Annotated in this window: 99 protein-coding genes and 6 pseudogenes (2 of these 105 cut by a window edge); 66 read left to right on the top strand and 39 right to left on the bottom strand. The window is 70.0% G+C overall.

The annotated features are described in order from the left end of the window. Positions 1-1092, bottom strand: the 5' portion of a protein-coding gene (locus ACTMVF_RS08960) for a RecB family exonuclease (RefSeq protein ID WP_441270397.1). The gene continues 12 nt to the left of window position 1, outside the view; 1092 of the gene's 1104 nt are visible here — the first part of the coding sequence; the start codon lies at positions 1090-1092; the stop codon falls past the left edge of the window. A gap of 174 nt (positions 1093-1266) precedes the next feature. Here ACTMVF_RS08960 and ACTMVF_RS08955 point away from each other — a divergent pair, with 174 nt between their 5' ends. The 3 genes from ACTMVF_RS08955 (at position 1267) to ACTMVF_RS08945 (ending at position 4763) form a co-directional block, all read left to right on the top strand. Beyond that, positions 1267-2943, top strand: a complete 1677-nt coding sequence (locus tag ACTMVF_RS08955; RefSeq protein WP_441270396.1) for a site-2 protease family protein — start codon at positions 1267-1269, stop codon at positions 2941-2943. Between the two features lie 74 nt (positions 2944-3017). Then, positions 3018-3920, top strand: coding sequence for a tRNA (adenine-N1)-methyltransferase (locus tag ACTMVF_RS08950; RefSeq protein WP_302001929.1), 903 nt, complete (start codon positions 3018-3020; stop codon positions 3918-3920). Positions 3921-4184: 264 nt separating this feature from the next. Beyond that, positions 4185-4763, top strand: coding sequence for a hypothetical protein (locus ACTMVF_RS08945; protein WP_441270395.1), 579 nt, complete (start codon positions 4185-4187; stop codon positions 4761-4763). Between the two features lie 58 nt (positions 4764-4821). On the opposite strand, the gene ACTMVF_RS08940 is transcribed toward ACTMVF_RS08945, so the two are convergent. Further along, positions 4822-5127, bottom strand: a complete 306-nt coding sequence (locus ACTMVF_RS08940) for a ferredoxin (RefSeq protein WP_441270394.1) — start codon at positions 5125-5127, stop codon at positions 4822-4824. Between the two features lie 245 nt (positions 5128-5372). On the opposite strand from ACTMVF_RS08940, the gene arc reads away from it, so the two are divergent. The 6 genes from arc to prcA all read left to right on the top strand — a co-directional run bounded on the left by arc (position 5373) and on the right by prcA (position 11595). Further along, positions 5373-7139, top strand: a complete 1767-nt coding sequence (gene arc, locus ACTMVF_RS08935; protein ID WP_302001932.1) for a proteasome ATPase — start codon at positions 5373-5375, stop codon at positions 7137-7139. Positions 7140-7384: 245 nt separating this feature from the next. Then, entirely contained in the window at positions 7385-8896 is a 1512-nt protein-coding gene (gene dop, locus ACTMVF_RS08930) for a depupylase/deamidase Dop (protein WP_441270393.1), read from the top strand. A 198-nt stretch (positions 8897-9094) separates the two neighbouring features. Further along, the gene (locus ACTMVF_RS08925) at positions 9095-9313 is read left to right on the top strand and encodes a ubiquitin-like protein Pup (RefSeq protein ID WP_030955201.1); all 219 of its coding nucleotides are present in this window, start codon (positions 9095-9097) and stop codon (positions 9311-9313) included. A gap of 49 nt (positions 9314-9362) precedes the next feature. Beyond that, positions 9363-9968, top strand: coding sequence for an endonuclease VII domain-containing protein (locus ACTMVF_RS08920; protein WP_441270392.1), 606 nt, complete (start codon positions 9363-9365; stop codon positions 9966-9968). After that, complete coding sequence (gene prcB, locus ACTMVF_RS08915; protein ID WP_441270391.1) at positions 9920-10765, top strand: proteasome subunit beta; 846 nt, start codon at positions 9920-9922, stop codon at positions 10763-10765. The genes ACTMVF_RS08920 and prcB overlap by 49 nt, the downstream gene beginning before the upstream one ends. A gap of 59 nt (positions 10766-10824) precedes the next feature. Then, positions 10825-11595 (top strand): proteasome subunit alpha, encoded by a 771-nt coding sequence (gene prcA, locus ACTMVF_RS08910; protein WP_441270390.1) that lies wholly within the window; start codon positions 10825-10827, stop codon positions 11593-11595. A 99-nt stretch (positions 11596-11694) separates the two neighbouring features. Here prcA and ACTMVF_RS08905 read toward each other — a convergent pair. After that, a pseudogene (locus tag ACTMVF_RS08905) lies at positions 11695-12674 on the bottom strand (LacI family DNA-binding transcriptional regulator). Positions 12675-12828: 154 nt separating this feature from the next. Between ACTMVF_RS08905 and ACTMVF_RS08900 the strand changes: the two are divergent. From ACTMVF_RS08900 to ACTMVF_RS08850, 11 genes are all read left to right on the top strand, one after another. Then, positions 12829-14088, top strand: coding sequence for an MFS transporter (locus tag ACTMVF_RS08900; RefSeq protein ID WP_441270389.1), 1260 nt, complete (start codon positions 12829-12831; stop codon positions 14086-14088). A 9-nt stretch (positions 14089-14097) separates the two neighbouring features. Beyond that, on the top strand, positions 14098-15459 hold the full coding sequence (pafA, locus tag ACTMVF_RS08895) for a Pup--protein ligase (RefSeq protein WP_067429457.1): 1362 nt from the start codon (positions 14098-14100) through the stop codon (positions 15457-15459). A 138-nt stretch (positions 15460-15597) separates the two neighbouring features. Beyond that, complete coding sequence (locus tag ACTMVF_RS08890; protein WP_441270388.1) at positions 15598-16602, top strand: FKBP-type peptidyl-prolyl cis-trans isomerase; 1005 nt, start codon at positions 15598-15600, stop codon at positions 16600-16602. Between the two features lie 64 nt (positions 16603-16666). Beyond that, the gene (locus ACTMVF_RS08885) at positions 16667-17038 is read left to right on the top strand and encodes an FKBP-type peptidyl-prolyl cis-trans isomerase (protein WP_030053355.1); all 372 of its coding nucleotides are present in this window, start codon (positions 16667-16669) and stop codon (positions 17036-17038) included. A 157-nt stretch (positions 17039-17195) separates the two neighbouring features. Continuing rightward, positions 17196-18149: a helix-turn-helix transcriptional regulator gene (locus tag ACTMVF_RS08880; protein WP_302001938.1), complete on the top strand. Its 954-nt coding sequence runs from the start codon at positions 17196-17198 to the stop codon at positions 18147-18149. A 19-nt stretch (positions 18150-18168) separates the two neighbouring features. After that, positions 18169-19185 (top strand): helix-turn-helix transcriptional regulator, encoded by a 1017-nt coding sequence (locus ACTMVF_RS08875; RefSeq protein WP_441270387.1) that lies wholly within the window; start codon positions 18169-18171, stop codon positions 19183-19185. Positions 19186-19217: 32 nt separating this feature from the next. Further along, complete coding sequence (locus ACTMVF_RS08870; protein ID WP_441270386.1) at positions 19218-19511, top strand: hypothetical protein; 294 nt, start codon at positions 19218-19220, stop codon at positions 19509-19511. A gap of 20 nt (positions 19512-19531) precedes the next feature. Beyond that, complete coding sequence (locus ACTMVF_RS08865; RefSeq protein WP_441270385.1) at positions 19532-19726, top strand: hypothetical protein; 195 nt, start codon at positions 19532-19534, stop codon at positions 19724-19726. A gap of 260 nt (positions 19727-19986) precedes the next feature. Continuing rightward, positions 19987-20277, top strand: coding sequence for a Sec-independent protein translocase subunit TatA (tatA, locus tag ACTMVF_RS08860; protein ID WP_441270384.1), 291 nt, complete (start codon positions 19987-19989; stop codon positions 20275-20277). Between the two features lie 46 nt (positions 20278-20323). After that, positions 20324-21271, top strand: a complete 948-nt coding sequence (tatC, locus tag ACTMVF_RS08855) for a twin-arginine translocase subunit TatC (protein ID WP_441270383.1) — start codon at positions 20324-20326, stop codon at positions 21269-21271. A gap of 145 nt (positions 21272-21416) precedes the next feature. Further along, positions 21417-24269, top strand: coding sequence for a DEAD/DEAH box helicase (locus ACTMVF_RS08850; RefSeq protein ID WP_441270382.1), 2853 nt, complete (start codon positions 21417-21419; stop codon positions 24267-24269). A gap of 105 nt (positions 24270-24374) precedes the next feature. On the opposite strand, the gene helR is transcribed toward ACTMVF_RS08850, so the two are convergent. The 6 genes from helR to ACTMVF_RS08820 all read right to left on the bottom strand — a co-directional run bounded on the left by helR (position 24375) and on the right by ACTMVF_RS08820 (position 34674). Continuing rightward, the gene (gene helR, locus ACTMVF_RS08845) at positions 24375-26528 is read right to left on the bottom strand and encodes an RNA polymerase recycling motor ATPase HelR (protein ID WP_441270381.1); all 2154 of its coding nucleotides are present in this window, start codon (positions 26526-26528) and stop codon (positions 24375-24377) included. 106 nt (positions 26529-26634) lie between these two features. Continuing rightward, positions 26635-27861 carry a glycosyltransferase gene (locus ACTMVF_RS08840; protein WP_441270380.1) on the bottom strand — a complete coding sequence of 409 codons (1227 nt, stop codon included), beginning with the start codon at positions 27859-27861 and terminating at the stop codon, positions 26635-26637. A gap of 141 nt (positions 27862-28002) precedes the next feature. Then, positions 28003-29664 carry an allophanate hydrolase gene (atzF, locus tag ACTMVF_RS08835; protein ID WP_441270379.1) on the bottom strand — a complete coding sequence of 554 codons (1662 nt, stop codon included), beginning with the start codon at positions 29662-29664 and terminating at the stop codon, positions 28003-28005. A gap of 20 nt (positions 29665-29684) precedes the next feature. Continuing rightward, positions 29685-33197 (bottom strand): 5-oxoprolinase/urea amidolyase family protein, encoded by a 3513-nt coding sequence (locus tag ACTMVF_RS08830; protein ID WP_441270378.1) that lies wholly within the window; start codon positions 33195-33197, stop codon positions 29685-29687. Beyond that, positions 33194-33853, bottom strand: coding sequence for an urea amidolyase associated protein UAAP2 (locus ACTMVF_RS08825; protein WP_441270377.1), 660 nt, complete (start codon positions 33851-33853; stop codon positions 33194-33196). The genes ACTMVF_RS08830 and ACTMVF_RS08825 overlap by 4 nt, the downstream gene beginning before the upstream one ends. Then, positions 33850-34674 carry an urea amidolyase associated protein UAAP1 gene (locus ACTMVF_RS08820; protein WP_441270376.1) on the bottom strand — a complete coding sequence of 275 codons (825 nt, stop codon included), beginning with the start codon at positions 34672-34674 and terminating at the stop codon, positions 33850-33852. The genes ACTMVF_RS08825 and ACTMVF_RS08820 overlap by 4 nt, the downstream gene beginning before the upstream one ends. 173 nt (positions 34675-34847) lie before the next feature. Between ACTMVF_RS08820 and ACTMVF_RS08815 the strand changes: the two genes are divergently transcribed. From ACTMVF_RS08815 to ACTMVF_RS08790, 6 genes are all read left to right on the top strand, one after another. Then, a complete protein-coding gene (locus ACTMVF_RS08815) occupies positions 34848-35483 on the top strand; it encodes a TetR/AcrR family transcriptional regulator (RefSeq protein WP_441270375.1) in 636 nt (211 codons plus the stop codon). Positions 35484-35829: 346 nt separating this feature from the next. Next, a complete protein-coding gene (locus tag ACTMVF_RS08810) occupies positions 35830-37422 on the top strand; it encodes an ATP-binding protein (protein WP_441270374.1) in 1593 nt (530 codons plus the stop codon). After that, positions 37419-37826, top strand: coding sequence for a roadblock/LC7 domain-containing protein (locus ACTMVF_RS08805; protein WP_062710000.1), 408 nt, complete (start codon positions 37419-37421; stop codon positions 37824-37826). Before ACTMVF_RS08810 ends, ACTMVF_RS08805 begins: the two co-directional genes overlap by 4 nt. Next, a complete protein-coding gene (locus ACTMVF_RS08800; protein WP_441270373.1) occupies positions 37823-38230 on the top strand; it encodes a DUF742 domain-containing protein in 408 nt (135 codons plus the stop codon). Before ACTMVF_RS08805 ends, ACTMVF_RS08800 begins: the two co-directional genes overlap by 4 nt. Further along, positions 38211-38831, top strand: a complete 621-nt coding sequence (locus ACTMVF_RS08795) for a GTP-binding protein (protein ID WP_441270372.1) — start codon at positions 38211-38213, stop codon at positions 38829-38831. The genes ACTMVF_RS08800 and ACTMVF_RS08795 overlap by 20 nt, the downstream gene beginning before the upstream one ends. A 296-nt stretch (positions 38832-39127) precedes the next feature. After that, positions 39128-40588 carry a cytochrome P450 gene (locus ACTMVF_RS08790; RefSeq protein WP_441270371.1) on the top strand — a complete coding sequence of 487 codons (1461 nt, stop codon included), beginning with the start codon at positions 39128-39130 and terminating at the stop codon, positions 40586-40588. Positions 40589-40603: 15 nt separating this feature from the next. Here the strand turns inward: ACTMVF_RS08790 and ACTMVF_RS08785 are convergent, their stop codons facing one another. Further along, positions 40604-41548 carry an RluA family pseudouridine synthase gene (locus ACTMVF_RS08785; RefSeq protein WP_441270370.1) on the bottom strand — a complete coding sequence of 315 codons (945 nt, stop codon included), beginning with the start codon at positions 41546-41548 and terminating at the stop codon, positions 40604-40606. A gap of 1201 nt (positions 41549-42749) precedes the next feature. Here ACTMVF_RS08785 and ACTMVF_RS08780 point away from each other — a divergent pair. Together ACTMVF_RS08780 and ACTMVF_RS08775 are read left to right on the top strand one after the other, a co-directional pair. Further along, entirely contained in the window at positions 42750-43793 is a 1044-nt protein-coding gene (locus tag ACTMVF_RS08780) for a terpene synthase family protein (RefSeq protein WP_441270369.1), read from the top strand. A 24-nt stretch (positions 43794-43817) separates the two neighbouring features. Further along, entirely contained in the window at positions 43818-45146 is a 1329-nt protein-coding gene (locus ACTMVF_RS08775; RefSeq protein ID WP_441270368.1) for a cytochrome P450, read from the top strand. 207 nt (positions 45147-45353) lie between these two features. On the opposite strand, the gene ACTMVF_RS08770 is transcribed toward ACTMVF_RS08775, so the two are convergent. The 3 genes from ACTMVF_RS08770 to ACTMVF_RS08760 form a co-directional block, all read right to left on the bottom strand. After that, positions 45354-46916, bottom strand: coding sequence for an amino acid permease (locus tag ACTMVF_RS08770; RefSeq protein ID WP_441270367.1), 1563 nt, complete (start codon positions 46914-46916; stop codon positions 45354-45356). A 253-nt stretch (positions 46917-47169) separates the two neighbouring features. Then, positions 47170-48015, bottom strand: coding sequence for a siderophore-interacting protein (locus ACTMVF_RS08765; RefSeq protein ID WP_441270366.1), 846 nt, complete (start codon positions 48013-48015; stop codon positions 47170-47172). Between the two features lie 200 nt (positions 48016-48215). Then, positions 48216-49145, bottom strand: a complete 930-nt coding sequence (locus ACTMVF_RS08760; RefSeq protein WP_441270565.1) for a 5'-3' exonuclease — start codon at positions 49143-49145, stop codon at positions 48216-48218. Positions 49146-49358: 213 nt separating this feature from the next. Here ACTMVF_RS08760 and ACTMVF_RS08755 point away from each other — a divergent pair, with 213 nt between their 5' ends. From ACTMVF_RS08755 to ACTMVF_RS08740, 4 genes are all read left to right on the top strand, one after another. Then, positions 49359-50447: a quaternary amine ABC transporter ATP-binding protein gene (locus ACTMVF_RS08755; RefSeq protein ID WP_441270365.1), complete on the top strand. Its 1089-nt coding sequence runs from the start codon at positions 49359-49361 to the stop codon at positions 50445-50447. Further along, positions 50440-53064 carry an ABC transporter permease/substrate binding protein gene (locus ACTMVF_RS08750; RefSeq protein ID WP_441270364.1) on the top strand — a complete coding sequence of 875 codons (2625 nt, stop codon included), beginning with the start codon at positions 50440-50442 and terminating at the stop codon, positions 53062-53064. The genes ACTMVF_RS08755 and ACTMVF_RS08750 overlap by 8 nt, the downstream gene beginning before the upstream one ends. Positions 53065-53544: 480 nt before the next feature. After that, positions 53545-54114 (top strand): helix-turn-helix domain-containing protein, encoded by a 570-nt coding sequence (locus tag ACTMVF_RS08745; RefSeq protein ID WP_441270363.1) that lies wholly within the window; start codon positions 53545-53547, stop codon positions 54112-54114. Further along, positions 54114-54833 (top strand): helical backbone metal receptor, encoded by a 720-nt coding sequence (locus ACTMVF_RS08740; protein WP_441270362.1) that lies wholly within the window; start codon positions 54114-54116, stop codon positions 54831-54833. Before ACTMVF_RS08745 ends, ACTMVF_RS08740 begins: the two co-directional genes overlap by 1 nt. On the opposite strand, the gene ACTMVF_RS08735 is transcribed toward ACTMVF_RS08740, so the two are convergent. Next, positions 54745-55869 (bottom strand): TDT family transporter, encoded by a 1125-nt coding sequence (locus tag ACTMVF_RS08735; RefSeq protein ID WP_441270361.1) that lies wholly within the window; start codon positions 55867-55869, stop codon positions 54745-54747. The two genes, ACTMVF_RS08740 and ACTMVF_RS08735, sit on opposite strands and share 89 nt — an antisense overlap. A gap of 71 nt (positions 55870-55940) precedes the next feature. Between ACTMVF_RS08735 and ACTMVF_RS08730 the strand changes: the two genes are divergently transcribed. Further along, complete coding sequence (locus ACTMVF_RS08730; RefSeq protein WP_441270360.1) at positions 55941-56864, top strand: LysR family transcriptional regulator; 924 nt, start codon at positions 55941-55943, stop codon at positions 56862-56864. 159 nt (positions 56865-57023) lie between these two features. Here ACTMVF_RS08730 and ACTMVF_RS08725 read toward each other — a convergent pair whose 3' ends face one another. From ACTMVF_RS08725 to ACTMVF_RS08715, 3 genes are all read right to left on the bottom strand, one after another. After that, entirely contained in the window at positions 57024-57710 is a 687-nt protein-coding gene (locus tag ACTMVF_RS08725; protein WP_441270359.1) for a gamma-glutamyl-gamma-aminobutyrate hydrolase family protein, read from the bottom strand. Positions 57711-57732: 22 nt separating this feature from the next. Further along, complete coding sequence (gene eat, locus ACTMVF_RS08720) at positions 57733-59175, bottom strand: ethanolamine permease (protein ID WP_441270358.1); 1443 nt, start codon at positions 59173-59175, stop codon at positions 57733-57735. Between the two features lie 168 nt (positions 59176-59343). Continuing rightward, positions 59344-60090: a FadR/GntR family transcriptional regulator gene (locus ACTMVF_RS08715; protein ID WP_441270564.1), complete on the bottom strand. Its 747-nt coding sequence runs from the start codon at positions 60088-60090 to the stop codon at positions 59344-59346. A 104-nt stretch (positions 60091-60194) separates the two neighbouring features. Here ACTMVF_RS08715 and ACTMVF_RS08710 point away from each other — a divergent pair, with 104 nt between their 5' ends. The 4 genes from ACTMVF_RS08710 to ACTMVF_RS08695 are packed head-to-tail and all read left to right on the top strand — an operon-like array spanning position 60195 to position 64712. After that, positions 60195-61559, top strand: coding sequence for a glutamine synthetase family protein (locus tag ACTMVF_RS08710; protein WP_441270357.1), 1365 nt, complete (start codon positions 60195-60197; stop codon positions 61557-61559). A gap of 8 nt (positions 61560-61567) precedes the next feature. Further along, entirely contained in the window at positions 61568-62941 is a 1374-nt protein-coding gene (locus tag ACTMVF_RS08705) for an aldehyde dehydrogenase family protein (protein WP_441270356.1), read from the top strand. Continuing rightward, on the top strand, positions 62938-63720 hold the full coding sequence (locus ACTMVF_RS08700) for a 3-oxoacyl-ACP reductase (protein WP_441270355.1): 783 nt from the start codon (positions 62938-62940) through the stop codon (positions 63718-63720). Before ACTMVF_RS08705 ends, ACTMVF_RS08700 begins: the two co-directional genes overlap by 4 nt. Positions 63721-63746: 26 nt before the next feature. Continuing rightward, positions 63747-64712 (top strand): DUF2510 domain-containing protein, encoded by a 966-nt coding sequence (locus tag ACTMVF_RS08695; protein WP_441270563.1) that lies wholly within the window; start codon positions 63747-63749, stop codon positions 64710-64712. A 16-nt stretch (positions 64713-64728) separates the two neighbouring features. Here the strand turns inward: ACTMVF_RS08695 and ACTMVF_RS08690 are convergent, their stop codons facing one another. Beyond that, positions 64729-65931, bottom strand: a complete 1203-nt coding sequence (locus ACTMVF_RS08690) for an amino acid deaminase/aldolase (protein ID WP_441270354.1) — start codon at positions 65929-65931, stop codon at positions 64729-64731. A 1162-nt stretch (positions 65932-67093) separates the two neighbouring features. Here ACTMVF_RS08690 and ACTMVF_RS08685 point away from each other — a divergent pair. Both ACTMVF_RS08685 and mycP read left to right on the top strand, forming a co-directional pair. Beyond that, complete coding sequence (locus tag ACTMVF_RS08685; RefSeq protein WP_441270353.1) at positions 67094-68161, top strand: hypothetical protein; 1068 nt, start codon at positions 67094-67096, stop codon at positions 68159-68161. Continuing rightward, the gene (mycP, locus tag ACTMVF_RS08680; RefSeq protein ID WP_441270352.1) at positions 68158-69393 is read left to right on the top strand and encodes a type VII secretion-associated serine protease mycosin; all 1236 of its coding nucleotides are present in this window, start codon (positions 68158-68160) and stop codon (positions 69391-69393) included. The genes ACTMVF_RS08685 and mycP overlap by 4 nt, the downstream gene beginning before the upstream one ends. Positions 69394-69405: 12 nt before the next feature. Here the strand turns inward: mycP and ACTMVF_RS08675 are convergent, their stop codons facing one another. Beyond that, the gene (locus ACTMVF_RS08675; protein ID WP_441270351.1) at positions 69406-70395 is read right to left on the bottom strand and encodes a serine hydrolase; all 990 of its coding nucleotides are present in this window, start codon (positions 70393-70395) and stop codon (positions 69406-69408) included. Between the two features lie 150 nt (positions 70396-70545). Here ACTMVF_RS08675 and ACTMVF_RS08670 point away from each other — a divergent pair, with 150 nt between their 5' ends. Further along, entirely contained in the window at positions 70546-71277 is a 732-nt protein-coding gene (locus ACTMVF_RS08670; RefSeq protein ID WP_441270350.1) for an SseB family protein, read from the top strand. Position 71278: 1 nt separating this feature from the next. Here the strand turns inward: ACTMVF_RS08670 and ACTMVF_RS08665 are convergent, their stop codons facing one another. Continuing rightward, entirely contained in the window at positions 71279-71662 is a 384-nt protein-coding gene (locus ACTMVF_RS08665) for a DUF1844 domain-containing protein (protein WP_441270349.1), read from the bottom strand. 336 nt (positions 71663-71998) lie between these two features. Here ACTMVF_RS08665 and infC point away from each other — a divergent pair. From infC to ACTMVF_RS08615, 10 genes and pseudogenes are all read left to right on the top strand, one after another. Continuing rightward, positions 71999-72680, top strand: a pseudogene (gene infC / locus ACTMVF_RS08660) (translation initiation factor IF-3). A 110-nt stretch (positions 72681-72790) separates the two neighbouring features. Further along, positions 72791-72985 (top strand): 50S ribosomal protein L35, encoded by a 195-nt coding sequence (gene rpmI, locus ACTMVF_RS08655; RefSeq protein ID WP_004933563.1) that lies wholly within the window; start codon positions 72791-72793, stop codon positions 72983-72985. A 111-nt stretch (positions 72986-73096) separates the two neighbouring features. Beyond that, the gene (gene rplT, locus ACTMVF_RS08650; protein ID WP_019325184.1) at positions 73097-73480 is read left to right on the top strand and encodes a 50S ribosomal protein L20; all 384 of its coding nucleotides are present in this window, start codon (positions 73097-73099) and stop codon (positions 73478-73480) included. A 98-nt stretch (positions 73481-73578) separates the two neighbouring features. Beyond that, the gene (locus ACTMVF_RS08645; RefSeq protein WP_441270562.1) at positions 73579-74427 is read left to right on the top strand and encodes a TrmH family RNA methyltransferase; all 849 of its coding nucleotides are present in this window, start codon (positions 73579-73581) and stop codon (positions 74425-74427) included. A 52-nt stretch (positions 74428-74479) separates the two neighbouring features. Continuing rightward, positions 74480-75616, top strand: a complete 1137-nt coding sequence (locus tag ACTMVF_RS08640; protein WP_441270348.1) for an ATP-binding protein — start codon at positions 74480-74482, stop codon at positions 75614-75616. 149 nt (positions 75617-75765) lie between these two features. Further along, positions 75766-76887, top strand: a complete 1122-nt coding sequence (gene pheS, locus ACTMVF_RS08635; protein WP_441270347.1) for a phenylalanine--tRNA ligase subunit alpha — start codon at positions 75766-75768, stop codon at positions 76885-76887. Then, entirely contained in the window at positions 76887-79400 is a 2514-nt protein-coding gene (gene pheT, locus ACTMVF_RS08630; RefSeq protein ID WP_441270346.1) for a phenylalanine--tRNA ligase subunit beta, read from the top strand. Before pheS ends, pheT begins: the two co-directional genes overlap by 1 nt. Before the next feature lie 268 nt (positions 79401-79668). Further along, positions 79669-80784 (top strand): PP2C family protein-serine/threonine phosphatase, encoded by a 1116-nt coding sequence (locus ACTMVF_RS08625; protein ID WP_441270345.1) that lies wholly within the window; start codon positions 79669-79671, stop codon positions 80782-80784. A 270-nt stretch (positions 80785-81054) separates the two neighbouring features. Beyond that, positions 81055-82395 carry a transcriptional regulator gene (locus ACTMVF_RS08620; RefSeq protein ID WP_441270344.1) on the top strand — a complete coding sequence of 447 codons (1341 nt, stop codon included), beginning with the start codon at positions 81055-81057 and terminating at the stop codon, positions 82393-82395. A gap of 86 nt (positions 82396-82481) precedes the next feature. Continuing rightward, complete coding sequence (locus ACTMVF_RS08615) at positions 82482-83027, top strand: NUDIX hydrolase (protein ID WP_030054968.1); 546 nt, start codon at positions 82482-82484, stop codon at positions 83025-83027. A 23-nt stretch (positions 83028-83050) separates the two neighbouring features. Here ACTMVF_RS08615 and ACTMVF_RS08610 read toward each other — a convergent pair whose 3' ends face one another. Together ACTMVF_RS08610 and ACTMVF_RS08605 are read right to left on the bottom strand one after the other, a co-directional pair. Continuing rightward, positions 83051-83308, bottom strand: a complete 258-nt coding sequence (locus tag ACTMVF_RS08610) for a hypothetical protein (protein WP_302001999.1) — start codon at positions 83306-83308, stop codon at positions 83051-83053. 193 nt (positions 83309-83501) lie between these two features. Beyond that, positions 83502-84374 carry a 3-hydroxybutyryl-CoA dehydrogenase gene (locus tag ACTMVF_RS08605; RefSeq protein ID WP_441270343.1) on the bottom strand — a complete coding sequence of 291 codons (873 nt, stop codon included), beginning with the start codon at positions 84372-84374 and terminating at the stop codon, positions 83502-83504. A gap of 353 nt (positions 84375-84727) precedes the next feature. On the opposite strand from ACTMVF_RS08605, the gene ACTMVF_RS08600 reads away from it, so the two are divergent. After that, positions 84728-85993, top strand: coding sequence for a glycoside hydrolase family 10 protein (locus ACTMVF_RS08600; RefSeq protein WP_441270342.1), 1266 nt, complete (start codon positions 84728-84730; stop codon positions 85991-85993). 44 nt (positions 85994-86037) lie between these two features. On the opposite strand, the gene ACTMVF_RS08595 is transcribed toward ACTMVF_RS08600, so the two are convergent. Beyond that, entirely contained in the window at positions 86038-86232 is a 195-nt protein-coding gene (locus ACTMVF_RS08595) for a DUF1918 domain-containing protein (protein ID WP_302002002.1), read from the bottom strand. A 94-nt stretch (positions 86233-86326) separates the two neighbouring features. Then, entirely contained in the window at positions 86327-87301 is a 975-nt protein-coding gene (locus ACTMVF_RS08590) for a DMT family transporter (RefSeq protein ID WP_441270341.1), read from the bottom strand. On the opposite strand from ACTMVF_RS08590, the gene ACTMVF_RS08585 reads away from it, so the two are divergent. Next, positions 87300-88742, top strand: a complete 1443-nt coding sequence (locus ACTMVF_RS08585) for a PLP-dependent aminotransferase family protein (RefSeq protein WP_441270340.1) — start codon at positions 87300-87302, stop codon at positions 88740-88742. The genes ACTMVF_RS08590 and ACTMVF_RS08585 overlap by 2 nt on opposite strands. On the opposite strand, the gene ACTMVF_RS08580 is transcribed toward ACTMVF_RS08585, so the two are convergent. Continuing rightward, on the bottom strand, positions 88739-89359 hold the full coding sequence (locus ACTMVF_RS08580) for a DUF6461 domain-containing protein (protein WP_441270339.1): 621 nt from the start codon (positions 89357-89359) through the stop codon (positions 88739-88741). The two genes, ACTMVF_RS08585 and ACTMVF_RS08580, sit on opposite strands and share 4 nt — an antisense overlap. Positions 89360-89449: 90 nt before the next feature. Between ACTMVF_RS08580 and ACTMVF_RS08575 the strand changes: the two genes are divergently transcribed. Further along, positions 89450-89884 carry a GNAT family N-acetyltransferase gene (locus tag ACTMVF_RS08575; protein WP_441270338.1) on the top strand — a complete coding sequence of 145 codons (435 nt, stop codon included), beginning with the start codon at positions 89450-89452 and terminating at the stop codon, positions 89882-89884. A 276-nt stretch (positions 89885-90160) separates the two neighbouring features. Then, entirely contained in the window at positions 90161-90754 is a 594-nt protein-coding gene (locus ACTMVF_RS08570) for a histidine phosphatase family protein (RefSeq protein ID WP_441270337.1), read from the top strand. Here ACTMVF_RS08570 and ACTMVF_RS08565 read toward each other — a convergent pair. Next, positions 90736-91179 carry a DUF6314 family protein gene (locus ACTMVF_RS08565; protein WP_441270336.1) on the bottom strand — a complete coding sequence of 148 codons (444 nt, stop codon included), beginning with the start codon at positions 91177-91179 and terminating at the stop codon, positions 90736-90738. The two genes, ACTMVF_RS08570 and ACTMVF_RS08565, sit on opposite strands and share 19 nt — an antisense overlap. A 159-nt stretch (positions 91180-91338) precedes the next feature. On the opposite strand from ACTMVF_RS08565, the gene ACTMVF_RS08560 reads away from it, so the two are divergent. The 4 genes from ACTMVF_RS08560 to ACTMVF_RS08545 all read left to right on the top strand — a co-directional run bounded on the left by ACTMVF_RS08560 (position 91339) and on the right by ACTMVF_RS08545 (position 96733). After that, positions 91339-93822, top strand: a complete 2484-nt coding sequence (locus tag ACTMVF_RS08560; RefSeq protein WP_441270335.1) for an alpha-L-arabinofuranosidase C-terminal domain-containing protein — start codon at positions 91339-91341, stop codon at positions 93820-93822. 146 nt (positions 93823-93968) lie between these two features. After that, complete coding sequence (locus tag ACTMVF_RS08555) at positions 93969-94589, top strand: TOPRIM nucleotidyl transferase/hydrolase domain-containing protein (protein ID WP_441270334.1); 621 nt, start codon at positions 93969-93971, stop codon at positions 94587-94589. 239 nt (positions 94590-94828) lie between these two features. Next, entirely contained in the window at positions 94829-95866 is a 1038-nt protein-coding gene (locus ACTMVF_RS08550) for a DUF2332 domain-containing protein (protein WP_441270333.1), read from the top strand. Positions 95867-95992: 126 nt separating this feature from the next. Beyond that, positions 95993-96733 carry a VOC family protein gene (locus ACTMVF_RS08545; protein WP_441270332.1) on the top strand — a complete coding sequence of 247 codons (741 nt, stop codon included), beginning with the start codon at positions 95993-95995 and terminating at the stop codon, positions 96731-96733. A 107-nt stretch (positions 96734-96840) separates the two neighbouring features. Here the strand turns inward: ACTMVF_RS08545 and ACTMVF_RS08540 are convergent, their stop codons facing one another. Continuing rightward, a complete protein-coding gene (locus ACTMVF_RS08540; RefSeq protein ID WP_441270331.1) occupies positions 96841-97416 on the bottom strand; it encodes a CGNR zinc finger domain-containing protein in 576 nt (191 codons plus the stop codon). Positions 97417-97519: 103 nt separating this feature from the next. Here ACTMVF_RS08540 and ACTMVF_RS08535 point away from each other — a divergent pair, with 103 nt between their 5' ends. Beyond that, positions 97520-98692 carry an epoxide hydrolase family protein gene (locus ACTMVF_RS08535; RefSeq protein ID WP_441270330.1) on the top strand — a complete coding sequence of 391 codons (1173 nt, stop codon included), beginning with the start codon at positions 97520-97522 and terminating at the stop codon, positions 98690-98692. A gap of 81 nt (positions 98693-98773) precedes the next feature. Here ACTMVF_RS08535 and ACTMVF_RS08530 read toward each other — a convergent pair. Then, positions 98774-99001 (bottom strand): annotated as a pseudogene (locus tag ACTMVF_RS08530) (helix-turn-helix domain-containing protein); the annotation flags it as partial. A gap of 6 nt (positions 99002-99007) precedes the next feature. Continuing rightward, complete coding sequence (locus ACTMVF_RS08525; RefSeq protein ID WP_441270329.1) at positions 99008-99676, bottom strand: HAD family hydrolase; 669 nt, start codon at positions 99674-99676, stop codon at positions 99008-99010. Between the two features lie 121 nt (positions 99677-99797). On the opposite strand from ACTMVF_RS08525, the gene ACTMVF_RS08520 reads away from it, so the two are divergent. Then, positions 99798-101033 carry a serine hydrolase domain-containing protein gene (locus tag ACTMVF_RS08520; RefSeq protein WP_441270328.1) on the top strand — a complete coding sequence of 412 codons (1236 nt, stop codon included), beginning with the start codon at positions 99798-99800 and terminating at the stop codon, positions 101031-101033. 65 nt (positions 101034-101098) lie between these two features. Here ACTMVF_RS08520 and ACTMVF_RS08515 read toward each other — a convergent pair whose 3' ends face one another. After that, complete coding sequence (locus tag ACTMVF_RS08515) at positions 101099-101536, bottom strand: glutaredoxin domain-containing protein (RefSeq protein ID WP_441270327.1); 438 nt, start codon at positions 101534-101536, stop codon at positions 101099-101101. A gap of 363 nt (positions 101537-101899) precedes the next feature. Here ACTMVF_RS08515 and ACTMVF_RS08510 point away from each other — a divergent pair, with 363 nt between their 5' ends. After that, positions 101900-102703 (top strand): hypothetical protein, encoded by an 804-nt coding sequence (locus tag ACTMVF_RS08510; RefSeq protein ID WP_441270326.1) that lies wholly within the window; start codon positions 101900-101902, stop codon positions 102701-102703. Positions 102704-103380: 677 nt separating this feature from the next. Here the strand turns inward: ACTMVF_RS08510 and ACTMVF_RS08505 are convergent. Both ACTMVF_RS08505 and ACTMVF_RS08500 read right to left on the bottom strand, forming a co-directional pair. Further along, positions 103381-103779, bottom strand: a complete 399-nt coding sequence (locus ACTMVF_RS08505; protein WP_441270325.1) for an ACT domain-containing protein — start codon at positions 103777-103779, stop codon at positions 103381-103383. 135 nt (positions 103780-103914) lie between these two features. After that, a pseudogene (locus ACTMVF_RS08500) lies at positions 103915-104079 on the bottom strand (N,N-dimethylformamidase beta subunit family domain-containing protein); the annotation flags it as partial. A gap of 363 nt (positions 104080-104442) precedes the next feature. Between ACTMVF_RS08500 and argC the strand changes: the two are divergent. From argC to ACTMVF_RS08475, 5 genes are read left to right on the top strand one after another with little or no spacing between them, the layout of a single operon-like run. Continuing rightward, a complete protein-coding gene (gene argC, locus ACTMVF_RS08495) occupies positions 104443-105471 on the top strand; it encodes an N-acetyl-gamma-glutamyl-phosphate reductase (protein ID WP_441270324.1) in 1029 nt (342 codons plus the stop codon). Then, positions 105468-106619 (top strand): bifunctional glutamate N-acetyltransferase/amino-acid acetyltransferase ArgJ, encoded by a 1152-nt coding sequence (gene argJ, locus ACTMVF_RS08490; RefSeq protein WP_441270323.1) that lies wholly within the window; start codon positions 105468-105470, stop codon positions 106617-106619. Before argC ends, argJ begins: the two co-directional genes overlap by 4 nt. Continuing rightward, entirely contained in the window at positions 106616-107530 is a 915-nt protein-coding gene (gene argB, locus ACTMVF_RS08485) for an acetylglutamate kinase (RefSeq protein ID WP_441270322.1), read from the top strand. Before argJ ends, argB begins: the two co-directional genes overlap by 4 nt. Further along, complete coding sequence (locus ACTMVF_RS08480) at positions 107527-108714, top strand: acetylornithine transaminase (protein WP_441270321.1); 1188 nt, start codon at positions 107527-107529, stop codon at positions 108712-108714. Before argB ends, ACTMVF_RS08480 begins: the two co-directional genes overlap by 4 nt. Positions 108715-108733: 19 nt before the next feature. After that, positions 108734-109279 (top strand): arginine repressor, encoded by a 546-nt coding sequence (locus tag ACTMVF_RS08475; protein ID WP_062715470.1) that lies wholly within the window; start codon positions 108734-108736, stop codon positions 109277-109279. Positions 109280-109361: 82 nt separating this feature from the next. Here ACTMVF_RS08475 and ACTMVF_RS08470 read toward each other — a convergent pair whose 3' ends face one another. The 7 genes and pseudogenes from ACTMVF_RS08470 to ACTMVF_RS08440 all read right to left on the bottom strand — a co-directional run. Then, entirely contained in the window at positions 109362-110102 is a 741-nt protein-coding gene (locus ACTMVF_RS08470) for an FAD:protein FMN transferase (RefSeq protein ID WP_441270320.1), read from the bottom strand. Between the two features lie 55 nt (positions 110103-110157). Next, positions 110158-110331, bottom strand: a pseudogene (locus tag ACTMVF_RS08465) (FMN-binding protein); the annotation flags it as partial. A 156-nt stretch (positions 110332-110487) separates the two neighbouring features. Then, positions 110488-111206 (bottom strand): annotated as a pseudogene (locus ACTMVF_RS08460) (FMN-binding protein); the annotation flags it as partial. A 64-nt stretch (positions 111207-111270) separates the two neighbouring features. Then, positions 111271-112653 (bottom strand): ferredoxin reductase family protein, encoded by a 1383-nt coding sequence (locus tag ACTMVF_RS08455; protein ID WP_441270319.1) that lies wholly within the window; start codon positions 112651-112653, stop codon positions 111271-111273. 121 nt (positions 112654-112774) lie between these two features. Further along, complete coding sequence (locus ACTMVF_RS08450) at positions 112775-113476, bottom strand: L,D-transpeptidase family protein (protein WP_441270318.1); 702 nt, start codon at positions 113474-113476, stop codon at positions 112775-112777. 3 nt (positions 113477-113479) lie between these two features. Continuing rightward, complete coding sequence (locus ACTMVF_RS08445) at positions 113480-114067, bottom strand: pyridoxamine 5'-phosphate oxidase family protein (RefSeq protein ID WP_441270317.1); 588 nt, start codon at positions 114065-114067, stop codon at positions 113480-113482. A gap of 134 nt (positions 114068-114201) precedes the next feature. Next, positions 114202-114715 carry the 3' portion of a hypothetical protein gene (locus ACTMVF_RS08440; RefSeq protein ID WP_441270316.1) on the bottom strand. The gene runs 401 nt beyond the window's last position, so only the last 514 of its 915 coding nucleotides appear in the window; the start codon falls outside the window, past its right edge; its stop codon occupies positions 114202-114204.

The raw sequence follows: 114715 nt of genomic DNA, 5'->3' as shown, positions 1-114715 counted from the left end.
CATTCTGCCCTGCGGGCCGCCACCGGACTCGCCCGCCCTGACCGGCAACGACTGCGTCTCCCCGGAGACACCCCCCGGACCCCCGGCCGAACCCGGCTCGGCCACTGTCACCGGCAACGGATACGGCGGGGGAGTGCCGCCGAACTCCGGGCAGTGGGCCTGGTGATCGCACCAGCCGCACAGCTTCGTGGGCCGAGGACGCCAGACGCCGGTCTCCGTGGCCTGCCGGATCGCCTCCCACAGCGCCAGCAGCTTGCGCTCGACCCGCTCCAGGTCGGCAAGGACGGGGTCGTACGTCACCACGTCACCACTGCCGAGATAGACGAGCTGAAGCCGGCGGGGGATCACGTTCTTCAGCCGCCACACCACGAGCGCGTAGAACTTCATCTGGAACAGCGCACCCTCGGCGTACTCGGGCCGGGGCGCCTTGCCGGTCTTGTAGTCGACGATCCGCACCTCGCCCGTGGCCGCCACATCGACACGGTCGATGATCCCGCGCAACCGCAGCCCCGAGTCCAGCTCGGCCTCGACGAACAGCTCACGCTCGGCGGGCTCCAGCCGCGTCGGATCCTCCAGGCTGAACCAGCGCTCCACGAGCTGCTCCGCCTCACCGAGCCACGTCGCCAGCCGCTCACCCTCGGGATCGTCCTCGAACAGCTCCACCACCTCCGGCCTGCTCTCGCGCAGCCGGTCCCACTGGCCCGGAACGAGTGACCTGGCACGCGGGGCGGTCCGCTCGGCGGCCGGAGCGTCGAAGAGCCGCTCCAGCACCGCGTGCACGAGGGTGCCCTTGGTCGCCGCCGCGCTCGGCTTCTCGGGCAGCCGGTCGATCACCCGGAACCGGTACAGCAGCGGGCACTGCATGAAGTCACTGGCACGGGACGGCGACAGCGAGGCCGGCGGTATGGCCGGACGCGCGGCCACGCCGACCGCAGGGGCCGCGCCCTCACCCGCATCGCCCGTCGCCACCACACTGTCCGCCCCCGCCGGGCACGCTTCCGCCCCCGCCGGGTACCCGTCCGCCACGGCCCCTGTCACGGGCGCGACGTCACTGCCGCAGTCCGCCGCGGCACCCTCCGTGCTCGTCTCCATGCCCACAGACCTTACGGCCCGCCACTGACAGTGACCCAGCCACCGCCGTCACACCCGCGTCGGCAGGGGAAACTGAGGGGTGCCGGGGCGAAGGGCGTCACCACGGCCGCATACCATCGACCCGAGACCCATCCGCCCGGCAGGCGCGGAAGACGCTTCGAACGAGGGGACACCGTGGACGAGAGCGGCGGGAGCGGGCAGCCGCGGTCCGGCACCGGCGAGTCGACCGAGCGCCGAGCAGACCGTATGACCCCGGCCACCGACCCCACACGCCCCGACCCGGCCCCGAACACCGAGCAGTCCACCGGCGCACAGCCCTTGGACACCGACCGGGACGACACCGAGCACGAAGCCACCCAGCCACCGCCCCGCGCCGAGAACCGCCCGCAGGACGACACCCCGGGCCGCTCACCGGACGCGGACGACCCGAGCGGCGAGGGCGACAGCGAGAACGGCGACAGCGAGCACGCCGGGAACAGCGGGAACGCCCCTGAGGGGCACCCACCGGCGCAAGAGCTCCCGGCCGACTCCGCACCCCGACAGGCCGCGGGCGGCCCCGCCGTGGAGGACGCCTCCAGCGCAGGGGCCACGAACCAAGCCGACCACCCGAGCGCGAACGAAACCGACAGCCACAGCGCCACCCGCCCGCCGGCCCCGGCCCCCGACGCGGGCAAGCCCCGCCCGCCCCAGCGCCCCAAGGAACCCCGAGGCGGCCTGCTCATGGGACGGCCGTTCGGCGTGCCCGTCTACGTCGCGCCCAGCTGGTTCCTCGTCGCCGCCCTCATCACCTGGGTGTTCGGCGGACAGCTCGACCGCGTACTGCCCGAACTCGGCGCCGCCCGCTACCTCGTCTCCCTCTTCTTCGCCGTCGCCTTCTACGCCTCCGTCCTCGTCCACGAACTCGCCCACACCGTCGCCGCCCTCCGCTTCAAACTCCCCGTCCGCCGCATCCGGCTGCAGTTCTTCGGCGGCGTCTCCGAGATCGAGAAGGAAGCCGAGACACCCGGACGGGAATTCTGGCTCGCCTTCGTCGGCCCGCTGCTCTCCCTCGTCCTCGCCGGCGTCTTCTACGCCGCCATGCAGACCGTCGAACCCGGCACCGTACCCGGCGTCCTGCTGGCCGGCCTCATGGTCTCCAACCTCATCGTCGCCGCCTTCAACCTGCTCCCCGGCCTGCCCCTCGACGGCGGCCGCATGCTCCGCGCCATCGTCTGGAAGATCACCGGCAAGCCGATGGCCGGCACCATCGCCGCCGCCTGGATCGGCCGCGCCCTCGCCGTCGCCGTCCTCGTCGGGCTCCCCCTGCTCACCCAGTCCGGCGCCCTCGGCTCCGACGCCGTCGACAACGTCGGCATGGACACCGTCATGGACGCCCTGCTGGCCGCCATCCTCGCCGCGATCATCTGGACCGGCGCCGGCAACAGCCTGCGCATGGCCCGCCTGCGCGAGCACCTCCCCGAACTGCGCGCCCGCACCCTCACCCGCCGCGCCGTCCCCGTCGAGACCGACACCCCCCTCTCCGAGGCCCTGCGCCGCGCCAACGCCGCCGGCGCCCGCGCCCTCGTCGTCGTCGACGCCGACGGCCACCCCCTCTCCCTCGTCCGCGAGGCCGCCATCGCCGGCGTCCCCGAACACCGCCGCCCCTGGGTCGCCGTCAGCGGCCTCGCCCAGGACCTGACCGACGGCATGCGCGTCTCCGCCGAGCTGGCCGGAGAGGAACTCCTCGACGCCCTCCGGGAGACCCCGGCCACCGAATACCTCGTCGTCGAAGAAACCGGCGAGATCTACGGCGTCCTGTCCGCGGCGGACGTGGAACGCGCCTTCGTGAAGGCCATGGCCAGGCCCAGCTGACCCCCGCTCTCCTGGAGCGGTGCTCCGGCTTCCCCGTGGTCGGCGACCCCCACAAACCCCGGTAGGCTGTTCACATGTCCGAACCGACCGGTGCCGCCCGCAGGCGCGGGCCCTTCAAGGTCGGGGACCAGGTTCAGCTGACCGACCCCAAGGGCCGCCACTACACGTTCACGCTCGAAGCCGGGAAGAACTTCCACACCCACAAGGGTTCCTTCCCGCACGACGAACTGATCGGTGCTCCCGAGGGCAGCGTTGTCCGCACCACCGGGAACGTCGCCTACCTCGCGCTGCGCCCCCTGCTCCCCGACTACGTCCTGTCCATGCCCCGCGGGGCAGCCGTCGTCTACCCCAAGGACGCGGGGCAGATCCTCGCCTTCGCCGACATCTTCCCCGGCGCCCGCGTCGTCGAGGCCGGCGTCGGCTCCGGCTCGCTCAGCAGCTTCCTGCTGCGCGCCATCGGCGACCAGGGCATGCTGCACTCCTACGAGCGCCGCGAAGACTTCGCCGACATCGCCCGGCAGAACGTGGAGCGCTACTTCGGCGGCCCCCACCCCGCCTGGCAGCTCACCGTCGGCGACCTCCAGGACAACCTGTCCGACACGGACGTCGACCGCGTCATCCTCGACATGCTCGCCCCCTGGGAGTGCCTGGAGGCCGTCTCCAAGGCACTCGTCCCCGGCGGCATCGTCTGCTGCTACGTCGCCACCACCACCCAGCTCGCCCGGACCGTCGAGTCCATCCGCGAGATCGGCTGCTTCAACGAGCCGACCGCCTGGGAGACGATGATCCGCAACTGGCACATCGAGGGCCTCGCCGTCCGCCCCGACCACCGCATGATCGGCCACACCGGCTTCCTGCTCACCGCCCGCCGCCTCGCCGACGGCGTCGAGCCCCCCATGCGCCGCCGCCGCCCCGCCAAGGGCGCCTACGGCGAGGACTACGAAGGCCCCAACGCCGACGGCGGCGCCGGCCGCTGAGGCGGCCCCGTGCCGCATTCAACGTACAAGCGCTGTGGTCGAGTTCCCGGAACACCCCTGGAACTCGACCACAGCGCCTTTGCGTTGCCGCACCACAAACAACCGACAATCCGAACGTCGCACGACACCCGCACGCCCCCTCCGCACCCCCAACCACCGGCCATCCGGCACCGGAACTCCACACCCCGCCGTTCCCGCCGACTGTGACGTGTGGCACCATTCTGGCCACCCCCACCGGCACAGCCCTCACAGGAGACGCTCCTAGTGCAGCAATCCGCCGTCCCGGAACTGGCACACACCCACACCCGGCCGATCCACTGGCTCGCCACCGCCACAGCCCTCGCCGGTGTCGTAGCCCTCTCCTCGGTCCTGCAACCCAACTCGGCGACGGCGGCCCAGACAGCCGGACCGGACGCGAAGAACGCCCCCGCGGCCACCACACCGCCCGACCCCGCGCGCGTCGACTTCCCGCTCGAATGCGGGCCGGTGAAGGCCGTCGTGGTCAAAAAGGCCACCGGAGACCTGGACGGCGACGGCAGCCCCGAAACCGTGGCCGTCGTCCACTGCGACTCACCCATGGGAACCCCGCCCGACGGTCTCTACGTCCTCACCCAGGCCACCCAAACCGCCACGCCCCGCCTCATCGCGACCCTCGTCGACCCGAAGGACAGCATCACCGTCAGTGACGTCGCCGTCCGCGACGGAGCCGTCGTCACCGACCTGCTCGGCTACTCGTCGACCGACGTACCGCGCTGCTGCCCCGACGTGAAGAAGAGCGCGAAGTGGCAGTGGAAGAACGGCGCGTTCGTCCGCTCGACACCCGCCGGCGCCCACAGCGTCTGACCCACGCCACCAGCGCGTGTGAGAAATCAGACAGTCGTAACACCCCGTATGCGCAAGGTCACTCCGCGTCCGGACCGTATACCTCGACCTTGTCCGAAATGCGACGCACATGGATGCAGTCGCCCGGACACTCCTTCGCCGAGTCCACCACATCCGTGAGAAGCGGCAACGGCACCGGCGTTGTGGCCCCCTTGGCCTGCAACAGCTCGTCCTCACCGCCCTTCACATAAGCCAGACCATCGATGTCCAGCTCGAACACCTCGGGCGCGTACTGGGCGCAGATGCCGTCACCGGTACAGAGATCCTGGTCGATCCAGACCTCCAGCGCCTCACCGTCGACCCCGGCCGCCTGCTCCACGCTCATCTCTCCTGCCGTTTGCTACGCCGAGCCGCACGGGAATCCGGCCAGCTCTGACGGGTGTTGAACGCTTCGACCCTACCTCCGGCGGCTTTCCAATCATGTTCGGTGGGTATTCCCCTGGCGTGAGGGAGAGCGCAAGGGTGAAGATCGGACACACCTCGACAGTCTTTGTGATCTAGGGGTTTCAATCGACACCCACCCAGGTAGGGTCTGGAAGCGTCCAGCTCCCCTTGGAGGAGGTGAGGACCGTGGCAGCCCACGACGACGACATGAACCGCGGCATCCGCCCGGGACGCGGGTCCGACGACCCGGCCGGGCAGATTGCCTACCTTGAGCAGGAGATCGCCGTCCTGCGACGCAAGCTCGCCGACTCTCCGCGACACACGAGGATTCTCGAAGAGCGGATCGTCGAGCTGCAGACCAACCTGGCCGGCGTCTCCGCACAGAACGAGCGACTTGCCAACACGCTCCGTGAGGCCCGCGACCAGATCGTGGCCCTCAAGGAAGAAGTCGACCGGCTCGCACAGCCACCGGCCGGCTTCGGTGTCTTCCTGCAAGCCAACGACGACGGCACCGCCGACATCTTCACCGGAGGCCGCAAACTCCGCGTGAACGTCAGCCCGAGCGTCGAACTCGACGACCTCAGGCGCGGCCAGGAGCTGATGCTCAACGAAGCACTCAACGTGGTCGAAGCCATGGAGTACGAGAGCGTCGGCGACATCGTCACCCTCAAGGAGATCCTCGAGGACGGCGAACGCGCCCTCGTGGTCGGGCACACCGACGAGGAACGGGTGGTACGGCTCGCCGAGCCGCTGCTGGACGTCACCATCCGTCCCGGCGACGCCCTCCTGCTCGAACCCCGCTCCGGCTACGTCTACGAGGTCGTGCCGAAGAGCGAGGTCGAGGAACTCGTCCTCGAAGAAGTACCCGACATCGGCTACGAGCAGATCGGCGGCCTGGGCAACCAGATCGAAATGATCCGCGACGCAGTCGAGCTCCCGTACCTCTACCCCGACCTGTTCAAGGAGCACGAACTACGCCCACCCAAGGGCGTCCTCCTGTACGGACCCCCCGGATGCGGCAAGACACTCATTGCCAAGGCCGTCGCCAACTCGCTGGCCAAGAAGGTCGCCGAAGTCACCGGCCAAGCCCAAGGCAAGAGCTTCTTCCTCAACATCAAGGGACCCGAGCTCCTCAACAAATACGTCGGCGAAACCGAACGACAGATCCGCCTCGTCTTCCAGCGAGCCCGCGAGAAGGCCAGCGAGGGCACTCCCGTCATCGTCTTCTTCGACGAGATGGAATCCCTCTTCCGCACCCGTGGATCCGGCGTCAGCTCAGACGTGGAAAACACCATCGTCCCCCAGCTGCTCGCCGAGATCGACGGTGTGGAAGGCCTGCAGAACGTGGTCGTCATCGGCGCCTCCAACCGCGAGGACATGATCGACCCCGCCATCCTGCGCCCCGGCCGCCTCGACGTGAAAATCAAGATCGAGCGGCCCGACGCCGAAGCCGCCAAGGACATCTTCGGCAAGTACCTCACCGAGCGCCTCCCGCTCCACCCCGAGGACGTCGGCGAGCACAGCGGTGACAAGTCGACCACGGTCCAGAGCATGATCCAGACCGCCGTCGAGCAAATGTACGCAGAATCCGAGGAAAACCGCTTCCTGGAAGTCACCTACGCCAACGGCGACAAGGAAGTCCTCTACTTCAAGGACTTCAACTCCGGCGCCATGATCGAAAACATCGTGGGCCGCGCCAAGAAAATGGCGATCAAGGACTTCCTCGAACACAACCAAAAGGGCCTCCGCGTCGCCCACCTCCTCCAGGCATGCGTGGACGAGTTCAAGGAGAACGAGGACCTGCCCAACACCACCAACCCGGACGACTGGGCCCGCATCTCCGGAAAGAAGGGCGAACGGATCGTCTACATCCGCACCCTCATCACCGGAAAGCAGGGCGCAGACACCGGACGCTCCATCGACACGGTGGCAAACACCGGTCAGTACCTGTAAAAGGCAGGGCGGCTGCGGGTGCCCTCACCGGGTACCCGCAGCCCACTGCTTTCCAGGCCACGACCGGAACACGAGGCGTGCAAGGCAATGACGCAAATGATCTCCCCACCAGCGCAGAGGCGCTCTAGGCTCTTCCATACCGCCGAGTCGCGCAGTGCGGGGACGGGCACCGCACACGCAACCGAGCGCCAGCGGTATCTGCGCGACGCCCACGACCGAGGGCGCCGCCGGGCAAGGAGGGCCGCATGACCGTACGGCGAGTAATGGGCATCGAGACGGAGTACGGGATCTCCGTCCCCGGCCACCCCAACGCCAATGCCATGCTCACCTCATCCCAGATCGTCAACGCCTACGCGGCGGCGATGCACCGGGCCCGCCGGGCCCGCTGGGACTTCGAGGAGGAGAACCCGCTGCGCGACGCGCGAGGCTTCGACCTCGCCCGCGAGGCCGCCGACTCCAGCCAGCTCACCGACGAGGACATCGGCCTCGCCAACGTCATCCTCACCAACGGCGCGCGACTCTACGTCGACCACGCCCACCCCGAATACAGCGCACCCGAGGTCACCAACCCACGCGACGCCGTCCTCTGGGACAAGGCCGGCGAACGCATCATGGCCGAAGCCGCCGAACGCGCCGCCCAGCTCCCCGGCGCCCAGCCCATCCACCTCTACAAGAACAACACCGACAACAAGGGCGCCTCCTACGGCACGCACGAGAACTACCTGATGAAGCGGGAAACCCCCTTCTCCGACATCGTGCGCCACCTCACGCCCTTCTTCGTCTCCCGCCAGGTCGTCACCGGAGCAGGCCGCGTCGGCATCGGCCAGGACGGCCACGAACACGGCTTCCAGCTCAGCCAGCGCGCGGACTACTTCGAGGTCGAGGTGGGCCTTGAGACGACCCTCAAGCGCCCCATCATCAACACCCGGGACGAGCCACACGCCGACGCCGAGAAATACCGCCGCCTGCACGTGATCATCGGCGACGCCAACCTCTCCGAGATCTCGACGTACCTGAAGCTGGGCACCACCGCCCTCGTCCTGTCGATGATCGAGGACAGCTTCATCGCCGTCGACCTGGCCGTCGACCAGCCCGTACGCACCCTCCACCAGGTCTCGCACGACCCGTCCCTCACGCGCCTGATCACACTGCGTAGTGGGCGCACCCTGACGGCGGTCCAGCTCCAGATGGAGTACTACGAGCTCTCGCGAAAGTACGTGGAGGAGCGCTTCGGCGCGGACGCGGACGAACAGACCAAGGACGTCCTGTCCCGCTGGGAAGACACCCTGAACCGCCTGGAACGGGACCCGATGAGTCTGGCCGGCGAACTGGACTGGGTCGCCAAACGAGAGCTCATGGAGGGCTACCGCCGCCGCGACGACCTCGACTGGGACGCCGCGAAGCTCCACCTCCTGGACCTCCAGTACGCCGACGTACGCCCCGAGAAGGGCCTCTACAACCGCCTCGCGGCCCGGGGACGCATGAAGCGCCTCCTGGACGAGACGGACGTCGAGAGGGCCAAGGCCAAGCCGCCGGAGGACACACGCGCGTACTTCCGCGGACGCTGCCTGGAGCAGTACGCCGACGACGTCGCCGCGGCCTCCTGGGACTCGGTGATCTTCGACCTGCCCGGCCGGGACTCCCTCCAGCGCGTTCCAACCCTCGAACCGCTTCGCGGAACGCGAAATCACGTCAAGGAGCTCCTGGACCGCTGCCGCACCGCGGAAGACCTGGTCAGGGTCCTGTCAGGCAACTGAGGGTACTCGGGCGGTGTCGACCGGACGTCGGCTGGGCAGGGTGGAAAACCCGGCGTCCGGGAATCATCGAGATGGCCCCCGTACGTTGGAGAAACTGCGGGGCCGATGTCAGACCCGGCTTGTAGGGTCTGATCATCACCGATCGGCAGGAAAGCCGACCTGTCGACCATGTCGGGCGAACTGAGCGGGGTGAGGGATATGGCAACCAAGGACACCGGCGGCGGACAGCAGAAGGCCACGCGTTCCACTGAGGAGGTCGAGGAGCAGGCGGCGGAGACGCAGGCTTCCGAGGATCTCAAGGAGCGGCAGGAGAAGCTGAGCGATGACGTCGACTCGGTTCTGGACGAGATTGACGACGTACTTGAGGAGAACGCCGAGGATTTCGTGCGAAGCTTCGTGCAAAAAGGTGGCGAGTAAAGGCAAGTTGGCCACTTTGCCTTCGAAGTGAAGGTTGCGGGGGATTCGAGTGGCTGCGGAGCCGAACGCCAAGGAATGCACGGGCTGCAAGCGGTACCTGCCTCTCGCTGCCTTCGCGCGGGACAGGAATCGGCGTGATGGCCTCCAGGTGCGTTGCCGGGAGTGCGTGGCGGAATACAGCGCCGCGCGCTACCGGCAGCGCCAGGAGGGCCTGGGGAAGTCGGTGCGGGAGAAGGTAGACGTCCCGGCGGGGCACAAGCTCTGCCGGGCATGCGGAGAGGTGAAGCCGCACAGCGAGTGGCATCGCAACTCCTCTGCGTCGGACGGCTTGTCGACGCGCTGCAAGGCGTGTCGCGCCATCCAAGGTCGGCAGGACCGCCTGAAGCGGCAGTACGGCATCACCGAAGCCGAGCGCGATGACTTGGTGGCCTCTCAAGGGGGCGTCTGCTGCATATGTTTGGCGGCTCTGCCCGAGCATGTGGATCACTGCCACGAGACGGGTAGGGTCCGTGGCGTACTGTGCTTCAGCTGCAACGCCGCACTGGGGCAGTTCAAGGATCGGCCCGACGTCATAAGGCGGGCTGCTGCTTACGTGGAAGGAATCGCGTGGAAGCCAACACTCGTAGCACCGGGCGTCTACCAGCTGCCTTCCTGACGCCTGGGTCGTCCTCGTTCATGGACTTTCTCTCGGAGCACCAGCCGGAGATGCTGCCCGGCAACCGTCAACTCCCGCCCACGCAGGGCGTGATCGAGGCGCCGCACGGGACGACCATCGTTGGCGTGACGTTCCCCGGCGGTGTCGTGCTGGCCGGTGACCGTCGCGCCACCATGGGCAACGTCATCGCCCAGCGTGACATCGAGAAGGTCTTCCCGGCGGACGAGTACTCGGCCGTCGGTATCGCCGGTACGGCCGGTCTGGCTGTCGAGATGGTCAAGCTCTTCCAGTTGGAGCTGGAGCACTTCGAGAAGGTCGAGGGTGCGCAGCTGTCGCTGGAGGGTAAGGCGAACCGGTTGTCGACGATGATCCGGTCGAACCTGGGGATGGCGATGCAGGGGCTGGCGGTCGTGCCGCTCTTCGCGGGGTACGACGTCGACCGGGGGAAGGGGCGGATCTTCTCGTACGACGTGACCGGTGGTCGTTCCGAGGAGCAGGGTTACGCCGCGACCGGTTCGGGGTCGATCTTCGCCCGTGGTGCCATGAAGAAGCTCTACCGTGCTGATTTGAGCGAGGCCGAGGCCACGACGCTCGTGGTGCAGGCCCTGTATGACGCAGCTGACGACGACTCGGCGACCGGTGGTCCCGATGTCGCCCGCCGGATCTACCCGATCGTCACCGTGATCACCGAGGACGGTTTCCGCCGGCTCGGCGATGAGGAGTCGTCCGAGATCGCCCGTTCCATTCTGGAGCGGCGTCTGGAGCAGCCCGACGGCCCGCGGGCCGCGCTGCTGTAGGCGGCGGTCGGTCTTATCAAGGTGATCCTGTGACTTCGACAGAAAGGGACGGATAACCGGTGTCGACGCCGTTCTATGTCTCACCCCAGCAGGCCATGGCCGATCGGGCGGAGTACGCCCGTAAGGGCATCGCCCGTGGTCGCAGCCTGGTCGTGCTGCAGTATGCCGATGGCATTGTCTTCGTTGGCGAGAACCCGTCCCGCGCGCTGCACAAGTTCAGCGAGATCTATGACCGGATCGGCTTCGCGGCGGCCGGTAAGTACAACGAGTACGAGAATCTGCGGATCGGTGGTGTGCGGTATGCCGATCTTCGTGGTTACACCTATGACCGTGATGACGTGACCGCTCGTGGTCTCGCCAATGTGTACGCCCAGACGCTGGGCACGATCTTCTCTTCCGCGGCGGAGAAGCCGTATGAGGTGGAGTTGGTCGTCGCCGAGGTGGGTGAGACGCCGGAGGGTGACCAGATCTATCGGTTGCCGCATGACGGCTCGATCGTGGACGAGCACGGCTCGGTCGCGGTCGGCGGTAATGCCGAGTTGATCAGTAATTATCTGGATCAGCGTCATCAGGACGGTATGAGCCTTGCCGAGGCTCTGAAGCTGGCGGTCCAGGCGCTGTCGCGTGAGTCGAATGGCACGCAGCGGGAGATTCCGGCGGAGCGTCTGGAAGTCGCGGTGCTGGACCGTACGCGTCCGCAGTCGCGGAAGTTCAAGCGCATTGTCGGTCGTCAGCTGGCGCGGCTGCTGGAGGTGGGTGGAGCGTCCACCGAGGCCGAGAGCGCCGATGGTGCGGAGGACTCCGAGGACTCCGGCGGTTCCGAGGAGTAGCGCCGACCTCGCTCGTCGACCTCCCTCGTCGCCTTCGTTTCGTCCGTACTGTGCCCCGGCCGCCTGCTCGGCCGGGGCGCAGGGCGTTGAGGGCGGCGTTCAGGGCGTGCTGGGTGGCGCTGTGGAGCCCCGTACGACGAGCTGGACCGGGATGTCGCCGGCGTCGGGCTCGCGGCCTTCGAGGACGGCCAGGAGGGCTTGCATGCCGCGTTCTCCGAACAGTTCGGCGTCGAGTCGTACGGTGGTGAGTTCCGGGTCGATGGCGGTGGCGAGGGCGAGGTCGTCGAGGCCGGTGACGGAGATGTCGTCGGGGATGCGCAGGCCGAGGCGGCGTGCGGCCTTGTAGGCGCCGGCGGCGAGTTTGTCGTCGTCGCAGACGATCGCGGTGGGGCGGGGGCCCTTGGCGGAGAGTGCGGTTTCGGCTGCGGTGCGGGCGCCTTCGATGGAGATGGGGGCGCGGATCGTGAGCAGTGAGGTGCCGGGGACTTCGCCGATGCGTGCGGCGAGTTCGCGCGCGCGGACGTCGAAGGTCCAGGAGGGCACGTCGGCGGCGAGGTGCAGACTTGGCGGATGCCGTCGGTGATGTCGAGGTTGACGGTGGCGGCGCCGAGGCTGCCTGTGGGGTCGCTGTCCAGCATGACGAGGGGGAGCTGGTCGCCGCGGATGGCGGTGAGGGCGTCGGCGGCCATGGAGGAGGCGATGACGCCGTCGAGGGCGGCTTGGGCGGAGGCGAAGGGGTCGCGGGCGGGGCCGATGCCTTCGGGGGAGGGGTAGAGGACGACGCCGAAGCCGTTCTGGGCGGCGATGCGGGCGGCGCCGGTGTAGACGCCGGCGAAGAACTCGGTCGTGAGGGCGGGGACGACGAGGAGGACGGTTCGGGTGTGGCCGAGGCGGAGGTTGCGGGCGGCGAGGTTGGGTCGGTAGCCGAGGTCGCGGGCGGCTGTGCGGACGCGTTCGGCTGTGGTCTCGGAGACGCGGCCGCGCCATTTGTCGCCGAGTACGAGGGAGACCGCGGCTTGGGAGACTCCTGCGGCCTGGGCGACGTCTCGGCTGGTGGGGCGGGTGCTGCCGTGTGCCACCGTTCGCCTGCTTCCCTTCTCGTGGGCGTTCGCCTGTGGGCGGTTCGGCCCTGAGGCTCGCTGTTTGCCTTCTGGACTCGTGAACAGCGCTCATGGTACGTATGACGGCAGACGTTATACGTAAAACTTGAGCCAGTGGAGGGCGGCGCGGCTGATGACCGGCGCATATGTGGAGATCCTCAGGGCGAGGCATGCCGCCCGGTTGCTGGTCGGCACGCTCACGGGGCGGCTGCCGAACGCCGTCGCCGCGATCGCGATCGTGTTGTTCGTGCGGGAGGAAGGCGGCTCGTACAGCCTGGCCGGCGGTCTGGCGGCCGTGTACGGGGTCGCGAACGCCGTGGGGCAGCCGGTGCTGGGCCGGCTGGTGGACCTGTACGGCCAGCCGCGGGTGCAGCTGCCCGCGGCGGTCGCCTCGGCCCTGGCGATGGCCGGGTTCGCCTTCGTGGGGATCGGGCCGCTGCCGCTCGCGTACGCCGCGGTGGCGGCCGCCGGGCTGTTCACGCCGCCTCTGGAGGGTGGTCTGCGGGCGCTGTGGTCGTCGGTCCTCCACCGGGAGGATCAGGTGCATGCGGCGTATGCCATGGACGCGGTGGCGCAGGAAGTCATGTTCACCGTCGGACCGTTGCTGCTGACGTTGGGGGCGTCGGTGTGGTCGGCGCAGGCGGCGATGCTGCTGCTGAACATGGTCGGGGTGCTGGGTGCTCTCTCGGTGGTCGTGTCGCCGCCTTCGCGCGCGTGGCGTTCGGAGCCGCGTGAGGCGCACTGGCTGGGGGCGTTGCGTTCCCGGGGGCTGCTCGCGTTGCTTGCCGCGTTCCTGTTCATCGGGATGGCGCTCGGTTCCATCGCGGTCGCGGCCGTCTCGTATGCGGACGACCATGGTGGTGACGCGGTGTACGGCTGGCTGATGGCGGGTGTCGGGCTGGGTGCGCTGATCGGTGGCCTGGTGTACGGGGCGCGGCAGTGGGGCGGTGAGCCGGCGCGGCGACTGCGGCTGCTGGTGGCGCTTCTGGCGGTGTGTTACCTGCCGCTGATGCTGATGCCGGGTGCGGTCGCGATGACTCTGCTGGCCGTGCTGGCGGGGGTGTTTCTCGCGCCGTGCATCGCCTGTGCGTTCGTGCTGGTCGACCGGCATGCGCCGCGGGGTACGGTCACCGAGGCGTTCTCCTGGCTGGTGACGACGTTCACGGTGGGTGCGTCGGTCGGAACGGGTGTGGCGGGGCCGGTCGTCGAGGCGGGCGGGGCGCTGTGGGGGTTTGCCGTGCCGGGTGCCGCTGGGGCCGTGTCGTTGCTGGTCCTGCTGGCCACGGGGCGGGTCCTCGCAGCTCCTGTGAGGGGTGCGGTGGTTGCGGCTTCATCGGAAAATGATCCAAACCGTGCTGTCGAACCCCGTTTCAGCTCGGGGGATCGGGCGTAATGTTCAGTCATGGACCGCCGCATTTTCGGGCTGGAGAACGAGTACGGCGTCACGTGCACGTTCAGGGGACAGCGCCGCCTGTCGCCTGACGAGGTGGCGCGGTACCTCTTCCGCCGTGTCGTGTCATGGGGCCGCAGCAGCAATGTCTTTCTGCGAAACGGTGCCCGCCTGTATCTCGACGTGGGTTCACATCCGGAATACGCGACACCCGAATGTGACAACGTGACCGAACTGGTCACCCACGACAAAGCAGGCGAGCGCATTCTCGAAGGACTCCTGGTGGACGCCGAACGACGCCTGCACGAGGAAGGAATCGCGGGCGACGTCTACCTCTTCAAGAACAACACCGACTCGGCGGGCAACTCCTACGGCTGCCACGAGAACTATCTGGTGGCCCGGCACGGGGAGTTCTCCCGGCTCGCGGACATCCTCATCCCGTTCCTTGTCACGCGCCAGTTGCTGTGCGGTGCGGGCAAGGTGCTGCAGACTCCGCGTGGCGCGGTGTACTGCGTCAGTCAGCGGGCGGAGCACATCTGGGAGGGCGTCTCCTCGGCGACGACCCGTTCCCGGCCGATCATCAACACGCGTGATGAGCCGCACGCGGATGCCGAGCGCTACCGGCGCCTGCATGTCATCGTGGGCGACTCGAACATGTCCGAGACGACCATGCTGCTCAAGGTCGGCGCGACCGACCTGGTGCTGCGCATGATCGAGGCGGGCACGGTGATGCGCGACCTGACCCTGGAGAACCCGATCCGGGCGATTCGCGAGGTCAGCCATGACATCACGGGCCGCCGCAAGGTCCGTCTGGCCAGCGGCCGGGAGGCCTCTGCGCTGGAGGTGCAGCGCGAGTACTACGAGAAGGCCGTGGACTTCTGCGAGCGCCGGGGCATCCGCACCGGCACCGTGGAGCAGGTCCTGGAGCTGTGGGGCCGCACGCTGGACGCGATCGAGGCCGAGGACCTCGACCGGATCGGCACCGAGATCGACTGGGTGATGAAGTACCAGCTCATCGAGCGGTACCGGGCCAAGCACAACATGACCATGTCGCATCCGCGGGTCGCGCAGATAGACCTCGCCTATCACGACATCCATCGCCGTCGTGGCCTGTACTACCTGCTGGAGAAGAAGGGTCAAGCCGCGCGTATCTGCAACGACTTGAAGATCTTCGAGGGCAAGTCGGTTCCGCCGCAGACCACTCGGGCCCGGCTGCGCGGTGACTTCATCCGCAGGGCTCAGGAGCAGCGTCGGGACTTCACCGTGGACTGGGTCCATCTCAAGCTCAACGACCAGGCGCAGCGCACGGTCTTGTGCAAGGACCCGTTCCGTTCGGTGGACGACCGGGTGGAGAAACTGATCGCCGGTATGTGAGCCGGTGTGTGAGCATCGGGTTCCGGGGCAAATTCGGAACGCAACACGGGCGCCGTACGTTTACCGTACGGCGCCCTTCTCACGCCGTAGAGTTGCGCGCACGCCATCCACAAGATCGACGATTACGAGGCCCCCACCGTGCGCCGACGCTCACTTCTCATCGCCGTACCCGCAGGACTGGTCACGCTCGCCGGATGCGGCGACGACGACGGGGCCGACTCGGCCGAGGGGAACGCCAGTGCGTCGCCCTCGACTCCCGAGGCGTCGGCCGCTCCGTCGCCGAAGATCGTGGAGGGTCCGCTGCCCGCGATCACCGCGGGCACGAAGTTCGGTGAGAAGCCGACGGTCGCCAAGGGCAGCGGGGAGCCGTCGAAGGATCTGGCGGTGAAGACGGTCATCGCGGGCGGCGGCAAGGTGGTGGCCGAGAACGACTACCTCCAGGCCCATTACCTCGGTCAGATCTGGAACACCGGGAAGGTCTTCGCCAACTCCTACGACGCCAAGACGGCGGCGCTCGTCCCGCTCGCCAAGGGCCAGATCTACGAAGGCTGGCGGTACGGGCTGACCGGTAAGAAGGTCGGCAGCCGTGTTCAGCTGGCCGTTCCTCCGACGTGGGGCTATGGCAAGGAGGGCAACGAGCAGGCCGGGGTCAAGGGCACCGACACGCTGGTGTTCGTCCTCGACATCCAGGACACGTTCAACACCAAGAGCTCCGCCAAGGGCAGCGAGGTCGCCCAGGACAACGTCGACCTGCCCAAGGCCGGCACCAACACCGACGGCAAGGCGCCGTCCCTGGAGATCCCCAAGACGGACCCGCCGAAGAAGCTCGTCGCCAACTACGTGATCGAGGGCGACGGCGACGAGGTCGGCGCGGACAACACGGTGCTGGTGCAGTACAAGGGCGTGCAGTGGGCCACCGGCAAGGAGTTCGACTCGACGTACGCCAACAAGCAGCTCGTGTCGTTCTCGCTGCAGCAGGTCGTCAAGGGCTGGTCGCAGGGGCTGACCGGCAAGAAGGTGGGCAGCCGGGTGCTGATCGTCATCCCGCCGGACCTGGGCTACGGCGACAACCCGCCGCAGGGCAGCGGTATCGCCAAGGGAGCCACGCTGGTGTTCACGGTGGACATCCTGGCGAAGATGTGAGGCCCCCGAAGGTGATGAAAGACTGGGGCCGTTGCCTTTCCACAACAAGCATGGAGCGTAAGACGTGAGCATCGACAAGCCCGAGATCGACTTCCCGGGCGGCGAGCCCCCGGCGGACCTCGAGATCAAGGACATCTGGGAGGGCGACGGCGCGGTTGCGCAGGCGGGCCAGACCGTCACCGTCCACTACGTGGGTGTCGCTTTCAGCACGGGTGAGGAGTTCGACGCCAGCTGGAACCGTGGCACGCCGTTCCGCTTCCCGCTGGGTGGCGGCCGCGTCATCAAGGGCTGGGACCAGGGCGTGCAGGGCATGAAGGTCGGCGGCCGCCGCCAGCTGACCATTCCGGCCCACCTCGCCTACGGCAACCAGAGCCCCACCCCGGCGATCAAGCCCGGCGAGACCCTGATCTTCGTGGTCGACCTGCTCGGTGTCTGATCGTCGCGTGTGACGGCGTACGACTGATCGGCGTACGACCGGACCCGACTACCTGGGGCCCATGCCTGTCCGGGCATGGGCCCTCGGCTTTTGCCACGCCACTGCGGGGCGGTACGGTCATCGTCCGTAAGCACCATAGGGAAGGCGAAGGGCGTCGATGGCCATTGCCAAGGCCGAGCGGCTCATGAACCTGGCGCTGTGTCTGCTCGGGACGCGGCGGCCGCTGAGCAAGCGCGAGCTGCGCGAGTCCATCGAGGCCTATCTGGAAGCCGGCTCCGACGACTCCTTCAACCGGATGTTCGAGCGCGACAAGGACGATCTGCGCGAACTCGGGCTGGTCATCGAGACCGTGGAGAACCTCGACGGCGAGGTCGGCTATCTGGCCCGCCGCGACAGCAACCGTCTGCCGCCGATCACCCTGGACGCCGAGGAGGCCGCCGCCCTGGGTCTGGCGGCCAAGGTGTGGCAGCAGGCCCGGCTCGCGGGCGCGGCCAGCGGCGCCCTGCAGAAGCTGCGCGCGGCCGGGATGCCGGAGGACGTCGACCCGTACGAGGCGCACGGCGCTCTGGAGCCCCGTATTCCGGTGCATGAGGCGGCCTTCGAGCCGCTGATGCTGGCGTGCCGTGATCGCCGCCCGGTCGTCTTCGAGTACCGCAAGGCCACCGCCGCCCGCCCCGAGCCCCGGCATGTCGAGCCGTGGGCGCTGGAGTGCTGGCGCGGTCACTGGTATCTCGCGGGCTGGGACCGTGACCGCGGTGCCGAGCGCGTCTTCCGGCTGTCCCGGATCACCGGCAAGGTGCGCAGCCGCGCCGGCCGTTTCACGGCCGAGGTCCCGGATGTCGTCACCGTGCGGGAGACCGTGGCGAGCTGGGCGGGGGAGACCGCCGACCGCTCCGCGTTGATCCGGCTGCGTACGGGCGCCGGGTACCCCCTTCGGGCGAAGGCCACCTCGGTGCGGGAACTCGGGGACGGCTGGGACGAGTTGGAGATTCCGTACGGCCACGGGCTGGATGCCTGGCTGGTGGAGTTCGGGCCGGACGTGGTGGTCCTGGAGCCGGCCGAGCTGCGGGCCGACGTGGTGGACCGGCTGCGTGCCGTGGCCAAGGGCTGAGGGGGAGCGGAGCGAGACAGTGGCAGGCAAACCGGTACGGCCCGTCAACGCCATCGACCAGACCCGGCGGATGCTCTCCCTGGTGACGTATCTGAGGGAGCGCCCCGGCGCCCGTGTCGAGGACGTCGCGCGCGCCTTCGGCATCTCCGAGGACGAGCTGGTCTCCGACCTCGATGTGCTGCCCATGTGCGGCACCAGCTTCCGCGGCGGTGACCTGCTCGACATCGACACCGACGGCGAGCGCATCTGGTGGCACAACCCCGATGACGTCGCCGAGCCGCTGCGAATCGCCGCCGACGAGGCGACCGCGCTGCTGGTGGCCGCCCGGGCCGTGTCCACGCTGCCGGGGCTGCGCGAGAGCGACCGGCAGGCGCTGCTGCGGGCGACCGCCAAGGTGGAGGCCGCGTCCGGGGAGGCGGCCGGCGCCAGCTCCCGGCTGTCGGTGACCTTCGAGTCCGAGGGCGGTGTCTTCGCCGACGTCGACCGTGCGATCTCCGAGCGGCGCCGACTGTGGATCCGCTACTACTCGCCGGCCCGTGACGAGGTCACCGAGCGCGAGATCGACCCGATCCGCCTGGTCAGCGTCGGTCACACCTACGTCGAGGCCTGGTGCCGGCGCTCCGAGGCGCGGCGTACCTTCCGGCTCGACCGGGTCGCCGAGATCAAGATCCTCAACGAGTCGTCGGCGCCGCCGGAGATCGAGCTGCGTGACCTGTCGGAGGGGCTGGTGCAGCCCGCCGCGGAGGATCCGGAGGTCGTCGTCGAGGTCGGTCCGGGCGGGCGCTGGGTCGCCGAGTACTACCCGCACGACAGCGCGGATGAGCTTGCGGACGGCGGTCTGCGTATCACCCTGCGTACCCCCGACCCGGCGTCGCTGCGGCGCCTGGCGCTACGGCTGGGGCGTGACGGCCGTATCGTCTCGCCGCCCGAGCTGGCCGACAGCGCCCGGCAGGCGGCCCGCGAGGCGCTGGCGGCGTACGACGGGGTCGAGGTGCAGAGCGCTCACGAGGCGCACCGGGTTCACGACGGGCAGTAGGACATGCGGTTCGACAGGCGGGAGCAGGGGCTTTGAGCGAGTCGGCGACGTCCGGGGTGCGGGAAATGACGGTGGCGTCCGCGTTCGCCGGGATGAGAAGCGTGACTCCGGTGGTCTTCAGAGCGGGCTGCCCGGACTGCCGGGGCAGCTTCGAGCTCGCCGCGAGCGCCCTGCGCCTCGCCATCGGCGCGACCAGCCGTACGACGTTCTACTCCTTCACCTGCCCCGACTGCGGCGCCTCCGTCCGCAAGCCGGCCGGTGAGCGGATCATCGAGCTGCTGACGGGCGGCGGGGTCAGCACCCTGCGGCTGCACTCCGCGCTGTAGGACGGTCTAGGCTCGGCGTCATGTTCTGGCCGATGTTCGCGGTAGCTGTGGGTTTTCTGGGTCTCGTCGTACTCGGCGTGCTCGCCGTGCGGGTCTTCCTCGAGGCGCAGCGCCTCGGCAGGCAGGTCACGGACTCCGCGCGGCGTATCAGCAGGGCGGCCGAGGATCTGGAGCGGGCGACCGTGAGCGCGGCGCGGGCTGTGGACTCGCTGTAGTCCGTCAAAGTATTGGGTGTGAGTCCTGCGTCGCATGCGTTTTGGGCCACTTCGCCCTGTCAACTTGACGGTTCGGACAGGTACGCTGCTGGTCGCGGCTCGGAGAACGAGGCCCGGTCCGCGGACAGGGAGTACGCACGGGGATTGCCTGACGTTTACCCCTGAGCGTTACGATCGCTGACAACACGATCGTTCGGACGTATGTCCGACCGGTCGGACAGCATCCCACCCCAGCCGCCTCGGTGAGAAGGTAAAGACTTATGTTCGGAAGGCTCGGAGCCCCCGAGATCATTCTCATCCTCGTCGTCATCATCCTGCTGTTCGGCGCGAAGAAGCTTCCGGACATGGCGCGCTCGCTGGGCAAGTCCGCCCGGATCCTGAAGAGCGAGGCCAAGGCGATGAAGGACGAGGGCAAGTCCCCCGCCCCGGCCGACCCGCCGAACAACAACAACGACGAGCAGCCCCCGGCTCAGCGCGTCATCCAGGCCGCCCCCGGCGACGTGACGAGCTCGCGCCCGGTCAACGAGCCGACGGACACCACGAAGCGTTGACGCAGGGCCGGACCTCTCCGGCCTGAGCATGAGATGAGGACGTGGGTTGCTCAAGTCTGCCCGCAAGAAGGAGATGGATCCCGAGGGGCGGATGCCCCTCGCGGAGCACCTGCGCGAGCTCCGTAACAGGCTGGTCAAGAGCCTGTTGGCGATCCTCGTCACGACGATCGTGGCGGCCCTCTTCTACAAGAACATCATTCAGTTCTTCACGGATCCCATCCTCCAGGCGGTGGGGTGCGACTACAGCTTCGCCGAGCTGGCCAAGGACACGAGTGAGAACAAGTGCGCGCGCATCGTGCAGAACGGTCTGCTGAGTCCGTTCACGCTCGCCCTCACGGTCTCCCTGTCATCGGGAGTGGTGCTGGCCGCGCCGGTGTGGCTCTACCAGCTCTGGGGATTCGTCGCGCCGGGCCTCCACCGGCACGAGAAGAAGTACAGCCTCGCCTTCGTGGGCGCGGGTTTCCCGCTGTTCATCATGGGCGCCTACTTCGCGTACTGGTCGCTGCCCAAGATGGCGTCGGTGATGCTCGAGTTCTCGATCATCGGCAGTGACAACCAGCTGCCCCTCGACGATCTCCTGCAGCTGATCATGCGGATGATCGTCGTCTTCGGACTCTCCTTCGAGCTTCCGCTGCTGCTGGTGATGCTGAACTTCGGCGGCGTGCTGTCCGGCAAGAAGATGGCCGGCTGGTGGCGCGGCATGATCATGGGCATCACGGTCTTCGCGGCGATCGCCACGCCCAGCACCGACCCGATCTCGATGCTGGCGCTCGCGGGTCCCATCTGGATCCTGTACTTCGGCGCGACGGCCATCGCTCTGGTCAATGACAAGCGCCGTGCGCGTCGTGACGCGGAGGGACCGGCCGACGACGAGGCCTCCGACCTGGACCTGACCCCCGAGGAGATCGGCGAGGTCGAGGCCGTTTCCGCGAGCCGGGCGCTGCCCGAGCAGGCCACCACCGACCGGGTCAACGGCTACGACGACGTCACCTGAGGGGCGACGCAAAGATCCCTGAGAGTCGGTTCCCGGGGATGTGAGGGACAGTGCGGCCGGGGCGCCTACGGGGCGCACCCGGCCGCTTCCGCTTCGCGTCCGTGAGCTGCGCGGACCCCGGGTCCGCCGGGTGCGGATCCGGATAATGATCGTCCTGTTGTCAGTGGCGCCCGGTACGCTCGAAAGCACGATGACAGAGGACCTCTCACCGGCCGAGCGGTATGCGGCAGCACGCAGGCGCGCTGCCGAGCAGGCCACCGCGCTCGCCTCCTTCCGCGAGATGTACGACTTCGGCCTCGACCCCTTCCAGATCGAGGCCTGCCAGGCGCTCGAGGCGGGGAAGGGCGTTCTGGTGGCCGCGCCCACCGGCTCCGGCAAGACGATCGTGGGCGAGTTCGCCGTCCACCTCGCCCTGATGCAGGGCAAGAAATGCTTCTACACGACGCCCATCAAGGCGCTGTCGAACCAGAAGTACGCCGACCTGTGCCGCCGTTACGGCAACGGCATGGTCGGTCTGCTCACCGGCGACAACAGCGTCAACCCCGACGCCGCCGTGGTCGTGATGACCACCGAGGTGCTGCGGAACATGCTGTACGCCGGGTCGCAGACCCTCCTCGGCCTCGGCTATGTGGTCATGGACGAGGTGCACTACCTCTCCGACCGCTTCCGCGGAGCCGTATGGGAAGAGGTGATCATTCACCTGCCCGAGTCGGTCACGCTCGTCTCGCTGTCGGCGACCGTGTCCAACGCCGAGGAGTTCGGGGACTGGCTCGACACCGTCCGCGGCGACACCGAGGTGATCGTCTCCGAACACCGGCCCGTACCGCTGTTCCAGCATGTGCTCGCCGGGCGGCGGATGTACGACCTGTTCGAGGAGGGCGAGGGCCACAAGAAGGCCGTCAACCCCGACCTGACGCGGCTGGCCCGGATGGAGGCCCAGCGCCCGTCCTACCAGGACCGCAGACGCGGGCGTGCGATGCGCGAGGCCGACCGGGAGCGGGAGCGCAGACAGCGGTCCCGGGTGTGGACGCCGGGGCGTCCCGAGGTCATCGAGCGGCTCGACGCCGAGGGCCTGCTGCCCGCCATCACCTTCATCTTCAGCCGGGCCGCCTGCGAGGCCGCCGTACAGCAGTGCCTGTACGCGGGGCTGAGGCTGAACGACGAGGAGGCGCGGGAAAGGGTGCGCGCTCTCGTCGAGGAGCGCACCGCCGCCATCCCGACCGAGGATCTGCACGTCCTCGGCTACTACGAGTGGCTGGAAGGCCTGGAGCGCGGTATAGCCGCCCACCACGCGGGCATGCTGCCGACGTTCAAGGAGGTCGTCGAGGAGCTGTTCGTCCGTGGCCTGGTGAAGGCCGTGTTCGCCACCGAGACGCTGGCGCTGGGCATCAACATGCCTGCCCGCTCGGTGGTGTTGGAGAAGCTCGTCAAGTGGAACGGCGAGCAGCATGCCGACATCACGCCGGGCGAGTACACGCAGCTGACCGGTCGTGCCGGGCGGCGCGGGATCGACGTCGAGGGCCACGCGGTCGTGCTGTGGCAGCGCGGTATGAGCCCCGACCACCTCGCGGGGCTGGCCGGCACGCGTACCTATCCGCTGCGGTCCAGCTTCAAGCCGTCGTACAACATGGCGGTCAACTTGGTCGAGCAGTTCGGGCGGCACCGCTCGCGCGAGCTGCTGGAGACGTCCTTCGCGCAGTTCCAGGCCGACAAGTCGGTCGTCGGGATCTCACGGCAGGTGCAGCGCAACGAGGAGGGGCTCGAGGGCTACAAGGAGTCCATGACCTGCCACCTCGGGGACTTCGAGGAGTACGCGCGACTGCGCCGCGAACTCAAGGACCGCGAGAACGAGTTGGCCAAGCAGGGCGCGGCGCAGCGGCGCGCGGAGGCCGCCGTCGCGCTGGAGAAGCTCAAGCCGGGTGACGTCATCCATGTGCCGACGGGCAAGTACGCCGGTCTCGCGCTGGTGCTGGACCCCGGGCTGCCCGCCGGGCGGTCCAACGGCCACCGCGGCTTCGAGCACCACGACGGCCCGCGCCCGCTCGTCCTGACCGCGGAACGGCAGGTCAAGCGGCTGGCGTCGATGGACTTCCCGGTGCCCGTCGAGGCGTTGGAGCGGATGCGGATCCCGAAGTCCTTCAACCCGCGCTCCCCGCAGTCCCGTCGGGACCTCGCGTCCGCGCTGCGCACCAAGGCCGGGCACATTCCGCCGGACCGGCACCGCAAGCGGCGCTCACAGGCGGCCGACGACCGCGAGATCGAGCGGCTGCGCAAGGCCCTGCGCGCGCACCCCTGCCACGGCTGCAACGACCGGGAGGACCACGCCCGCTGGGCCGAGCGCTACCACCGGCTGCTGCGGGACACCTCGCAGCTGGAGCGCCGTATCGAAGGCCGTACGAACACCATTGCTCGTACGTTTGACCGGATCGTGGCGCTGCTGACCGAGCTGGACTATCTGCGCGGCGACGAGGTCACCGAGCACGGCAAGCGGCTCGCGCGGCTGTACGGCGAACTCGACCTGCTGGCCAGCGAGTGCCTGCGGGAGGGTGTCTGGGAGGGCCTCGGCCCTGCTGAACTGGCCGCCTGTGTCTCGGCGTTGGTGTATGAGGCGCGGGTCGGGGACGATGCGATGGCGCCGAAGCTGCCTTCGGGCAAGGCCAAGGCCTCGCTGGGTGAGATGGTTCGGATCTGGGGGCGGCTGGATGCCCTTGAGGAGGACTTCCGGATCACCCAGAGCGAAGGTGTCGGGCAGCGGGAACCCGACCTGGGCTTCGCCTGGGCTGCCTATATGTGGGCCAGTGGTAAGGGGCTCGATGAGGTGTTGCGTGAGGCGGAGATGCCGGCGGGGGACTTCGTGCGGTGGTGCAAGCAGGTGATCGATGTGCTGGGGCAGATCTCGGCGGCGTCTCCTGCGGAGGGCTCGACTGTGGCGAAGAGTGCGCGTAAGGCTGTGGACGGGTTGTTGCGGGGGGTTGTCGCCTATTCGTCGGTGGGGTGATTGATCGTGGGCGGGAGCGGGGTTCGTCGTGGCTGGTCGCGCCCGCGCGGCGGAGCCGCACGTCGATACAGCCCCGCGCCCCTCAGGGCGTGCACTCGTCGCCCCTCAAGAGGTAGCGGTCAGAATTGCCAGTTGCTGTGTGGCCCGCGTCATCGCCACATAGCGGTCGACCGCACCCCCGATGCCCTCGCCGAACGTCTCCGGGGCGATGAGCACCACCAAGTCGAACTCCAGCCCCTTCGACAGCTCCGGGGTCAGTGACTGGACTCGGTTCGTGGGCTGGAAGTCGGGGTCGCCGATGACGCAGGCCGTTCCTTCCGCATGCGTGGCGAGCCACATGTCCAGGATCGAGTCGCGGTCCGAGACGGAGCCGTGGAGGACGGGGGCGCCGCCGCTGCGGATGGACGTCGGCACGTTGGCGTCGGGGAGTGCGGCCCGAATGACCGGCTCGGCCTGCGTCATGATCTCTTCCGGTGTCCGGTAGTTGATGCTCAGGGAGGCCAGGTTGATCCGGTCGAGGCCGATCCGCTCCAGCCGTTCCTGCCACGACTCCGTGAAGCCGTTCCGGGACTGGGCGCGGTCCCCGACGATGGTGAAGCTCCGGGACGGGCAGCGCAGCAGGAGCATCTGCCACTGCGCGTCGGTCAGTTCCTGGGCCTCGTCCACGACGACGTGCGCGAACGGGCCCGCGAGCAGGTCCGGTTCGATGGAGGCCAGCTCCGACTCGTCGACCAGGTTGCGCTGGAAGTCCTCTCGGCGCAGCTGAGTCATGAGGCCCTCACCGTCGTCATCGGCCGCGATCAGGTTGTCGACGACCCGCGCCATGCCCTCGCGTTGGACGGCGAGGGCGGCCTTCTCCCGGCGCCTTCGCCGTGCCGCCTCCGGGTCACCGAGCCGTTGCCGTGCCGCGTCCAGGAACGGCAGGTCGGACACCGTCCAGGCCTGGGCGTCCTCGCGCTGGAGCAGCTGGACCTCGTCGCGGCTGAGCCAGGGAGCGCACATCCGCAGGTAGGCCGGGACCGACCACAGGTCTCCCACGAGATCCGTCGCCTCGAGCAGCGGCCAAGCGCGGTTGAAGGCCGTGAGCAGTTCCCTGTCCCGCGTCAGCGACTTGCGGAGCAGCTCTTCCGGGGCGTCGCCCTCGTGCTTGTCCACCAGGATCGTCAGCAATTCCTCCCAGACCTGGTCGCGGGCCTCGTTGTGCGGGGTACCGGCCTCCGCCGCCTCGAACGCCACGGCCCAGTCGTCGGCGCTCAGCCAGATGTCCGACCAGTGGGTCGTGATCGTCATCCCCTCGGTCGGCGGCTCCTCGTAGAACCGGGCGGCCTTCTCGATCGCGTGCACCAGATCCGCGGACGACTTCAGGCGGGCCACTTCCGGATCGGCCTCGATCCCTGCCGTGGCTCCCTCGGCGACGAGGTCCCGCAGGGTGCAGGTCTGCACGCCCTCCTCGCCGAGGCTGGGGAGGACGTCGGCGACGTAAGCCAGGTACGGCCGGTGCGGGCCGACGAACAGCACGCCGCCCCGACGGTGACCGAGGCGCGGGTCGGAGTAGAGGAGGTAGGCGGAGCGGTGCAGGGCGACGACGGTCTTGCCGGTACCCGGACCGCCGTCCACGACGAGAGCGCCGCGGGACCCCGCGCGGATGATGGCGTCCTGGTCGGCCTGGATGGTGCCGAGCACGTCCCGCATCCGGGGCGAACGGTTGCTGCCCAGGCTGGCGACGAAGGCGGACTGGTCGTCGAGCGCGGCGTGCCCGGCAAGCCCGTCCGCGGTGAACACCTCGTCCCAGTAGTCGCTGATCCGGCCGCCGGTCCAGCGATACCTGCGGCGGCTCGCCAGGCCCATCGGGTTGCCGTGGGTGGCGCCGAAGAACGGTTCCGCCGCGGGGGAGCGCCAGTCGATCAGCAGTCGGCGGCCCGTGCTGTCGGTGAGGCCGAGCCGTCCGATGTACAGGGGCTCGGAGCCGTCCGCGCCGACCATGCGCCCCAGGCACAGGTCCAGGCCGAAGCGGCGCAGTGCGCGCAGGCGGGCGGTCAGCCGGTGGATCTCCGCGTCCCGGTCCATCGCCTGCCGGCCCGCGCCGCCGGGTGCCCTGCGCTCGGCGTCGAGACGGTCGGTCAGGTCGGCGATCGACTGCTCCAGGCACTGAGCGATGGCCGCGAAGTGCTGCTCGTCGTCGGCGATCAGCACCGGGTCGGCCTTGGCGGACAGGCGGTCGGGAAGGCCGAACGCGCTGGTGGTCAGGGGGTGATTCACTTCATCAGCTCCGAATGAGGTCGTTCGCGACCGTGTGCGTGGCAAGGCGTGCGGACCGGCGGGACGCATCGCGCCGGTCTTCCGGTTCTGCGCTCTGTGGGCCGGCCTATCGGCTGAACTCGTCGATCAGCAGCTTCGCGGCCACCGTCGCCCCGTCCGTGCGGACCTTGTCGGCCACGATGGTCGCCCGTGCGCGGGTCTCCGGGGCCAGGGCCGTCTTGAGCGCGGCCGACAGGGACTCGAAGGTCGGGGTCGGACCGTCGTGCACCGCGCCGATACCCAGCTCGGCGACCCGGCCGGCCCAGTACGGCTGGTCCGCCAACTGGGGCACCACCACCTGGGGCGCACCGGCCCGGGCGGCCGTCGTCGTCGTGCCCGCCCCGCCGTGGTGGACCACGGCGGCCACCCGGCCGAACAGCTTCTGCTGGTTGACCTCGCCGACGGCGAAGCAGTCGTCCTGGTCGTCGATCAGGGCCAGGTCGGCCCAGCCGCGCCCCACGAGTACGCGGCGGCCCTGCGCGCGCACCGCCTCGATGGCCGCCCGGGAGACGCCCTCCGCGTCGCGCAGGGGGATGCTGCCGAAGCCCACGTAGACCGGGGGTGCGCCCGCGTCCAGGAACGCCTCCAGATCTGCCGGGAGCGGCCGTTCGTCCGGCCGGATCCAGGCGCCGGTCTGCACCACGTCGAGATCCGCCGGCTCCGGCCACGGGCCCAGATCCGGGTCCGCCGCCAGCAACGGCCGGTCGGTCAGGACGTGCTCGCGGACATTGGCCACCCGGGGCAGGCCGATCGAGGCCCGGTGGGTGTTCACCGCGTCACCGAAAAGCTCGTTCAGATGCTCGGCGTTCAGGTCCCACAGCACCCGGTTATCGGTCACGTCCGGCGGGAGCGGCCGGCCCGGCCACTCCAGCGGCGGGTGGTGCGGCGACGGCAGGTAGGACGGGAAGTAGGACACGAACACATACGGGATGCCCAGCTTCTCGGCCACCGCCCGCCCGGCTGCCGCGAACGGCAGCAAACCGGTCGCCACCAGCACATCGCAGCCCTCGGCCGCCGGGGCGAGCGCGTCGTACGCCGAGTCCACCAATTCGGCCGCGCGCTGGGGCAGGGTCTTCGCCGGCATCGGCGTGGTCCCCGTCACCACCTCCTTCGTCATGGCACGCACCGGCCGGCCGACCGGCACCAGCGGCACGCCGAAACCGTCGAGCAGCTCCGCGAAGTCCGGCGGCGCGCACATCCGCACCTCCGCGCCGAGCGCTCGCAACTGCACCGCGAGTCCCACCATCGGCTCGACATCCCCGCGCGATCCATACGTGGACAACAGCACGCGCACTTCGCGACTCCCCCTATTTCCGCAGGCCCTGGGCTCAGGTCGACGATTGTGCGGGACGATGGGGGCCTTGCCGCAAGCCCCCCTGTGCGCTATAAGTTGAAAGTGGCAAGGAGTGAGTGACCTCCTTGCCTTTGGTCTTTTTCAGGAGCGGCCGCCCCCCAAATACGCCCGCCAGCCCCCGTAGGACGTGATGTCCTCGGCGTCCGTGAGGGCCGCCGGCTCGCACAGGAACCCCGGGATGTGGCTGCCGTCCGTCAGTTCCACGTGCCCCAGGGCCATCGGGCGGGGCAGCGCGGCGAGGAGCCGGCCGAGGCCCTCCGCCGGGAGGCGCCACACCTCAGCCTCGATCGAGGCTCCTCCCTCGCCGACGTGGACCAGGCCCGGCTTGGGCGGGGACGTGGACAGGGCGTGCAGGCGGTACACGGGCGCCGTGGTGGTCGTACGGTCGAATCGGGCGCCCAGGGCCAGGAGTTGGGGGTTGAGGGGCTGGCCGGAGAGGTGGGCGCCGACCACGGCGAGGGGGATCTCCGGGCGGAGCAGGCCCGCGATCCTCGCGAGCCGTTCGTCCGTGAACGCGGGGCCGATCAGCATCACGCCGAAGGGCAGGCCGTTCACCTCACCGGCCGGGACGGCGACCGCCGCCAGGTCGAAGAGGTTGGTGGAGTTGGTGAAACGGCCCAGGCGGGCGTTGGCCCCCAGCGGGTCGGCGGCCACTTCGGCGAGGGTGGGGTGGCCGGGCGTGGTGGGGAGCAACAGGGCGTCGGCGTCGGCGAGTTCGGCCTCGGCGCGTGCGCGCAGGGCGGCCAGCCGGTCCTGGTCGGCGAAGAGCCGGTGGGCCGGGATGTCGCGGGCGCGGGTGATGATGCCGGCGACGGTGGGGTCGAGGGTGTCGTCGCCCGCTGCCACCGCCTTGTCGACAAAGCTCCCCACGGCCGTGTAGCGCTCGGCGACGAAGGCACCCTCGTAGAGCATGGCGGCGGCGTCGGTGAACGGGGTGAGGTCGAGGGTGCGGATCTCGGCGCCCGCGGCGGCCAGCTGCCGTACGGCTGCCTCGTAGGCCTTCGCCCAGCCCTCGTCCAGCTCGCCGAGCCGGTCCGTCGGCGGGACCGCGATGCGCCATGGCCCCGGCGTGCGCTGGGGGAGCGGGGGCAGGGCGCGCCCCGGCGGGGACGCCATGAACGACAGTGCCTGCTCGGCCTCCGGCAGCGTCCGCGCGAACACCGTCACGCAGTCGAGGGACGCGCAGGCCGGGACGACGCCCTGCGTCGGGACGAGTCCCCGGCTGGGTTTGAGGCCGACGATGCCGTTGAAGGCGGCGGGAACCCGGCCCGAGCCGGCCGTGTCCGTGCCGAGCGCGAAGTCGACGATGCCGAGCGCTACCGCGACGGCTGAGCCGGCACTGGAGCCACCGCTGATCCTGGCCGGGTCGTGGGCGTTACGGACCGCGCCATAGGGGGAGCGGGTGCCGACGAGGCCCGTCGCGAATTGGTCGAGGTTCGTGGTGCCGAGGACGAGCGCGCCCGCAGCACGGAGCCGGGCGACCACGGGTGCGTCGGTTTCGGGCTCGTAGGCGTACGAAGGGCACCCCGCGGTAGTGGGCAGGCCCTCGACGTCGATGTTGCCCTTGGCGGCGAACAGGCGGCCCGCGAGAGGGAGTCGTTCCCCCGTGGCCACGCGTTCGTCGATGATCCGGGCCTCGGCCTCGACCGCCGTCGGCGGGCGCAGATCGATCCAGATCTCGGGGCGGTCCACGGCTTCGATCCGGGCGTAGGCGGCGCGGACCCGGGACAGAGCGCTCGACATGACTTCGTTCTCCTTGCCGTTCAGGGCGTGGTGGGCGCGAGTACGACCAGCGCCGTCCCCGCCTCCACCTGATCTCCGGGCCTGACCAGGACCTTCACGACCACGCCGGTGATCGGCGCGTGCACCCTGGACTCCATCTTCATCGCCTCCAGGGCGAGCAGCGGCTGTCCGGCCGTCACCTCGTCACCCGGCTGGACGTTCAGCTGCCACACCGACGCCGCGAACTCGGCCTCGACGAGCCGCCCGCCCGCCGGGACGGTCACCTCGACCGCCGGTACGGCAGGTGCCGGCGCCTGGTCCGCCCGCGCGAACTCGCCGGCCGCCTCCCACGCGTCCCGTTCCGCCGCGAACGCGGCCTGCTGCCGGGCCCGGAACTCCGCGATCGACTCGGCGTTCTCGGCCAGGAAGGCACGGTGGTCGGCGAGCGAGAAGGTGCCCTCCTCGACGCGCGGCACGAACCGCCCGGACGTGAGGTCCGCCCGCAGCTCCAGCAACTCCTCGGCGCTCACCGGATACCACCTGATCCGGTCGAAGAACCGCAGCAGCCAGGGCGAGCCCGGCTCGAACGCCCCGCGCTGCTGCCACCCCGACCACACCTGGGTCGTACGGCCCACGAACTGGTAGCCGCCGGGCCCCTCCATGCCGTAGACGCACAGATAGGCCCCGCCGATGCCGACCGAGTTCTCCGCGGTCCAGGTGCGCGCCGGGTTGTACTTGGTGGTCACCAGGCGGTGCCGGGGATCCAGCGGGGTCGCGACGGGGGCGCCCAGGTACACATCGCCCAGCCCCAGGACCAGATACTCCGCGTCGAAGACCGTCCGGTACACGTCCTCGACCGACTCCAGACCGTTGACGCGGCGGATGAACTCGATGTTCCACGGGCACCAGGGCGCGTCGTCGCGTACGCCCGCCATGTAGCGGGAGATGGCCTCGCGGGTGGCCGGGTCGTCCCAGGAGAGGGGGAGGTGGACGGTACGGGACGGGACGACGAGCTCGTCGGTGGGCGGCAGGGAGGCGATCATCTCCCTCACTTCGGCGAGGAGTTCGTGCTGCGGCAGACGGGTCGGGTCCGTCTGGATCTGGAGCGAGCGGATGCCCGGGGTCAGGTCGGTGATCCCGTCCCGGCCCGCCTCGGCCACCGCCTCCATCAGTGCGTGGACGCGCATGCGCAGGGCCAGGTCCAGCCGCATCGGCCCGAACTCGACCAGCAGACTGTCGTCACCACCGCGGCGGTACGTCACATCGCCGTCCCGCGCCAGCACCCCGCCGTCGGCGATCTCCGGGCGCGCGGAGCCGTCGGCCCGCACGGGCCGGAACCGCACGGTGTCGCCCGGCCGCAGCTGCCCCAGCTTCCAGCGCTCGCCGCTGATCACCGTCGCCGGGCACACGAACCCGCCCAGCGACGGGCCGTCCGGGCCGAGCAGCACCGGCATGTCGCCGGTGTAGTCGACGGCACCCACGGAGTACGGCGTGTCGTGGATGTTGGACGGGTGCAGGCCCGCCTCACCGCCGTCGGCGCGTGCCCAGCGCGGCCGGGGACCTATGAGCCGTATACCGGTCCGCGCGGAGTTGAAGTGGACCTTCCAGTCGGCGGCGTAGAAGTCGCGGATGTCGTCCTCGGTGAAGAACTCCGGGGCGGCGTGCGGCCCTTCGACGGCCTCGATGTGCCATACGGCACCGAAGGAGGGGCGGTCGGGCAAGGGGACCGGCGCCCCCTCGGCGACCGTGCCGCCGTGCAGCACGTCGCCCGTCCGCAGCGCGCGTCCGCCGTGCCCGCCGAACCGGCCGAGCGTGAAGGTGCTCGCGCTGCCCAGGAAAGCGGGGACGTCGAGACCGCCCGCGACGAGGACATACGTCCGCAGGCCGTGCTCGGCCGGCGCTCCGACGTCCAGTACGGCCCCCGCCGGCACCGTCACCGGCTCCCACTGCGCCACCGCGCCGCCGTCGACCGTGACCGGGGCCGGGGCGCCCGTCACACACACGGTGGTGGGGCGCGAGAACCGCAACTCCGGTCCCTGGAGGGTGCATTCGAGACCTGGTGTGCCCTCGGGGTTGCCCAGGGCGCGGTTGCCGAGCCGGAAGGACAGGTCGTCCATCGGGCCGCAGGGCGGCACGCCGACCTGCCAGTAGCCGGTGCGGCCGGGCCAGTCCTGCACGGTGGTGAGGGTGCCGCCGGAGAGGACCTCGATGCGGGGCGTTGGGTCGGACACGGTCGCGAGGGTCGCCGTCGTGTGGGCGGCGGCCAGGAAGTCCTGGTGCGCCAGCGCTGCCCGGACCAGGCCGAGGTTGGTCTCGATGCCGTCGACGCGGGTGCGGGCCAGCGCTTCGTCCAGCCGTTGCAGCGCGTGTGCGCGGTCGGGGCCGTACGCGATGATCTTCGCGAGCATCGGGTCGTACGCCGTTGTCACCTCGGTGCCCGTCTCGACCCAGCCGTCGACCCGTACCCCGTGCGGGAACTCGACCCTCGTCAACAGGCCCGCACTGGGCCGGTGTTCGCGCGTCGGGTCCTCGGCGTAGAGGCGGGCCTCGACGGCGTGGCCGCGCGGTGGACCCGGGTCGCGGACGACGTCCCGCTCGCCGCGTGCCAGGCGCAGCATCCAGGCGACCAGGTCGACGCCGTAGATCTCCTCGGTGACCGGGTGCTCCACCTGGAGGCGGGTGTTGACCTCCAGGAAGTAGGCCTCCTCGCGGGCGGCGTCGTACACGAACTCGACGGTTCCGGCGGAGCGGTAGCCGACCGAGGCGCACAAGTCGCGGGCTGCGACGGCCAGTTGCTCGCGTAGGTGAGCCGGGAGACCGGGTGCCGGGGCCTCCTCCACCACCTTCTGGTGGCGCCGTTGCAGGGTGCAGTCCCGGTCGCCGAAGGTGACCACCCTGCCCTCGCCGTCGCCGAAGACCTGCACCTCGACATGGCGGGCCCGCTCGACGAGCCGCTCCAGGAACACGCCGGCGGAGGAGAAGGAGGCGGCGGCGATCCGCTGGACCCGCTCCCAGGCCTCGGTCAGTTCATCGGCGCAGCGACATGCCGACATGCCGATACCGCCCCCGCCGCCGGTCGCCTTGAGCATGACGGGATAGCCGATGACCTGTGCTTCTTCGAGTGCCTCGGTGAGTGACCCCAGCAGCCCCGTCCCCGGCGCCAGCGGCACGCCGGCCGCCTCGGCCGCCGCCCGCGCCGTGTGCTTGGTGCCGAAGAGCTCCAGCTGCTCGGGCGTAGGCCCCACGAACACGATCCCGGCCTCCTCGCAACGCCGGGCGAACACCGCGTCCTCGGACAGGAAGCCGTAGCCGGGGTGGATCGCACCGGCCCCGCTGTCCTTGGCCGCCTTCAGCACCAGGTCGGCGTCGAGGTACGACTCCTTGGCGGGCGCCGGGCCGAGCCGTACGGCCGTGTCGGCGAACCGGACGTGGGGCGCCGAGCGGTCCGCGTCGGAATACGCGGCCACCGTGCGCAGGCCCAGCTCGCGGGCCGTACGGATGATGCGGACGGCGATCTCGCCCCGGTTGGCGACGAGCAGCGTGTCGAAGCTCATGCGCCGCCCACCTCGGCTGCGTTGCCCGGCCCGGTTGCTTCGCCCGCCTCCGTGATCGTCATCTCCACAGCCGTCGGCTCGAAGCCGTTGCAGGGGTTGTTGATCTGGGGGCAGTTGGAGACGAGGACGAGGACGTCGCGCTCGGCGCGCAGGGTCAGGGACAGCCCCGGTGCCGAGATGCCGTCGACGATGCCGAGGGTGCCGTCCTTCTCGACCGGCACGTTCATGTACCAGTTGATGTTGGAGACGAGGTCGCGCTTGCCGAGGCCGTACTTGGCGCCCTCGGCGAGGAAGTTGTCCACGCAAGCGTGCTGCGACCAGGTGTGATGGCCGTACCGGAGCGTGTTCGACTCCTTGGAGCAGGCGCCGCCGACGGTGTCGTGCCGGCCGACGTCGTCGGCGACGACGGTCATCAGCGGGGTGTGCTCGTTGGACACGAGCACGCTTGACGTGGTGAGGAAGATGCCGCCCTGCGCCTGGATCGTGTCGGGCGCGCTGTAGCGGACGGACGTGTCGTGGGCGTCGTAGACGAGGAAGTCGACGGCCTGGTTGCCGTGCAGATCGGTGATGGTGAGCGTCTCGCCTGCGCGGACGACGGACGACCAGGGGGCGCGGGCCGGAACGACGGTCGTGTTCGTGGTCGCCTTCGTGGTCATGCGAGCCCCCTCGCGGCGAGGAATTCGGCGGTGTTGAGGAAGGCGCGGCGGCCCTCGGGGGTGGCATTCCACAGGGGGTCGTCGGGGCCGGTCGGGGCCGCGCGCCAGGCGAGCACCTCCAGCGGGGTGCTGACGTACTCGGTGCGGGGGTCGGCCGGATGCGGCACGTTGGCGATCAGCACGGTCACGCCCTGCTCGGCGCGCAGGGTCACGCTGCCGCCCGGCCCGGTCGAGCCGGTGAAGTCGAGGGTGCCGTCCTCGCGCACCTCCACGCCCTGGAAGAAAGACAGGGACGGCGGCAGATCCCGGGGCTCCAGGCCGTTCTTCGCGGCCGCCAGCTTGAACAGTTCACGGCCGGCGGGGGAGGGGGACTGCGGGCTGCCGTCGCCGTAGCGCCCGGTGTTGCGTACGAGCGTGGAGGTGCCGCACAGCGCGTCGTGCCGGCCGGAGGTGTCGGCGACGACGGAGGCGAGGACGCGGCCCTGGTCGGACAGCAGGAGTCGGTTCTCGCCGAGGTAGGCGTTCCACTGGACCTTGACCGTGTCGGCGACGTTCAGCCGTTCCCAGGGGCGGTCGGCCACGTACAGCAACAGATGCGCGCACGCCTCGCCGCGCAGATCGGTCAGCCGCAGCTCCGTGCCGCGGGCCAGCACCCGGTGCGTGTAGTTGCCGCCCGCCACCGTCTCGGCCCACACCAGCCGATCCGCCGCACCGGGCGGCGTCGGCCAGTCCCGGGCCGGCACGACGGGCATGGCCTCGGCCCGGCTCCCCTCCTGGGCGCGGGCATGGTCACGGGCTCCGTACGTGGTCTCTGTCGCCATGCGCGGGACCTCCGCTTCGGTGTCGGCCTCCTGGATCATTTCTGTCGCCCGACAGAAATTAGGGGCGGGGTGGGTCGGGAGCATTGCCTCAGCGTTGCCGGGCGGTTACCAGGGGTTCGAGAGAGGGGCCTCGCGGAGATCGTCGTACGCCCCCGTGTGCGAGGATCGAACCCATGGGTACGTCAGGTGAGCCGGGCAGTCGCCGGGTCGGCAGACCGCGGGCCGCTCGGCGGCCGGACAGCGGGCTGGAGCCGCGTGCCGAACTCCTCGCGGCCGCTGCCGAGTTGTTCACCACCCGGGGCTATGTCGCCACCACCACCCGCGCCGTCGCCGAGCGTGCGGGCATGCGGCAGGCGTCCATGTACCACTACGTCTCCGGCAAGGAGGAACTCCTCGCCGAGCTCCTGGAGTCCACGGTCACGCCTTCGCTCGCATACGCCCGTGAACTCCTCGCCGATGACTCGACCCCGGCCGGGGACCGGCTGTGGGAGCTGTGTCGGGCGGATGTGGAGCTGCTCTGCGGCGGCCCGCACAACCTCGGCGGGCTGTATCTGCTGCCCGAGGTGCGTGCCGAACGCTTCGCCGGCTTCCATGCCGTGCGCGCCGAACTCAAGGACGCATACCGCCAGTTGCTCGCCGCCACGGCCGCGGGCGGCGCACTCGCCAAGAGCGAGCTGGAACTGCGTACGGATCTGGTCTTCGGTCTGATCGAGGGTGTCATCCTCGTCCACCGCTCCGACCCGGAGCGCCCGGTGTCGGTGTTCGCCGAGGCCACGGCCGACGCGGCGCTGCGCATCGCGGGGATCTGAGGGGCCGGCCGAAGCGGCGCGAACCCCTGTCGGTGGTTCGTCGAAAGCTGGTGTCTCACTCGTCACGGTGAGTGTCCTTCGCGCATCCGAACGCAGTTACGGACCGTGTTCGAATGTGAGCTTAGCGTATAAAAGAGCCGAGCGTACTCCTGTCACACGCGTCATTTCAGGCGCTTGCTGAATATGACACGGCGATGATCCTGTCGGACTAAGCTCGCCCGCAGCGCACCGAGTTGAGGTGTAATCGTGCGCTTGTTCCCAATCATGCAGAAGATTCCGACATACCCATGACATACCCCCTTGCAAGCTCCCCCTACACCCACCCGATTCATTTCAGAGGGCCCACATGGTGAGCGTTCAATCCCCGCCCAGTCGGCGTGAACTCCCGTACGTGCGCGTGCTTTTGCTGCCGGCCATAGTGATGGCCGCGGCGACCGGAGCCGCCGTCGCCGTGGTGGCGGAACCGGCCCGGACGGCCGTCGGCGTGTGCGGTGCCGTGGCCTTGGTGCTGGTGCTGGTGTCCGCGGCCGAAGCGGCGCGCCGCGGCCGCGCTCTGCGGGAGGCGCGGGCCGAGCACGCCCGTCACACCGCGTATCTGGAACGGCGCGTCGCCGCCCACGACGCGGAGATGGTCCGCCTGGCCACGGAGATCACGCCCGCCGCGATCCACCGGCTGCGCTGTGGCGCTTCACCCTATGAGGTGATGCGCGACCTCGCCGAGATCGACCCGTCCTACGCGCAACTCCCGCCGGTACAGGTCGAGTTCGTGAGGGCGATGGTCGACATCGTCGACCACGAGGAAGCCATCCGCGACTCCGCCCAGCGCTCCTTCGTCAACATCGCCCGCCGCGTCCAGGCGATCGTCCACCAACAGGCCGTGGAACTCAGGGAGATGGAGGAGGACCACGGCCGCAACCCCGAGGTCTTCGACGACCTGCTGCGCATCGACCACGGCACCATGCTGATCGGCCGCCTCGCCGACTCCATCTCCGTGCTCGGCGGCGGCCGCCCCGGCCGCCAGTGGCCCGAACCCGTACCGCTGTACAGCGTGCTGCGCGGTGCCATGTCCCGCATCCTGGAGTACCGCCGCATCAGCCTGGACTCCATCGTCAAGGTCAACATCGCCGGCATCTCCGTCGAGCCGATCATCCACGCCGCGGCCGAACTCCTCGACAACGCCACGCGCTACTCGCCGCCGCAGACCAAGGTCCATGTCACCGCCACCGAGGTGCAGACCGGTGTCGCGATCGAGATCGAGGACGCCGGCGTCAGCCTCAGCGAGGAGGCCCGCGCCAGGGTCGAGGGCATGCTCGAGCGAGCCAAGCAGGGCACCGACCTCCAGGACCTCGGCGAATCCCCGCGCCTGGGCCTGGCTGTCGTCGGCCGCCTGTGCACGGCCTTCAACATGCAGGTCTCGCTCCGCTCCTCCGCCTACGGCGGCGTCCGTGCCGTCCTCGTGGTGCCGCGCGAGATGATGACCACCGACCCCGCGCCCGGACTCGCCCACGGCATCGGCGCCGGGTCGGCGCCCAAGGCCGAGGGCCCCGATGTGATCGAAGGCCCCAAGCGCGCCCCCAAGAAGCGGCGCCCCACCAGCCCGAAGCTCCCCGCCGCGGCCTCCCTGTCGGACGACATCCCGATCGTCACCGAGTGGACCGCCAATGGGCTGCCCCAGCGCCGCAGCCGGGTCAAGACCCCGCTCAGCAAGCGGATCGCCGAACAGGCGGCCATCGAGCAGGCCGAACGGGATGGCCGGCCGACCATCTGGTCGACCCGCAAGCCCGAACCCGACCCCGAGCCGGCGGCGGACGAGCCCGCCCCCGGTGCCTGGGTCGAGGCGTTCTGGAACGGACTCAAGGACGGTCCGGACCCGCTCACACTCAAACCGCGAACCCGACCGGCCCGCCCCGAGGCCGACGAGGAGGGGGACCTCAAGTGATTCAGCAGCGCGCAAACTTCGATTGGATGCTCAAGGAGCTCCACGACGGCGTACCGGGTATCCAGATGATCGTGGTGCTCTCCGCCGACGGACTGCGCATCGCCCGTTACGGCGGCGACCCGGACACCGCCGACCGCGTCGCCGCGGCCTGCGCCGGCCTGCAGAGCCTGGCGAGCGCCGTCGCCTCGGAGATCCCGAAGAGCGACGGCAAGATGAAGATGGTCCTGATCGAGATCAACGGCGGCTACTTCTACCTGATGGCCGCCGGCGCCAACGCCTATCTCGCGGTGCTCTCCGACACGTTCGCCGAACCGGGCCGGATGAGCAACCGCATGACTGATCTGGTCGCCCGCATCGGCGCCCACCTCACCAGTCCGCCCCGGCGCAACGGGCAGACCGTATGACTCCTCCGCAACGCCAGCGGCGATCTCCCAAGGAACAACCGCCTCCACCACCGCCACCCGCCCAGACCGGGAAGCAGAAGAACCCGGAACGGCTCTTCGTGGTGGCCGGCCCGGACGGCGGCGAGCGCGACGGGGACCTCGACCTCGTCACCTTAATCGTGGCGCGCGCCGACCCGCCGCCCTCCGCCACGCCGGAACAATCGGCGCTGCTCCGGCTCTGTACCGCCCCTCTGTCCGTGGCCGAGCTCTCGGCCTATCTCAACCTGCCGTTCAGCATGATGACGGTCGTGCTCACCGACATGCTGACGGCCGGACTGGTGACGGCGCGCGCCCCGATCGTGCGCCAGGCCGTCGCCGACCGTTCAATTCTCGAAGCGGTGATGCATGGACTTCAAAGGCTCTGACATCCTCCCCGGCCCACGGACCGAGGACCAGCTGCCGCACACGGCCGAAGCCGCGGTCAAGATCGTGATCGTGGGAGGCTTCGGAGTCGGCAAGACGACCATGGTCGGATCGGTCAGCGAGATCAAGCCACTGACCACCGAAGAGACCATGACGCAGGCCGGCATCGGCGTCGACGACAACTACGGCTCGGACACCAAGACGGCCACCACCGTCGCGATGGACTTCGGCCGCATCAGCATCACCGAACAGCTGGTGCTGTACCTCTTCGGCACGCCCGGCCAGGAACGCTTCTGGTTCCTGTGGAACGGGTTGTTCGAGGGCGCGCTGGGCGCGGTCGTGCTGGTCGACACCCGCCGCCTCGAGGTCAGTTTCGACGTCATAGGGCGACTGGAGGAGTGCGGCGTGCCCTTCGTGGTGGCCGTCAACACCTTCCCGGACGCGCCCCGTTACCCCGTCTCCGAACTCCGTACGGCACTCGACCTGCCCGAGGAGATCCCCATCATGGAGTGCGACGTACGCCGCCGGGCCTCCAGCCGCGACGTGCTGATGACCCTGATGCACTTCTTGCACCGCCTGGCTACGGCGAAGGCGCCCGCGTGAGCCACGCACCGGTCGAGCCGTACGGCCGCCCCGTCCTGTCCCCGAGCCGTACGGCCGGCTCACATCCCCTGAGCCGCATACGCGTTGCCTGAGGCGCACGGCCGTACGAGTCCCCCGAGTTGCGTACGTCCGTGCCGGCGCGTCCCACAGGTGCCGGACGCGCCCCGTGACGGCACCACACGCCCCCGTCCCGCGCACGTCCTGCCCCCACGTCCCCGGCTTCGCGGAACCGCCCGAAGCCGGGGATCCCATCACCTCCTGTACACCGGAATCACTTCAGCTTCGGAGCGACCATCGTGACGCCTGAATCCTTCTCCCCGACCGGTATGGACGACCCCACGGCCACCCCGCCCCCCGGTTGCCCCGCGCACGGCATCGGCCCCGATGGGCTACGCCGGTTGTACGGCCCCGAGGCCGAGGACCTGGGGGCCGTGTACGAGAAGCTCCGCGCCGAGTACGGGCCTGTGGCTCCCGCGCTGCTGCACGAGGACGTGCCGATCTGGGTCGTGCTCGGCCACGCCGAGAACATGCACACGGTGCGCACACCCTCGCAGTTCTCCCGTGACACCCGGTTGTGGACCGCCCTGCAGGACGGCACGATCAAGCCCGATCACCCGCTCATGCCGATCATCGCCTGGCAGCCCATCTGCTGCCATGCCGAGGGAGACGAGCATCTGCGGCTGCGCGGCGCTGTCACCGGCGCCATGTCGACCATCGACCACCGAGGCATCCGCCGGTACATCAACCGCGCGACCCAGGAGCTCGTCAACAGATTCTGCGAGGAGGGCCGGGCCGAACTCGTCAGCCAGTTCGCCGAGCACCTGCCGATGGCGGTGATGTGCGAGATCCTCGGCATGCCGGACGAATACAACGACCGGATCGTGCAGGCCGCCCGCGACTTGCTCAAGGGCACCGAGACCGCCATCGCCAGCAACGCTTACATCATGGACGTCCTGATGCGGCTCACCGTCAGCCGCCGGGCCGAACCCAAGGACGACTTCACCAGCCACCTGATCAACCACCCGGCCCGGCTCACCGACGAGGAGGTCGGCCAGCACCTGCGTGTCGTCCTGATCACCTCGTACGAGGCCACCGCCAACCTGCTCGCCAACGTACTGCGCGTGGTACTCACCGACCCGCGGTTCCGCGCCCAGCTCAAGGGCGGCGAGATGACGGTGCCCGAGGCGGTCGAGCAGTCCCTGTGGGACGAGCCGCCGTTCAGCACCATCTTTCCCTACGTCGCCAAGCAGGAGACCGAACTGGGCGGCCAGCGCATCCGCAAGGGCGACGGCCTCGTCTTCGCCATCGCGCCGGGCAATGTGGACCCGCGAGTCCGCCCGGACCTCAAGGCCAGTATGCAGGGCAACCGCTCGCACCTCGCCTTCGGCGGCGGCCCTCACGAGTGCCCGGGTCAGGACATCGGCCGCGCCATCGCCGACGTCGGCGTGGACGCGCTGCTGACCCGCCTCCCGGATGCCCAACTCGCCTGCCAGGAGCACGAGCTGCGCTGGCGGTCGTCCATCATGAACCGGCACCTGGTGGAACTGCCGGTCAGGTTCGCGCCCAAGCCCCAGCAGGACGTCATGCAGCGCCCCTCCATCAACCCTGTGACGCAGCAACGCACGACCAACTGGCAGGCCGGCTCGCCGCAGCCCACGGCTGCGGAGCCCGCTGCTCCGACGCCGGCGGCGATGCCCGAACCGGCCCGTCGGCCGGGCGTCTTCCGGCGCCTCCTGCGCTGGTGGCGCGGCGACTGAGCCGGCCGGGGCAGGCTACTTGGCCCACTCCTCGTACGACGACCAGGCCCGCAGCACACGCGGGCTGACGAACCGGTGCTCCCGCCCCGTGACCGGATCGGTGAACTCCAGGACCCGCGCCAGCAGTTGGAGCGGGCGCCGGAAGTCTCCGTCCGCCACGGGGCCGGTCACCACGGGATAGAGGGGATCGCCGAGGATCGGCACCCCCAAGGTGCTCATGTGCACCCGGAGCTGGTGCGTCTGCCCGGTGTGGGGCCTCAGCCGATAGCGAGCCAGCCCGTCGCCCCGTTGTTCCAGCAACTCCACGTCGCTGATGGCATTGGGCTCGCCCTCGACCTCGCGCGCGGCCATGACCCCACGCTCCTTGACGATCCGGCTGCGCACGGTGCGCGGCAGGGCGAGCGACGGATCGTACGGGGCGACTGCCTCGTATTCCTTGGTGATGAGCCGGTCGCGGAACAGCGACTGGTACGCGCCGCGCTCCGCGGGACGCACCGTGAACAGGACCAGCCCGGCGGTCAGCCGGTCCAGGCGGTGGGCGGCGCCCAGCGTGGGCAGGCCCAGCTCCCGGCGCAGCCGCGCAAGCGCGGTCTCCGCGACATGGCTGCCGCGCGGTGTCGTGGCCAGGAAATGCGGCTTGTCGACGACGACGACGTGCTCGTCGCGGTATACGACGTTCAGTGCGAACGGCACCGGCACCTCGTACGGCAGCTCCCGGTGGAACCACACGAACATGCCTGGCACGTACGACATGTCACGCGGCACGGCCCGCCCCTCGGCGTCCACGATCAGCCCCGCGTCCAGCATCCCGTCGATCACGCCCGCCCCGGCCGGGAGCCGCTCCACCAGATGATCACGCACGGTCGCCCACGCCACCCCCTGCGGCAGCTTCACCCGCACTGGATCGACCCCGTCGCGCTGCGGCAGGGGAGAAGGGGGGATCGGGCTTCTGCGGCTCATCGAGATCAAGCTTACGAGGGGGCACTGACAGCGGGGGTACGAGCCGGTCCCGACCGCACCAGTCGCACATCCGACGGTCCGAGTCGGAGAGCGAGGCGCGCTGTCGGATCGACGGGTGTCTCAAGGCCTGGTCGGGCGAGGACGACGCACCGGGGGGCCGTCACCGACGCGGACACCGACCGGCTGCTCGGACGTGCGGCGCATCGCGCTCGCCGGCGGGTGCGCCGAACTCGCCTACTGGACCGCGCGTGGGATCGGGGCAGAGCGGACGGCACCCCACCGCCGGACCGGACGCTACGCGCGTATCGAGCTCTTCCGGTCTCTCACTCACCTCGGTCGCCTCTCAGACCCCGACCGCAAGGGGGCGCGCGGGTCCTGATCGGGGGACTGTTCAAATGTGAGTGCAACATGTTCATGCCTGAATCAACGGCGGCCACTTCCGGTCTGGACCGAACTGCGATGTGATAGAAGGGTGTACGGCCGAAGGTCGCGCGGCTTGTTCGCGCCGCCGTGGAGGGGGGGAGCCCGTGGTGCCACTCGTTCCGTCATCGCCCACCGTGGGCGCCACTGTCTGGGCCCTCTTGGAGCACGCCCGTGCGCAGGCACGCCGACAGCGCAAACGGACATGGCCTACGGCCGGTAGAACCGCGCGGCCCGGCAAAGCAGGGAACTCCTGCGCGACCTCCTGGGCCTGACCGTCACCCGCAGGCACATCACCCCCGACCACTCAGCGATCTCCGCTGCCCGCCATCGCTTCTTCGCCCATGCCGCCGACCACGTTCACCCACCCGAACTCCTCACCTCGCCGAGCTCGCAGCATGTAACGCATTCGGCTTCAGGAACCGAGCGAACCCACACCCCGCTCACGCTGTGCAACCACCCGACGGAACCGACGGGAGGCACACCCCACTGAATTCGAAGACCCCGCCCGCTGCCCCGGCGTCTGCCGCACCACGGTGGTCTCACGCCGGCCTGGAGGATGCGCTGTCCGGCTTGTCGAGGCCGAGTCTCGCGGGTTGACCCCGCTGTGTGAATCGGGGCCATCCGCCGGCGATGTGGCCGGCCACATGCTCTTCCCGTCCGGGCATCCGCTGCGGCTGATGCTGCTGCACTGCGCCCCGGCCGGCTCGAGAGCCCGTGCCCGGCAAAGCAGCGCAGTACATGTCGCGAGGAACAAGCCGACCAGAAAGAGGTGCTCAGCATGGACAAGAACGCGATGGGTGCGCGCATACGCCTCGGTGGGGGAGGGGATTTGCGGGAGGGGGTAATGGATCGTGTTCATGCTCATCTCCGTGGCACTCAGGACAGCCTGACCACACCCTTCGTGGTGCAGGAGAACGCCTGGGGCCGCGACGTCTTCGCCGCGTCTGTGCAGTGGATGCAGGGGCACGGGCTGGTGGCCGGCGAACGACGCCAGTGGCTTGAGAAATGCGACATCGGGGCACTGCTCGGTCTGACCAATCCGCACACGGACCGCCACCTCCTCCGGCTTGCCGGAGACTGGTACGTATGGCTGTACGCCTTTGACGACGGTGTGTGCGATGAAGCGTTAACTGGTGCCCAGGCGTGGGACATGGCTCATCTGACACTGCGACTCAAGCGAGCCGTGATGGGCTTCGCGCCTGGCGAGGGACCCGAAGAGAACTACGCGCGTGCTCTGTTCGACCTGCGGTGCCGTATCGCCGAACACGCCACGCCTGCCCAACTCGCCCGCTGGACGGAAGCAGTCCGTGACTACCTGAACGGGCAGCTGTGGGAAACCATGTACCGCTCCACCGGACACACTCCCGCTCTGGACGACTACATCACGATGCGTGAGTCGGCTTCCGGCTGTCTCACCTGCTTCGCGCTCTTTCCCATCCTCAACCGCTACCACCTGCATGAGGAAGAACGCGCCTATCCGGACATGGAGCAGCTCTCCCGGTCCGCCAACAGAATTATTGCCTGGGACAATGACCTGTTCTCCTACTGGAAAGAACAGGGAGACCACTCGGCGATTGCCAACCTCATCACCGCAGTGGCACAGCAACGGCAGTGTGAGACCGCTGCGGCCATCACATACGCCCGAAAGCGGCGCGACGACGAACTGGCCACGTTCCTGCGCGCCGAGAAGCGTATCGCTCGCCACCTCAGCGCGGAGGGAAAGCGCTACATCGCCAATCTCAGGTATTGGGTGAGCGGAAGCCTGGAATTCCACAGGACGAGCCGACGCTTCGCCTCCGTGCCCCGCGCCGTGCACCTCTGATCCCGCAGCCCCAGGGAGGAAAACATGACTAACCGGGCCAGCATTCCTCGGGCGCCAGGATCCTTTCCGCTGATCGGCCACGCGCCATCCCTGCTGCGCTCCCCGCTGCCGTTCCTGAGCTCGCTGGCTTCGCACGGCACTGTCGTAGAGGTCCGAATCGGGCCCATGGCAGCCCTGGTCGTGTGTGACGCACAACTGACACGTCAAGTCCTGCTCAACGACAAAGTGTTCGACAAGGGCGGCCTGCTGTATGACCGGGTCAGGGAGGGTTTCGGCAATGGGCTGGCCTTGTGCCCGCATGCATCCCATCGACGTCAACGACGCCTGATTCAACCAGTCTTCAACCGCGGAAGCCTGGCCCAATATGCCGACACGATGACCGAGATGATCTACTCGACCATCAACGGATGGGTGGACGGACAGACCATCGACGTCCTCGCGGAGATGCAGGAGGTCACCGCGCGGACCATCGTCGCCTCGATACTGGGCCAGACCTTCACGGAACATGAGCTTTCCACAATGCTTCGGGACTTCGGAACACTGTCCCGCGGCAGTTACCGGAGGATGTTTCTGCCACCGTCCATGGCGAAACTGCCCACTCCCGGCAACCGGAGCTACCGTGCTGCGCGAGCTCGCCTCCGCCAAGCGCTGACCGCGGCCATCCGTACGCATCGCACTGGGGCCACTACCACCGGGGGCCTCCTGGGGGCGCTCCTTGAGACATCGCAAGAGGGGGAGAGGCTGACGGACGACGAGGTGGTCGACCAGGCAATGATCTTCTTCTTCGCCGGCGTGGAATCCACCGCAGCAACACTCGCCTGGTCTCTGCATCTCATAGCCGCTCAGCCGGACATCGAAGGCGCACTGCACAAGGAAGTGGACGCCGTGCTGGCCGGGGCGCCGGCTACTGGCAGTTGCCTGGCCGACCTGACGTACACCCGAAACATCATCACGGAAACCCTGCGAATTTACCCACCGGGGAGTCTTTTCACTCGCGTGACCACCACCCAAACAGAATTGGGCGGCTACGAGATAGGGAGGGGAACGACGATTATCTGCAGCCCCTACCTCATACATCATCAGCCCACAAATTTCCCGGGGCCGCACGTCTTCGACCCGAGCCGCTGGAACGAAACGCCGCGGACCGAGGCGGAGCGGGCAACGTTCATTCCCTTCGGCGGAGGGCCCCGAAAATGTATCGGGGACAATTTCGGCATGATGCAGGCCGTTCTCGCACTGGCCGCCATCGCATCCAGGTGGAAACTCACTCCTGCACCTGGAGCCAAGGTGCGTGCCGGAGTCCGGACCGTGATCAATCCGCAAGGACTGCTGATGACTGCGGCATCGCGGTGAAGGCGCCGGCCGAGTACTCCGCGGGCTTCGGTGACGCTGGACGCTGACGGCAACATGACTCGAACGCGAAAGTGAGGCCGCTGGATCTACCACGTCCTCGTGGCCGGGTAGATCCAGCGGGTGGTGGCTGCGCACGGCGGAGCCTCAACGGGGGAAGCCTGAACGGGGCCAGGGCTGACAGGCGAAGACACGACGGCGAAACGGCGATCAGCCGGATTCTGAGGGTACTGCCGGCGGGGCCCCGTTCTCCGAGATGCGCCCTCGATGTGCCCTCTGCCACCGGTACAGGCAGCCCAGTCCCACTGTGACCGCCAGGAACAAGACCGTGAACCACTGGAAGTACCAGTGCCCGCCCGCCGGGTCGTACACCTCCGCCCGGGGCCAGGCCAGGTTGACGGTCATCAGGAGGCCGTAGAGGAGGGCCAGGGCGTTGATCGGGATGCCCCAGCGGCCGAGGGAGAACAGGGGGGCGCCGGTCTCGTCGGTGCCGGACGGGGTGAACTCGCCGCGCAGGCGGCGGATCAGCAGTGGCCCCGTGACCATCGCGTACGCCAGGTACAGCATCACGATGCAGGTGGTGCCGATCGCCAGGAACGCCTCCGGGGAGGCGAAGTTGAGGAGGAGCAGGGCCGCCGCCAGGACGCCTACGACCAGGGCGGGCGCCGTGGGCATGCCCGTGCGGGGGTTGACGTGGGCGAGCCTTTTCGCGAACGGCAGTTGAGTGTCGCGGGCCATCGAGAAGAGCATGCGGCAGGCCGCCGTCTGGATGGCGAGGGTGGCCACCGTGATCGCGACCACCACGTCGGCCAGCAGGGCCTTGCCGAGACCGTCGCCCAGGCTGCTGGTGAGGACGTAGCTGAGGCCGTCCACCGACAGGTGCCCGTCGGTGAGGCTGGGGGCGGCGAGCAGGCCGCCCAGGACGAGCAGGCCGCCGAGCACGCCGGCCGAGCCGAGCGCCGTGAGGATGGTGCGGGGTGCGGTGCGGCGCGGGGCGCGTGTCTCCTCGCTCATCTCGCCTGCGCTGTCGAAGCCGATCATCACGTACGCCGCCGTGAACGAGCCCACCAGCAGCGCCGCGAACAGGCCGTTCTGCGCGGCGCCCTCGGTGTGGAAGGTGATGCTCGGCGTGCGCTCGGAGTGGGTCAGCAGCAGCACGATGATCAGGACCGCGCCGATGATCTCGGCGGTGACGCCGACCCGGTTGATCAGGGACAGCACGCGGTTGTCGAGGACGTTCACCACGGTCGTCAGGAGCAGCAGGATCACGCCGAGGATCGCCGCGTTGGCCGCCCCGTCCGCCGAGGTGGGCGCCGGGTCGGTGCCGACCAGCTGGAAGCCGGACCAGATCGCCGGGAGCACCATCTGAAGGGCCAGCGCGGCGGCGGCGACCACCACGATCTGCCCGATCACCATGATCCAGCCGGCGAACCAGCCGAAGGTGACGTTCGAGAGCCGTGACGACCACTGGTAGATCGCGCCCGAGATCGGATAGTGCGCCGCCAGTTCCGCGAAGCACGCCGCCACCAGCAACTGCCCGACGAGCACCGCGGGCCAGGCCCAGAAGAAGACGGGGCCGCCGAACGCGAATCCGAAGGCGAAGAACTGGAAGACGGTCGTCAGGACGGAGATGAAGGAGAAACCTGCCGCGAACGACGCGTACCGGCCGAGGCTGCGGTGCAGTTCCTGGCGGTATCCGAAGGCGGCGAGGGAGCGCGCGTCAGGGTCGTGCGGCGGGTCGGGGCGAGGGGTGGCGGGGGCGGTGCTCGTCATGGCGGCAACCTGCTTTCGCACAGCGGCGCGAGAGTTCCTGTCGGGCGACAGAAATTAGGGAGGGGCTGTTTCGAACGCATGACGTGCTCATGTCCGAGCCGAGCCTATGTCCTCACGGATGGGCGTCGCAGGGCTCATGCGGCAGCAGGCGGGCTCCCAGGGCTCCGTACGGCAGGCGGCAAGCGGCCGACTCCCTGGGCACAGCGAAGGGGCGGCGCCCGTGAAGGTGCCGCCCCTTTGGGTTCACGCGGGACTACGCCGCCGGCGCCGTCCCCTCTTGCTCCGCCTCGATCCGCGCGTTCCAGTCCCGCTTGGAGGCCTGCCAGCCGTCCTCGTCGTGGCCGAGCCGCCAGTACCCGGAGATCGACAGGTCCTCGCGGGGCACACCGCGCTCGACCCGCAGCAGCTGGCGCAGCTCCTTCACGAAGTGCGCCTCACCGTGCACGAACGCGTGCACCCGGCCCTCGGGGAACTCCAGCGCGCGCACGGCCTCGACCAGCGCCTCGCCGACGGGACGGGAGCCGCGGTGCAGCCAGATGACGTCCACATCGGAGTCGATCTTCTGCTCCTCCTCGGGGCCGGCGATCTCGACGAAGGCGTACACCCGGGCGCCGTCGGGCAGCGACTCCAGGGAGCGGGCGATCGCGGGCAGCGCGCTCTCGTCGCCGACGAGCAGATGCCAGTCGGCGTCCGGGTCGGGCGCGTAGGCGCCGCCGGGGCCCATGAACCGCACGGTCTCACCGGGCTGGGCGCGCATCGCCCACGGGCCGGCCAGGCCCTCGTCGCCGTGGAGCACGAAGTCCAGCGTGAGTTCGCGGTGCTCGGGGTCCCAGGCCCGCACGGTGTACGTCCGGGTCACCGGCCAGTGCTCGCGCGGCAGTTCCTCGCGAATGCGCTCCAGATCGAAGGGCTCGGGATAGCTCACGCCCTCGGGGGAGAACAGCATCTTCACGTAGTGGTCCGTGCAGGTGTCCGCCGCGAAGTCGGCGAGCCCCTCGCCGCCCAGCACCACCCGCTGCATGTGCGGGGTCAGCCGTTCGGTACGGACGACCTGCGCGGAGTGGGGCTTCCGCGGCTTGCGGGCAGGGCGTAGAGCCATCACTGGCCTCCCTCGTTCCAAGCTTAGGTTTACCTAAGTTAGCACCTCCCTTCGATGAATGCCGCAATGACCCGCCACCGCTCGTTCACGAAAGGGTGCATATACGCGCACACACGGAACGAATTCCCCGCGCCAGGAACCCCATGCAGTGCCTCGGGCCCCCTTTCACGCCCCCGACGTCGGCAGGGTCCCGGGCGTCCTCACACCCCCAGCGTCACCAGCAGCCGCTGCAGCGACCCGCCGAGCCCCCACCGCAGCGCCAACTCGTCCAGCCCCGCCGGGTCCCGGGGCGCGCGCGGCAGCGTCGTGTCGACGTCGGGCAGCGGGACGTCGGCGGCGACCCGCACCACGGTCGGCGCCACGGCCAGATACGGCCGCGCCTCGTCCAGCCGCTTGCGCTGCGAGGGCGTGAGCTTCGCCTTGGGGTCGTCGACCGCCGCCATGATCCCGGCCAGGTCGCCGAACTCGGCCAGCAGCTTCGCGGCCGTCTTCTCACCGATGCCCGGCACGCCCGGCAGGCCGTCGCTCGGGTCGCCGCGCAGCAGCGCCAGATCCGCGTACCCACGGCCGTCGACGCCGTACTTCTCGCGCAGCCACGCCTCATCGGTGAGCTGGAGGGTGCCCACACCCTTGAGCGGATACAGCACCCGCACCCCGTGCGCGTCGTCCACCAGCTGGTACAGGTCCCGGTCGCCGGTGACGATGTCGACCGGGCCCTTCGCCCGAGCCGTGAACGTGCCGATCACGTCGTCCGCCTCGTACCCTTCGACCCCCACGCGCGCGATGCCGAGCGCGTCGAGGACGGCCTCGATGACCGGCACCTGCGGCGACAGCGTGTCGGGCACCTCCTCCACGTCCGGCCCGACCTCGTGCTCCTCGGCGACGCGGTGCGCCTTGTAGGAGGGGATCAGCTCGACCCGCCACTGCGGCCGCCAGTCGGCGTCCATGCAGGCCACCAGCGCGTCCGGGCGGTGGTCCTTGACCAGGCGGTCGATGAAGTCGAGGAGCCCGCGCACGGCGTTCACCGGCGTGCCGTCCGGGGCCTTCACGGAGTCCGGGACGCCGAAGTAGGCGCGGAAGTAGAGCGAGGCGGTGTCGAGGAGCATCAGTCGTCCGGTCACGCCACGCATCATGCCGTACGGCACTGACACCGGCCCGCTGGTGCGCAAGCCGCCGCCCTCCCTGCGCAGTGCGTTGCGGTGTGCGCGTGCCGTGTGGCCTGGAGCACTTGTGTGTTTGTGCTCAGGGAACGAGGGCAGGCGCCCGCCCGGAGCGACGCGCTTGCGCATTCAACTGTTGCGCCCGTCGCTCCCTTTCCTTTGCCGTCGAAACAAGAGGTACCCGTGTCATCCAGACTTGAGGCCGAGCATCTCTACAAGGTGTTCGGCAGACGACCGGACGAGGCTGTCGAGCGGCTCCGCCAGGGAGCCGACCGGGAGGAACTGCGCGCCGACGGCACCACCGCCGCCGTGATCGACGCCTCCTTCACCGTGGAACCGGGCCAGATCTTCGTCGTCATGGGCCTGTCCGGGTCCGGCAAGTCCACCTTGCTGCGCATGCTCAACGGGCTCCTGGAGCCGACCGCGGGTCACGTCCGCTTCGACGGCCAGGACCTGACCGCACTCGGCGACCGCGAGCTGCGTGCGGTCCGCGCGCAGAAGATCAGCATGGTGTTCCAGCACTTCGCGCTGTTCCCGCACCGCAGCGTCCTGGAGAACGCCGCGTACGGCCTCGGCGTCCAGGGCGTGCCCCGCGCCGAGCGCGAGAAGCGCGCCGCCGAAGCCCTGGAACTGTGCGGTCTCGGCGGCTGGGAGAAGTCCTGGCCCGACGAGCTGTCCGGCGGCATGCAGCAGCGCGTGGGCCTCGCCCGCGCGCTCGCCACCGACGCCGACCTGCTCCTCATGGACGAGTCGTTCAGCGCGCTCGACCCGCTGATCCGCCGTGACATGCAGGACCAGCTGCTCCAGCTCCAGCAGACCCTGAAGAAGACGATCGTCTTCATCACCCACGACCTCAACGAGGCCATGCGGCTCGGCGACCGCATCGCGGTCATGCGCGACGGCCGTATCGTCCAGACCGGCAGCGCCGAGGACATCCTGATCCGCCCCGCCAACCACTACGTCGCCTCCTTCATCCAGGACGTCGACCGCTCCCGGGTCCTCACCGCGGCGGCCGTCATGGACGAGGACGTCCGCGGCGACGAGGTCGGCTGCGGCTGCGAGACCGCGACGCCGGACACACCGTTCACCGAGCTCTGCGCGATCAGCGCCCGCCTGACGCACCCCGTGGCAGTCCTCGACGCCAAGGGGAAACTCGTCGGCCGCGTCCCCAGACAGCGCCTCGTCGGCCTCCTCGGCGACCAGCAGGGCGAGCCCGAGCCCTGCGACAACCCGCGCGGCACCCGCGACGGGAAGGTGATCGCCAATGCCTAGGATCCACTTCGGAGACTGGATCGAAAACCTGGTGGACTGGCTGCAGTCCCACCTGACCTGGGTTTTCGACATCGTCAAAGCCGTCCTCGGCGGCATGTACGACGCGGTCGACGCCGTCCTCGGCGGCGGCGAGCCGCTGCTGATGGCCGGGATCCTCGCCGTGGTCGCGTGCTGGCTGCGCGGTCTGCTGCCCGGTGCTCTGGCCTTCGTCGGCCTCGCCCTGATCGACTCGCTCGGCCTGTGGGACGACGCGATGCACACGCTCTCGCTCGTCCTCGTCGCCGCGGTCATCACCATCGTGTTCGCGGTGCCGCTGGGCATCTGGGCCGCCCGCAGCGACCGGGTCAGCGCCCAGCTGCGGCCGGTGCTCGACGTCATGCAGACGATGCCGGCCTTCATCTACCTCATCCCCGGCGTCATGTTCTTCGGCGTCGGCACCACCCCCGGCCTCCTCGCGACGATCATCTTCGCCATGCCCCCGGGCGTGCGGATGACCGAGCTGGGCATCCGTCAGGTGGACGGCGAACTGATCGAGGCGGCCGAGGCGTTCGGCACCAGCCCGCGCACCACCCTGGCCCGCGTCCAACTGCCGCTCGCGCTGCCGACGATCATGGCCGGCGTCAACCAGGTGATCATGCTGGCCCTGTCGATGGTGGTCATCGGCGGCATGGCCGGTGCCGGCGGCCTCGGTGAGCAGGTCTACTCCGCCATCACCCAGCTCAAGGTCGGCCTGGCCGCCGAGAGTGGTGTGGCCGTGGTGATCCTCGCGATGTACCTGGACCGGATGACCGGCGCGCTGGGCCGGCGGGTCTCCCCCCTCGGCCGCCGCGCCGCGGCCAAGGCCGCGGTCGCCGCCGCGGGCCGCTTCAAGCTCGCCCACTACAAGCCGGGCGGCGCGGTGGCGGTCATCGGCGTCGTGGTCCTCGCCCTCGTCGCCGGCGGCATGAACCTGACCGGCTCCGGCGAGCAGACCGCCGCCGGGAACAGCACGAACGTGGGCCAGGGCAAGAAGATCAACCTCGGCTACATCCCCTGGGACGAGGGCACCGCCACCACGTACCTGTGGAAGGAGCTCCTGGAGCAGCGCGGCTACGAGACCGACGTCAAGCAGCTCGACCCCGGCCCGCTCTACTCGGGCGTGGCCCGCGGCGACATCGACTTCCAGACCGACGCCTGGCTGCCGACCACGCACAAGGCGTACTGGGACAAGTACAGCTCCCAGCTCGACGATCTCGGCGCCTGGTACGGGCCCACGTCGTTGGAGTTGACGGTCCCGTCCTATGTGAAGGGCGTCGATTCGCTGGCCGACCTGAAGGGTCAGGGGAAGAAGTTCGGCGGGAAGATCATCGGTATCGAGGCGAGCGCCGGGATGATGGGCACGCTGAACAAGTCGGTGCTGAAGGCGTACGGCCTTGAGGGCGAGTACAAGGTCGTCTCGTCGAGTACGTCGTCGATGCTGGCGGAGCTGGACCGGTCGATCAAGAAGCGTGAGCCTGTCGTGGTGACGCTGTGGTCGCCGCACTGGGCGTATGGCAAGTACGACCTGAAGAAGCTCAAGGACCCGAAGGGCGCCTGGGGCAAGGGCGAGCAGATCCACACCGTCGCGCACAAGGGCTTCGCCAAGAAGGACCCGACCGCCGCGAAGTGGCTGAAGGACTTCAAGCTCACCGAGACGCAACTGACCAGCCTGGAGAACGACATCCGCGCGGCGGGCGAGGGCCAGGAGCAGGACGGTGTGCGCACCTGGCTGAAGAAGAACCCCGGCCTGGTCGACAAGCTCGCCCCGGTTCCCGGCGGCGCGAAGGCGCAGGGCAAGGACGCGGGCAAGACCGTCGACATGGGCTACTTCCCATGGGACGAGGCCATCGCTGCCACCTACCTCTGGCAGAACATCCTGGAGGACCGCGGCTACCGGCCGAACGTCAAGCAGCTCGACCCCGGCCCGCTCTACACCTCGCTCGCGCAGGGGCAGATGGATGTACAGCTGGACGGCTGGCTGCCGACCACGCACAAGGAATATATGGACCGCTTCAAGGGGAAGTTGGACGACCTCGGGCCGTGGTACGGGCCGACGTCATTGGAGTTGACGGTCCCCTCCTATGTGAAGGGCGTCGATTCGCTGGCCGACCTGAAGGGTCAGGGGAAGAAGTTCGGCGGGAAGATCATCGGTATCGAGGCGAGCGCCGGGATGATGGGCACGCTGAACAAGTCGGTGCTGAAGGCGTACGGCCTTGAGGGCGAGTACAAGGTCGTCTCGTCGAGTACGTCGTCGATGCTGGCGGAGCTGGACCGGTCGATCAAGAAGCGTGAGCCCGTGGTCGTGACGCTGTGGTCGCCGCACTGGGCGTATGGCAAGTACGACCTGAGGAAGCTCCAGGACCCGAAGGGCGCCTGGGGCAAGGGCGAGCAGATCCACACCGTGGCCAAGAAGGACTTCGGCCGGGAATTCCCGGAACTGAGCGGCTGGCTGAAGGACTTCAAGCTGACCGAGGAGCAACTCGCCTCACTGGAGGTCGAGATCCAGAAGGGCGGCGCCGGAAACGAGAAGGAGTCCGCACGCCGTTGGATGGACGCCCATCCGGGGATCGAGGACGAGCTGGCGCCCGTTACGGGATAGCTCCGCGGGCTCCGATGTAGAAAAATGAACCGGGTGCGGGATTCACGCGTACGTGAATCCCGCACCCGGTTCTGTGTGCGTCACCACCGCCCTGGGCCGGACCGAGACCTGCCCGCGCCTACGAGAAGGATCCGGCCAACCACAGAGCGCTACACCACCACCCGAGCCCCTCGGCCTCGGCCAGGCGCTCCAGCGGCGACCCCGAGGGAACAGGGGAGGCCGCCGCAGCATTGAAATGAACACGGGGTACTCGTGCTGATCGGGAGTCAGCGGTGCCGTGCGGGCGGCTGTCACGTCCGGGGCGCCGATCCCGCTGGCGCGAACCGATGGGTCGTACTCCCCCTGAGGTGTCGTCGATGTGGCGGGCGCATGAAACGGTTTGCCGAACATGCGTAGGGTGCAGAGAACTCAACAGAAGGTGTGCGCCGGGAGGCGGACGCGAGGACATCGGACCGACGAGCGAAGGAGGGAGCCGGAGCGATGGGCGACCACAAAGAACAGTCCCTCCGAGTGGGCGCGGCCGTACGGCGGCGTCGTCGCGCGCTGGACCTCACCCTTGCCGTCGTCGCCGAGCGCAGCGGCCTGTCGGTGCCCTTCCTGAGCCAGGTCGAGAACGACCGGGCACGCCCCAGCCGCAGCTCCCTGGAAAAGGTCGCCGACGCGCTGCGTACGACCGCCGTGGAGCTCCTCGCCGCCGCCGACCCGGCGTGCAGCGTCGATGTGGTGCGGGCCGAGTCCATCGAGCTGGAGCCGGAACCACGGGTGCGTTCCCTGGTGCGCGGTCACCATCAGATGCACGCCTCGGAGTTCACCGGCGACCATGACGCGGGCCGTGAATTCCAGTACCGCAACGACCAGTTGATGTACGTCGCCGACGGCGCCGTGGAGATCGAGGCCGAAGGCCGCGCCTACCGGCTGGGCCGGGGCGACACCCTGTACCTCACCGGCGGGGTGCGCCACCGCTGGCGGGCGACCGTGCCGGACACGCGCGTGGTCGTCGTGGCGGTGGCGGAGCACATCGAGGCGGTCCGGGACCGGCCGGGGCGCTGATGCGCGTCGTCTGCCTGGTGCCGTCCCTGACGGAGGCGGTGGCCGTCTCGGTCCCCGGCGCCCTCGTCGGCGCCACGGACTGGTGCACCCATCCGGCCGACCTGGACGTCACCCGCGTCGGCGGCACCAAGAATCCCAAGATCGACCGGATCGTCGCCCTCGCCCCCGACCTGGTGATCGCCAACGAGGAGGAGAACCGCGAGCCCGACCTCGCCGCCCTCCGCGCAGCCGGCATCGAGGTCCTGGTGACCGAGGTGCGGGACGTCCCGGGGGCCTTCCGGGAACTGGCGCGTGTGCTGGACGCCTGCGGGGCGACGGCCCGCCCGCGCTGGTTGGACGACGCGGAGCGGACCTGGTCGTCGCTTCCGCTCCCCGAACGCCGTACGACGGCCGTGGTCCCGATCTGGCGGCGCCCCTGGATGGTGCTGGGCCGCGACACCTTCGCGGGTGACGTACTGACCCGCCTCGGCGTGGACCACCTCTACGCGACGCACGAGGACCGCTACCCCCGCATCCCCCTGGACGACCTGCGGGCAGCGGCCCCCGACGTCGTCGTCCTCCCCGACGAGCCGTACCGCTTCACGGCCGAAGACGGCCCGGAGGCCTTCCCCGGCCTGCCCTGCGCGCTGGTCAGCGGACGGCACCTGACGTGGTACGGCCCGTCACTGGCCGAGGCACCGCGGGTGCTGGCCGAGGCCCTGCGAGCAGCGCACCACTGAGCAGACCGCGGGCGGTGCACACGGCGGCGACGGCCCAGGCGCCGACGAGCACGAGGTACAGCCCGACGGCGAGCCAGCCGTAGACCACGAGCCCGGTGTGCCGGGCCAGTGCCGTGGCGCCGGTGACACAGGTGCCGACGGGGAAGGTGAACGCCCACCACGTCATCGCGAACCCCATGCCGTGCCGCCGAGCCCGCAGCACATGGGCGGTGGCGAGCCCGAACCACAGGAGCGCGAAGCCCAGGACGGGCACGCCGTAGAGCACCGAGAGAATGCCGAACGCCTGGCTGTACGGCGCGGGGACCACTCCTGGCGCGACCTCGGCGAACATGCCGACGGCGGTGGTGGACTGCCCGAGCGGGCCCAGCACCAGGAACAGCGTCGGGGTGAGGGCGAGGGGCAGTGGCCCGCCGGTGACCAGCCGGGCGAAGACCAGCGGCAGCATCAGCAGGGTGGCGAGCAGACTCAGCCCGAACATCGCCAAGCAGGCGAGCAGCAGCGTCTCCTGGGCCTGCCCGGGCGGCAGATGCGGCACCAGGAGCGGCCCGAGCGCGGCGGACACCATGGGCGCGACGAGCGGCAACAGCCACACGGGCGTGGCCTGCGACGGCTCGATGCGATGGCGTACGGCCATGAGGTACGGGACGGCGACCGCCGCCGCCAGCCCGACGACCGTGCCGGCGGTGAAGAGGACGGCGTCGAGCGCGACCGCCGCTCCGATCCCGATCCAGTCCCGGCCCACGGTGACGGCACCGCCGCCGACGGCCGACAGGGCCATGGACAGGCAGCCGTAGAAGGGCGCCGTGGCCGGGTCGAGGAGGTGGGCGCGGGCCTGGTCGCGGTGGTGGGTCCAGTGCAGGGCACGTGCGCCGAGCAGGGTGACGAGCAGGGCCAGGGAGAGGGCCCAGACGGCCGTGCAGGCGGTACGCAGGCCGGGGAGGTGCAACGGCAGTCCGGCTCCGGCGGTGGCGACGGCGGCGGTGCCCATGACGGACGCGTACCAGTTGGGTCCGAGATGGCGGACGGCGGTGACCATGCGCTCAGGGTCGCCGGATGGCGTTGCTTGCCACCAGGGAGTTTGCCTCTATGGCGACATAAACTGGGCTTATGACTCAAGCGGCGGAGGGGCAGTTTCGCGCGGGAACCCTGGCACATCGTGTCCCGGATCTCGGCGCGCTGGAGCTGTTGCTGGCGGTGGCGCGGCTCGGCAGTCTGGGCGGGGCGGCGCGTGAGCTGGGAATCACCCAGCCGGCGGCGAGCAGCCGGATCCGGTCGATGGAGCGCCAACTGGGGGTGGCGTTGGTGGACCGGTCACCGAGGGGCTCCCGGCTCACGGACGCCGGGGCGCTGGTGACGGACTGGGCGCGGCGCGTCGTGGAGGCCGCGGAGGCCTTCGACGCGGGTGCGCAGGCGTTGCGGGACCGGCGTGACTCGCGGCTGCGGGTGGCGGCGAGCATGACGATCGCGGAGTACCTGCTGCCGGGCTGGCTCCTCGCGCTGCGCGCCCAGCGTCCGGACACGGCGGTGTCGCTGCTCGCGGGGAACTCGGCGGCGGTGGCGGAGCGGCTGTTGGCGGACGAGGCGGACCTGGGGTTCGTGGAGGGGCTGACCGCCCCGACGGGGCTGGACTCCGTGGTCATCGCCCACGACAACCTGATAGTGGTGACCGCGCCCGGGCACGCCTGGGCCCGCCGCCGACGTCCACTGGAGGCTTCGGAGCTCGCGGTGACTCCGCTGATCCTGCGGGAGAAGGGTTCGGGTACGCGGCAGGTCCTGGACGCGGCGCTGGGCGGGCTGGCCCGTCCTTTGATCGAGCTGTCCTCGACCACCGCGGTCAAGGCGGCGGCGGTCAGTGGGGCGGGGCCGGCGGTGCTGAGCGAGCTCGCGGTGGGGGAGGAGCTGGCGATGCGGCGGCTGGTGAGTGTGCCGGTGGCGGATGTGTCCTTGGCGCGGGACCTGCGGGCGGTGTGGCCGACGGGGCATCGTCCGGTGGGCCCGGCCCGGGATCTGCTGTCGCTGACGCGGGGGTAGTTCCTTCGCCCCCGCCGCCCCTACCCTCCCCCAGGTAAATCCAGCCCCTCCGGCGTTTGAGGAGCGGGGGTCCAGGGGGCGGAGCCCCCTGGCGGGGTGGAAGGGGCGGAGCCCCTTCAAGGATGGGACGGGTAGGGGCGGCGGGGGCGCAATCCCCCGTCAGCCACCAGCCGCCCGCACCAACCCCCGCATCACCCGCAGATCATCACCCATCTCCGGATGCCACTGCACGCCCAGCACCCAAGACGCAGAGGCAAGTTCGATCGCCTCCACCGTCCCGTCCTCCGCGTACGCCGACGCCACCAGGCCCGACCCCAGCCGATCCACCGCCTGATGGTGATACGTCGGCACGGACGCCGCCTCCGGCACCACCCCGCCGTACAGACTCCCCGGCACCGGCTTCACGGTGTGGCTGCCGAAGACACCCACCACCTCCGCGTGCCCGCCGATGTGCTGCACGAGCGTGCCACCGAGGGCGACGTTCAGCAGCTGCATCCCCCGGCAGATCCCCAGCACAGGGATCCCCGCGGCCAACGCCGCGTCGATCAGGGCCAGCTCCCAGGCGTCCCGCGCACGCGCCGGCGGCCCGGTCCGGGGATGCGGCTCGGCGCCGTACCGTCCGGGCTCCACGTCGGGGCCGCCCGCGATCACCAGCCCGTCCAGCCGGGCGACGGCCGCGGCCGCGTGCGCCGGGTCGTCCGGCGGCAGCATCGCGGCCAGGCCGCCGGCCCGCTGCACCAGCCGGGGATAACCGACCGGCAGCAGCGCGGCGTCCAGCTCCCACACACCCCAGCGCGCACCGGACTCCAGATAGGTGCTGACACCGATCAACGGCCTGGCCACCACGACTCCCTCACAGTCGAACGCTTCAGTCCCGTGCCAACTCTGCCTCGGCCGCCGCCAGCGCCGCGAACTCCTCCTCCGGAGCCTTCGCCACCAGCCGCTTACGGCTGTACAGGCCGAAGTACCCGACGGCCACGACGTACACCGCCAGCGCGATCAACGCCGCCGTCACGTCCACCAGGAACGTGGCCACCAGCGCCGCGCAGGCCAGCACCAGGGCGACCGACGACGTCAGCACGCCACCCGGGGTGCGATACGGTCGCGCGAGCTCGGGCTCCCTGCGGCGCAGCACGATGTGCGACAGGGACATCAGCGCGTAGGAGATGGTCGCGCCGAAGACCGCGATGTTCAGCATCCGGGCGCCGTCGCCCGACACCGCCGCCAACAGGAAGCCGATCGTGCCGGGCACCAGCAGGCCCAGGTACGGCGCCTTGCGGCGGCTGGTGAGGGACAGGAAGCGGGGCAGGTAGCCCGCGCGGGAGAGAGCGAACAGCTGCCTGGAGCCCGCGTAGATCAGGGAGAAGAACGACGCCACCAGGCCCGCCAGGCCCGCGTAGTTCACGATCCGGCTCAGGGTCGTTGCCTTGCCGTCCGGCTGGAGCGCCTCCACCAGCGGGTTGCCCGCCTCCTGGATCGCCGCCGAGCCGCGTGCGCCGGCGGCCGCGAAGAAGGTCACCACCGCCAGCACCACCAGGATGGCCATCGACCAGCGGATCGCCTTCGGCAGCGTACGGGCCGGTTCCTTGGTCTCCTCGGCCGCCAGCGGCACGCCCTCGACGCCCAGGAAGAACCACATGCCGAAGGGGAACGCCGCCCAGATGCCGAGCAGGCCGAACGGCAGCCAGGAACTCGACCCCGCGGCCGACGTGTCGACCGGAATGTCGTCCAGCCCGGCCAAGGAGAAGTCCGGCAGCGCCGCCAGTGCGAACACGATCAGGGCGGCCACCGCGATCCCCGTGACCACGAAGCTGAAGCGCAGGGCCTCGCCGACGCCCCAGAGGTGGATGCCGAGGAAGATCGCGAAGCAGACCAGGTACATCGGCCAGCCGGACTCCAGGCCGAACAGGCCCAGCGACTCCACGTAGTCGCCGATGAAGATGACGATGGCGGCGGGCGCCAGGACGTACTCGATGAGGATCGCCGTACCGGTCAGGAAGCCGCCCCAGGGGCCGAGCGCCCGGCGGGCGAAGCCGTAGCCGCCGCCCGCCGTGGGCAGGATCGAGGACAGCTCGGCGAGGGCGAAGACCATGCAGGCGTACATCGCGCCCATGAGCACCATGGCGATCGCCAGGCCCCCGAAGCCGCCCTCGGCCAGGCCGAAGTTCCAGCCCGAGTAGTCGCCGGAGACGACATAGGCGACACCGAGGCCGGTCAGCAGCACCCAGCCGGCGCTGCCTCGGCGTAGTGTTCTGCGTTCCAGATAGTCGTCCGCCTCGGGGGCGGGTGTGGTGGTGGATTCCTGGGACATGGGTCAACTCCCCACGGCGGCGGACACCGGGCTTTTCCGGGCACGGTGGGGTCGACCGAGCTCCGGCTCAATGGAATGGATCCACACCTTTGCGGTCTCGGCCACGGGAAGGCAATACCCCTGCGTTAATCGCCCGTAAATCCTTGGCTCACCGGTACGTGAGACGGCTCAGCCGAGGAAGCCCCGCAGCAGCGCCGCCGTCCCCCCGCAGTGCTCGCGCATGATCTCCCGCGCGCACTCCGCGTTGCCCTCGATCACGGCCTCCACCAGGGCGGTGTGCTGCCGCTGGGAGTGCTCAAGGTTGCGTACCAGGAGCGGGATGCAGTCGAGCAGGTCGTTGACCGTGGCGCGGACGGCCGCGTACTGGGCGGTCAGCGTGGGGGAGCCGGACAGTTCGGCGAGGGTCAGGTGCAGCAGCGTGTCCAGGCGGCGGTACTCGGCGAGCGGGGCGTCGTGCGTGCGGGCCAGGGCCTCGCGCAGCCGGTCGCCCTGTTCGCCGTCCAGGCCGTGCGCCGCGCACAGTCCGGCCGCGCCCACCTCCAGGACCTCGCGGAAGCGCAGCGTGTCCTCGACGTCCACGTCCTTCAGGCGGCGGCGCAGCTCCTCCTCGCCCGGGGTCTCGGGGCGCGGCAGCACGAAGGTGCCGCCGTAACGCCCGCGCCGCGACTCGACCAGGCCCTGCTCCTGGAGCACCTTCAGCACCTCGCGCAGCGTCACCCGGCTGATCCCCAGCCGGTCGGCCAGCTCGCGCTCCGCCGGCAGCCGTTCGCCGCCCGGCACCAGGCCGAGCCGGACGACCTGGAGGATCTGTTCCAGGGCCTCCTCGAAGCCGTTCCCGGCCCGCACCGGCCGCAGCACCGACGTCAGCCGGTCGTCGGCCCCGGCCGCCCCGTGCTCCCTGCCCGCCTGCGCCATGCGGTCGGACTGCGACATGTGGCCGGACCCCCTTCCCAATCAATGGTCCCCGGCAATACCTTATGGCTTCCGGCTGACCGAAGTAGCCGAATGGAGGCTCTCCCGTGGCAGACCGCACACCCCCGCTGAGCGTCGAGGAGCTGCACGCCCTCGTCGCGAGCGGTGAGATCGACACTGTCGTTCTGGCCTTCCCCGATATGCAAGGGCGGCTCCAGGGCAAGCGGTTCGCCGCCCGCTTCTTCCTCGACGAGGTCCTCCACCACGGCACCGAGGGCTGCAACTACCTCTTGGCCGTCGACACCGAGATGAACACCGTCGACGGCTACGCCATGTCTTCCTGGGACCGCGGCTACGGCGACTTCGCCATGCACCCCGACCTGGCCACGCTGCGCCGCCTGCCCTGGAACGCCGGTACGGCCATGCTCGTCGCCGACCTCGCCTGGAGCGACGGCTCGCCCGTGGTCGCCGCACCCCGCCAGATCCTGCGCCGCCAGCTGGAGCGCCTCGCCGAGCTCGGGTACACGGCCAAGGTCGGCACCGAGCTGGAGTTCATCGTCTTCAAGGACACCTACGAGCAGGCCTGGGACGCGAACTACCGCGGCCTCACACCCGCCAACCAGTACAACATCGACTACTCGGTGCTGGGGACGGGACGGATCGAGCCCCTGCTGCGCCGCATCCGCAACGAGATGACCGGCGCCGGCCTCACCGTCGAGTCCGCCAAGGGCGAGTGCAACCCGGGCCAGCACGAGATCGCCTTCAAGTACGACGATGCCCTGGTCACCTGCGACCAGCACGCCGTCTACAAGACCGGCGCCAAGGAGATCGCCGCCCAGGAGGGCGTCTCGATCACCTTCATGGCCAAGTACAACGAGCGCGAGGGCAACTCCTGCCACATCCACCTCTCGCTCGCGGACGCCGCCGGAAACAACGTCATGGCCGGGGACGGCGAGGGCGGCATGTCGGACGTCATGCGCCACTTCCTCGCCGGGCAGCTGGCGGCCCTGCGGGACTTCTCCCTGCTCTATGCCCCCAACATCAACTCCTACAAGCGGTTCCAGCCGGGCTCCTTCGCCCCGACCGCCGTCGCCTGGGGCTACGACAACCGCACCTGCGCCCTGCGCGTCGTCGGCCACGGCCGCTCGATGCGCTTCGAGAACCGGCTCCCCGGCGGCGACGTCAACCCGTACCTCGCCGTCGCCGGGCTGGTCGCGGCCGGCCTCTACGGCATCGAGCAGAAGTTGGAGCTGCCCGAGCCCTGCCCCGGCAACGCCTACGCCGCCGACTTCGAGCACGTCCCGACGACCCTGCGCGAGGCCGCCGAGCTCTGGGAGAACAGCCCGATCGCCAAGGCCGCCTTCGGGGACGAGGTCGTCGCGCACTACCGCAACATGGCGCGCGTCGAGCTGGACGCCTTCGACGCCGCGGTCACCGACTGGGAGCTGCGCCGCTCCTTCGAACGCATGTGAGGCCCTCCTTGTCCGACCAGCTCCAGGTACTCAACCCGGCCACCGAAGAGGTCGTCGCCACCGTCCCGGCCGCCACCGCGGCCGACGTCGACGCCGCCGTCGTACGGGCCGCGAAGGCGCAGTCCGGATGGGCCGCCCTCGCACCCGGTGAACGCGCCCGGCTGCTGCGCCGGTTCGCCGTCGCCGTCGACGAACACCTCGAAGAACTCGCCCAGTTGGAGGTCCGCGAGGCCGGACACACCGTCGGCAACGCCCGCTGGGAGGCGGGCAACGTCCGTGATCTGCTCGACTACGCGGCCGGGGGAGTGGAACGGCTGACCGGGCGGCAGATCCCGGTCGCCGGCGGCCTGAACGTGACGATCCTCGAACCGCTGGGCGTCGTGGGCGTGATCGCCCCCTGGAACTTCCCGATGCCGATTGCGGCCTGGGGCACGGCCCCGGCGCTCGCGGCCGGCAACGCGGTCATCCTCAAGCCCGCCGAGACGACTCCGCTGACCGCGATGCGGCTGGCCGAACTCGCCCTGGAGGCAGGACTCCCGGAGGGCCTGTTCCAAGTCCTTCCCGGCCACGGTCCCGTCGCGGGGAACGCCCTCGTCGAGCACCCAGGTGTCGCGAAGATCGTCTTCACCGGGTCAACGACCGTGGGCAAACAGGTGTTGGCGAAGGGCTCGGCGCTCCTCAAGCGCGTCACCCTCGAACTCGGCGGCAAGAGCCCCAACATCGTCTTCGCCGACGCCGACCTCGAAGCCGCCGCGGCCGCCACCCCCATGTCCTTCCTCGACAACTCCGGCCAGGACTGCTGCGCCCGCACCCGCATCCTCGTCCAGCGCTCCGCCTACGACCGCTTCCTCGACCTCCTCGCCCCCGCGATCGAGTCGGTCCTGGTCGGCGACCCGGCCGACGAGCAGACGCAGATGGGCCCGCTGATCTCCAAGTCCCAGCTGGACCGGGTGCGTTCGTACGTCGACGCGGGCGCCGACGGCATCCGGGGCAAGGCTCCCGAGGGCCCCGGCTTCTGGTTCCCGCCCACCGTCCTCACGGGCGTCGACCCGCACGCGCGCGTGGCCGTCGAGGAGGTCTTCGGCCCCGTCGCCGTCGTCCTCCCCTTCGAGGACGAGGCGGAGGCCGTGGCCCTCGCCAACGCCACCGACTACGGCCTCTCCGGCTCCATCTGGACCCGTGACGTCGGCCGCGCCCTGCGCGTCTCCCAGGCGGTCCGGGCGGGCAACCTGTCCGTGAACTCCCACTCCAGCGTCCGCTATTGGACCCCCTTCGGCGGCTTCAAGCAGTCCGGCCTCGGCCGCGAGCTGGGCCCGGACGCCCTGACCGCCTTCACCGAAACCAAAAACGTCTTCATCAGCACGGAAGGCCCCGCACAGTGACCGAAGCAAACGTGTGCCGTCGCCTCGTCGGCCGTACGGCCGTCATCACCGGAGCCGGCAGCGGCATCGGCCTCGCCACCGCCCGCCGCCTCGCCTCCGAGGGCGCCCACGTCGTCTGCGGCGACGTCGACGAACAGCGCGGCAAGGCAGCCGCCGAGGAGGTCGGCGGAATCTTCGTCAAGGTCGACGTCACCGACCCCGAGCAGGTCGAGGCACTGTTCAAGACGGCGTACGACACCTACGGCAGCGTCGACATCGCCTTCAACAACGCCGGCATCTCGCCGCCCGACGACGACTCCATCCTGGAGACCGGCCTGGAGGCCTGGAAGCGCGTGCAGGAGGTCAACCTCACCTCCGTCTACCTGTGCTGCAAGGCGGCCATCCCCTACATGCGGCAGCAGGGCAAGGGCTCCATCATCAACACGGCGTCCTTCGTGGCCCGGATGGGCGCGGCGACCTCGCAGATCTCGTACACGGCCTCCAAGGGCGGAGTCCTGGCCATGTCCCGCGAACTGGGCGTGCAGTTCGCCCGCGACGGCATCCGGGTCAACGCCCTGTGCCCCGGCCCGGTCAACACCCCGCTCCTCCAGGAGCTGTTCGCCAAGGACCCCGAGCGCGCCGCGCGCCGTCTCGTCCACATCCCGGTCGGCCGTTTCGCCGAGGCCGAGGAGATCGCCGCCGCGGTCGCCTTCCTGGCCAGCGACGACTCCTCGTTCGTGAACGCCACCGACTTCCTGGTCGACGGCGGAATCTCCGGGGCGTACGTCACGCCGCTGTAGGCCGTCCTACAGTGGCCGGGATGAGCATGACACCCTCGCCCGGCTGGTACCGCGACCCCAAGGCCCCGCATCTGGAGCGCTGGTGGGACGGAACGGCCTGGACCGAGCACCGGCGCGCTCCCGACGTCCCGGGACCGCCGGTGCCGGCGCCGCCCGTGCCCGGCCCGCCGCAGCCGTACGGGCCGCCGTACCCCGGCCCGCAGGCGCCGACGCCGCCCGGTCCGCCGTCCGCCGGTGAAGCCTCCGCGCTGCGGTCGAGGGTCATCGCCCTCACCGCCGCCGGAGCCGTACTGGTCACCGCGATCGTCACGGGCGCGATCGTGCTCGGCGAGGAGGACGGGGGCGCGGAGGTGAACACCGCGCCGACGCTCGCGAGCTCGCAGCCCGCGCCCCGTGAGCCGGTCACCGACGCCCCCACCCCTACCCCTTCGGGGTCCACCTCCGAGCCCTCCGCCGACGACCCGGCCGTCGTGGTGGACCAACTCAACGGCATCACCCTGCCGTTGCTCGACGGCTGGGTCAGGCCCCAGACCTACACCGAGGCCGACGTCCTCATGTCCACGGACGGCACCTACGAATGCCCCGCCGAGGACTTCGGCTCCTGCCGGCACGGCAAGGTCATCTCGCGCACGGCGACGACCCGGAACGGCGAGACGGCCCCCGAGGCCCTCGCCAAGGCGGACATCAAGGAGGCGGCCGACGAGGCCTACGACCGTGACCGCGTCGGCCGGCGACCCTTCGGCGGCATCGAGTCCCACCAGGTCGTCAAGTCCGGCCCGGTCGAGGTGGCGGGCCGCACCGGCTACCTCGTGCGCTGGCGGGTCAGGACCGCCGCGGGACCGGGCGGATACGTCCAGTCCCTCGCCTTCGCGTCCCCCGCCGGAACCGAGGCACCGGTCATCGTCCGCTATGTCTTCGACGCGGGCGAGAACGGGCCGCCCCTGGCCGACATGGACCGCTTCACGCGCGGCATCCGGCCCACGACGTCCTGAGCCACCGAAAGCCGGGCTACAGGAAGGTGTGCCCCTCACCCCGGTACGTCGGCACGGTGGCCGTCACCGCGTCCCCCTCGATGAGGTGCAGCTTCTCGAACCGCTCGCACAGCTCACCCGCCTTGGCGTGCCGGAACCACACCTTGTCACCGATCAGCAGATCGTCGGCGGGGGAGCCGAGCAGCGGCGTCTGCACCTCGCCGGGCCCCTCCTGAGGGTCGTACCGCAGCCCCTCGGGCAGATATGGCACCGGCAGCCGGTCGGGCCCGGCCGCACCCGAGGCCGGATACCCCCCGCCGAGGACGGTCACCACCCCGACCCCCGGTCGGCGCACGACCGGCTGGGCGAACAGCGCGGCCGGACGCCCGCTGAAGGACGTGTAGTTGTCGAACAGCCGCGGCACATAAAGCCCCGACCCGGCCCCGATCTCGGTGACGCAGTCCTCGGCGGCCGTGTGCTGCACACTGCCGGTCCCGCCGCCGTTGACGAACTGAAGCCCCGGGACCACGGCCCGCACCGCCCGCACCACCTCGGCCCGCCGCTCGGCGAGTTCCCGGCGCGCGGCGGCCTGCATCAGCCGCACGGCACGCGACCGCAACGGCCGCCCCGCCACGGCGTCCCCGACCCCGGCGATGTGCCCCTCGTACGCCATGATCCCGACCACCTCGAACCCCGGCCGCCGGGCGACGAGCCGAGCCATGTCGGCGACCTGGGCGGGGGAGTGCAGCGGCGAACGCCGGGCGCCTACGCGCACGCGCCCGCCGAGCAGCTTCAGCGCGGTGTCCAACTCCAGGCAGACCCGCACGACTTCACGCCCCCCGTCCCGGGACTCGTCGATGAGCCGGAGCTGTGCCGGATCGTCGATCATCACGGTGACGGCGGAGGCGAGCTTGGGATCGCCGGCCAGCTCGGCGAAGGCGGCGCGGTCGGCGGACGGGTAGGCGAGCAGAACGTCGTCGAACCCGGACCGCGCCAGCCACAGGGACTCGGCGAGCGTGAAGGACATGATCCCCGCGAACCCGTCCTTCGCGAGTACCCGCTCCAGCAGGGCACGGCAGCGTACGGACTTGCTCGCGACGCGGATCGGCTTGCCGCCGGCGCGGCGGACGAGGTCGTCCGCGTTGGCGTCGAAGGCGTCCAGGTCCACGATCGCGAGAGGGGCGTCGAGATGGGCGGTGGCCCGGTCGTAACGGGCCCGGTCGGCGGCGCGCGCAGTCATGAACGAAGCCTGCCATGCAGGATTACCGCAGGGTAGGGGGATGTTCCGGGCAGATGCACACGGGGTCCCGGACTGGTTCCCGTTCGCCCAGGATCAACCCGTAGAGTGACGCGCACGCATGTGTGGGAACGCCCCGGCCGCACGACCGCGCCGGGATGACACCCCGCCCGTGCGGGTATGCGTGCCTGGTCGGCGAGTCCGCACCGGGCAGACGGACAACGCGACGACGGCCCGCGTACGAGGACGCGCCCGGGCACGAGGAAACGGGGGGTGCATGAGCACGGAAGCGCGTCGCGCCCCCGTCCCCCCACGCCCCACGGCACCTCCGCCGCCCGCCGCCCCGCCCCTCCCGACCACCCCGCCGAGACCCACGCGGCCGCCGGCCCCCGGCGATCCGCAGGGCGAGCAGCCGGTCCCGGGAGCGCAGGCCACACGTGCGACCGGCGAGGGGTCGCGAACGGAGGGATCGGTGCCTGGCGGTGTCGGCGGTGGGCCGGTCTCGGGCTCGGAAGGGCCGGTACGCGGTGAAGCGGCCGCGTCTCGGCGAGCCGACGGTGGCGCCGGATCCCCGGATCCGCGTGCCTGGGCCGGACCGCGGGGCGTGGACGGCTCAGCTGCCGTGCCGTCGCCTCGGAGCAGCGGCGTAGGCGCCCGGTCGGTGGCCGGGGACGGCTCCGGCGCCCCTTCGTCGCCCTCGCACGGCGACCGGACCGACCCGACCGCCCCCACGGCCCCGCCGCCGCCCCGTGCCTCGGCGCGCTTCCCGGACGTGCCGCCGGTGGCAGGGCGTGCCGACGCCGGTGACGGGCGTCGCCGGGACAGTGGCGGATCGTTGCGCCCCGAGGGCGCCGGACAGGCCGTGCCCGATGCCGCACCGCCCCGCCCGGCCGACCGTCCCTCGACGCCACGGCGTACCGGCGCCCCCGCCGAGACCGCCGCGGAAACCACCTTCCGCCTCCGCCCGATCTCCGCGGAGCCGTCACCCGAGGCCGACAACCACCCGTCCCCCGCAAGGGGCTCCACCGCCGCACATCCCCAACCGGGCCACCGGCCCACGCAGGGCTCCGCCGGGGTACCGCCGAAGCCGGGCGCCGGTCCCGGGCAGGGTTCTGTCGGTGGGTCTTCCCGGCCGGGCGCCGCGCCCGCGCAGGGTTCCGTCGGCATGCCCCCGAAGCCGGCCGGCCGCCCCGGCTCCGCGCCCGCCGAGTCCGCTCGCCCCGCCGCTTCCGTTCCCCTGCCCCCACTGCGTCCCACGCCGCAGCCCTCGGCCGCGGACGGATCGACGGGTCGGGGGTACGCGGCCTCGGCCTCCGCCGGGCCCACCCGCGCCGCGCAGCCCCCCTTCGCCCCGGACCCGTCCCTCTCCTGGAGTGCCCCCATGGCGCCGGGCGGCGCACCGGGCGCCCAGCGGCCCGTCGTGTCGTTCGGGGAGCCCGAGGGGTACGACGCGCAGGCGCGACCACGGCCCCTGGGCGTGCGGATCCGACCACGGGTCGCCGGGGCGGCAGCCTGTGTCGTACTCGGACTGGGGCTCATCGGCGGGGCTCTGACCGGGAGTTGGCTGATCGGCGACTCGGGCGAAGCCGGCGCTCAGGACACCTTCGCGGCGGCCGGGAGCCTGTGGCACAGCGTCCCCGTCGACAAGCTCTTCCCGCCCACGGTGATCGGGCAGGGTGCCGGACCCGGCGGCGCCGACCGGACCTGGACGCGGGTCGCCGTGTCCCCGGACACCGGCTGTGCGAACGCCTTCGACCCGCTGTTGCGCAAGGCCCTCGCTCCCCTCGGCTGCGAGCGCCTCCTGCGCGCCACCTACATCGACGCCACCCAGAGCTACGTCACCACCGTCGGCCTGCTCTTCACCAAGGCCGACGCCGCCGCCATGCGCGCGTTCGACACCCGGTTCGCCAAAGAGGGCCTCGAACGCCGCAGCGACCTCATGCCCCGCCCCTACGCCGCCAAGGGCACCCTGGCCGCTGGATTCGGCGACGCACAACGCGCCTCCTGGACCGTCTCCGTCCTCACCGACGCCCCGGTCGTCGTCTACGCCGTCTCCGGCTGGGCCGACGACCGCACGGTCGACGAGCCCGCGCCCGCCGAGGAGGCCATGCAGTCCGGCGCCACCACGGACGTCGCCCAGGCCGGCCTCGGCCACGAGGCGCAGGGCCTCGCCGACCGCATCGAACGCGCCCTGCGCAAAAACGTCAGCCCGTCCACGGAGCAGTCGTCATGAACACCGGCCCGAACAGCGCGGCGCCCCCCGCCGACACCCCTGCCGCGACCAGTGCCGTGAAGACCGCCCTGACCCGGCGTACCGGCCCCCTCGCCGTCCTGCTCGGTGCCTGTCTCGCCCTCCTGCCGCCCACCGCCGCGCATGCCGACTCCATACGGGCCCGGCAGTGGGCCCTGGAGGCCATGCACACCGAGGAGGCCTGGCAGACCACCAAGGGTAAGGGCGTCACCGTCGCCGTACTCGACACCGGCGTCGAGGCCGACCACCCCGACCTGTCGGGCAACGTCCTCGACGGCAAGGACATGGTCGGCTTCGGAGCCGAGCCCGGCGACCGCGCCTGGGCCCGGCACGGCACCGCGATGGCCGGCATCATCGCCGGCCACGGACACGGCGCCGGAGGCGGCGACGGCGTCATGGGCATCGCCCCCGAGGCCAAGATCCTCCCCGTCCGCGTCATCCTCGAAGACGGCGACCCGGCCCGCGCCAAGGCCCGCAGCACCCGCGGCAACGCCCTCGCCGACGGCATCCGCTGGGCCGCCGACCACGGCGCCGACGTCATCAACCTCTCCCTCGGCGACGACTCCAAGTCCGCCCACCCCGAGGCGGGCGAGGACGAGGCCGTCCAGTACGCCCTGAAGAAGGGCGCCGTCGTCGTCGCCTCGGCCGGCAACGGCGGCGAGAAGGGCGACCACATCTCCTACCCGGCCGCCTACCCGGGCGTCATCGCCGCGGCCGCCGTCGACCGCTACGGCACCCGCGCCTCGTTCTCCACCCGCCGCTGGTACGCCACGGTCAGCGCCCCCGGCGTCGACGTCATCATCGCCGACCCCGACCACAAGTACTACGAGGGCTGGGGCACCAGCGCCGCGGCCGCCTTCGTCTCCGGAGCGGTGGCCCTGGTGAAGGCCGCCCACCCCGGCCTGACCCCGGCCCAGATCAAGAAGCTCCTGGAGGACACGGCCCGCAACGCCCCCGACGACGGCCGCGACGACTCCCGCGGCTACGGCTTCATCGACCCGGCGGCCGCCATCAAGGAGGCCTCCCGCATCAAGCCGAAGCGCCTGACGGCCGTGGCGTACGGCGAGGAGTACTTCGGCTCGGGCCCCGAGGCCGCCAAGTCGGAGGACGACGCGACGACTTGGACCGCCTGGCTAGCGGGCGGTGCCGGCGGCGTCCTGCTGGTCTCGGCGGTCGTACTGTGGCGCGGCCGCCGCGCACGCCAGGACTTCTAGCCGCCTGGCCGCCTACGAGGCGGAGGCGGACGTTGCCGTAGCCGGGGAAGCGGACGAGGTCTCGCCGGCGAACACCGACACCGCCGCCTCAGCCGCCGCCTCGACCAGCGAAACCCCCTTCGCCTTCGTCGAGTTGCCGTCGGACAGCACGGCCACCAGAAGGTCGTGGCCGTCCACCGTCACCCGCCCGACGCTGTTGATGTCCCACAGCCCGGTGGCGGTACGCGGCAGCCAGCCGTTCTTCAACGCCCAGGCCGAGCCGTCGGCCGCGGCCGACACCCCCCACCGCTGGTCGACCGCTATCCGGCCCATCAACTCCTGCAGATACGCCCGCGACCGCGCACTCAGCTCCGAGTCCTCCCCGAACACCTGCCGCAGGAGCGTGAGTTGATCGGCGGCAGTGGTCTGCGTCAGTCCCCAGTACATGCCGTCGCCGCCCTCGGTGTCCGTGAGCCCGAGGCGCTCGTTCGCCCCATCGAGCCCCTCCGCCTTCCCGATCACCCGCCACAGGGCCGACGCGGCGGTGTTGTCGCTGTTCTCGATCATGTCGATGGCGTACGACTTCTCCGTCCTGGTGAGCTCACGCCCGGCGTCCTGCGCCCGGAGCAGCAGCGCGGCCAGGATGTCGACCTTGACGATGCTCGCGGTGTCGAAGCCGCCGTCGCCGTACGTGGCGCTCGCACCGGACTCCAGGTCCAGCACTGCCACCGACACCTCGGCGCCGTCCTCGACGGCCACCGACTCCATGGCCTCGGCCAGTAGTACGTCATGGTCCACCGTCGGCTGTGCCACGGGTTCCACAGAAGCCTCCCCGCCCGCCCGGGCCGATACCGACGCCGACGGCGCCACCGCCGACGATACGGTGCCCCCGCCCGAGTGCGCCTGAGCCTGCATGTACACCGTTCCCGCGGCCGCACCGCCGACGATGACGACGAAGGCGAGCGCGGTGTACGGCAGGGGCCGGCGACGTCGGCGGGCTCTGGAAGCTCTGGAAGACTCCATGTCCGCGATCGTCCGGGCGGCGACTGTGCGGCCCGTTAGACGGACGTTAGATGTGTGTCAGGGAAATCTGAGATTCCGGTGAAAGGCGTCACAGCGGGGTTTCCGGGCCCGCACAAGCGCAGCAGCATCCCCCCGATAGGGTCGGTGACCGTGGCGAACAAGAACATTCCCGACTCCCTCTTCTCCGACGACGACGGCACCGCCGACCCCCGGCTGAGCGCCGCGCTCGCCGCCTGGGCCGAGGACCGCACCGCCGAGGGACCCGTGCTCGATGCGCTCAAGGGCGCCCGGCTGCTGGTCCCCGTCGTGGCCGTGCTCGGCGAGGTCGAGGAGGACGAGAACGGGCTGCGCCACGAGAAGACCAGCGACATGGCCGTACCGACCCTGAAGGCCGGCGCGCGCACCGCCCTGCCCGCCTTCACGTCCATCGAGTCGCTCGCCCGCTGGGACCCGGCGGCCCGTCCCGTCGCCGTACCCCTGCACCAGGCCCTGCAGGCCGCGGCGCACGAGAAGGCGGACACGATCGTGCTGGACCTGGCCGGCCCGGTGCCGTACGAGCTGACGGGGCGCGCGCTGCTCGCGCTCGCCGAGGGCCGTACGACGACCGACCCGCTCGCCGACCCGGCCGTCGTGGCGGCCGTACGCGCTGCCGTCGCCGCCGAGCCCTCGGTCCTGCGCGCCCACCTCGGGCCCGGTCAGGCCGACGGCACGCTCGCCCTCGTCCTGGACCCGGCCGCGACCCCGGCCCGGGCCGCCCGGGCGGTGGCGGAGCGCCTCGCCGCCGACGAAACACTGAGGGCCCGCCTGGTGCGCGGCCTCGACCTGGCACTGCTGCCGACCGAGGCGACGCCACCGGGCGAGCCCCTGTACGTACGGGGATGAGCTAGCCGTAGACCGGGCCGGTGTACTTCTCGCCCGGCCCCTGGCCCGGCTCGTCCGGGACGATCGACGCCTCGCGGAAAGCCAGCTGGAGCGACTTCAGGCCGTCACGCAGCGGAGCCGCGTGGAAGGAGCTGATCTCGGTGGTGCTCGCGTCGAGCAGACCGGCGAGGGCGTGCACCAGCTTGCGGGCCTCGTCCAGGTCCTTGTGCTTCTCGCCCTCCTCGGTCAGACCGAGCTTCACCGCGGCGGCGCTCATCAGGTTGACGGCGACCGTCACGATCACCTCGACGGCCGGGACCTCGGCGATGTCGCGGGTCATCTCGTCGAAGTCGGGGCCCGCGGCGGACTCGGCGGACTCGGCGGGCTCAGCAGGGGTGTCACTCATGTCCCACACGATAGGCCCCGGTGTACGCGGATTAGCACCACCCCCGGCTAGCTGCTAACCTTGTGTAATGACCGGCTGGACAGTCACTGCCCAGCCCAACAAGTGGAGGCTCCGACTTCCCACCTGACCGTCCTCCGGGACGGCGGGTCACCCGGTCAGGCGGCCACCATCGTTCCGTACGGACGATGGAGTCGCCCGAATCGCGCCCCGCGATCATCGCGGCGGTGCTCCGGTAGTGTTTTGGAGCCCCGCCTGTGATCGTCCGGGGCATTTTTTGTGCCTCGGCGCGGTTGGTCTTACTGAAAGAAGACATACGCGGCTGTCCGCCAGACCGCCGTGTGGTGCTAACCGAGGAGGATCCATCAGCGCCGAGCCCCGCATCAACGACCGGATTCGCGTTCCCGAGGTGCGACTTGTCGGTCCCAGTGGCGAGCAGGTGGGCATCGTCCCCCTGGCCAAGGCACTGGAGCTTGCGCAGGAGTACGACCTGGACCTGGTCGAGGTCGCGGCGAACGCCCGTCCGCCTGTGTGCAAGCTCATGGACTACGGGAAGTTCAAGTACGAGTCGGCCATGAAGGCCCGTGAGGCGCGCAAGAACCAGGCGCACACGGTCATCAAGGAGATGAAGCTCCGGCCGAAGATCGACCCGCACGACTATGACACCAAGAAGGGTCACGTCGTCCGGTTCCTCAAGCAGGGCGACAAGGTCAAGATCACGATCATGTTCCGTGGTCGCGAGCAGTCCCGTCCCGAACTGGGCTACCGACTGCTGCAGCGCCTCGCGGAGGACGTCCAGGACCTCGGTTTCGTGGAGTCGAACCCGAAGCAGGACGGCCGAAACATGATCATGGTTCTCGGTCCGCACAAGAAGAAGACCGAGGCGATGGCCGAGGCCCGCCAGGCGCAGGAAGCCCGCAAGGCAGAAGCGAAGGCCAACCCCGGCAAGTCGCAGAACGCCGCGGAATCCGAGAACGCCGTGGAGACCGAGGCTCCTGCCGAGGCTTCCGCCGAGGCGTGATCCCGGGGGACGAAAGTCCCCAGGACGTAACCGATACAAGAGCGACGCTCCACAGTGCCCGGTTTCACGACCGGGCATCGGAGCGCCATCTACGAGGAGAGAACGGCGCTATGCCGAAGAACAAGTCGCACAGCGGTGCCAGCAAGCGCTTCAAGGTCACCGGCTCCGGCAAGGTGCTCCGTGAGCGCGCCGGCAAGCGCCACCTGCTCGAGCACAAGTCGTCCCGCGTGACGCGTCGCCTCACCGGCAACGCCGAAATGGCCCCGGGCGACGCCGCGAAGATCAAGAAGCTTCTCGGCAAGTGAGGTCGGGCGCGGATCGAATCGCCTCGACTCGCGCGCCTGATCTCTGACCGGGACCCAATCGATACCGGGTCGTGTGAGTCCAACCACGACCCCGCTACAAGGAGTTAACAAGTGGCACGCGTCAAGCGGGCAGTCAACGCCCACAAGAAGCGCCGGGCGATCCTCGAGCAGGCTTCCGGCTACCGCGGTCAGCGTTCGCGTCTGTACCGCAAGGCCAAGGAGCAGGTCACCCACTCGCTGGTCTACAACTACAACGACCGCAAGAAGCGCAAGGGTGACTTCCGCCAGCTGTGGATCCAGCGCATCAACGCCGCTGCCCGCGCCAACGGCATCACGTACAACCGCTTCATCCAGGGTCTGAAGGCCGCGAACATCGAGGTCGACCGCAAGATCCTGGCCGAGCTGGCCGTCAACGACGCGGGCGCGTTCGCCGCGCTCGTCGAGGTGGCCCAGAAGGCGCTGCCGAGCGACGTCAACGCGCCGAAGGCTGCGTGACCGCTGCGCTCGGCTTGAACCGACGTGACTGAACGGACCCGTGGGTTTTACCTGCGGGTCCGTTGTGTTGGCGGAAAGATCCTTTGAAAGTGAGCCCCATGCCTTCCGGCGCCCCCGAGCTGATCTCCCCCCGCTCCCCCCGCGTCTTGGCCGCCCGTCGGCTCGCCAAGCGGAACTTCCGGGGCAAGGAGCGGCTGTTCCTGGCCGAGGGACCGCAGGCGGTGCGGGAGGCGGCCGGGCATGCGGACACCCTGGTGGAACTGTTCGCCACGCTCGACGCCGCGGACCGCTACGCCGACATCATCGGCGAGGCCCGCGCCGCGGGCGTCCGCGTGCACCTGGCCGCGGAGCAGGTGATCGCCGACATCTCCACCACCGTCACACCGCAGGGGCTCGTCGGTGTCTGCCGGTTCATCGACACCCCCTTCGAGGAGATCCTCGCCGCCCGGCCCAAGCTCGTCGCCGTACTCGCCCATGTGCGGGACCCGGGCAACGCCGGCACCGTGTTGCGGTGCGCCGATGCCGCCGGGGCCGAGGCCGTCGTACTCACCGATGCCTCCGTCGATCTCTACAACCCCAAGGCCGTACGCGCCTCCGTGGGGTCGCTGTTCCACCTTCCCGTCGCCGTCGGGGTGCCCGTGGAACGGGCCGTGGCCGGGCTCCAGGACGCCGGGGTGCGGATTCTCGCCGCCGACGGGGCGGGGACGGACGACCTCGACGACGAGCTCGACAAGGGCAGCATGGGCGGGCCGACCGCCTGGGTGTTCGGCAACGAGGCCTGGGGGCTTCCGGAGGAGACCCGTGCGCTGGCCGACGCCGTCGTGCGTGTCCCGATCCACGGGAAGGCCGAGAGCCTGAACCTCGCCACCGCCGCCGCCGTATGTCTCTACGCGTCGGCCCGTGCACAGCGCGCCTCCGGAGGGTGCCGCACCGTCACCGAGAGCTAGTAGGGTGACCAGCTCGGGGCCCCAAAGCCGTCGTGAGAGGTGGGGTACGGGGATGAGTGTCGGCACGAGCAGCGCGCCGGGGGCACGGGAGGGGCGGCGGCCGTCCGCGTCCCGGCCCGGTGATGTCGCCGAGCTCGGGTTCGATCCCGACGATCTGCCCGACGGCCTCGTCGTCGCAGACGAACACGGGCACGTCATCTGCTTCAACGCCGCCGCCGAGCGCATCACCGCCGTCCCCGCCGCCGATGCCCTCGGGCAGCGGCTGGAGAAGGCCCTGCCGTTAGAGGACCTGGAGGGGCGGCGCTGGTGGCAGCTGACCGATCCGTACGGCGGGCTCGCCATTCGCCGACTGCAGCCTGAGCGCAATCTCCTCCTTCCCGGCGGGCGCGAGGTGCTCGTCTCGGTGCGGTACGTCCGTAGCGAGCCCACCGGTCCCGTATGCCGCGTCGTCGTCTCCCTGCGCGACACCGAGGCCCGTCGCCGCACCGAGCGCAGCCACGCCGAGCTGATCGCCACCGTCGCGCATGAGCTGCGCTCCCCGCTCACCTCCGTCAAGGGCTTCACCGCCACCCTCCTCGCCAAGTGGGAACGCTTCACCGACGACCAGAAGCGGCTGATGCTGGAGACGGTCGACGCCGACGCCGACCGGGTCACCCGGCTCATCGCCGAGCTGCTCGACATCTCGCGGATCGACAGTGGGCGGCTGGAGGTGCGCCGCCAGCCCGTCGACATCGGCGCGGCCGTCGGGCGGCACATCCAGGCGTACGTCGCCGCCGGCCAGCCCGCCGACCGCTTCCTGCTGCGCGTCGAGCAGCCGCTGCCCGACCTGTGGGCCGATCCCGACAAGATCGACCAGGTGCTCAGCAACCTCATCGAAAATGCCGTGCGGCACGGCGACGGAACGGTCACCATTGACATCACGGCCACGGCGTCCCCGCGCGAGGGAGAGGACACCGGCACGTCGGTCACGGTGAGCGACGAGGGGCCCGGCATCCCGGAGGAGTCCATGAACCGCGTCTTCACCCGCTTCTGGCGGGGCAGCAAGCGCGGCGGCACGGGCCTCGGGCTCTACATCGTCAAGGGCATCGTCGAAGCGCACGGCGGCGCCATCGAGGTCGGCCGCGCCCCCGGCGGCGGCGCGCAGTTCCGATTTACGTTGCCCGTGGCGGCACCGGCGTACCTCACCTGAGATCCGGACCGAGCCCCACGGGCGCATTCGCCTACCTCAACCCCGTTAGACTCGGCCTTTGGCACCTTTGTGTCCTGCACACGGCCCTCCGAGCGACGCAGAGCCGGTCACGGGGACCATCCGCCAGCCAATCGGAAGCACGGGAAGAGATGTCGGCACCGAATAAGTCGTACGACCCTGTAGAGGTCGAGGCGTTGAAACCGGAAGAGATCGAGCGCATGCGGGACGAGGCGCTCGCCGCCTTCGCCGCCGCGGACTCCCTCGACGCGCTCCAGGAGGCCAAGACCGCCCACACCGGCGGCACCTCCCCGCTGGCCCTCGCCAACCGCGAGATCGGCGCCCTGCCCCCGCACGCCAAGGCCGAGGCCGGCAAACGCGTCGGCCAGGCCCGCGGCGCCGTCAACAAGGGCCTCGCCGCCCGCCAGGCCGAGCTGGAGGCCGAGCGCGACCAGCGCGTGCTGGTCGAGGAGTCCGTGGACGTCACCCTGCCGTACGACCGCGTACCGGCCGGCGCCCGCCACCCGCTCACCACGCTCTCCGAGCGCATCGAGGACATCTTCGTGGCCATGGGCTACGAGGTCGCCGAGGGCCCGCAGGTCGAGGCCGAGTGGTTCAACTTCGACGCCCTCAACATCGGCCCGGACCACCCCGCGCGCGGCGAGGCCGACACGTTCTTCGTGCAGGGCCCTGACGGCGGCACCGAGTCCGGTGTCGTGCTGCGCACCCACACCTCGCCCGTGCAGATCCGCTCCCTGCTCGACCGCGAGCTGCCGGTCTACGTGATCTGCCCCGGCCGTGTGTACCGCACCGACGAGCTGGACGCCACGCACACCCCCGTCTTCCACCAGGTCGAGCTGCTCGCCGTGGACGAGGGCCTGACCATGGCCGACCTCAAGGGCACCCTGGACCACATGGTCCAGTCCCTGTTCGGCGAGGGCATGAAGACCCGGCTGCGGCCCAACTTCTTCCCGTTCACCGAGCCGTCCGCCGAGATGGACATGGTGTGCTACGTCTGCCGCGGCGAGTCCGTCGGCAACCCCGACCGGCCCTGCCGTACCTGCTCCTCCGAGGGCTGGATCGAGCTCGGCGGCTGCGGCATGGTCAACCCGCGGGTGCTCACCGCCTGCGGCGTCGACCCGGAGAAGTACAGCGGCTTCGCCTTCGGGTTCGGCATCGAGCGGATGCTGATGTTCCGCCACAACGTCGAAGACATGCGAGACATGGTCGAGGGTGACGTCCGGTTCACCCGGCCGTTCGGGATGGAGATCTGATGCGGGTCCCGCTTTCTTGGCTGCGGGAGTACGTCGACCTGCCGGCGACCGAAACCGGCCGTGACGTCCAGGCCAAGCTCATTTCGGCCGGTCTCGAGGTCGAGAGCGTCGAGCACCTCGGCGCCGACCTCAAGGGCCCGCTCGTCGTCGGCCAGGTGCTGACCATCGAGGAGCTGACGGAGTTCAAGAAGCCGATCCGCTTCTGCACCGTCGACGTCGGCCAGGCCAACGGCACCGGCGAGCCCCAGGAACTCATCTGCGGCGCCCGCAACTTCCAGGTCGGCGACAAGGTCGTGGTCGTACTCCCCGGCGCCGTGCTGCCCGGCGGCTTCGCGATCGCCGCCCGCAAGACCTACGGCCGCGTCTCGCACGGCATGATCTGCTCCACCAGCGAGCTGGGCATGGGCGACGACGGCACCCACGGCATCATCGTGCTGCCGCCGGAGACCGAGGTCGGCAAGGACGCCATCGAGCTCCTGGAGCTGGTCGACGAGGTCCTGGACATCGCCGTCACCGCCAACCGCGGCGACTGCCTGTCCATCCGCGGCGTCGCCCGCGAGACCGCCATCGCCTACGGCCTTCCGCTGCGCGACCCGGCCCTGCTCGACGTGCCCGGCCCGAACGCCTTCGGCTACCCGGTCCAGGTCTCCGACCCGCTCGGCTGCGACCGCTTCACCGCCCGCACGGTGACCGGCCTGAGCCCCGAAGCCCGTTCCCCGATCTGGCTCCAGCGTCGGCTTCAGAAGGTCGGCATGCGCCCGATCTCGCTCGCCGTCGACGTCACGAACTACGTGATGATGGAGCTCGGCCAGCCGCTGCACGCCTACGACCGCAATCTGGTCCAGGGCACCATCGGCGTGCGCCGCGCCCAGGAGGGCGAGAAGCTCGTCACCCTCGACGGCGTGGAGCGGGGGCTGCACGCCGAGGACCTGGTGATCACCGACGAGCGCGGCCCGATCGGCCTCGCGGGCGTCATGGGCGGCGCCAACACGGAGATCGCCGACCACGACGACGTGGAGAACGCGTCCACCGACGTCGTCATTGAGGCCGCCCACTTCGACCAGGTCGCCATCGCCCGTACGGCGCGCCGCCACAAGCTGTCCTCGGAGGCGTCCCGTCGCTTCGAGCGCGGCGTCGACCCGGCGGCTGCCGCGGCGGCCGCCCAGCGCACGGTGGATCTGCTGGTGCTGCTGGCGGGCGGCACGGCGGAGGCCGGTGTCACCGAGGTCGTCACGCCGTCCGGGCCGCACACCATCACCACCCCGGCCGACCACCCGGACAAGGTGGCGGGCGTCGTGTACGGCCGCGAGACCGTCGTACGGCGACTCCAGGAGATCGGCTGCGACGTGTACGGGCAGGACGAGCTGATCGTCACCGTGCCGTCCTGGCGGCCCGACCTGCTGGAACCGAACGACCTGGCCGAAGAGGTCATCCGCCTGGAGGGCTACGAGAACCTGCCCTCCACGCTGCCCAAGCCGCCGTCCGGCCGTGGCCTGACCCACCGCCAGCGACTGCACCGCAGGGTCGGCCGCGCGCTGGCCGGAGCGGGCTACGTCGAGGCGCCGAACTACCCCTTCGTCAGCGAGCAGGTCTTCGACCAGCTCGGCCTGGCCGCCGACGACCCGGCCCGCCGCGTCGTCAAGCTGGTCAACCCGCTCAACGACGAGGAGCCCGCGCTGCGTACGTCGCTGCTGCCGGGTCTGCTCGGTGCGCTGCGGCGCAACGACGGGCGGGGCTCGCACGACCTGGCGCTGTTCGAGACGGGCCTGGTCTTCCAGCCCCGTGAGGAGCAGCGCGTCGCCGGTCATCTGCCGGTCGACCGTCGCCCGACCGGCGAGGAGATCGCCGCGCTGAACGCCGTGCTGCCCGAGCAGCCGCGGCACGTGGCCGCCGTTCTCGCCGGTGCTCGTGAGCAGGCCGGCTGGTGGGGCGGTGGCCGTCCGGCCGGGTGGGCGGACGCGGTCGAGGCGGCGCGTGTCGTGGCGCGGGAAGCCGGGGCCGAACTGATCGTGCGGGCCGGGCAGTACGGGCCGTGGCACCCGGGCCGGTGCGCCGAGCTGGCGATCGCCGTCGACGGTGCGGAGCGGGTCATCGGGCACGCCGGTGAGCTGCACCCGAGGGTGCTCAAGGCGCTGGGTCTGCCTGCGCGTACCTGTGCGATGGAGCTGGACCTGGACGCCCTGGAGCAGGTCGGGGACGGTACGCCGCAGGCGCCGAGCATCTCGACGTTCCCGGTGGCCACGCAGGATGTCGCCCTCGTGGTGGACAAGCCGGTGCCGGCCGCGGAGGTCGAGGCCGCGCTGCGTGACGGGGCGGGCGAACTCCTTGAGGCGATCCGGCTGTTCGACGTGTACGTCAATGACGAGCAGCTGGGTGATGGCAAGAAGTCGCTCGCGTATGCGTTGCGGTTCCGTGCGGGGGATCGGACGCTGACCGTGGATGAGGCTTCGGCGGCCCGGGATGCTGCGGTTGCCCTCGCGGGCGAGCGGACCGGGGCGGTGCTGAGGGGCTGATCGCCGCGGGGGACTGTGCTGTTTGCCGGCTGCGGGTTCGCTGTGGCTGGTCGCGCCCACGCGGCGGAGCCGCATATCGACACAGTGCCGCGCCCCTCGTGGGGGCACGCCCCCACACCCCTTAACGGGGCGCGTTGTAGTCACCTCACTCAATAGGGTGACTTCTCCGGGTGATCTGGTACTTCCGGGGCATCCCTCGACAGAATCGGACCGGCCTTTCGGGGTCGGTCCGTTCTGCGTTGTCAGGGCCTATTGGGGGGCCATCGGCATGTTCCGCATCAAGGGTCGGGTTCCCCGCAAGGCGCTCGCGTGGGGGCTGCCCACGGCCTGGGGCGCGATGGCGATCACGTACAAGCTGACCTGCCCGCTCGCCCAGGAGGCCGGCCTCGGCGCGCGGATCGTCACCAGCGCCGTCTTCTTCGCCGTGGGCACGGGGCTGATCGTGCATGTCCGACAGGCGCTGCTGCGTGAGCTGCGGCAGGTCCGCAAGGTCGCCGGTGCCGCACAGAGCGCGCTGCTGCGGCCGTTGCCCGCGCGCATCGACGGGCTGAACGTCGCCGCCGCCCAGCTCTCCGCGGATCGCAATGCCTGTGTCGGCGGTGACCTGTACGAAGTCATCGCCACCGAGCACGGCGTACGGGCGGTGATGGGTGACGTACGCGGCCATGGCATCGCTGCCGTAGGCACCGTCGCCGCAGTCCTCGGCAGCTTCCGCGAGGCCGTCCACGACGAACCCGACCTGGGCCGGGTGCTGCGCAGACTGGAGCGGGCCTTGGGCCGGCACCTGCGGGAGCGGGCCCGCGACGAGCACCCCGCGTCCGGCTCGGAGCCCGACGCCCCGGTCGCCGAGGAGTTCGTCACCGTCCTGCTGCTGGAGATCGGGCGGGACGGCGAGATCACCGCCCTCAACTGCGGGCACCCGTGGCCGTATCTGCTGACCGGCGGCGGCGTCGAACCCCTCGCCCGCGCCGATCCTCTCCCGCCCCTGGGGCCCTTCCCGCTTCCCACCGAACTGCCCGCCTTGAACTGCGGCACCTTGCTACCCGGCGACTCCCTCGTCCTGTACACGGACGGTGTCGAGGACGCGAGGGACGCGAGAGGCCGGTTCTTTTCGCTCCAGGCGGCGCTCATCGAAGCCGTACGAAACCATCCCGTCACCCCGCAAACGATCCTGCGCACCCTCTTCACGGCACTCATGCGCCACACAAGGCGAAGGCAGGCAGACGACATAGCGCTACTGGTCCTACGGAACGACCGAACCCACGTCCAGTGCAGCGCCCCGTCAGGGGCGCGGGGCTGTGACATAGGCGGCTCCGCCGCCGGGGCGCGACCAGGCACATCGCACCCGCCGCCGACAGACCACCTTTGGCGCAACGGCGTTTAGTCGCCCGGCGTAGCCAGCGCGGCGCCGGCGTCGCCATCCGCCCAGCCACGGAGTGTCGGGCAGGCAGCTGGGCGGACGGCGCGGTTGCGGGCCGCCGCATTGTACGAGGGGGAGCCGGCGGCCCGACCGGCCTCTTGCGAGGCATTTCAGTCAACCCGTTGGAAACTCTCCGCAACAGTGCGCGCACGCTGCGGATTCGCGCACTCCGTTCACACCCCGTGTGAAGCGGTTCGCACTACTCTGTCGGCACCGAGCCACCGGGGGGCCTCTATGCAGCCCAATACTCTGCTCGACGCGATCCTGGACGAGGCCGGGGTCTCGCACGCGGGGCTGGCCGCACACGTGAACCAGGCGGGGAGGGCGCGCGGGCTCGCGCTCAGATACGAACACACCGCCGTGGCGCGGTGGTTGAAGGGGCAGCGGCCGCGCGGTCAGGTGCCCGACCTGATCTGCGAGGTGCTTGCCGCTCGGCTGCACCGTACGGTCACGCTCGACGACATCGGACTCGGCGTGCCCGGCGACCCGTCGGTCACGCACACCACCTCGCTGTCCGGCTTCGTGGAGCGGGCGACCGCGCTGTGGCGCTCCGACGAGCAGCAGCGGCCCCACATCCTGGGCGCGCCCGCGGTCACGGGCACCCCTGCCGTCATGCCGGTGTGGGAGTGGGAGAACCCGCCCGAGGACGTGGACGTGTCGCGCGGCGGCCGGCACCGGGTCACTCCTGCCGACATCGAGATGCTGCGTGCCGCGCGCGCCCACTACGAGCAGATGTACCGGAAGGCCGGCGGGATAGCGACCCGTACCCGGATCGTCGGTTTCCTCAACGCCGAGGCGGCGCCGCTGCTGCGCGGCAGCTACACCGATGCCACGGGACGTCAACTGCACCGGGCCACGGGCGGGTTGGTGGCCGTCGCCGGGATCTGCGCGTACGACTCCGACGCGCACGGACTCGCCCAGCGGTACTTCCATCAGGCGCTGCGGCTCGCGAAGGCGAGCGGGGACCGGGGGCTGGGCGCGTATGTGATCGCGCTGCTGGTCAACCAGGCGCTGTTCATGCGGGAGTTCCGGCAGGCCGTCGCCTTCGCGGAGGCCGCACTGCGGGCCGCCGGCAAGCACATCACCCCGGCGCTCGCCTCCGATCTGTACGCGATGCAGGCGAAGGCGTACGCCCACCTCGGCGATGGCGCGAGCGCCCTGTCCTGCATCCGGCGTGCCGAGCAGGCCGCCGAACGCATCCGTCGCGGATACGAACCCGACGAGACGGGCTATGTCCAGCCCGGACTCGTCAACGTCCAGGTGGCGGAGGCGCTGCTCAGCCTCGGGGAGCTGGCGGCCGCCGGGGAGCACGCCGCGGCCGCCGTCGACAATCCCGCCCACGACCGCGGCCGGGTGCACCGGTTGGCCATGCTCAGCACGATCGAGCTGCGCAAGGGCAACGCCGACAAGGCGGTGGCCACGGCGGTGCAGATGGCCGAACAGGCCCGCGGAATGGAGTCCCAGCGCCTGCGCGACAGACTCCGGGCGGTACGCGAACACCTGGTGCGCAGTGGCTGTGCGGGCACGGCCGAGGCCGCCGAACTCATCGACGGGGCGCTGCGCGTACCGCTTTAGGCCGGTGCAGGCTGGTACTCGTACACAGACACCTTCATAGTCCCTGCTGCGATATTGCCACTTACTCGACGGAAGGTGGCAGAACCGTGCAGTGGACGAAACAGAACGAACAAACTGTGTATGAAAACCGCTGGTTCACCGTCAACCTGGCAGACGTGGAGCTGCCGGACGGGCGGCACCTGGACCACTTCCTCATACGGCTGCGGCCGGTCGCCGTGGCCACGGTGGTCAACGAGGCCAACGAGGTCCTCCTCCTGTGGCGCCACCGTTTCATCACCGACAGCTGGGGGTGGGAACTCGCGGCGGGCGTCGTCGAGGACGGCGAGGACATCGTCCGCGCGGCCGCCAGGGAACTCGAGGAGGAGACCGGCTGGCGGCCGGGACCCCTGCACCACCTCATGAGCGTGGAGCCCTCCAACGGGCTCACCGACGCCCGGCACCACATCTACTGGGCCGACGAGGGCGAGTACGTCGGGCACCCCGTGGACGACTTCGAGTCGGACCGCCGGGAATGGGTCCCGCTCAAGCTCGTCCCCGACATGGTCGCCCGTGGGGAGGTCCCGGCCGCCAACATGGCGGCCGCGTTACTGCTGCTGCACCATCTCCGGCTCGGACAGGACGTCCTGCCCTGACGTTACGCGCCGGCTCTGCGGATCTAACGCCCGACGACCTGCCAGATCGCCACGACGAGAGCACCCACGGCAGTGAGGGCGGCGACCGCGGGCAGCGGCCAGCGCGTGTGTTCCAGTGTGTGGATCCGGGTGTTCAGCTCGTCGATCTCCTTGGCGGTCTCCTCGGTGCGGTGCGTGAGCAGAGCCAGCCCGCCCTCCACGCGGGCGTAGGCGACGTCGAGGCGACGTCGTAACTCTGCGAGTTCTCCTTGGACGACGGGATGCTCGGGATCGGCGGTCACGTGTCCGCTCCTTTCCGTAGTCATCTTCAATCCCTGGCATGCGCAGGGAAAGTGAACTCGCCTGGTGGGCCCGTGGGGAGAGTGTGCGAGGGGCATATGCGAGCCCGGAGCGCACACGGTGTGTGAATGGCGCGGGCCCGGCACCTTCTCGGTGCCGGGCCCGTGTACTTGGCCGGAATCTGACGGTCTGTAATCAGCCGTAGGTGTAGAAGCCCGAGCCGGTCTTCCGGCCCAGCCGGCCCGCGTCGACCATGCGCTGCAGCAGCGGGGGAGCGGCGTACAGCGGCTCCTTGTACTCCTCGTACATCGACTGGGCCACCGAGGCGACGGTATCCAGACCGATCAGGTCGGACAGCTTCAGCGGGCCCATCGGGTGGGCGCAGCCCATCTCCATGCCGTTGTCGATGTCCTCGCGGCTGGCGATGCCCGTCTCGAACATCCGGATCGCGGAGAGGAGGTAGGGGATCAGCAGCGCGTTCACCACGAAGCCGGAGCGGTCCTGGGCGCGGATGGCGTGCTTGCCGAGCAGCTTCTCGGCGAACTGCTGGGCACGGGTCAGCGTGCCCTCGGAGGTGGTGAGCGCCGGGATCAGCTCGACGAGCTTCTGCACCGGGGCCGGGTTGAAGAAGTGGATGCCGACGACCTGGTCGGGGCGCGAGGTGGCGACCGCCAGCCTCACCAGCGGGATCGAGGAGGTGTTGGAGGCCAGGATCGCGTCCGACCGGGTCACGACCTGGTCGAGCACCTGGAAGATCTCGGTCTTCACCTGCTCGTTCTCGACGACGGCCTCGATCACCAGGTCACGGTCGGCGAACTCGCCGAGGTCCGTGGTGAAGGACAGCCGTGCCTGCGTGGCGTCCCGCTCCTCCTCGCTGATCTTGCCGCGCTCGGCCGCCTTGGACAGGGAAGTGAACAGCCGGGTACGGCCGATCTCCAGGGCTTCGCCGGTGGTCTCGGCGACCTTCACGTCCAGGCCGGAGCGGGCGCACACCTCGGCGATGCCGGCTCCCATCTGGCCGCAGCCCACCACACCGACGCGTGCAATATCTCCGGAGATGCCGGTCACATCGACCCCTTCGCTGGTCCACGACTGCGGCAGGTCCGCCGTTGTTCGACGCCCTGCTCCAAACCTGCACGTTACCTTCGGCGAAACATGATCGATCGTTCGGGTGCCGCATGAAAGGCTGACACCGGGTGCGATCCGGAAAGCACGGATCTGGGCCCTGCCGTCAAATTCCCGCCTGCCCGGCGGCGCCTGGCACGCACGCTCGCCACGGGCCCCCACGCTCGAGCTTCGCCGGCTCGCGCGGGGGACCCCCATCGCCGTCGGCCGGGCCCGTCCTTCGGGCGGTCGACGGGAAATTGACGACAGGGCCCTGGGGTGGGCCCCTGACCACGGCACACGGAGGTAGGAAGAAGATGCTGCACCGGAAGTCGCGGATGTCGCGGCGGGCGTTCTCGGTGGCCGCCCTGTCGGCGATCGTGGCGGGAGGCGGCGCGGTGGCGGCCGGTTCCGCCATGGCGGGCGGAACGACGAAGCCGGGCCGGCCGCGGGCCACCCGTGAGATGCGCGGCGTGTGGGTGGCGACCGTGGCGAACCGGGACTGGCCCTCCAAGCAGGGGCTGACCGCCGACGAACAGTGCGCCGAGCTGATCGCCCACCTGGACGCGGCGGTGGAAAACCGCCTGAACACGGTCATCCTCCAGGTACGGCCCACGGCCGACGCCCTGTGGCCCTCGCCGTACGAGCCGTGGTCGCAGGTCCTCACCGGTACTCAGGGCGAGGACCCCGGCTGGGACCCGCTCGGCACGGCCGTCGAGGAGGCCCACGCCCGCGGCCTGCAGCTGCACGCCTGGTTCAACCCGTACCGCATCGCCAACCACACCGACCCCACCAGGCTGGCCGAATCCCACCCCGCCCGCCGGCACCCGGACTGGGTGGTGACATACGGCGGCAAGCTCTACTACAACCCGGGGCTGCCCGAGGTCCGTGAATTCGTGCAGACGGCGATGCTCGACGCGGTGGAGAAGTACCGGGTCGACGCCGTCCACTTCGACGACTACTTCTACCCGTACCCGGTGGCGGGCCAGACCTTCGACGACAACGACGCCTACGACCGCTACGGCGGCGGCTTCGCGACCCGGGCCGACTGGCGGCGGGACAACATCGACAAGCTGATCCAGGAGATGGCGGCCGGCATCAGGAAGATCCGGCCCGCCACGGAGTTCGGCATCAGCCCGTTCGGCGTGTGGCGCAACGCCGCCACCGACCCCCTCGGCTCCGACTCACGGGCGGGCGTGCAGACGTACGACGACCTGTACGCGGACACCCGCAAGTGGGTCCGTGAGGGCTGGATCGACTACATCTGCCCGCAGCTGTACTGGAACATCGACTTCGCCGCCGCCGACTACGCCAAGCTCGTGCCCTGGTGGGCCGAGGTGGCGCGGGGCAGCCGGACGAAGCTGTACATCGGTGAGGCGCTCTACAAGGCCGGGGATCCCGCGCAGCCCGCGGCCTGGCAGGACCCGGCCGAGCTGTCCCGGCACCTCACCCTGGCCAAGGAACACGCGGAGGCACGCGGGCACGTCTACTTCGCCGCGAAGGACGTGGCGGCGGACCGGATCGGGGCGATGGCGCGGGTGATCGCCGACCACTACGGGCGGCCGGCGATTCCGCCGCGCTGAGCTGATCTGCTCGAAGGGCTACTTCGAGGAACTACTCCGAAGAGCTACTTCATCGTGTCCCTATGACGGATCTCGGTGTCGGGGCCGGGGGAGCACAGCCCCTCGTGCCCGTCCTCGAAACGGACGCGGTACGGAGGGTTGCCCTCCTGGCCCAGGACTTCGACGATCTCGCCGACCTTGTCGTGTTGCCCGACCACCCTGCCGTGCTGGACAAGCTGGTCGCCCACGGTTGCACGCATATGTCGGTCCTCCTCACCAGGTGCGGGAGCAGCGGTCCGTGGCCTTGAGTCTACGGCGTGGAGCGGTGGTTGGAAGTGGGTCGTCCGGGCCCGCTCAGCCACGCGCGCGCTGGGTCACGGCGATGCACACCAGCACCGCCGCGGCCGTCAGCGGGGCGGCCACTGTCAGGTGCTCGCCCAGCAGCAGCACCGACCACACCAGTGTGAGCAGGGGCTGGGCCAACTGCAACTGGCTGGCCTTCGGGATGCCGATGGCCGCCATGCCCCGGTACCAGACGACCAGCCCGAGGAACTGCGAGCCGGCCGCGACCCAGAGCAGTCCGGTCACGCCGTGCCAGGTCAGGTGCACGGGTTCGTACGACAGCGCCACCACGGCGGCCGGCACGCTCAGCGGCAGACACAGCACCAGCGCCCAGCCGATCACCTGCCAGCCCGGCATGACGCGGGCCAGCCGGCCGCCCTCGGTGTAGCCGGCCGCGCACACCAGCAGCGCCGCGAAGAGGTACAGGTCCGCCGTGGTCAGGGCGCCGCCGCTCTGCTGCACGGTGAAGGCGACCACCGCGGCCGCGCCCGCGAGCGCCGCCGTCCAGAAGGTGCGGGAGGGGCGGGTGCCGACGCGCAGAGCCGAGAACAGAGCGGTGGTGAGTGGGAGCAGGCCGACGACCACGGCGGCATGCGCGGTGGTGGACGTCTGGAGTGCGAGCGTGGTGAACAGGGGGAAGCCGAAGACCACTCCGCCGGCGACCACCGCGAGGCCCGCCCAGTGCCGGCGGGCGGGGAGCGGCACACGCAGGGCGAGCAGACAGCCGCCGGCGATCAGTGCGGCCAGCACGCTGCGCACGGCGACCAGGGACCAGGGGCCGAAGCCCTCCAGGCCCCAGGCGGTGGCGGGGAAGGTGAGGGAGAAGGCCGCGACACCGAGGGCGGCCTGGAGAGTGCCGCGGAGGGGCGTCCCGGCCGGGGCGGCCGGGACGGTCGGGGTGGCCGGCGGGGCGGTCGCGGCGCTTGGCGTGGCCGGGGTGCTGACTGCTATCGAGTTCGGAGCGGTAGCGCTATTCTCGGTTCCCATGCAAGAGCGTAGCAGTGTCGACGAACTGGCGAGTCAGCTGCGGCGGGAGCTGAACCGCTACTCTCCAGGTGGAAAGCTCCCGTCGAGCCGAGCCCTCGTCGAGCGGTTCCGGGTGAGCCCGGTGACCGTCTCCCGTGCCCTCGCGCAGCTGGCCGCCGAGGGGCTGGTGGTCACCCGGCCCGGCGCCGGAGCCTTCCGCGCCGAGCCGCACGCGCGGTCCGCTTCCGTGGTGGACACCTCCTGGCAGGAGGTGGCGCTCAGCGCGGACGCCGCCGCGGAACTCGTACCGCGCTCGGTGGACGCCTCCGGCGTGCTGGCCTCGCTCACGGCTCCGCCGCCCGGCGTGATCGAGTTCAACGGCGGTTATCTGCACCAGTCGCTGCAGCCGGAGCGGGCGATGGCCGCCGCGCTGTCACGGGCCGGCCGTCGTCCCGGGGCGTGGGGGAGACCGCCCATGGAGGGGCTGCCGGAGCTGCGGGAGTGGTTCGCGCGCGGCATCGGCGGGCCGGGCGGCGCCATCACGGCCGCTGAGGTGCTGATCACCGCGGGGGGCCAGTCGGCCCTGACGACCGCGCTGCGGGCCCTCGCCCCGCCGGGCGCGCCGGTGCTGGTCGAGTCGCCCACCTATCCGGGCATGCTGGCCATCGCCCGCGCGGCCGGTCTGCGCCCGGTCCCGGTGCCGGTCGACGCGGACGGTGTACGGCCGTCCCTGCTCGCCGACGCCTTCCGGGCGACCGGCGCCCGCGTCTTCGTCTGCCAGCCGCTGTTCCAGAACCCGACCGGCGCGATGCTCGCCCCGGACCGGCGCGGCGAGGTGCTGCGCATCGCGCGCGAGGCCGGTGCCTTCGTCGTCGAGGACGACTTCGTACGGCGGCTGGTGCACGAGGACGCGGGACCCCTGCCGCGTCCGCTGGCCGCCGATGACCCCGACGGTGTCGTCGTCCACGTCTCGTCCCTGACCAAGGCGACCTCACCGAGCTTCCGGCTGAGCGCGCTCGCCGCCCGTGGCCCGGTGCTGGAGCGGCTGCGCGCCATCCAGGTCGTCGACACCTTCTTCGTCCCCCGGCCCCTGCAGGAGGCCGCGCTCGAACTCGTGGGCTCACCCGCCTGGCCACGCCATCTGCGGGCGATCTCGGCCGAGTTGAAGACCCGCCGCGACGCGATGACGGCCGCCCTGCGCCTCGACCTCCCCGAACTCGTCCTCCCGCACATCCCGTCCGGCGGCTACCACCTGTGGCTCCGCCTGCCCGACGGAACCGACGAGTCCGCACTGACCTCCGCCGCCCTGCGCACGGGGGTCGCGATCGCCCCCGGCCGCCCGTACTTCAGCGCGGAACCGCCGGCCGGGCACGTGCGGCTGAGCTTCGCGGCGGTGGCGGGCGCGGGAGAGATCACGGAAGGGGTACGGCGGCTGCGGGCGGCTTGCGACGAGGTGCTCTAGCCGCGGGGTACCGGGGCGACGCCGCAGGTGAAGTGGGCGGACGCGAAGAGTTCCGGGGTGAGGCGTATGCCTGTGAGGCGGTCGGCCAGGGCGAAGGCGGCCTCCGTGTGCATGCTGTAGTCACGCTCGCGGCTCTCTCGGAGGTCGAAGCCCGACTCCCGCATCTCCGTGAGGAGTTCGTCGGCATGGCTGCCGTCGCGGGCGAACGGAAACAGTGGCTCGAAGTGCAGGCGCGTGTCGCCGTCCTCGAACCAGTAGAAGTGGTCCACCGCGTTGACATTGCGGAAGTGGGAGACCACCCGGCGTCCGCGCGAGAGCGGGAGCGCGACCTCCGTCGTGATCCCCAGAAAGCCGTTGAACTCGACCATCAGCGACCAGTCGCCGACGGCCGTGACGCCGACGAACAAGCTGTCGCCCTCCCAGTGGTCCCATGCGTCGAAACAGGGCTCGTTCAAAGCGTCCACGCCGGTGAGGCCGGGTTCCGGCTCGGCCTTCAACTCCGTCAGGAGAGCCTCGGGGGTGAGTCCGGCCACCAGCGTGACGCAGTAGGCCTCCATCAGATGCCCGTACTGCTCGTCGAGCCACGCATAGTCCGCGGCAGTCGTCTTCCCAGTCATGTCCGCAGCATCGCACCCGCCACTGACAATGCCCCGCCCACCAGGGAAAACCGCTCGACGTCGCCGCCCTCGGCCTGCGAATCTCGTCGCATGACCGACACCCCGCCCCTCGCCGACGGCTACGAGATCTCGACCGACCCCCACCGCATCGACGCGGAGCGCGTGCACCGGTGGCTGTCCACCGACGCGTACTGGGCGCTCGGGCGGGCGCGGGAGAAGCAGGACCGGGCGATCGAGGGTTCGCTGAACTTCGGGGTGTACGAGACGGTTTCGGGGGAGCAGGTGGCGTATGCCCGGGTCGTCACCGACCGGGCGACCTTCGCGTGGCTGTGTGACGTGTACGTCGACCCGTCGGTGCGCGGCAAGGGGATCGGGACGGCGCTCGTCGGGGCCGTACGCGAGGAGCTGATGCCGTACGGGCTGAAGCGGATGCTGCTCGCCACGTACGACGCCCACGGGGTCTACGAGAAGCTCGGGTTCGCGCCGCTGGAGAAGCCGGACCAATGGATGGCGCTCTACTTCTAGTTGCCGCTTCTTCTTGTCCTCAGCCGCGTCTCGATGCCTCCGGCAGCCGCGTCTCCACGCCTCCGGCAGCCGCGTCTCCACGCCTCCGGCAGCCGCGTCTCCACGCCTCCGGCAGCCGCGCCTCCTTGCCTCCGGCGGCTGTACTTGAATGTCCAACAGCCGTTTTCCCGCGACTTGTCCGCCTGATCCTGACCCCGCAGTAAGGTTTCGTCCACCCTCGGTCACGTCTGCACAACACCTATTGACCTGCGCACTTTCGCGACACACCATCGCCGCATGTCACTTCGGGTCACGTTCGTCGCCGCCGCGCGCAGCTCCCCGCTGCTCGCCGAGCGCTTCGAGGACGACCGGCCGCTGGACCAGGCCGGCTGGGACGAGGTGCAGCGCGTCGCGCACGACCTGCTGCCGCTGGCGGCGGCCGAGCTGCGCTACTGCTCGCCGACCCCGCGCAGCCGCGCCACCGGCGACGCCCTCGGCTACTCCCCGCTGGTGCAACTCGCCCTGCGCGACTGTGACATGGGCCGCTGGCGCGGGCTCACGCTCGGCGAGGCGATGGCCCGGGAACCCGAGGCGGTGGACGCCTGGCTGGCCGACCCGCGCGGCACACCGCACGGCGGCGAGTCGCTGCTCGCGTTCATCGCCCGCGTCGGCGGCTGGCTGGACACCCGGCCCGTGGAGGACGGCGGCCGTATCGTCGCCGTGGCCGAACCGTCCGTGATCCGTGCCGCCCTGGTCTACGCGCTGAAGGCGCCGCCCGCCACGTACTGGAACATCGATGTACGCCCGCTGTCGACGACCACCGTGACCGGCCGCGCCGGCCGCTGGTACCTCCGTTTCGACGGGGCGCCGGCTCAGCCCTCGCGGGCGTAGTCGGTGGTGAGGACGAGGTCCTTGGCCGGGCCGCGCACCCGCCACACCGTCCGCCAGTGGTCCTCGTCGAGGACGCTGAACTCGCCCCGGTAGAGGTCCGCCGAGCACGGGTGATCGGCGGTGTACCGCCCGGACGTCAGGTCCAGGTCGTGGAAGGGCCGCCCGTCGGCGAACCGTACGTCCGCCGTGCCGCGCCCGGCGCCGGGCAGGAAACGTAGCGTCCGCTCGGCGGGCCGCTGCACGCCCTGCCACGCGAACGTGCCCGACTCGTGATGCAGCAGTCCGCCGCCCTCCAGCGGGCCGAAGACCGTCGTACCGGAGAACTCTCCGGCCGCCCCGTCGGCGAGGTCCCGTACGGACCGCTCGACCCGCCAACTCCCGGCCAGATACGTCAGTGCATCCGGTACTGGCCAGAACTCGCCCATCCGTCCTCCTCCGGTCCTTTTGGCCCTTCCGGCTCTTCCGGCTCTTCCGACACTTTCGATGCCGCGCGACCTGTTGACGCAGGTGGATCCCCTCCCTATCTTGCCGTTCGAAGTGCTGATCAACGTCTGATATTTCGAACATCGAGCCGCGGAGTATCCATGTCACGCACGCGCACCCGTTGGAGACTGGGTCTGACGGCGACCGCCTTCCTGGTGGCCGCCGGTCTCCTCCCGGCCCCCGCCCACGCCGAGGACGTCACCGACTACGCCATCACCGTCGACCCCGCCACCAAGGGCGCGAAGATCGACGACACGATGTACGGCGTCTTCTTCGAGGACATCAACCGGGCCGCGGACGGCGGTCTGTACGCCGAGCTCGTACAGAACCGGTCCTTCGAGTACTCCACGGACGACAACCAGTCGTACACGCCCCTCACCTCCTGGACGGTCGACGGCACCGCACAGGTCGTGAACGACGGCGGCCGGCTCAACGAGCGCAACCGCAACTACCTCTCCCTGGGCGCCGGTTCGTCCGTCACGAACGCCGGCTACAACACCGGCATCCGAGTCGAGGCGGGCAAGAAGTACGACTTCTCGGTGTGGGCCCGCGCCGAGAGCGGTACGACCCTGACCGTCTCGTTGCAGGACGCCGACGGCACTCTCGCCACCGCTCGCCAGGTGGCCGTGACCAAGAGCGGCTGGGCCAAGTACACCGCCACCTTCACCGCGACCCGCGCCAGCAGCGACGGCCGTCTCACCGTCGGCTCCTCCGCCGCGGCCGCCCTCGACATGGTGTCCCTGTTCCCGCGCGACACCTACAAGAACCAGCCCAACGGCCTGCGCAAGGACCTCGCCGAGAAGGTCGCGGCCCTCCACCCCGGCTTCCTGCGCTTCCCCGGCGGCTGCCTGGTCAACACGGGCTCCATGGAGGACTACAGCGAGTCCTCGAACTGGCAGCGCAAGCGCTCCTACCAGTGGAAGGACACCATCGGCCCCGTCGAGGAGCGCGCCACCAACGCCAACTTCTGGGGCTACAACCAGTCCTACGGCCTCGGCTACTACGAGTACTTCCGCTTCGCCGAGGACATCGGCGCCATGCCGCTGCCCGTCGTCCCGGCCCTGGTGACCGGCTGCGGCCAGAACAAGGCCGTCGACGACGAGGCCCTGCTCAAGCGGCACATCCAGGACGCCCTCGACCTCATCGAGTTCGCCAACGGTCCGGTGACCTCGACCTGGGGCAAGAAGCGGGCCCAGATGGGCCACCCGAAGCCCTTCCACCTCACGCACATCGGGGTCGGCAACGAGGAGAACCTGCCGGTCGAGTTCATGGCCCGGTTCAAGCAGTTCCGCGCCGCCATCGAGGCGAAGCACCCCGACATCACCGTCGTCTCCAACTCCGGTCCGGACGACGCGGGTCAGACCTTCGACACGGCCTGGCAGCTCAACCGTGAGAACAAGGTCGACATGGTCGACGAGCACTACTACAACAGCCCGCAGTGGTTCCTGCAGAACAACGACCGCTACGACTCCTACGACCGCAGCGGCCCGAAGGTCTTCCTCGGCGAGTACGCCTCCTGGGGCAACGCCTTCAAGAACGGCCTCGCCGAAGCCGCGTTCATGACCGGCCTGGAGCGCAACGCGGACGTCGTCAAACTGGCCTCGTACGCACCGCTGTTCGCCAACGAGGACTATGTGCAGTGGAGCCCCGACATGGTGTGGTTCAACAACCACGCCTCCTGGAACTCCGCCAACTACGAGGTCCAGAAGCTGTTCATGAACAACGTCGGCGACCGGGTGGTGCCCTCGAAGGCCACCGGAACGCCGTCGCTGATGGGCCCGATCGCCGGAGCCGTCGGCCTGTCGACGTGGGCGACCAGTGCGTCGTACGACGATGTGCTGGTCACGGACGCGGACGGCAAGACGCTGCTCAGCGACGACTTCTCCGGTGACGCGGCGAAGTGGACGCACACCGGCGGCGGCAGCTGGAGCATCCAGGACGGGCAGTACGTCCAGACGGACGCGGCCGCCGAGAACACGATGGTCTCGGCCGGCGACCCGACCTGGCACGACTACGACCTGCACGCGAAGGCCACCAAGAAGTCCGGCAAGGAGGGCTTCCTCGTCGCCTTCGGCGTCAAGGACACCGGCAACTACTACTGGTGGAACCTGGGCGGCTGGAACAACACCCAGTCCGCCGTCGAGCAGGCCGTGGACGGCGGCAAGTCGACGCTGATCTCCAAGGCCGGAACGATCGAGACGGGCCGCACCTACGACATCGACATCAAGGTGCGCGGCCGCCAGGTCACCCTGTACCTCGACGGCCAGGAGTGGGGCAGCTTCACCGACGACAAGCCGGCCGAGCCGTTCCGCCAGGTCGTCACCAAGGACGCGAAGACGGGTGACCTGATCGTCAAGGTCGTCAACGCCCAGTCGGCGGCGGCCCGTACGGCGATCGACCTGGGTGGCGCGAAGGTCGCGTCCAAGGCGAGGGTGACGACCCTGTCCGCCGACCCGAGCGCCGTGAACAGCGAGACGGAGACGCCGGTCGCGCCGGTGACGTCCAGCTTCTCGGGGGTCGCGGACAAGTTCACGTACACCTTCCCGGCGAACTCGATCACCTTCCTGCGGATCAAGCAGAGGTAGCCGGATCGGTGCGGGTCGCTGTCCGAGTGGCAGCGGCCCGCGCCTTCGCGTGCGGACGACAGCACTTCAACGGGGCGCCGCGCAGGTCGCGCGGGGGCGTCCCCATAGTGCGTGCCGTGTCGTCGGTGGACGGGCAGACTCGCTCCATGGCGGACATGCGAGCGTTCCGGGACGAGGTCCGTGGCTGGGCGGCCGGTGGTCCCGGCGGGGCGGCGAGTGACCTGGCCGCGCGGCTGGGGGTGCGGACGGTGGTGCTGCTGGAGGGGCCGAGTGACCTCGCGGCAGTGGAGGCGCTGGCCGCACGGCGTGGCCGGGACCTGGCCGCCGAGGGGGTGTGCGTCGTGCCGATGGGCGGGGCGATGAGCGTCGGCCGCTACGCCGGACTCCTCGGGCCGTCCGGCCTCGGCCTGCGCCTGGCAGGACTGTGCGACGAGGGCGAGCAGCGCTTCTACGACCGCGCCCTGAAGCGTGTCCGGGCGGCGTCGCACGGGGCGTTCTTCGTGTGCGTGCGGGACCTCGAGGACGAGCTGATCCGCGCGCTGGGCACGGCAAGGGTCGAGGAGATCGTCCGGACCGAGGGCGACCTGCGTGCCTGGCAGACCTTCCTGCGCCAGCCCGCACAGGACGGCCGGCCCCGGCAGCAGCAGCTGCGGCGCTTCCTCGGCACGAAGAAGGGCCGCAAGATCCGCTACGGCCACCTCCTCGTCGACGCCCTGGAGCCCGAACAGGTACCGGCGCCTCTCGATGACCTCCTTGCGAGCCTGTGACGGGGCGGGGCCGGTGCCGGGGCCATGGTCGGCCCCTACGGGCAGTCCGCTGCGGCGGCGGCACGGACATCCCGCTCGGTGCCTGGAGGGGAGAGGCGTCGGTCGACTCGGTCGAGGATCTCGCGTGCTTTTGGGCCGAGTAAGGGCTGGGGGGCGTTCCCATGGCTAGGGTCGTCGGGGTGCCGACATCGACCGCAGGAAACCCCGTACCAGTGGGCAGGGCCCGCACACTCGCTCAGGTGTACCGACACTTCGGTGAGGTCGACGCCGCCGAGACATCACCGCTGTACGAGCGCGTCGCAGTCGCCCTGAGTGAGTCCGAGGAGGCGCTGCGCGCCATCGAGACGGCGCCTGCGCGCAAGCGGCACCCCACGATGATCCTCGCCGCGCTGCACGACCTCGCCCTGGCCGGACACGCCCCGGCGCTTGCCGCGGCCTATGCCGCCGCGGACGGCGAGGCCGCCGCCGACGCGGCCATCGACACGCTGCTGCGCATGACCGACTCGGTCGTGGCCATCGTCGTGCGTCGGAAGAAGCGGACCCACGAGAGCGGACGCTGCGCCGTGCTGTATCCGGCCATTGCCGAGGCGGCGCGCCGGGTGGGCGCGCATGCGGTCGGGCTGATCGACGTGGGCTGTTCGGCTGGGCTCAACCTCCATGTCGATGGCGTCGGCATCACGTACGGCAACGGACAATTGCTGGGCGACCCGTCATCTCCCGTGCAGCTGTCGTCGTCGATCGTGGGAGACCGGCCCGTCCCGACGCGGGCGATGCCCGAGGTCCTCGCCCGCGTCGGCGTCGGCCTCGATCCGGTCGACGTGACCGACGCGGACGACGCCCGGTGGCTGCGCGCCTGCCTATGGCCGGATCAGCAGGAGCGGGCCGCGAGGCTCGAAGCGGAGATGGCGTTGGCGGCCACGGCCCCGCCGCTGCTGCTGCGAGGTGACGCCGTCGAGGTGTTGCCCGACGCCTTCGCCCGGGTGCCCGCGGACGCCCTGCCTGTCGTCACCACGGCTTGGGCGCTGTCGCGCTTCCCTCTCGAGAGCCGCCTGCGCTTCCTGCACCGCCTCGACGAAGCGGCGGCCGGCCGGGCGGTGGCGTGGGTGTCGGCGGAGGGCGTGGGAGTCGCGCCGACGATACCGACCCTTGGCGATCGCCGCGCCTCCGGCCACAGCATCATCGGTCTGGCGGTGTTCGACGGGTCGGCTCTGCACGCCGAGGCCGTGGGTCGCTGCTGGTCGCAGGGCCGCTTGCTGGCGTGGCTGGCAGACTCCTAGCGTCCGGTCGGGGTCGAAGAGGTCGTCACCGCTCCCGCCTCGCACAAGAGCTCCGCCGCAGCGGCTGCGTCTCTGTTCGACGACGGTGCGGATGTCGTTGCGGAGCGGGTGCATAGGATCGCCGGCATGGCACTGCGACCTGTGATGGTGAACATCAAGGCTCTTGATCACTCGGCGCTCGGCCGGTTCTGGGCGGAGGCGCTCGGCTGGAGTGCTTACAGCCCCGGCGTGACGACCTACGTCGGACCCGCCGGCGGCCTCGTCTGGCCGGACCCGGTCGCCGTCGGCATCGACTTCGTTCCGGTCCCGGAACCCAAGACAACGACGAAGAACCGTGTGCACCTCGATCTCGCCACCACCTCCGCGGCCCATCAGGTGGAGTTGGTCGCACGCCTGAAGGCTCTCGGTGCGACGCCCGCCCACGTGGGCCAGGGCGACGTGCCGTGGACGGTACTCGCCGACCCGGAGGGCAACGAGTTCTGCGTGCTGGAGCCTCGGGAGATCTACCGGGACACCGGGCCGATCGCCGCGGTGGTGGTCGACTGCGCGGACCCGCGGGCCATGGCCCGGTTCTGGGGTGAGGCGATGGACTGGACCCTGCACGAGGTGACCGACGATCACGCGGTGTTCCGCTCCGCCAAGGGGGGCGGCCCGTATCTCGAGTTCCTCCGCATTCCCGACGTGAAGACCGTGCCGGACCGCGTCCATCTTGACCTGCTGCCGTACCCCGGGGACGACCAAGCAGCGGAGGCGGCCCGGCTGCGGACCCTCGGCGCCACCGACCTCGACCTGGGCCAGGGCGATGTCCCGTGGACGTGCCTGGCCGACCCGGAGGGCCACGAGTTCTGCGTCCTCGCCCCGTCCTGACGCAGAGCCTTGACGACACCCCGACACGTGAGCCTCGTGCGCTCATGCGCAGGCTGAACGTCGCCGATCAGGCGTGGGGCCACACTTGGGTGTACCGAGGGTAACGATCACTCCGCTGATCTGGGGTTCTTGCGCTGGTTGGCATGGAAGCGCGCCTTCTTCTGACGATTCCCGCACGTGTTCATGTCACACCATTTGCGGGTGCGACTTCGGCTGGTGTCGAAGAAGGCGGCTTGGCAGGTGGGTGATGCACACAACGCCAACTTTCCGTCTCGTTCGCCCGCGATGATGCTGATCGCATCGGCGGCGATCACGCTGAGGGCATCTTCCACGCAGGAAGCCGAGCTGAGCCGCCATTGCCGCTTGCCCTCGGCCGTCAGGATCGCTGCGGCCCGACCCCGGCCGCTGCAGTCATTGATGACTTGGACAGCGGATGCGGGGAGCGTGTCCTGGGTCGCGGCCGCTGTCGCGGCGGCGTGAATCGACTCCCGCAGTTCTCGAGCGAGGTCGAGCTGGGCCGTGGTGCAGGAGTCCACGGCGAGGTCGTTCACTGCCAGCCAGTCGATGAGTCGGTGCGGCGTGGGAATGCGCTCCACGGCGTTGCCATGACGCTCCGACAGAGTCCCCGTGAAGCTGGTCGCCAGCACGTTGCCGAGGCGGAAGTCAGGGAACCGGGCACGCATGGAACCACCTTAGCTGGTTGCACGTCGGCACGGAGACACGTTAGAACCGTCTTAGCCGGTTCGCGATGGGTCGTAGCCGGTTCCGCGATGGCCAGGAGGTCTCATGCCCCGTCTCACCAGCGACGTGCAAGCATTTGAAGCCCACGCAACTGACGCCGACCTCGACGATCTGCGCGCGCGACTGGCCGCGGCGCGACTACCGGAGGCCGAGACGGTCCATCGCGCCGCGCCCGACCCTCGCCGATGGGAACAGGGCGTTCCTCTCGCCGACCTCGTCGATGTCGTGAACTACTGGCGCACCGGGTACAGCTGGCGGTCGTTCGAAGAGCGCCTCGACCGGATCGGCCAGTTCCGCACGACCATCGATGATCTGGGAATCCACTTCCTGCACCGCCGATCCGCGCGCGCGGATGCCACTCCTCTGATCCTGACGCACGGCTGGCCGGGCAGCATTGCCGAGTTCATCGATGTAGTAGACGAGCTGGCAGATCCGAAAGACGCAGATGCGCCGGCGTTCCATGTCGTGGTCCCGTCGCTGCCAGGCTTTGGTTACAGCGACAAGCCGGCCACCACCGGGTGGGGAACCGAAAAGATCGCGGCCGCATGGGTGGAACTGATGGGAAGGCTCGGCTACAGCAAGTTCGCAGCCCACGGCGGCGACTGGGGAGGTGTGATCACCACGGTCCTCGGCGGCAGGTTCCCGGCGCACGTTCTCGGCATCCACACCACCACCGCGCAGGCACCGCCCGGGTTGACGACGGACGGGCTGACGGCGGCCGAGCGCAAATGGACCGAGGAAACCCGCGATTTCTGGCGCCACCGCGCGGCGTACGCGAAGCAGCAGGCGACCCGACCGCAGACCATCGGCTACTCGCTCGTCGACTCACCGGTCGGGCTTCTTGCCTGGATCCTCGACAAGTTCGCCGAGTGGTCGGACACCGAGGACAGCCCGTTCGAGACGATTTCCATAGACCGCGTTCTTGACGACGTCACCCTGTATTGGCTGACGCGGACCGGCGCATCGTCGGCCCGCATTTACTACGAAAGCCACAACTCGCTCGATCCCGAACTTCGGGTCGACGTCCCGTCGGCAATCAGTGTGTATCCCCGCGACATCGAGAAGTGTCCGCGCCCCTGGGCACAGGAGCGGTACCGACAGATCGTCCGATGGAGGTCACCCGGAACCGGGGGACATTTCCCGTCGCTGGAGGTTCCCGAGTATTTCGTCAAAGATCTGCAGGAGGGCCTCGCGGCAGTGCTGGCCGCTAATCGGTGAACGCGGCGGGGTGCCGGTGAGGACGTGCCGCAGGTCGTCGTAGTGTCGGCCGGCGCCGGGACGGGCCAGCTGACACCACGTAGAGACCCCGAACAATGGGGCGAGCCGGCGCATCGTCAAGTTGGTCCGCCAGTACGCCGCGACCAGCAGCGCCCGCTCTTCCAGGGAGAGGCCCCACGGCCGCCCCCTGCGAACCGCGTCTGCGCCCGCGCGCCGCAGCACGGTCACCAGCTTGGCGAACTGGCGCGGGTTGAGCCCGGTGAACGGGGCTATCCAGGACGACTCCGACGCCGTGATCACACCAGCCACACCTGATCATCCCATTCCGGCTGATCCCTCCAGCCGGGCGAAGGCGAGGATGTCGGGGACCGCTTCACGCAGGCTCGCGAAGTGACGGTGCACGCCGGCCACCGCAGCCGCGGTGTTGACGCCCCACACCGTCATGCCGGCCCGCAGCCCTGCTTCGACTCCGGAGGGGGCGTCCTCAATGACCAGGCAGTTCTCGGGCCGGACACCGAGCTGCTCGGCGGCCAACAGGTAGGGCACGGGCGAGGGTTTGCCTTCTTCCACTGCGGCGGCGTCCACGATGACGCGCGGGACCGGCAGGCCCGTCCGAGTAAATCGCCCGCGCACCCGGTGCTCGTAGTTGGAGGTCACGAGCGCCCACGCCCCCGACGGCAGGGTGCCCAGCAGCTGCGACGCGCCGTCGAAGGCCGCATAGACGCCGGACCGGACGTCCTCGTCCTCCAGTTCGTGCAGCGCAGCCAGGCACTCCCTTGGATCCTGGTCCGGAGCCACCTTGGCGAAGGTCTCCATCGGCCGCGTCCGCAGGGCCACCCGATAGACCTCAGTCGCGTCCAGTCCGTATCGACCCGCCCACTTTGCCCAGACCCCGCGCTGGTTGTCCACGGCGTCGATCAACGTGCCGTCGACGTCGAAGAGGACGCACTTCCTGGGGCCGGGCTGCACACGCTCACTTGTCACGCCATGATCATGCCAGGAGGACATGAAGATCAATTAGGGGACGGCCCTTAGGTCGTGGCCCCGACCCCTTTCCGGGACGTTCCCGATGGTGTGGTGATGGAGCACCTGGTCAGCTGTTCTCATGAGCCGTCAACAGTCCTCTCGTGGACTCCCCATCGCCCTTGCCGTCGCAGTCGTCGCCCTGGGAACGCTCACCGCCTCCACCGCCGCACCGGCCGGGCCACTCCACCATGCTCCGCCCCGATTACACCCGAACGCCCAGGCCGCGCACGCGAAGACCCAGGCCGTACTGAACGAGATCGTCGCGCAAGGCACCCCCGGCGTCATCGCCCGGATACAAGACGCGCGCGGTGTGTGGAATGGCCGGGCCGGTGTCGGTGACCTGGTCGCCGAGCGGCCGAGGAGCACCAGCGAGAAGTTCCGTATCGCCAGCGTGACCAAGACCTTCACCGCCACGGTGCTGCTCGGGCTCGAAGCCGAAGGCAGGATTTCGCTGGACGACAGCGTGGAGGAATGGCTGCCCGGGGTGGTGCGCGGCAAGGGCTACCGGCCCGGGAACATCACCGTGCGGCACTTGCTCAACCACACGAGCGGCATCTTCGACTACAACATGGACGACGGCTTCCGCACCCTGTACGCGGGGGACGAGTTCGACCGGAACCGCCACACCAGGTGGTCACCGAAAGAGCTGGTGGACATCGCGCTCGCCCACCCGCCCAACTTCCAGCCGGAGCAGGGCAGCAGGCCCGGCAGGCCCGGCAGGTGGGACTATTCCGACACCAACTACGTCCTCGCCGGCATGGTCGTCGAGAAGGCCACCGGCGACACCTACGCGCAGGCGGTCGAGCGTCTTGTCATCCGGCCGCTCGGCCTGCGCGGCACGAGTGTGCCGGGCACCTCGCCCCAACTGCCCGCACCACACGCGAGGCACTACTCCACGCTGTTCGAGGACGGGCCGGAGGTGAAAGTGCGCGACGTCACCGAGTTCAGCCCCACCGTCGCCTTCTCCGCCGGGCAGATGATCTCGACCGTCGGCGACGTGAACACCTTCCTGTCCAAGCTGCTGGCCGGTGAGCTGCTGCCGCCCGCCCAGCAGCGGCAGCTGCTCGACGCGATCCACGTCGACGGGGACAAGGGACACGGTGGTCCACAGGACCGCTACGGCCTCGGCATACGCCACTTCAAGCTCAAGCAGGACTGCTGGGCATGGGGCCACGGCGGCATGATCCCCGGCTCCGCGACCCGGACGCTCGCCTCGGCGGACGGCCGACGCGTCATGACCATGAACCGCAACGGCGACTGGGGCGAGCAGCGACTGGAGGACGCGGCCGTCGAGACCGAGTTCTGCGAGCTCTGAGCTTGTCTTTTAACCTCTGTGCGCTTGGGTCTGCGGGTGCCTCTCCGGTAGGGCGCGATGTCTGATCACGCGGAAGGGGAGAACTGTTCGCGCACCCATTCGGGATCGGGATTGGTGCGTGGCCGGCCCGCCACGACGACGGTCGGCACGGTCTCGTTGCCGTCGTTGGCTGCCCTCACCGCTGCGGCTCCTGCCGGGTCGCGCCAGATGTTGACCCAATGCAACTGGCGGGCACTGCGGCCCAACCGGATGCGCAGTCGTATGCAGTACTTGCAGCCCGGCCGCCAGAAGACGACCGGCCGGCCGTCGATCGCACTGCGGCGTTGTGCCTCTCGCGCACCGATCGACCCCGGGAAGATCAGGGGTGAGTTCACGCCGGCGAGCGCCAGGAACGCCAGCAGGAGTGCTGCGGCTGTGCCGGGGTTCCCCGTGAAGATCTGCCCAGTCGCGACGGCTGAGCCGCTGAGCACAAGCAGCATCGGCAGGATCCAAGCGCGCGTCATGGTGATGCAAGCTATCGGTGAGTCGAAATGCTCCTCGAACCAGGGCGTGTCCGACGGGTCCCGTGACGGGTCTGGCGGTGGATTCGTCTCTCGGCGGCCAGGGGGCCCGTCAGTGCCGCGTGCTTCGATGGCCTGCCCAGTGCATGTGAGAGGAATGGAGACCCCGTGACACGTACGACCCCGCCGCGGCCTCTGGATGTGGCCGCGGTGTTCCCGGAGTTGGCCACGATGTCCAGGAACGTCACTCGGCTCCATCCGCGGTCGGGCTTGCCCACGGTTGAGGACAGTTCGGTGGGTGGCCCGCTGCTGTGGCCGCAGGACGAGCCGTGGCCGACGTGCACACGGTCGCACGAGGTATACGAGGTGGTGGAGCTGGACGCGGTGCGCGCCTGGCATCACATTGCGGTCGCCCGGTGGTCACGGCCGGACGATGAACCGCCCACGCCCGAGGAACAGTCGATCTTCGACCGAAGGACACCGAAGGAGACCGACAGCCCCTATACAGATCCGGTGCCGCTGCTGCCCGTGGCTCAGCTCTATGTCCGGGACGTCCCCGGCCTGCCTGTCCCGGACGGCATGGACCTGCTGCAGATCCTGTGGTGCCCGTTCATGGACCACGACGACGACATCCCGGCCATCCACGTGCGCTGGCGCCGTGCCGACCAGGTCACCGCACTTCTTTCGCCCCCACCGGAGCCGCCTGTCATCGAACTGGACGACTACTGGCCCGCACCCTGTGTCCTGCATCCGGAACAGGTGACCGAGTACCCGGCGCCCACCCAGCTGCCTGCTGCGGTGAGCGCACGCGTGGACGCGTGGCAGGAGGAAACTGGCCATCACTACACCGAGTTCGCGGTGGCTCCGGGCTGGAAGACCGGCGGCTGGGGTGTCGTCTCATCGGACTTTGCCGATGCCGCCGACCCGCCACGATGCGGATGCGGCACGGTGACCGAGCCCCTGTTCACCGTTGGCCTCAGTGAATGGAACGAGGACAACGAAGGCGGTTGGCGCCCGCTGGAGGACGCCGACGCCGATGACCGGAAAGGGTACCCACCGGTGGGCGACCCGACCATGATCAATCTGGGAGGCGAAGAATTGCAGATCTACTACTGCCCAGAATCCTATGAGCACCCGCCGGTTACCGTTCGGGTGTACCGAACGCTGTAGTGCGTTGCAGCAAAGGGAGTTCCTGTTCGATGAGCAGGGCCTACTTCGTGTGCGGGCCATGATCGTAGAAAGGGCCGCCGGTGCCCGCCACCGGCCGGCCCGGAGTCGAGCCCACTCTGCGTCCGAGAGATCACCCCGCCTCACACGGGCCGCGACGACACGGACACGGCTTCGTCCCGTGACCCGTCGGACACTGACTATCGAGTGGGGAAGGGACCCGTTTCAGAGGGCGGCGGACCTCGTAAGGCTGCGCAATGACCTCGTGCACTATCCGGCTGAATGGCGGATCGGCGTCAGAGAATCCTTTTAAGCCGAAGGAGAATCCCTTCTTTCCTGACAGGTGCCTCGGTCATGGCTGTACTGCTTGGGCCTGGAAGGGTGCTTTCGCGCTCATGGAGGGGTTCTTTGAGCGGGTCGGCGTCAGTCCCGGCTACGACGACATGAGAGAGCAGCTCTCGACGACGGCTGAATTCTGAACCTGAGGGCCTACAGCCGTGGAACATCCCTGTCAGGGGTCGTCCATGGGTAAGCGTTCGGCCAGGAGGGGGGCGCGGCCCGCGCCGCTGTCCGCCGACCGGCTGCGTGCGGGTGGAGGGCCCCGCGGACACCCGAACACCTTGCACGCGCACAGGACACGGGTGCGGCCGACGCCCTGCTCGGCACGCTATCCCGTCGGCTCAGGCGGAGCTCCGTGCCAGGTTCTCCAGGACGGCCACCGCCCGGTGAGCGTGCTCGTACGGGACGAACAGGTGGTCGTGGTGGAACCCGGCGACAACGTTGCAGCTCAGGCCCGCGTCGGCGAGTTCGCGCGCGACCATGGCGGTCAGCCCGACCGCCTCAAGCGCGGAGTGGATGCGCAACGTGATCCAGCCAGCCACGTAGTCGTAGGCCAGCCCCGCCGCGTCCGCCTCTTCCCGCCGTACGACCAGGGTCAGGCCCTCGTCCTCGGCGACCGTGACGACCGGGGTGACGCCGGTGGGCACACCGTCCTTGACCGTGGTGAATACGTAGCGGTCCGCATTCAGCTGCGGACGCATGCCGCTCAGCAGTTTCCGCAGGTCAGTCTCGCCAGTCATGATCACCACACTACGCGCTATGCGTCACGACCAGCACTTTCGATACATGAGTGGAACGGCGATGTCGTCCTGGGAGAGCGACGACGGTGCCGGTCGAACCTCGACGGGACGGTGACCTTTTTGTGGGCCACCGTGTCAGGGGCGTTTGCAGATGTGGTCCAGGAGGTTGGCGGTGGCGCGCTGGACTCGAGGGTCGACGTGGCCCGGTCGGTCCAGTGCCGGGGACCAGGCGAGGGTTCCGGAGGCGAATACCCAGGCGCCGGAGGGGGCGCGGTACAGGGACGTCTCCTGGTGGCGGAGGGTGCACTCCTGGTCCGTGTCGAACTCCACCGACGCGACCAGTCGTCCCGAGCCGCAGCCGATCCCGCAGTCCGGCGTCCCCGTCGTACGCCGTGACAAGGTGATCCGGCTGACTTGAATCCGACGGGATCTTCGCCGTCGCTGCCTCGCCCACTCAACCAGAGAAGCACCACTCGACCAGCAATGGGGGCGTTTCCTCGGTACTGCCCGCTACACAGCGTTACGGGACCAAGACTCGCCAGCCAGCGTGCTCCATGTGCCAACTAAAAATCTCGGTCGCACCCCGCGAGGGAGCCTTCATCCCGCAAGATTGCATAAACGTGCAAGGAAACGTATAGTCATGCCGTCTAGGAGGAGGTTTCCATGGCGGTACGTGCGGCAGTGGCCGGAGCGAGTGGATATGCGGGCGGGGAACTGCTGCGTCTACTCCTGGCACACCCCGAGGTCGAGATCGGCGCCCTGACCGGCAACTCCAACGCGGGACAGAAGCTCGGCGCGCTCCAGCCGCACCTGTTGCCGCTGGCCGGCCGCGTGCTCCAGGAGACCACGCCCGAGGTCCTCGCCGGACACGACGTGGTCTTCCTCGCCCTGCCCCACGGCCAGTCCGCCGCCGTCGCCGAGCAGCTCGGCCCGGATGTGCTGGTCGTCGACATGGGGGCCGACTTCCGGCTGAAGGACGCGGGCGACTGGGAGACGTTCTACGGCTCCCCGCACGCCGGCACCTGGCCGTACGGCCTTCCCGAGCTGCCGGGTGGCCGCGCCGCGCTGGAGGGGTCCAAGCGCATCGCGGTACCCGGCTGTTACCCGACCGCCGTCTCGCTCGCCCTCTTCCCGGCCTACGCCGCCGGCCTCGCCGAGCCCGAGGCCGTGATCGTCGCAGCCTCGGGCACGTCCGGCGCGGGCAAGGCGCCCAAGCCGCATCTGCTGGGCAGCGAGGTCATGGGCTCCATGTCGCCGTACGGCGTCGGCGGCGGCCACCGGCACACGCCCGAGATGATCCAGAACCTCAGCGCGGCGGCCGGTGAAACCGTGAGCGTCTCCTTCACGCCGACCCTCGCGCCGATGCCCCGCGGCATCCTCGCCACGTGCAGCGCGACCGCGCGCCCCGGTGTCACGGCGGACTCCGTCCGCGCCGCCTACGAGAAGGCCTTCGCCGACGAGCCCTTCGTCCACCTCCTCCCGGAGGGACAGTGGCCCGCCACGGCGTCCGTCTATGGTTCGAACGCCGTTCAGGTGCAGGTCGCGTATGACGCCGCCGCGAACCGCATCATCGCGATCAGCGCCATCGACAACCTGACCAAGGGCACCGCGGGCGGTGCCGTCCAGAGCATGAACATCGCCCTGGGTCTCGACGAGACCACCGGCCTTACGACGATCGGAGTCGCGCCGTGAGTGTGACGGCAGCAAAGGGATTCACGGCCGCGGGCATCGCGGCCGGAATCAAGGAGAACGGCAACCCGGACCTGGCCCTCGTGGTCAACACCGGGCCCCGCCGATCCGCCGCGGGCGTCTTCACCTCCAACCGCGTCAAGGCCGCACCGGTGCTGTGGTCCGAGCAGGTCCTGAAGAACGGTCAGATCTCTGCCGTCGTCCTCAACTCCGGCGGCGCCAACGCCTGTACGGGACCCAAGGGCTTCCAGGACACCCACGCCACCGCCGAGAAGGTCGCCGAGGTGCTCGGCCGGGGCGCCATCGAGGTCGCCGTCTGCTCGACCGGCCTCATCGGTGTGCTGCTGCCCATGGACAAGCTGCTCCCCGGCGTCGAGACCGCCGCCGCCCAGCTCTCCGAGCACGGCGGTGAGAAGGCCGCCATCGCCATCAAGACCACCGACACCGTCCACAAGACGTCCGTCGTGACCAAGGACGGCTGGACCGTCGGCGGGATGGCCAAGGGTGCCGGCATGCTCGCGCCCGGCCTCGCCACCATGCTGGTCGTCCTCACCACCGACGCCGCTCTCGACAACGACGTCCTGGACAAGGCCCTGCGCGCCGCCACCAAGGTCACCTTCGACCGCGTCGACTCCGACGGCTGCATGTCCACCAACGACACCGTGCTGCTGCTCGCCTCCGGCGCCGCCGAAGTCACCCCGGAGTACGAGGAGTTCGCCGAGGCCGTACGGGCCGTCTGCGACGACCTCGGGCAGCAGCTGATCCGCGACGCGGAGGGCGCCAGCAAGGACATCAAGGTCGAGGTGATCAACGCCGCGACCGAGGACGACGCCGTCGAGGTGGGCCGCTCCATCGCCCGCAACAACCTCCTCAAGTGCGCCATCCACGGCGAGGACCCCAACTGGGGCCGCGTCCTCTCCGCCATCGGCACCACTTCCGCCGTCTTCGAGCCCGACCAGCTCAATGTCGCCATCAACGGCGTCTGGGTGTGCAAGAACGGCGGCGTGGGCGAGGACCGCGAGAAGGTCGACATGCGCTACCGCGAGGTGCACATCGTCGCCGACCTCGCCGCCGGCTCCGAGACCGCCACCATCTGGACCAACGACCTCACCGCCGACTACGTCCACGAGAACAGCGCTTACTCCTCATGAGCAATGTGACCCGCAAACACACCGCGCTGCCCAAGGCCCAGATCCTCATCGAGGCGCTGCCCTGGCTGGTCCGCCACAACGGCAAGACCGTCGTCATCAAGTTCGGCGGCAACGCCATGATCGACGAGGACCTGAAGGCCGCGTTCGCCCAGGACGTCGTCTTCCTGCACCACGCCGGCCTCAAGCCCGTCGTCGTGCACGGCGGCGGCCCGCAGATCAGCGCGGCCCTCGACCAGCACGGCATCGTCAGCGAGTTCAAGGCGGGCCTGCGCGTCACCACCGAGGACGCCATGGACGTCGTACGGATGGTGCTGGCCGGGCAGGTCCAGCGCGAGCTCGTCGGACTGCTCAACCAGCACGGCCCGCTCGCCGTCGGCCTGACGGGCGAGGACGCGCACACCATCACCGCCACCAAGCACCAGCCCGAGATCGACGGCGAGTTGGTCGACATCGGGCGGGTCGGCGAGATCACCGCGATCGACACGGGCGTCATCGAGGCCCTGCTCGCCGACGGCCGCATCCCGGTCGTCTCGTCGATCGCCCGTAGCCAGGACGACGGACATGTCTACAACGTCAATGCTGATACGGCGGCTGCGGCACTCGCTGCTGCGCTGGGCGCCGAAACCCTCATGGTCCTCACCGACGTCGAGGGCCTCTACGAGGACTGGCCCCACAGCGACGAGGTGATCAGCCGCCTCACCGCTTCCCAACTGGAAAAGCTGCTGCCGGAGTTGAGCTCCGGGATGGTGCCGAAGATGGAGGGCTGCCTGCACGCCGTACGCAACGGCGTCACCACCGCCCGCGTCATCGACGGCCGGGTCCAGCACTCGATCCTGCTGGAGATCTTCACCGACGAAGGCATCGGCACGATGGTCGTGCCGGACACGCAAGAGGGGGACGACGCCGTATGACCGGGAATCAGGAGCTCACCCAGCGGTGGCAGGGCTCGCTCATGAACAACTACGGCACCCCGCGGCTCCCTCTCGTACGTGGTGAGGGGCTCAAGGTCTGGGATGCCGACGGGAAGCAGTACATCGACTTCGTCGGCGGCATCGCGACCAACGCGCTCGGCCACGCGCACCCCGCGATCGTCGAGGCCGTGAGCAAGCAGATCGCGTCCCTCGGTCACGTCTCCAACCTCTTCATGGCGGAGCCGACGATCGCCCTCGCCGAACGGCTGCTCCAGCTCTTCGGCCGGGACGGCAAGGTCTTCTTCTGCAACTCCGGCGCCGAGGCCAACGAGGCCGCGTTCAAGATCGGCCGGCTGACCGGGCGGACCCACATCGTCGCCACCGAGGGGGGCTTCCACGGCCGCACGATGGGTGCCCTCGCGCTCACCGGCCAGCCGGCCAAGCAGGAGCCGTTCCTGCCGCTGCCCGGTGACGTCACGCATGTGCCGTACGGCGACGCGCAGGCGCTGGCCGCGGCGGTGACCGAGGAGACGGCCCTGGTGATCATCGAGCCGGTCCAGGGCGAGAACGGCGTCGTGGTGCCGCCGGCCGGCTATCTGAAGGCCGCGCGGGCGATCACGGCCGCCAACGGCTCGCTGCTCGTCCTCGACGAGGTGCAGACCGGCGTCGGCCGTACCGGACACTGGTTCGAGTACCAGGCCCACGAGGGCGTACTGCCCGACGTCGTCACGCTCGCCAAGCAGCTCGGCGGCGGGCTGCCGCTGGGTGCGACGGTCGCCTTCGGGCGGGCCGCGGAGCTGCTGCAGCCCGGCCACCACGGGACGACCTTCGGCGGCAACCCGGTCGCGTGCGCCGCTGGGCTGGCGGTTGTGGACACCATCGCGAACGAGGGGTTGCTGGAGAACGTCAAGCGGCAGAGCGAGAAGTTGCGCGACGGGATCGAGGCGCTGGGCCACCCGTTGATCGATTATGTCCGGGGCGCGGGACTACTCCTGGGTATCGTGCTCACCGAGCCGCACGCCGCCAAGGTGCAGCAGGCGGCTCAGGACGCCGGTTTCCTGGTGAACGCGCCCGCCCCCGATGTCGTACGGCTCATGCCGCCGCTGAACCTCGGCGACGACGAAGTGGAGGCGCTTCTTCAGGCGCTGCCCGGCATCCTTGACGTGGCCAACGGGGACGGATGATCCGGGGAATGAGACGACGATGAGTCAGGCGCAGGACCACGAGCACAACGGGGCCGCCGGGCCTGCCGTGCCGCAGACGCGCACCGCCCGCCACCGCCGGATCGTGGACATCCTCAACCGGCAGCCCGTGCGGTCGCAGAGTCAGTTGGCGAAGCTGCTCGCCGACGACGGGTTGAGCGTCACGCAGGCGACGCTCTCCCGGGATCTGGACGAGCTCAATGCGGTGAAGATCCGTAACAACGAGGGCGATCTGATCTACGCGGTGCCGAGCGAGGGCGGTTTTCGTACGCCTCGGGCGCCGCTGGGGGAGTCGGCCAAGGAGGAGCGGATGCGGCGGTTGTCGCAGGAGCTGCTCATCTCCGCGGAGGCTTCTGCGAATCTCGTGGTCCTGCGGACCCCTCCGGGGGCGGCGCAGTTCTTGGCCTCGGCCATTGATCAGGCCGAGCTGCAGGACATCTTGGGGACCATTGCCGGTGACGATACGTTGCTGTTGATCAGCCGGAACCCTACGGGGGGTCAGGCCTTGGCCGATCATCTCTTGCGGTTGGCGCAGAACGGCCACTGAGTGGGGGTGGTGGCGGTCATTTGCCGACTGCGGGTGCATTGTGGCTGGTCGCGCAGTTCCCCGCGCCCCTGGGTGGGCCGACTCACCCGAGTCGAGAGGCCAAGCCTCCTGTGCAGCGGACCTCATCCCCCGCCGTGATCAAGAGCGCCTCGACCTCCGGCAACGACTCCAGCCAGCGCAGACCCTGCCGCGAACCCATCGCGAAAGCCGCCGTCGCCCAGCAGTCCGCCCAGGTCAGTTGCGGGGCCACCACGGTCACCGCCACCAGGTCCGTCACCGCGGAGCGGCCGGTGCGGGGGTCGACGATATGTGCGCCCCGCTCCGCCGTGCCGGATGTGGCCACCGCCAGTTCGTCCAGGCCGGCGGCGGAGATGACGGCCGCGAGGCCGCCCGGGCGCAGGGGGTCGGAGACGCCTACGCGCCAGGGGCGCTGTGCGCCCGGTACGCCCAGCAGCTGGACGTCGCCGCCGCCGTTGACGCTGACGCCGCTCACGCCGGGGACCCGCGCGAGGCGCCGGGCCGCGCGTTCGACGGACCAGCCCTTGACGATGCCGGTCGGGTCGAGGCGGCCCTCGTACGACGTGCTGAACCAGCCCTCGCTGAGCCGCTCCGCCTCGGCGCCCAGTTCGAGCACCTCGGCGACTTCCGGATCGCACCCCTCGACGGTCAGCTCGCCGCGCGCCAGCAGAGAGACCTGGCTGTCGTCGCGGTAGGTGCTGAACACCTCGTCGACCCGGTGCAGTCCGGCGACCGCCTCTTCCAGTGCCGACTCGACGGCACCGGGTTCCCCGCCGCGGACGTCGAAGGAGAAGACCGTCCCCATGACCTCCTCCGCATGACGTACCGCGGCGGGAGCTTCTGTCGGTTCCGCCACCGCGTCAGCCACCGGCCTGGTCCAGGGCCGACTGGAGGGATTCCTGGTAGCCGGCGCTGGTGTACGTGGCTCCGGTGACGGCGTCGATGTCGGCGGTGCCGGCCGCTACGGCGGCTTGGTTGAGTTTGGGTACGGCGTTGGCGGTGATCTGGTCGCTCCGGCCGCCCTTGGGGGCTTGGACGGTCTCGGCCTTGGTGATCTTCCCGCCGCTGACCGTGATGCGGACCTGGACCGGTCCGTACTGGGTCTGCGAGACGCTGCCGGTGACGGTGCGGGCCTGGGCGGCGCCCGACCCCTGGGAGCCCGATCCCTGCGAGGAACCGGCGCTCGCCTGCGCCTTGTCGAGGGCCGACTGGAGGGATTCCTGGTAGCCGGCGCTGGTGTACGTGGCTCCGGTGACGGCGTCGATGTCGGCGGTGCCGGCCGCTACGGCGGCTTGGTTGAGTTTGGGTACGGCGTTGGCGGTGATCTGGTCGCTCCGGCCGCCCTTGGGGGCTTGGACGGTCTCGGCCTTCGTGATCTTCCCGCCGTTGACGGTGATGCGGACCTGGACCGCGCCGTACTGGGTCTGGACGGCATCGCCGGTGACCGTGGCCGCCTGGGCGGCGCCCGAACCCTGTGAACCGGACCCGGCGCTCGCCTTGGCCTTGTCCACCGCCGACTGGAGGGATTCCTTGTAGCCGGCGCTGGTGTACGTCGCTCCCGACACCGCGTCGCCGCCTGGTTGAGCTTGGGTACGGCGTTCGCCGTGATCTGGTCGCTCTGGCCGCCCTTGGGGGCCTGCACGGCCTCCGCCTGGGTGATCTTCCCGTTGGCCACGGTCAGCCGCACCTGCACGGCCCCGTACTGGGTCTGTGCCGCGTCACCGGTGAAGGTGCCGGTTCCGGCCGCCTGGGCGCCGCCCTGGGGTGACGCCGCCGCGGGTGGTGCCGTGCCGCCCGCCGCCGCGGAGGCCGGGTCGGTCGCCGGCTTCAGCGACAGCAGCAGCACGATCCCGGACACGGTGGCCGCGCCGGCCAGCACGACACGCCGGATGGGGTGACTCTTCCTCATGGCTCCTACAGCTCCTGAAGTCTGAAGTCTGAAGTCCGAAGTCTGGTGTGGGACGTCCCGTCGCTCACATCTCGAACGACTCGTGATGGATGCGGCGGGCGGGCACGCCCGCGCCGCGCAGCGCTTCGTAGACGGACTGCGCGAAGCCGGCCGGCCCGCACATGAACACGTCGTGCTTGTCGATGTCCGGCAGCTTCTGGCGCAGCCGCTCCGCCGAGATGTCCGGCCGCTCGCCGTCCGGGCTGTTGACCGCGTACATCAGCCGGGCACCGCGCTCGTCGGCGATGGCCGCGAGCTCGTCCCACAACGCCAGGTCCTGGGTGCTGTTGGCCCGGTAGAGCAGCGTGATGTCGCCGGACGCACCGGGCAGCGTCTCGAACAGGGCCCGCATCGGCGTGATCCCGACCCCGCCCGCCACCAGCAGCACCTTGCCCCGGCTGCGGCGCTGGGCGGTCATCGCCCCGTACGGGCCCTCGGCCCAGACCTTGGTGCCGGGCTGCAGGTCGCGCAGCCGCGAGGTGTGGTCGCCGATCGCCTTGACCGTGATCCGCAGCATGTCGGGGCGGGGCGCCGCCGACAGCGAGTACGGGTGGGAACTGAACCGCATGCCCGGCGCCTTGAACCGCCAGCGGAAGAAGTGCCCGGCCTCCGCACCCATGCGGTGCAGCTTGCGCCCGCCGATCAGCACCGACACGACGCCGGGGGTCTCCTCGATGACCGCCTCGACGTACATCCGGTGGCGCAGGTTGAGGCGGATCGGGGTGAGGATCCGGTACCAGACCACCAGCGCGGTCACGACCCCGTACAGCCCGTACCAGAAGGTCTTCGCGGACGGCTCGACGGCGAACTCGTTGCCGGTGGTGATCTGGTGCCAGAACGTCAGGTACACCGCCGCGTACGTGAGCAGGTGCACGTGGTACCAGGTGTCGTACGGGATCCGGCGGCGGATCCCGCCGATCGAGATGAACGCGATGAAGAACAGCAGCCCGGTGCCGATGGCCGCCTTGCCCATGTCCGGCAGCGTGTTGACCGAGTCGATCGTCTGCTGGACGACGTCACCGAGCGTCTTGCCGGCCTGGAGCGCGTACGCCCACATGGTGAGGAAGACATGCGCGATGACCAGGCAGATCGTGTAACGACCGCTCATCGCGTGCCAGCGCGCGACCCGGTCGGACCCCACCCGCCGCTCCAGCGCGGGCACCCGGGCCATCTGCAGCACCACGAGCGCCATGAGATAGCCGGCCAGCAGTCCGGTGATCCGCCCCGCGGCGAGGATCTTGGCGGTGTTGTCCGCGAGGGACGGCGTGTTGTCCCACCACAGCCACAGCACCGCCGCCGCACCCGCCCACAGGGCGATCACCAGCGGGACGGCCGGGGAGCGGCGCGGGCGGATGCGGCGCATCGTCTGGCGGCGAGCGGCACGGCCGCCTGCGAGCGTGGTGGTCACGGTTCCTCCGGGGACGGGAGCAAGGGGAGTGCGTGATGGGCGTGGTCCCTTGGCCCTGAGATACGTGCGGGGAGGTCCGTGTGTTCAGTGGGGATCGCTCAGTGCTCGCTCCGGTACTTGCTCAGTACCGGGTGATCGCCGTGGTGCCGCTCGCCGTCCCGATCGCGATGTGCGGTCGTAGCGCGGGATCGGCCCACTCGATGATCCGCTTCATCGCCTCCCGCGGCACCGACACACAACCCGCCGTCGCCCCCCGCCCCTTCACATGCAGAAAGATCCCGGCCCCTCGCCCCTTCACCGGCCGCTCGTAGTTGAACCCGATGACGAGCGCGTACGCGTAGAGCGCGCCGTACGAGACCAGGTGCTCGGACTCGGCGGCCCGGCAGTCGCGCGCCAGGGGCTCGGTCCACCGGTTGTACGCGCGGGAGTCGTTGTCCTGGCACCACCAGGAGTCGCGGTGGACGCGGCGGTACTCGTACGCCGTTCCGCGCGGCGCCGCCTCGATGCCGAAGGCGTACGGCAGCCCGTACAGCCCCGTGGGCGTCGTGTGGGTGCTCTGCTTGCGCGAGGCCCCCTCGACCAGCCCCTTCGCCCCGAACCGGGCAGGCGCCGAACCGGTCTTCACCCACTGTCCGTCGACGCGGTCCCACCAGGTGACCGTCCCCGACGTCGAGCCGGTCTTCGGCGCCACCGCGGTGATGAGCTGGGAGCCGCCCCCGGTGTCGGCCATGCGCGCGGGCAGCGGCTGCGGCGGCCCGCCGCCCGGCGTGGCGCCGAGCACGAGGAGGGACGCGGAGGCGAGGGCGACGACACCGGGGCGCATGGCTCAGACGCTAGACGGCGGGAGTGGCAACGGCAGCCCGGGTAGGCCATCCAGGCTCGTCGCGATGTGCTCCTTCTTGCCGAAGTACGCGCTGAGCGAGTCGTCGTCCTCGCGCGCGAACCGCCTCGCGTGCAGGTCGCGGTCCTCGTCGTACGTCATGAGGGGCACCGCGTACCCGCAGGAGTCCCGGATGAGTTCGGCCCGCACCACGATGATCGCGCGCAGGCCGTGCAGGGAGGAGTCGATGTCGGGGAAGTGGCCGAGCAACTCCTTGAACCGTGGGTCGTCGCGGAAGACGGCCTCACCGCGGCCGTGGACGCGGACGATGTTGGGCGGCCCCTGGAAGGCGCACCACATGAGGGTGATCCGGCCGTTCTCCCGCAGATGCGCGACGGTCTCGGCCGTGGAGCCCGCGAAGTCGAGGTAGGCCAGGGTGAGTTCGTCGAGGACCGCGAAGGAGCCGCGCAGCCCCTTGGGGGAGAGGTTGACCGTGCCGTCGGCGTCCAGGGGAGCGGTCGCGGTGAAGAAGAGGGGCTGCTCCTCGATGAACGTGCGGAGTCTGCCGTCTATGCGTTCATAAGTTTTTCCCACGTCCACCGAGTATGGATGTGGGTCGTTCGTTTGTCTAAGGAATTGCAGGTTCGGCCGGTTCAGCGAGGTGACGGGGCATCACCATGGCCGCCCCGGCCGGCGTGCCAACGGGGCGGCCATGGCTGCCTGTCACCTCACTGGTTCAGGGTGCAGGCGGCGAATGCCTCCAGTCCTTCGGGCTTGGCGGCGGCGCGGCCGATGGCGGTTTCGATGCGGTTGAGGGCGGCGACGCGCTTGTCTTCGAGGGGGCCGAGGATGGCGTTCTGGACGAAGTTGGGGCCGCCTTGGCCGACGGTGTCGACGAGGCGCTGGTTGGCTTCGTTGATCTGGGTCTGGAGCTGGGCGAGGTTGCGGTCGACCTCGGCCTGTGCGGACGCCGGGATCGCGGGCAGCTGGCCGGTGACGTCCGGGCAGGTGATCGTGCCGACGCCGGCGTTCCCCGCCTCGCCCGCGGCGTCGCCGGCCTCATCGCCCGCCGCGCCACCGGCCTCCTCCGTGGCCGTCTCGCTCGGCGTGGCCTCGGCCTCCTCGCCCGCCCCGGCCTCCGCACCGGCGCCCGCTTCCTCGCCCGCGCCGGCCTCCTCGCCGGCCCCCGCGCCGCCGTCGGCGTTGAGGGTGCAGGCGGCGAATGCCTCCAGTCCTTCGGGC

Source organism: Streptomyces sp. SD31, assembly GCF_052068475.1.
Classification (GTDB): domain Bacteria; phylum Actinomycetota; class Actinomycetes; order Streptomycetales; family Streptomycetaceae; genus Streptomyces.
Note: the sequence above shows the minus strand (reverse complement) of the source record. Positions and strands in the feature narration are given on the sequence as shown.

Bases quoted from the DNA above. Each gene is read 5' to 3' on its own strand.
- ACTMVF_RS08950 (WP_302001929.1), top strand. From the start codon at position 3,018: ATGTCCGAACCGACCGGTGCCGCCCGCAGGCGCGGGCCCTTCAAGGTC.
- ACTMVF_RS08940 (WP_441270394.1), bottom strand. From the start codon at position 5,127: ATGAGCGTGGAGCAGGCGGCCGGGGTCGACGGTGAGGCGCTGGAGGTC.
- dop (WP_441270393.1), top strand. From the start codon at position 7,385: ATGACCGTACGGCGAGTAATGGGCATCGAGACGGAGTACGGGATCTCC.
- ACTMVF_RS08925 (WP_030955201.1), top strand. From the start codon at position 9,095: ATGGCAACCAAGGACACCGGCGGCGGACAGCAGAAGGCCACGCGTTCC.
- ACTMVF_RS08900 (WP_441270389.1), top strand. From the start codon at position 12,829: ATGACCGGCGCATATGTGGAGATCCTCAGGGCGAGGCATGCCGCCCGG.
- pafA (WP_067429457.1), top strand. From the start codon at position 14,098: ATGGACCGCCGCATTTTCGGGCTGGAGAACGAGTACGGCGTCACGTGC.
- ACTMVF_RS08880 (WP_302001938.1), top strand. From the start codon at position 17,196: ATGGCCATTGCCAAGGCCGAGCGGCTCATGAACCTGGCGCTGTGTCTG.
- ACTMVF_RS08865 (WP_441270385.1), top strand. From the start codon at position 19,532: ATGTTCTGGCCGATGTTCGCGGTAGCTGTGGGTTTTCTGGGTCTCGTC.
- tatA (WP_441270384.1), top strand. From the start codon at position 19,987: ATGTTCGGAAGGCTCGGAGCCCCCGAGATCATTCTCATCCTCGTCGTC.
- ACTMVF_RS08850 (WP_441270382.1), top strand. From the start codon at position 21,417: ATGATCGTCCTGTTGTCAGTGGCGCCCGGTACGCTCGAAAGCACGATG.
- atzF (WP_441270379.1), bottom strand. From the start codon at position 29,664: ATGTCGAGCGCTCTGTCCCGGGTCCGCGCCGCCTACGCCCGGATCGAA.
- ACTMVF_RS08830 (WP_441270378.1), bottom strand. From the start codon at position 33,197: ATGAGCTTCGACACGCTGCTCGTCGCCAACCGGGGCGAGATCGCCGTC.
- ACTMVF_RS08825 (WP_441270377.1), bottom strand. From the start codon at position 33,853: ATGACCACGAAGGCGACCACGAACACGACCGTCGTTCCGGCCCGCGCC.
- ACTMVF_RS08820 (WP_441270376.1), bottom strand. From the start codon at position 34,674: ATGGCGACAGAGACCACGTACGGAGCCCGTGACCATGCCCGCGCCCAG.
- ACTMVF_RS08815 (WP_441270375.1), top strand. From the start codon at position 34,848: ATGGGTACGTCAGGTGAGCCGGGCAGTCGCCGGGTCGGCAGACCGCGG.
- ACTMVF_RS08810 (WP_441270374.1), top strand. From the start codon at position 35,830: ATGGTGAGCGTTCAATCCCCGCCCAGTCGGCGTGAACTCCCGTACGTG.
- ACTMVF_RS08800 (WP_441270373.1), top strand. From the start codon at position 37,823: ATGACTCCTCCGCAACGCCAGCGGCGATCTCCCAAGGAACAACCGCCT.
- ACTMVF_RS08795 (WP_441270372.1), top strand. From the start codon at position 38,211: ATGGACTTCAAAGGCTCTGACATCCTCCCCGGCCCACGGACCGAGGAC.
- ACTMVF_RS08785 (WP_441270370.1), bottom strand. From the start codon at position 41,548: ATGAGCCGCAGAAGCCCGATCCCCCCTTCTCCCCTGCCGCAGCGCGAC.
- ACTMVF_RS08780 (WP_441270369.1), top strand. From the start codon at position 42,750: ATGGACAAGAACGCGATGGGTGCGCGCATACGCCTCGGTGGGGGAGGG.
- ACTMVF_RS08775 (WP_441270368.1), top strand. From the start codon at position 43,818: ATGACTAACCGGGCCAGCATTCCTCGGGCGCCAGGATCCTTTCCGCTG.
- ACTMVF_RS08770 (WP_441270367.1), bottom strand. From the start codon at position 46,916: ATGACGAGCACCGCCCCCGCCACCCCTCGCCCCGACCCGCCGCACGAC.
- ACTMVF_RS08765 (WP_441270366.1), bottom strand. From the start codon at position 48,015: ATGGCTCTACGCCCTGCCCGCAAGCCGCGGAAGCCCCACTCCGCGCAG.
- ACTMVF_RS08760 (WP_441270565.1), bottom strand. From the start codon at position 49,145: ATGCGTGGCGTGACCGGACGACTGATGCTCCTCGACACCGCCTCGCTC.
- ACTMVF_RS08750 (WP_441270364.1), top strand. From the start codon at position 50,440: ATGCCTAGGATCCACTTCGGAGACTGGATCGAAAACCTGGTGGACTGG.
- ACTMVF_RS08745 (WP_441270363.1), top strand. From the start codon at position 53,545: ATGGGCGACCACAAAGAACAGTCCCTCCGAGTGGGCGCGGCCGTACGG.
- ACTMVF_RS08740 (WP_441270362.1), top strand. From the start codon at position 54,114: ATGCGCGTCGTCTGCCTGGTGCCGTCCCTGACGGAGGCGGTGGCCGTC.
- ACTMVF_RS08735 (WP_441270361.1), bottom strand. From the start codon at position 55,869: ATGGTCACCGCCGTCCGCCATCTCGGACCCAACTGGTACGCGTCCGTC.
- ACTMVF_RS08730 (WP_441270360.1), top strand. From the start codon at position 55,941: ATGACTCAAGCGGCGGAGGGGCAGTTTCGCGCGGGAACCCTGGCACAT.
- eat (WP_441270358.1), bottom strand. From the start codon at position 59,175: ATGTCCCAGGAATCCACCACCACACCCGCCCCCGAGGCGGACGACTAT.
- ACTMVF_RS08715 (WP_441270564.1), bottom strand. From the start codon at position 60,090: ATGGCGCAGGCGGGCAGGGAGCACGGGGCGGCCGGGGCCGACGACCGG.
- ACTMVF_RS08695 (WP_441270563.1), top strand. From the start codon at position 63,747: ATGACACCCTCGCCCGGCTGGTACCGCGACCCCAAGGCCCCGCATCTG.
- ACTMVF_RS08690 (WP_441270354.1), bottom strand. From the start codon at position 65,931: ATGACTGCGCGCGCCGCCGACCGGGCCCGTTACGACCGGGCCACCGCC.
- ACTMVF_RS08685 (WP_441270353.1), top strand. From the start codon at position 67,094: ATGCCCCCGAAGCCGGCCGGCCGCCCCGGCTCCGCGCCCGCCGAGTCC.
- mycP (WP_441270352.1), top strand. From the start codon at position 68,158: ATGAACACCGGCCCGAACAGCGCGGCGCCCCCCGCCGACACCCCTGCC.
- ACTMVF_RS08675 (WP_441270351.1), bottom strand. From the start codon at position 70,395: ATGGAGTCTTCCAGAGCTTCCAGAGCCCGCCGACGTCGCCGGCCCCTG.
- ACTMVF_RS08665 (WP_441270349.1), bottom strand. From the start codon at position 71,662: ATGAGTGACACCCCTGCTGAGCCCGCCGAGTCCGCCGAGTCCGCCGCG.
- rpmI (WP_004933563.1), top strand. From the start codon at position 72,791: ATGCCGAAGAACAAGTCGCACAGCGGTGCCAGCAAGCGCTTCAAGGTC.
- ACTMVF_RS08645 (WP_441270562.1), top strand. From the start codon at position 73,579: ATGCCTTCCGGCGCCCCCGAGCTGATCTCCCCCCGCTCCCCCCGCGTC.
- ACTMVF_RS08640 (WP_441270348.1), top strand. From the start codon at position 74,480: ATGAGTGTCGGCACGAGCAGCGCGCCGGGGGCACGGGAGGGGCGGCGG.
- pheS (WP_441270347.1), top strand. From the start codon at position 75,766: ATGTCGGCACCGAATAAGTCGTACGACCCTGTAGAGGTCGAGGCGTTG.
- pheT (WP_441270346.1), top strand. From the start codon at position 76,887: ATGCGGGTCCCGCTTTCTTGGCTGCGGGAGTACGTCGACCTGCCGGCG.
- ACTMVF_RS08625 (WP_441270345.1), top strand. From the start codon at position 79,669: ATGTTCCGCATCAAGGGTCGGGTTCCCCGCAAGGCGCTCGCGTGGGGG.
- ACTMVF_RS08620 (WP_441270344.1), top strand. From the start codon at position 81,055: ATGCAGCCCAATACTCTGCTCGACGCGATCCTGGACGAGGCCGGGGTC.
- ACTMVF_RS08600 (WP_441270342.1), top strand. From the start codon at position 84,728: ATGCTGCACCGGAAGTCGCGGATGTCGCGGCGGGCGTTCTCGGTGGCC.
- ACTMVF_RS08595 (WP_302002002.1), bottom strand. From the start codon at position 86,232: ATGCGTGCAACCGTGGGCGACCAGCTTGTCCAGCACGGCAGGGTGGTC.
- ACTMVF_RS08585 (WP_441270340.1), top strand. From the start codon at position 87,300: ATGCAAGAGCGTAGCAGTGTCGACGAACTGGCGAGTCAGCTGCGGCGG.
- ACTMVF_RS08590 (WP_441270341.1), bottom strand. From the start codon at position 87,301: ATGGGAACCGAGAATAGCGCTACCGCTCCGAACTCGATAGCAGTCAGC.
- ACTMVF_RS08580 (WP_441270339.1), bottom strand. From the start codon at position 89,359: ATGACTGGGAAGACGACTGCCGCGGACTATGCGTGGCTCGACGAGCAG.
- ACTMVF_RS08575 (WP_441270338.1), top strand. From the start codon at position 89,450: ATGACCGACACCCCGCCCCTCGCCGACGGCTACGAGATCTCGACCGAC.
- ACTMVF_RS08570 (WP_441270337.1), top strand. From the start codon at position 90,161: ATGTCACTTCGGGTCACGTTCGTCGCCGCCGCGCGCAGCTCCCCGCTG.
- ACTMVF_RS08565 (WP_441270336.1), bottom strand. From the start codon at position 91,179: ATGGGCGAGTTCTGGCCAGTACCGGATGCACTGACGTATCTGGCCGGG.
- ACTMVF_RS08560 (WP_441270335.1), top strand. From the start codon at position 91,339: ATGTCACGCACGCGCACCCGTTGGAGACTGGGTCTGACGGCGACCGCC.
- ACTMVF_RS08555 (WP_441270334.1), top strand. From the start codon at position 93,969: ATGGCGGACATGCGAGCGTTCCGGGACGAGGTCCGTGGCTGGGCGGCC.
- ACTMVF_RS08545 (WP_441270332.1), top strand. From the start codon at position 95,993: ATGGCACTGCGACCTGTGATGGTGAACATCAAGGCTCTTGATCACTCG.
- ACTMVF_RS08540 (WP_441270331.1), bottom strand. From the start codon at position 97,416: ATGCGTGCCCGGTTCCCTGACTTCCGCCTCGGCAACGTGCTGGCGACC.
- ACTMVF_RS08535 (WP_441270330.1), top strand. From the start codon at position 97,520: ATGCCCCGTCTCACCAGCGACGTGCAAGCATTTGAAGCCCACGCAACT.
- ACTMVF_RS08520 (WP_441270328.1), top strand. From the start codon at position 99,798: ATGAGCCGTCAACAGTCCTCTCGTGGACTCCCCATCGCCCTTGCCGTC.
- ACTMVF_RS08515 (WP_441270327.1), bottom strand. From the start codon at position 101,536: ATGACGCGCGCTTGGATCCTGCCGATGCTGCTTGTGCTCAGCGGCTCA.
- ACTMVF_RS08505 (WP_441270325.1), bottom strand. From the start codon at position 103,779: ATGACTGGCGAGACTGACCTGCGGAAACTGCTGAGCGGCATGCGTCCG.
- argC (WP_441270324.1), top strand. From the start codon at position 104,443: ATGGCGGTACGTGCGGCAGTGGCCGGAGCGAGTGGATATGCGGGCGGG.
- argB (WP_441270322.1), top strand. From the start codon at position 106,616: ATGAGCAATGTGACCCGCAAACACACCGCGCTGCCCAAGGCCCAGATC.
- ACTMVF_RS08480 (WP_441270321.1), top strand. From the start codon at position 107,527: ATGACCGGGAATCAGGAGCTCACCCAGCGGTGGCAGGGCTCGCTCATG.
- ACTMVF_RS08475 (WP_062715470.1), top strand. From the start codon at position 108,734: ATGAGTCAGGCGCAGGACCACGAGCACAACGGGGCCGCCGGGCCTGCC.
- ACTMVF_RS08470 (WP_441270320.1), bottom strand. From the start codon at position 110,102: ATGGGGACGGTCTTCTCCTTCGACGTCCGCGGCGGGGAACCCGGTGCC.
- ACTMVF_RS08450 (WP_441270318.1), bottom strand. From the start codon at position 113,476: ATGCGCCCCGGTGTCGTCGCCCTCGCCTCCGCGTCCCTCCTCGTGCTC.